Annotated in this window: 86 protein-coding genes, 2 tRNA genes, 1 other RNA gene, 4 pseudogenes and 1 other annotated feature (1 of these 94 only partly in view); of the genes and pseudogenes, 47 read left to right on the top strand and 46 right to left on the bottom strand. The window is 54.2% G+C overall.

The genetic code is table 11. From position 1 onward, the window contains the following. Window positions 1-288: 288 nt before the first annotated feature. From PYW49_RS04910 to PYW49_RS04900, 3 genes and pseudogenes are all read right to left on the bottom strand, one after another. Window positions 289-468, bottom strand: a pseudogene (locus PYW49_RS04910) (IS110 family transposase); the annotation flags it as partial. Window positions 469-1,198: 730 nt separating this feature from the next. After that, on the bottom strand, window positions 1,199-5,011 hold the full coding sequence (locus PYW49_RS04905; RefSeq protein ID WP_320385829.1) for an nSTAND3 domain-containing NTPase: 3,813 nt from the start codon (window positions 5,009-5,011) through the stop codon (window positions 1,199-1,201). Window positions 5,012-5,412: 401 nt separating this feature from the next. After that, entirely contained in the window at window positions 5,413-5,640 is a 228-nt protein-coding gene (locus tag PYW49_RS04900; RefSeq protein ID WP_320385828.1) for a type 2 periplasmic-binding domain-containing protein, read from the bottom strand. A 212-nt stretch (window positions 5,641-5,852) separates the two neighbouring features. On the opposite strand from PYW49_RS04900, the gene PYW49_RS04895 reads away from it, so the two are divergent. Beyond that, entirely contained in the window at window positions 5,853-6,146 is a 294-nt protein-coding gene (locus PYW49_RS04895; RefSeq protein ID WP_320385827.1) for a hypothetical protein, read from the top strand. Window positions 6,147-6,310: 164 nt separating this feature from the next. On the opposite strand, the pseudogene PYW49_RS04890 reads toward PYW49_RS04895, so the two are convergent. Beyond that, window positions 6,311-7,087, bottom strand: a pseudogene (locus PYW49_RS04890) (TraI domain-containing protein). A gap of 365 nt (window positions 7,088-7,452) precedes the next feature. Here PYW49_RS04890 and PYW49_RS04885 point away from each other — a divergent pair. Continuing rightward, window positions 7,453-8,565, top strand: coding sequence for a toll/interleukin-1 receptor domain-containing protein (locus PYW49_RS04885; RefSeq protein WP_320385826.1), 1,113 nt, complete (start codon window positions 7,453-7,455; stop codon window positions 8,563-8,565). Window positions 8,566-8,624: 59 nt separating this feature from the next. Here PYW49_RS04885 and PYW49_RS04880 read toward each other — a convergent pair whose 3' ends face one another. The 5 genes and pseudogenes from PYW49_RS04880 to pth all read right to left on the bottom strand — a co-directional run bounded on the left by PYW49_RS04880 (window position 8,625) and on the right by pth (window position 13,307). Then, complete coding sequence (locus tag PYW49_RS04880) at window positions 8,625-8,951, bottom strand: hypothetical protein (RefSeq protein ID WP_320385825.1); 327 nt, start codon at window positions 8,949-8,951, stop codon at window positions 8,625-8,627. A 103-nt stretch (window positions 8,952-9,054) separates the two neighbouring features. Then, a pseudogene (locus PYW49_RS04875) lies at window positions 9,055-9,573 on the bottom strand (conjugative transfer ATPase); the annotation flags it as partial. A gap of 520 nt (window positions 9,574-10,093) precedes the next feature. Further along, window positions 10,094-11,287: a tyrosine-type recombinase/integrase gene (locus tag PYW49_RS04870; protein ID WP_320385824.1), complete on the bottom strand. Its 1,194-nt coding sequence runs from the start codon at window positions 11,285-11,287 to the stop codon at window positions 10,094-10,096. A 214-nt stretch (window positions 11,288-11,501) separates the two neighbouring features. Further along, entirely contained in the window at window positions 11,502-12,596 is a 1,095-nt protein-coding gene (ychF, locus tag PYW49_RS04865) for a redox-regulated ATPase YchF (RefSeq protein WP_010432886.1), read from the bottom strand. 126 nt (window positions 12,597-12,722) lie between these two features. Continuing rightward, a complete protein-coding gene (gene pth, locus PYW49_RS04860; RefSeq protein WP_320385823.1) occupies window positions 12,723-13,307 on the bottom strand; it encodes an aminoacyl-tRNA hydrolase in 585 nt (194 codons plus the stop codon). A gap of 274 nt (window positions 13,308-13,581) precedes the next feature. On the opposite strand from pth, the gene ychH reads away from it, so the two are divergent. Both ychH and PYW49_RS04850 read left to right on the top strand, forming a co-directional pair. Beyond that, complete coding sequence (ychH, locus tag PYW49_RS04855) at window positions 13,582-13,857, top strand: stress-induced protein YchH (RefSeq protein ID WP_024907062.1); 276 nt, start codon at window positions 13,582-13,584, stop codon at window positions 13,855-13,857. Between the two features lie 120 nt (window positions 13,858-13,977). Further along, on the top strand, window positions 13,978-15,036 hold the full coding sequence (locus PYW49_RS04850) for a MerR family transcriptional regulator (RefSeq protein ID WP_320385822.1): 1,059 nt from the start codon (window positions 13,978-13,980) through the stop codon (window positions 15,034-15,036). On the opposite strand, the gene dauA is transcribed toward PYW49_RS04850, so the two are convergent. The 4 genes from dauA to lolB form a co-directional block, all read right to left on the bottom strand. Then, window positions 15,022-16,701, bottom strand: a complete 1,680-nt coding sequence (dauA, locus tag PYW49_RS04845; protein ID WP_320385821.1) for a C4-dicarboxylic acid transporter DauA — start codon at window positions 16,699-16,701, stop codon at window positions 15,022-15,024. The two genes, PYW49_RS04850 and dauA, sit on opposite strands and share 15 nt — an antisense overlap. A 124-nt stretch (window positions 16,702-16,825) precedes the next feature. After that, window positions 16,826-17,773: a ribose-phosphate diphosphokinase gene (gene prs / locus PYW49_RS04840; protein WP_003856663.1), complete on the bottom strand. Its 948-nt coding sequence runs from the start codon at window positions 17,771-17,773 to the stop codon at window positions 16,826-16,828. A gap of 125 nt (window positions 17,774-17,898) precedes the next feature. Next, window positions 17,899-18,768, bottom strand: a complete 870-nt coding sequence (gene ispE, locus PYW49_RS04835) for a 4-(cytidine 5'-diphospho)-2-C-methyl-D-erythritol kinase (protein ID WP_134350587.1) — start codon at window positions 18,766-18,768, stop codon at window positions 17,899-17,901. Then, window positions 18,765-19,376, bottom strand: coding sequence for a lipoprotein insertase outer membrane protein LolB (gene lolB, locus PYW49_RS04830; RefSeq protein WP_264437751.1), 612 nt, complete (start codon window positions 19,374-19,376; stop codon window positions 18,765-18,767). Before lolB ends, ispE begins: the two co-directional genes overlap by 4 nt. Before the next feature lie 201 nt (window positions 19,377-19,577). Here lolB and hemA point away from each other — a divergent pair, with 201 nt between their 5' ends. The 6 genes and pseudogenes from hemA to kdsA all read left to right on the top strand — a co-directional run bounded on the left by hemA (window position 19,578) and on the right by kdsA (window position 24,622). Beyond that, window positions 19,578-20,834 (top strand): glutamyl-tRNA reductase, encoded by a 1,257-nt coding sequence (hemA, locus tag PYW49_RS04825; RefSeq protein ID WP_023335999.1) that lies wholly within the window; start codon window positions 19,578-19,580, stop codon window positions 20,832-20,834. A gap of 41 nt (window positions 20,835-20,875) precedes the next feature. Further along, on the top strand, window positions 20,876-21,958 hold the full coding sequence (prfA, locus tag PYW49_RS04820; protein WP_021240360.1) for a peptide chain release factor 1: 1,083 nt from the start codon (window positions 20,876-20,878) through the stop codon (window positions 21,956-21,958). Further along, window positions 21,958-22,788: a peptide chain release factor N(5)-glutamine methyltransferase gene (gene prmC, locus PYW49_RS04815; protein WP_320385820.1), complete on the top strand. Its 831-nt coding sequence runs from the start codon at window positions 21,958-21,960 to the stop codon at window positions 22,786-22,788. The genes prfA and prmC overlap by 1 nt, the downstream gene beginning before the upstream one ends. Further along, window positions 22,788-22,880, top strand: a pseudogene (locus tag PYW49_RS04810) (siroheme synthase); the annotation flags it as partial. The gene prmC and the pseudogene PYW49_RS04810, both read left to right, overlap by 1 nt. A 41-nt stretch (window positions 22,881-22,921) precedes the next feature. Next, window positions 22,922-23,731, top strand: a complete 810-nt coding sequence (gene sirB1 / locus PYW49_RS04805) for an invasion regulator SirB1 (RefSeq protein WP_047348217.1) — start codon at window positions 22,922-22,924, stop codon at window positions 23,729-23,731. A 36-nt stretch (window positions 23,732-23,767) separates the two neighbouring features. Next, window positions 23,768-24,622, top strand: coding sequence for a 3-deoxy-8-phosphooctulonate synthase (kdsA, locus tag PYW49_RS04800; protein ID WP_134350583.1), 855 nt, complete (start codon window positions 23,768-23,770; stop codon window positions 24,620-24,622). Window positions 24,623-24,728: 106 nt separating this feature from the next. Here the strand turns inward: kdsA and chaA are convergent, their stop codons facing one another. Beyond that, window positions 24,729-25,829, bottom strand: a complete 1,101-nt coding sequence (chaA, locus tag PYW49_RS04795; protein WP_134350582.1) for a sodium-potassium/proton antiporter ChaA — start codon at window positions 25,827-25,829, stop codon at window positions 24,729-24,731. 270 nt (window positions 25,830-26,099) lie between these two features. On the opposite strand from chaA, the gene chaB reads away from it, so the two are divergent. Next, on the top strand, window positions 26,100-26,330 hold the full coding sequence (chaB, locus tag PYW49_RS04790) for a putative cation transport regulator ChaB (protein WP_008499518.1): 231 nt from the start codon (window positions 26,100-26,102) through the stop codon (window positions 26,328-26,330). A gap of 177 nt (window positions 26,331-26,507) precedes the next feature. Next, window positions 26,508-27,203: a gamma-glutamylcyclotransferase gene (locus tag PYW49_RS04785; RefSeq protein ID WP_023344362.1), complete on the top strand. Its 696-nt coding sequence runs from the start codon at window positions 26,508-26,510 to the stop codon at window positions 27,201-27,203. Between the two features lie 30 nt (window positions 27,204-27,233). Here the strand turns inward: PYW49_RS04785 and PYW49_RS04780 are convergent, their stop codons facing one another. The 3 genes from PYW49_RS04780 to PYW49_RS04770 all read right to left on the bottom strand — a co-directional run bounded on the left by PYW49_RS04780 (window position 27,234) and on the right by PYW49_RS04770 (window position 29,929). Next, window positions 27,234-27,473 (bottom strand): DUF1883 domain-containing protein, encoded by a 240-nt coding sequence (locus PYW49_RS04780; protein ID WP_010432930.1) that lies wholly within the window; start codon window positions 27,471-27,473, stop codon window positions 27,234-27,236. A 211-nt stretch (window positions 27,474-27,684) separates the two neighbouring features. Continuing rightward, on the bottom strand, window positions 27,685-29,469 hold the full coding sequence (locus tag PYW49_RS04775; protein WP_320385819.1) for a methyl-accepting chemotaxis protein: 1,785 nt from the start codon (window positions 29,467-29,469) through the stop codon (window positions 27,685-27,687). Between the two features lie 106 nt (window positions 29,470-29,575). Continuing rightward, window positions 29,576-29,929: a DsrE/DsrF/TusD sulfur relay family protein gene (locus PYW49_RS04770; protein WP_320385818.1), complete on the bottom strand. Its 354-nt coding sequence runs from the start codon at window positions 29,927-29,929 to the stop codon at window positions 29,576-29,578. Window positions 29,930-30,001: 72 nt separating this feature from the next. On the opposite strand from PYW49_RS04770, the gene nasR reads away from it, so the two are divergent. From nasR to PYW49_RS04735, 7 genes are all read left to right on the top strand, one after another. Further along, a complete protein-coding gene (gene nasR, locus PYW49_RS04765) occupies window positions 30,002-31,186 on the top strand; it encodes a nitrate regulatory protein NasR (protein ID WP_320385817.1) in 1,185 nt (394 codons plus the stop codon). Between the two features lie 228 nt (window positions 31,187-31,414). Then, a complete protein-coding gene (locus PYW49_RS04760; RefSeq protein WP_320385816.1) occupies window positions 31,415-32,662 on the top strand; it encodes a CmpA/NrtA family ABC transporter substrate-binding protein in 1,248 nt (415 codons plus the stop codon). Between the two features lie 2 nt (window positions 32,663-32,664). Beyond that, window positions 32,665-33,543: a nitrate ABC transporter permease gene (gene ntrB, locus PYW49_RS04755; protein WP_320385815.1), complete on the top strand. Its 879-nt coding sequence runs from the start codon at window positions 32,665-32,667 to the stop codon at window positions 33,541-33,543. A 9-nt stretch (window positions 33,544-33,552) separates the two neighbouring features. Next, window positions 33,553-34,341, top strand: a complete 789-nt coding sequence (locus tag PYW49_RS04750) for an ABC transporter ATP-binding protein (protein WP_047348225.1) — start codon at window positions 33,553-33,555, stop codon at window positions 34,339-34,341. 10 nt (window positions 34,342-34,351) lie between these two features. Then, a complete protein-coding gene (gene nirB / locus PYW49_RS04745; RefSeq protein WP_320385814.1) occupies window positions 34,352-38,341 on the top strand; it encodes a nitrite reductase large subunit NirB in 3,990 nt (1,329 codons plus the stop codon). Continuing rightward, window positions 38,338-40,836, top strand: coding sequence for a nitrate reductase (locus PYW49_RS04740; protein ID WP_320385813.1), 2,499 nt, complete (start codon window positions 38,338-38,340; stop codon window positions 40,834-40,836). Before nirB ends, PYW49_RS04740 begins: the two co-directional genes overlap by 4 nt. 75 nt (window positions 40,837-40,911) lie before the next feature. Next, window positions 40,912-42,318 carry a YchO/YchP family invasin gene (locus PYW49_RS04735; RefSeq protein WP_320385812.1) on the top strand — a complete coding sequence of 469 codons (1,407 nt, stop codon included), beginning with the start codon at window positions 40,912-40,914 and terminating at the stop codon, window positions 42,316-42,318. A gap of 3 nt (window positions 42,319-42,321) precedes the next feature. Here the strand turns inward: PYW49_RS04735 and narL are convergent, their stop codons facing one another. After that, window positions 42,322-42,972, bottom strand: coding sequence for a two-component system response regulator NarL (gene narL / locus PYW49_RS04730; protein WP_008499531.1), 651 nt, complete (start codon window positions 42,970-42,972; stop codon window positions 42,322-42,324). Then, window positions 42,965-44,761, bottom strand: a complete 1,797-nt coding sequence (narX, locus tag PYW49_RS04725; protein ID WP_320385811.1) for a nitrate/nitrite two-component system sensor histidine kinase NarX — start codon at window positions 44,759-44,761, stop codon at window positions 42,965-42,967. The genes narL and narX overlap by 8 nt, the downstream gene beginning before the upstream one ends. Before the next feature lie 309 nt (window positions 44,762-45,070). Here narX and PYW49_RS04720 point away from each other — a divergent pair, with 309 nt between their 5' ends. From PYW49_RS04720 to narI, 5 genes are all read left to right on the top strand, one after another. After that, window positions 45,071-46,468: a NarK family nitrate/nitrite MFS transporter gene (locus PYW49_RS04720; protein ID WP_134350572.1), complete on the top strand. Its 1,398-nt coding sequence runs from the start codon at window positions 45,071-45,073 to the stop codon at window positions 46,466-46,468. Between the two features lie 379 nt (window positions 46,469-46,847). Then, window positions 46,848-50,591, top strand: coding sequence for a nitrate reductase subunit alpha (locus PYW49_RS04715; RefSeq protein ID WP_134350571.1), 3,744 nt, complete (start codon window positions 46,848-46,850; stop codon window positions 50,589-50,591). Continuing rightward, a complete protein-coding gene (gene narH, locus PYW49_RS04710) occupies window positions 50,588-52,123 on the top strand; it encodes a nitrate reductase subunit beta (RefSeq protein WP_320385810.1) in 1,536 nt (511 codons plus the stop codon). The genes PYW49_RS04715 and narH overlap by 4 nt, the downstream gene beginning before the upstream one ends. Further along, entirely contained in the window at window positions 52,120-52,830 is a 711-nt protein-coding gene (gene narJ, locus PYW49_RS04705) for a nitrate reductase molybdenum cofactor assembly chaperone (RefSeq protein ID WP_320385809.1), read from the top strand. The genes narH and narJ overlap by 4 nt, the downstream gene beginning before the upstream one ends. Continuing rightward, window positions 52,830-53,507, top strand: a complete 678-nt coding sequence (gene narI / locus PYW49_RS04700) for a respiratory nitrate reductase subunit gamma (RefSeq protein WP_134350568.1) — start codon at window positions 52,830-52,832, stop codon at window positions 53,505-53,507. Before narJ ends, narI begins: the two co-directional genes overlap by 1 nt. Here the strand turns inward: narI and PYW49_RS04695 are convergent. Next, a complete protein-coding gene (locus tag PYW49_RS04695; RefSeq protein WP_320385846.1) occupies window positions 53,504-54,400 on the bottom strand; it encodes a DMT family transporter in 897 nt (298 codons plus the stop codon). The genes narI and PYW49_RS04695 overlap by 4 nt on opposite strands. A gap of 107 nt (window positions 54,401-54,507) precedes the next feature. On the opposite strand from PYW49_RS04695, the gene PYW49_RS04690 reads away from it, so the two are divergent. After that, window positions 54,508-54,951 carry an Lrp/AsnC family transcriptional regulator gene (locus PYW49_RS04690; protein ID WP_029740417.1) on the top strand — a complete coding sequence of 148 codons (444 nt, stop codon included), beginning with the start codon at window positions 54,508-54,510 and terminating at the stop codon, window positions 54,949-54,951. Between the two features lie 84 nt (window positions 54,952-55,035). Here PYW49_RS04690 and PYW49_RS04685 read toward each other — a convergent pair. The 5 genes from PYW49_RS04685 to PYW49_RS04665 all read right to left on the bottom strand — a co-directional run bounded on the left by PYW49_RS04685 (window position 55,036) and on the right by PYW49_RS04665 (window position 56,923). Next, window positions 55,036-55,166: non-coding RNA, RtT sRNA (locus tag PYW49_RS04685), on the bottom strand. A 45-nt stretch (window positions 55,167-55,211) separates the two neighbouring features. Then, window positions 55,212-55,296 (bottom strand) — tRNA-Tyr (locus PYW49_RS04680). A 35-nt stretch (window positions 55,297-55,331) separates the two neighbouring features. Continuing rightward, a tRNA-Tyr gene (locus tag PYW49_RS04675) sits at window positions 55,332-55,416 on the bottom strand. A gap of 158 nt (window positions 55,417-55,574) precedes the next feature. Further along, on the bottom strand, window positions 55,575-56,417 hold the full coding sequence (gene purU, locus PYW49_RS04670) for a formyltetrahydrofolate deformylase (protein ID WP_023335983.1): 843 nt from the start codon (window positions 56,415-56,417) through the stop codon (window positions 55,575-55,577). A gap of 47 nt (window positions 56,418-56,464) precedes the next feature. After that, window positions 56,465-56,923, bottom strand: a complete 459-nt coding sequence (locus tag PYW49_RS04665) for a YchJ family protein (protein ID WP_134350567.1) — start codon at window positions 56,921-56,923, stop codon at window positions 56,465-56,467. Window positions 56,924-57,038: 115 nt separating this feature from the next. Here PYW49_RS04665 and rssA point away from each other — a divergent pair, with 115 nt between their 5' ends. The 3 genes from rssA (at window position 57,039) to galU (ending at window position 60,155) form a co-directional block, all read left to right on the top strand. Next, complete coding sequence (gene rssA / locus PYW49_RS04660; RefSeq protein ID WP_134350566.1) at window positions 57,039-57,941, top strand: patatin-like phospholipase RssA; 903 nt, start codon at window positions 57,039-57,041, stop codon at window positions 57,939-57,941. Between the two features lie 91 nt (window positions 57,942-58,032). Continuing rightward, window positions 58,033-59,046 carry a two-component system response regulator RssB gene (gene rssB / locus PYW49_RS04655; RefSeq protein WP_134350565.1) on the top strand — a complete coding sequence of 338 codons (1,014 nt, stop codon included), beginning with the start codon at window positions 58,033-58,035 and terminating at the stop codon, window positions 59,044-59,046. 200 nt (window positions 59,047-59,246) lie between these two features. Then, window positions 59,247-60,155 (top strand): UTP--glucose-1-phosphate uridylyltransferase GalU, encoded by a 909-nt coding sequence (gene galU / locus PYW49_RS04650; RefSeq protein WP_134350564.1) that lies wholly within the window; start codon window positions 59,247-59,249, stop codon window positions 60,153-60,155. A gap of 200 nt (window positions 60,156-60,355) precedes the next feature. On the opposite strand, the gene hns is transcribed toward galU, so the two are convergent. Next, complete coding sequence (gene hns / locus PYW49_RS04645; protein ID WP_008502781.1) at window positions 60,356-60,769, bottom strand: histone-like nucleoid-structuring protein H-NS; 414 nt, start codon at window positions 60,767-60,769, stop codon at window positions 60,356-60,358. 550 nt (window positions 60,770-61,319) lie between these two features. Between hns and tdk the strand changes: the two genes are divergently transcribed. Then, window positions 61,320-61,934: a thymidine kinase gene (gene tdk, locus PYW49_RS04640; RefSeq protein ID WP_134350563.1), complete on the top strand. Its 615-nt coding sequence runs from the start codon at window positions 61,320-61,322 to the stop codon at window positions 61,932-61,934. Between the two features lie 77 nt (window positions 61,935-62,011). Here tdk and adhE read toward each other — a convergent pair whose 3' ends face one another. Continuing rightward, window positions 62,012-64,690 (bottom strand): bifunctional acetaldehyde-CoA/alcohol dehydrogenase, encoded by a 2,679-nt coding sequence (adhE, locus tag PYW49_RS04635; protein ID WP_134350562.1) that lies wholly within the window; start codon window positions 64,688-64,690, stop codon window positions 62,012-62,014. 478 nt (window positions 64,691-65,168) lie between these two features. Between adhE and PYW49_RS04630 the strand changes: the two genes are divergently transcribed. From PYW49_RS04630 to PYW49_RS04600, 7 genes are all read left to right on the top strand, one after another. Next, a complete protein-coding gene (locus PYW49_RS04630; RefSeq protein WP_023312098.1) occupies window positions 65,169-65,816 on the top strand; it encodes a YchE family NAAT transporter in 648 nt (215 codons plus the stop codon). Window positions 65,817-66,588: 772 nt separating this feature from the next. Further along, on the top strand, window positions 66,589-68,220 hold the full coding sequence (gene oppA / locus PYW49_RS04625; RefSeq protein ID WP_134350561.1) for an oligopeptide ABC transporter substrate-binding protein OppA: 1,632 nt from the start codon (window positions 66,589-66,591) through the stop codon (window positions 68,218-68,220). Window positions 68,221-68,304: 84 nt separating this feature from the next. Further along, a complete protein-coding gene (gene oppB / locus PYW49_RS04620) occupies window positions 68,305-69,225 on the top strand; it encodes an oligopeptide ABC transporter permease OppB (RefSeq protein ID WP_134350560.1) in 921 nt (306 codons plus the stop codon). 14 nt (window positions 69,226-69,239) lie between these two features. Continuing rightward, window positions 69,240-70,148 carry an oligopeptide ABC transporter permease OppC gene (gene oppC / locus PYW49_RS04615; RefSeq protein ID WP_047348245.1) on the top strand — a complete coding sequence of 303 codons (909 nt, stop codon included), beginning with the start codon at window positions 69,240-69,242 and terminating at the stop codon, window positions 70,146-70,148. Window positions 70,149-70,159: 11 nt separating this feature from the next. Continuing rightward, entirely contained in the window at window positions 70,160-71,173 is a 1,014-nt protein-coding gene (gene oppD / locus PYW49_RS04610; RefSeq protein WP_134350559.1) for an ABC transporter ATP-binding protein, read from the top strand. Then, entirely contained in the window at window positions 71,170-72,174 is a 1,005-nt protein-coding gene (gene oppF / locus PYW49_RS04605) for a murein tripeptide/oligopeptide ABC transporter ATP-binding protein OppF (RefSeq protein WP_114977023.1), read from the top strand. The genes oppD and oppF overlap by 4 nt, the downstream gene beginning before the upstream one ends. Window positions 72,175-72,188: 14 nt before the next feature. Further along, on the top strand, window positions 72,189-73,058 hold the full coding sequence (locus PYW49_RS04600; RefSeq protein ID WP_320385808.1) for an ion transporter: 870 nt from the start codon (window positions 72,189-72,191) through the stop codon (window positions 73,056-73,058). A gap of 31 nt (window positions 73,059-73,089) precedes the next feature. Here the strand turns inward: PYW49_RS04600 and PYW49_RS04595 are convergent, their stop codons facing one another. Together PYW49_RS04595 and cls are read right to left on the bottom strand one after the other, a co-directional pair. Beyond that, window positions 73,090-73,419: an HI1450 family dsDNA-mimic protein gene (locus tag PYW49_RS04595; RefSeq protein WP_006810881.1), complete on the bottom strand. Its 330-nt coding sequence runs from the start codon at window positions 73,417-73,419 to the stop codon at window positions 73,090-73,092. Between the two features lie 33 nt (window positions 73,420-73,452). Then, window positions 73,453-74,913, bottom strand: coding sequence for a cardiolipin synthase (cls, locus tag PYW49_RS04590; RefSeq protein ID WP_134350557.1), 1,461 nt, complete (start codon window positions 74,911-74,913; stop codon window positions 73,453-73,455). Between the two features lie 144 nt (window positions 74,914-75,057). On the opposite strand from cls, the gene PYW49_RS04585 reads away from it, so the two are divergent. From PYW49_RS04585 to PYW49_RS04575, 3 genes are all read left to right on the top strand, one after another. Further along, window positions 75,058-75,231: a YciY family protein gene (locus PYW49_RS04585; RefSeq protein WP_021240326.1), complete on the top strand. Its 174-nt coding sequence runs from the start codon at window positions 75,058-75,060 to the stop codon at window positions 75,229-75,231. A gap of 108 nt (window positions 75,232-75,339) precedes the next feature. Continuing rightward, entirely contained in the window at window positions 75,340-75,975 is a 636-nt protein-coding gene (leuE, locus tag PYW49_RS04580; RefSeq protein ID WP_320385807.1) for a leucine efflux protein LeuE, read from the top strand. A gap of 94 nt (window positions 75,976-76,069) precedes the next feature. Then, entirely contained in the window at window positions 76,070-77,023 is a 954-nt protein-coding gene (locus tag PYW49_RS04575; protein ID WP_320385806.1) for a bifunctional helix-turn-helix transcriptional regulator/GNAT family N-acetyltransferase, read from the top strand. Window positions 77,024-77,064: 41 nt separating this feature from the next. On the opposite strand, the gene PYW49_RS04570 is transcribed toward PYW49_RS04575, so the two are convergent. Then, window positions 77,065-77,361 (bottom strand): YciI family protein, encoded by a 297-nt coding sequence (locus tag PYW49_RS04570; RefSeq protein ID WP_047348250.1) that lies wholly within the window; start codon window positions 77,359-77,361, stop codon window positions 77,065-77,067. A 220-nt stretch (window positions 77,362-77,581) separates the two neighbouring features. Here PYW49_RS04570 and tonB point away from each other — a divergent pair, with 220 nt between their 5' ends. Next, entirely contained in the window at window positions 77,582-78,304 is a 723-nt protein-coding gene (gene tonB, locus PYW49_RS04565; RefSeq protein ID WP_320385845.1) for a TonB system transport protein TonB, read from the top strand. Between the two features lie 37 nt (window positions 78,305-78,341). Here the strand turns inward: tonB and yciA are convergent, their stop codons facing one another. From yciA to PYW49_RS04545, 4 genes are all read right to left on the bottom strand, one after another. Next, window positions 78,342-78,737 carry an acyl-CoA thioester hydrolase YciA gene (gene yciA / locus PYW49_RS04560; protein ID WP_008502796.1) on the bottom strand — a complete coding sequence of 132 codons (396 nt, stop codon included), beginning with the start codon at window positions 78,735-78,737 and terminating at the stop codon, window positions 78,342-78,344. Window positions 78,738-78,841: 104 nt separating this feature from the next. Then, complete coding sequence (locus tag PYW49_RS04555) at window positions 78,842-79,381, bottom strand: septation protein A (RefSeq protein ID WP_320385805.1); 540 nt, start codon at window positions 79,379-79,381, stop codon at window positions 78,842-78,844. 55 nt (window positions 79,382-79,436) lie between these two features. Beyond that, on the bottom strand, window positions 79,437-80,180 hold the full coding sequence (locus PYW49_RS04550) for a YciC family protein (protein ID WP_033145752.1): 744 nt from the start codon (window positions 80,178-80,180) through the stop codon (window positions 79,437-79,439). Between the two features lie 25 nt (window positions 80,181-80,205). Further along, on the bottom strand, window positions 80,206-80,610 hold the full coding sequence (locus tag PYW49_RS04545) for a YkgJ family cysteine cluster protein (protein WP_320385804.1): 405 nt from the start codon (window positions 80,608-80,610) through the stop codon (window positions 80,206-80,208). 282 nt (window positions 80,611-80,892) lie between these two features. Between PYW49_RS04545 and ompW the strand changes: the two genes are divergently transcribed. Continuing rightward, window positions 80,893-81,525 (top strand): outer membrane protein OmpW, encoded by a 633-nt coding sequence (gene ompW / locus PYW49_RS04540; RefSeq protein WP_134350553.1) that lies wholly within the window; start codon window positions 80,893-80,895, stop codon window positions 81,523-81,525. Window positions 81,526-81,568: 43 nt separating this feature from the next. Here ompW and yedF read toward each other — a convergent pair whose 3' ends face one another. Both yedF and yedE read right to left on the bottom strand, forming a co-directional pair. Beyond that, window positions 81,569-81,802 (bottom strand): sulfurtransferase-like selenium metabolism protein YedF, encoded by a 234-nt coding sequence (gene yedF, locus PYW49_RS04535; protein WP_069598428.1) that lies wholly within the window; start codon window positions 81,800-81,802, stop codon window positions 81,569-81,571. After that, on the bottom strand, window positions 81,799-83,010 hold the full coding sequence (gene yedE, locus PYW49_RS04530; RefSeq protein WP_134350552.1) for a selenium metabolism membrane protein YedE/FdhT: 1,212 nt from the start codon (window positions 83,008-83,010) through the stop codon (window positions 81,799-81,801). The genes yedF and yedE overlap by 4 nt, the downstream gene beginning before the upstream one ends. A gap of 249 nt (window positions 83,011-83,259) precedes the next feature. Between yedE and PYW49_RS04525 the strand changes: the two genes are divergently transcribed. Then, on the top strand, window positions 83,260-83,676 hold the full coding sequence (locus tag PYW49_RS04525) for a hypothetical protein (RefSeq protein WP_134350551.1): 417 nt from the start codon (window positions 83,260-83,262) through the stop codon (window positions 83,674-83,676). 47 nt (window positions 83,677-83,723) lie between these two features. Here PYW49_RS04525 and PYW49_RS04520 read toward each other — a convergent pair whose 3' ends face one another. From PYW49_RS04520 to trpL, 7 genes are all read right to left on the bottom strand, one after another. Further along, window positions 83,724-84,599, bottom strand: a complete 876-nt coding sequence (locus PYW49_RS04520; RefSeq protein ID WP_320385803.1) for a GNAT family protein — start codon at window positions 84,597-84,599, stop codon at window positions 83,724-83,726. A gap of 218 nt (window positions 84,600-84,817) precedes the next feature. Beyond that, the gene (gene trpA / locus PYW49_RS04515) at window positions 84,818-85,627 is read right to left on the bottom strand and encodes a tryptophan synthase subunit alpha (RefSeq protein ID WP_048990761.1); all 810 of its coding nucleotides are present in this window, start codon (window positions 85,625-85,627) and stop codon (window positions 84,818-84,820) included. Further along, on the bottom strand, window positions 85,627-86,820 hold the full coding sequence (trpB, locus tag PYW49_RS04510) for a tryptophan synthase subunit beta (RefSeq protein ID WP_134350548.1): 1,194 nt from the start codon (window positions 86,818-86,820) through the stop codon (window positions 85,627-85,629). The genes trpA and trpB overlap by 1 nt, the downstream gene beginning before the upstream one ends. A 10-nt stretch (window positions 86,821-86,830) precedes the next feature. Then, entirely contained in the window at window positions 86,831-88,189 is a 1,359-nt protein-coding gene (gene trpCF, locus PYW49_RS04505; RefSeq protein WP_320385802.1) for a bifunctional indole-3-glycerol-phosphate synthase TrpC/phosphoribosylanthranilate isomerase TrpF, read from the bottom strand. Window positions 88,190-88,192: 3 nt separating this feature from the next. Further along, entirely contained in the window at window positions 88,193-89,788 is a 1,596-nt protein-coding gene (trpD, locus tag PYW49_RS04500; RefSeq protein WP_134350546.1) for a bifunctional anthranilate synthase glutamate amidotransferase component TrpG/anthranilate phosphoribosyltransferase TrpD, read from the bottom strand. Further along, window positions 89,788-91,350, bottom strand: coding sequence for an anthranilate synthase component 1 (locus PYW49_RS04495; RefSeq protein ID WP_320385801.1), 1,563 nt, complete (start codon window positions 91,348-91,350; stop codon window positions 89,788-89,790). The genes trpD and PYW49_RS04495 overlap by 1 nt, the downstream gene beginning before the upstream one ends. A gap of 23 nt (window positions 91,351-91,373) precedes the next feature. Next, window positions 91,374-91,468: a sequence feature (Trp leader region), on the bottom strand. Next, window positions 91,445-91,489: a trp operon leader peptide gene (gene trpL, locus PYW49_RS23365; protein ID WP_106993556.1), complete on the bottom strand. Its 45-nt coding sequence runs from the start codon at window positions 91,487-91,489 to the stop codon at window positions 91,445-91,447. It overlaps the preceding feature by 24 nt. 127 nt (window positions 91,490-91,616) lie before the next feature. Here trpL and rnm point away from each other — a divergent pair, with 127 nt between their 5' ends. The 3 genes from rnm (at window position 91,617) to rluB (ending at window position 94,099) form a co-directional block, all read left to right on the top strand. Further along, a complete protein-coding gene (rnm, locus tag PYW49_RS04490) occupies window positions 91,617-92,510 on the top strand; it encodes an RNase RNM (protein WP_320385800.1) in 894 nt (297 codons plus the stop codon). Next, the gene (locus PYW49_RS04485) at window positions 92,507-93,127 is read left to right on the top strand and encodes an L-threonylcarbamoyladenylate synthase (protein WP_003856793.1); all 621 of its coding nucleotides are present in this window, start codon (window positions 92,507-92,509) and stop codon (window positions 93,125-93,127) included. Before rnm ends, PYW49_RS04485 begins: the two co-directional genes overlap by 4 nt. 96 nt (window positions 93,128-93,223) lie before the next feature. Further along, the gene (gene rluB, locus PYW49_RS04480; RefSeq protein ID WP_008502809.1) at window positions 93,224-94,099 is read left to right on the top strand and encodes a 23S rRNA pseudouridine(2605) synthase RluB; all 876 of its coding nucleotides are present in this window, start codon (window positions 93,224-93,226) and stop codon (window positions 94,097-94,099) included. Window positions 94,100-94,134: 35 nt separating this feature from the next. On the opposite strand, the gene cobO is transcribed toward rluB, so the two are convergent. Next, on the bottom strand, window positions 94,135-94,725 hold the full coding sequence (gene cobO, locus PYW49_RS04475; protein WP_134350543.1) for a cob(I)yrinic acid a,c-diamide adenosyltransferase: 591 nt from the start codon (window positions 94,723-94,725) through the stop codon (window positions 94,135-94,137). Beyond that, entirely contained in the window at window positions 94,722-95,483 is a 762-nt protein-coding gene (locus tag PYW49_RS04470; protein WP_320385799.1) for a YciK family oxidoreductase, read from the bottom strand. The genes cobO and PYW49_RS04470 overlap by 4 nt, the downstream gene beginning before the upstream one ends. A gap of 251 nt (window positions 95,484-95,734) precedes the next feature. Between PYW49_RS04470 and sohB the strand changes: the two genes are divergently transcribed. Then, a complete protein-coding gene (sohB, locus tag PYW49_RS04465; protein WP_320385798.1) occupies window positions 95,735-96,781 on the top strand; it encodes a protease SohB in 1,047 nt (348 codons plus the stop codon). 34 nt (window positions 96,782-96,815) lie between these two features. Here the strand turns inward: sohB and PYW49_RS04460 are convergent, their stop codons facing one another. Next, a complete protein-coding gene (locus tag PYW49_RS04460; protein ID WP_023312072.1) occupies window positions 96,816-97,067 on the bottom strand; it encodes a YciN family protein in 252 nt (83 codons plus the stop codon). 399 nt (window positions 97,068-97,466) lie between these two features. Between PYW49_RS04460 and topA the strand changes: the two genes are divergently transcribed. Next, a protein-coding gene (topA, locus tag PYW49_RS04455) for a type I DNA topoisomerase (protein ID WP_134350540.1) crosses the window boundary here: on the top strand, window positions 97,467-99,341 show its 5' portion. The gene runs 723 nt beyond the window's last position; 1,875 of the gene's 2,598 nt are visible here — the first part of the coding sequence; it begins with the start codon at window positions 97,467-97,469; its stop codon lies beyond the right edge, outside the window.

The following is a 99,341-nucleotide window of genomic DNA, read 5'->3' as shown; positions in this document are numbered from 1 at the left end:
AAACTCTTCGGGATAACGTTTACCGCTCATGGGCACCTCTCTTTAAGTCATCTTAAATGACTCCGAGGTGTCTGTTAAACCCGTGGCGATTCAAATCGCAGAGTTGAAGCCAGAGAAAGCAACGAAGAAGGAGATGGCTGTAAGCCAGTTCGTCGAGTCGAAGCCGAGTAGAAAGCGTAATTCCCGGCGATTAACAAGGCGCGAACAGGCACGTCCGAAGCGTAAACGTCGGGGTTGAACTGACGTGATGGCGGTCTTATGGCTGCCATTAGCTCATTGATTACCGGGGATAGCGATCCTGCCTTTGACCTTCTGGTTCAACTCATTGAGCCAGGTATCAAGCGCTTCCGGGGTATGTTTAATCACATGGGATGTGCGCTCACCGTTTTTAAACTGAACGCAGACATCGTGCTTTCTATCCGCCCAGTCCAGACCAACATGAGCAGCAAACTGATCTATAGCAGTCATCACCAACTCCTTTTAACCGGGGATTGGTATGCATTCCATGCTCTTCGAAAGAAATATAGCCAGCAGTGTATCTGCATGCCCTGAGTATTCGTTAGTGAACGTGGAGCACTTACTGGCTCGAAAGCAAAGCGGTAATCATCAAATCACATGATTCTGGCACAATATTTGTAACCAGTAAGCGCATACCCTGAATCACTAAAAAGTGTAACCCTCAGGGTTCGAATGACTATATCTGGCACACAGCGGCCCGTTTTAACCTCTGGGTTTGAGGGGGTATTTTTTTAAGAGCCTGTTCGATTTTCTCTACGTCCTGTTCCAATATGGCTTTCTCATCGGGTGTGAGCGGGACTTCCTCAAGGTGACGTCTGACAGAGGCTTCGCTTTCCAGTACCAGTCCGCTCGCACTCTGTGTGAGTAGATTAAAATCGCAATAGATGCAGGCCATCCGGTGCTGACAGCTGCTCCAGAAGGGATTCGTGCAGTACGAGTCGCCAAAATCATAATACGTCGCGGGGCCGTTTAGGCTGGTGGCTTCGGGATCGTGATCAATCAGCACGCTTATCATGTTAGCGCCCCTGTCTGCTTGACGAATGAGGCGGCCAGCAATGCATGGTGGACTGAGGCGTTGAATGGCTGTCACTTGTTTGAGCATCCCCTCAAGTACGATAGGTTTCAGCAGAACGGATTCGAAGAATAATGCCGTATCGAGTACTACGGCATTAGATGGCTGCTAGTACAGCCAGTCATTCAAATCAGGAAGAGGGAAAGGAGATTCAACGCGTTTATATTCAAACAAGTTGCTTCTTGCCTCATTCCAAACCCGAATGATTTCCTCCGATGCATGCACCTTCCTTAATATGTCCATAATGTGATCATAGGTGTTATGGTGTACCGGAGGCGATTTGACCATTTTGTCATTAATGGTTGTAATGAATATAGACAACATATTTTCACTCAGAATAAATTCATTATCCTTTTTATCAATTAATTCATTCTTCAGGAATTGTTGGGGGTAGATATAGTAAAACGTGTCAGGGGATTGTTTTAAAAATAAATTAATAAAATGTTTTGGAATGAACTTTTCTATTTCATTAGTATTGAAATAATTAAAAACACGATTGGCAAATTTAGCGAACTGTGGTAGCCAATTATTACGGGCGATATCTTCATTAACTCGATTGAACAAAGCTTCCCACGCGAGGGGCATATATTCTGGGTTGGAGTCAACATAAAAATAAAACAGATAGTCGAAAATTTTCTGTAATCGCCTCTCATCTGCTGCGTTGATAATCGCGCATAGCAGTTTCTCTTTATCCTTAAAGAATGTCACAACATAATCAAAAGCCATAGGCGAAATAGGACTCAACTCATCCATGATAAGCATATTTATCAACGCGTTCTGGAGCGATGGATTAATATGATAAATGCTGGATGGTGTAGAGTTAGTTGCGATCAATGCAATGGCTTCAAATAATTCAGGGTCAAGAGTTTTCATTGATTCGATTGAAAGCGCGCCATCTTCATATCCGGGCAAAATGATTTCTATAAGCTCACGGGGGATGTGTGACATTATAAGAACGCACGCAAGTATCCATCGATGATCCGGGCTTGCTTTAATTATCACTGCACTTACTGCTGCTCGTTCAGAAGTAGTCAATTGTGACCAGGCGTAAACAAGATCTTGCATAACTCTCATTCTGTCGCTAGTGCTACGCAGTGTTAAAAGGCGCTCAATCAAAGAAAGCCTTTGTGATTGCAGCGATTCTGGTATTTCAATATCCAGAAGAACGTTTGTTGCATTTAAAGCATAGCTATCCCGGTAAATCGTCTGTATTTCAAGGAATGTAATCCAGCTTGTCAGAACGTCCATCATTTCAAAAGGTGTGATTTCTTTTTGAGCTTCTTCAACAACATGAGCGAGACGTGAAAAATTCAAATGCACGGTTGCAGCAAGCGAGGAGAGTGCGATAGGTAATAATCGGGAAAAGACCTGCCATGGGGGAGTAGCTCCTGTAGCATGCTCCCGTTCAAATATCACCAGTATTTGCATGATGGAATTTGCCAGAACCGGTTGAGATACAATCCTCTCAAGTGCATTCAGAACGTAATGTTGCCTCTCTTCGGAGTAGAGATGCCATCCTTTCATAGCCGACTGAAAAACAGATTCTGCAATAGCCGGGTGTGTTTCGTTGAATATTCGCTCAAGAATTTCAATATCATTTTCCTGGTTAACTCGCATCCATAGTTTTGCCGCCAGTGCCCTTATAAACATCTCATTTATACTCAATAATTTGGACATGAGTATATGATCGAGTCTATCCCTCGACGTCTCAAGATGATGAACAATGTCATAAGCGTCTTTGGACGTTAGGATGACATCCAAACCTGATGCTATTTCACTCAGAAGAGCTTCAACGTGTTGCTTATCATATTCATGTACCCATCTCGTACTAATAATACGTTCACTGCTCATCGGGTACCACGGCTCTCCATTCTCCCACTGAAGAACCGTATGGTTGTTGTTATTAACTTTGTGAGTCCACGATGGCAACTGAGCCTGTATATCAGGACTTAAAGTCGGAGTTTGCTGAGTCAGAAAATCAAAGCAGATATCGCGTACGGAAGGATAGCTTGAATCCAGCCCATCGATTGCCAGTTGAATGATTGCATCTTTATTGGAAGCTGTGTTTGTTTGTTCATATATCCAGAAAAGGTTACTAGCGCTTGCTCTGGCGGTTGATGGCGAAAGGCAGAAAATACCTTTACGTAACGACCGTTCAAAATCTTTAAATTCACGTCTGCCGGTTTCCCCAAAGAGTGATTCAGCGGCAGACCGATAAAATGGATGTGTAAAATTCGTCCTTTCCGAGTCATCTATTTGAAGTATGTGTCTTTTCTCCAGGCGATCAAGATTATCACTATCACTTGAGGCTAACTCAGGTTCGGGATTGTAATCTGGAAAGGGAAGGACTTGATCTTTTTTGCGACTCCCTAACGAATATCCTAATGAATTACCAGATAGTCCGTAGGACCCTTCACTCTCATCATTTAAAACCCAAGCTAACTCACGATCGCTGATGCTTTCTAAATGGCTTGTAGATACCGCTAGGCCAAGTAAAAGACGTTTATACCCTTCAGCCACCAGCCCCTTAGCAAGATCACTGGATTCTTTTCGTGCAAACCGAATAATTTTTTCAGGTGAGGCGAGCGTTTCAAGCCTAGAGTATGTCATCGCAAGATAACTCAGGCATCCGGGTTCAATATTAAGGCGGCCTTGGCTGATGTATCCGGCTATTGTCTGATAAACTTCGGGAGGGACGCGGCTTTTAAACTGTGCCCAACATTTGAGTAAAAAGGAATTAGGTGTATGACTCAAATCATTCCAGTGATGTCCTGCAAGGAGCAGGTCTGAAAGGTCATTTACTCCATTGAATTCATACAGACGGTCCTGCCCCTGCGCGATAATCACTTTTCTGCCCGCGCGGGCACTGTCGATGACTCGCCTGAGCAACATCCATTTTTCATGCGGTTTGTTAGTAGCATGCGCACCACCCAGTGGATCATCGATCAAGACAAGTCGATGGCTGCTCACAGGGTCCAGTAAAAAACGCTCAGCCGCATCTGAATCATGTGTGCGTAAAACTCGATATCCTTGTTTTTGGTAAGCAGCAGCAGCCCATCTTGCCACACTGCTTTTACCCACCCGTGGTTTGCCTGAAAGCAGGAGAACATGTTGATTTTGAAGTAAGTCGAGAAAGTTATGCTCATCCCCTCGTAAGGCATATTCTTTGGGCCTGACGGACTCAACGGGGTTCTCCTGCAGCTTGGCAACAAATTCCGGCATGATGTCTTCTTGAGACGCCCGCCCTACCTTAATTACGGAGCGGAGGCCATTGATCTGCACATCAAATAAATCATCTGGAACCAAAAAATCCTTTCGCAGGATCAGCCTGCAAGCTTCAATCAGATCTGCATTAGTGATGTCATCAATGATAATGAGCCGTTTAAATGCCGCGACAAGCGATTTTTTATCAATACCCGTTATGTAGTCAGTGAGATATTTTTTTCGGCCAGATTCAAGTTTAGGCCCTTTCAACGTTCCAGCATGACCCTTTATTGCATCAATCAGCAATTCGGCATCCTTAAGCGTGAAATAAACGGTGCTATGTTCTTCGCCACGCCAGTGTCCTCTCGGTATAAACTTCTGCAGAGAATCATTCGCGCGCCCCGACATGACCATTACGGCAAAACGATGGGGATCGTTAACCAGGCGCTCCAGGAAAAATTGGGTGGACTTGTAGGCCGGGAAATGGCTGAGGCATTCTGCCAAAAGGGGGAGACCGAAATGCTCTTCTGAACCTTTTACCTGAATTTCGTAAACAATTCGCGTGCCGTCGATGTCAGCGGAAATTTCCGCATCTTCAGCTCCTTTGCCTTCAACTATGAGACTTGCCTGCCCAGATTGATAAAAGTCCAGACCAAGCTTTATACAAACCAAGTCCTGGAAATCGTATTTCGCCGGCCCTACGGTAGCAATAGACATTATTAAATCCCGTTAAAAAATGAACATTCCTGAATTGAACCGTCATGTTTGTCACATATTCAATTTGTTCTCAGACAAACAGATTTTTCAAGATCACTAGCGATGAATTATACCTGAGTTTTTTACCAGTTTTCATTGATGCGTTGATAATAAAAAATAGCTGGCTTGGGTGGGAGGGGAGTACTGAGGTCAAAGCCTAACAGGAACAGGAACCACAATGCGTGGCTGGATTTCTACCAGACGGGCATTCGACGGAGGGATCTTTGTAAAAATCTGCAGTATTTTGGGCACATCACCTTTCAACATCAAGATGTATCTGGATTTGACTGGTTCAGTGGATAACGATCATACCTTTGGCGGCCTGTTTCTTTATTGGTCGGAGAATTTGTGGTCATCATCAATCAGCGAAGCTGTGCCAGATTCAGCTGGGAAAGCTGCCACTCTTTGAAGCTATCCAGCGCGAAGTGACGGTGCTGATGGCGTGGAAATACCAGGTAATGGCCGATATAGTGAATCTCCTGGGTGGTCTCAATCAGCGGACAGACTAAGCGCCCGCTGGCAAGCTCACGTTCTGCTAATAATTTGGGTTCCAGCCCCCCCAGACCATCAACGGTAGCAGTAATGGCCATATAACTGCGGTCAAAGCGCAAACCATAATGGCATGGAGGCGATGAGAACCTTACCGCTACCTATAGCCATTCTGCGCGCTGCCTGGTTCTTTGAGAACTTCGCATGGGATTAGGCTGCCAGTAAAGGTGAGGTTAACGGTTATCTGCAGCCAGCGGATCACCCAATCCCCATGATTGCCCTAAAAGATATAGGCCAAGCTGCGGCAATTCTCATGACTCAGAACTGGGATGGTTTACGCATTGTGGAGTTAGAAGCCAAACAACGCTACTGCCAGACTGAGATCACCGCCGCACTGGCGGATGCCTTTGGCCATGATGTGAAAACGAACTATGTTCCTAGTGATGAATGGGAATCGCTTTTCAAATCACAGGGCGGGCAGAATCCGCTGCCGCGCATCCAGATGATCGACGGCTCAATGAAGAGTGGATCGACTTCGAGGGCGAACCGAATGAACAGTGGAAAGCACCAACATCCCTTAATGTGGCGATCCGCGACTTGGTTGTAAGTCGTGGTTACAAATAAGCAGGAGTAATCACTCGCTCGCAGACGGCTTCAAGCTTGCTATTGGTCATCCATTTTCGGGATTAAAGCAGGCATCTGCGGGCACTCCGTGATTTACCCCCCTTACCGGCAACCTCACAAATCCTTCGATTCCCCGGCAAGCCCGACTTAGCTAACCGCGAGAGAACTGGTATCGATCGTTAACGTCCCTGTGAAAGGATCTGGACGCTCGGATGCCTCCCAGATCAATGTCGGAGAGAGTTTCAACAGGGTGAAGCTGTGTGACCAGCCGGATGCACTGCTGATGGTGGCTTTCCAGATTGCCTTGCCATCCTGGGTTGGCTGCAGTACGCCATGCTCCTGTAGCACGTTGAAAACAGACGTGTTATTGGATGGAATACCTTCGATCCCCTGTGCTAGCAGATGGACACGTAGTTTGTTAGAGACGGTCTTGCTGACCAGCCAAAGTGTTTCCTCGGTCAGCCAACCATCCGAAGCCTAGGGCTGGTTGATTTTCAGTTCCTCCTTGAGCAGTTAACGCAGCCCGTCGAGTAGCTTGCACTGTAGAGCCTGTTTGGGGACCTTCAGGATGACGCGGTTGGGATTTCCGCCCAGTTCCTGAGCCACTGAAGCGCGATCGGCTTGGATGACGAGTTCGCCCAGCATGCCGGCGTGTTCGTATTGGCCGGCGGGCACATACAACAGCGAAGTACAGAGGACAGGGTAGCTGCTGAGCCAGTCGAGGATGTGGCCATCGAGTATTTGCCGGTAGATCAAGCCAGCGGCGGCTCCGTGCAGGCGGTATTCACGGTCATCCCGGTAGCGAAAGCGGTAGGGTTGTTTCAGCGGCCCATGCCAGGGGTGCCAGGGGTTCGATGAGCCGGGTTTTGCCCAGGTTTTGCATCGGGTGTCGGGCGTCAGTGACGGCCAGTATCTCTGTGGCATGTGCGGGCGAAGACAACAACGCAATGAGAAAGCTAGCTGCAATCGTATGCTGCCAGAGGGGAGAGGTGAGAGCAGGAGACAGCATATCGGAGCACCACGAAATTGATCATGGCGGTAGTCCACTCCAATCTACGTCAGGAAACGACAAACAATTGGGAAGCGGTGAGTTCCGGTTTTAGGGAGGTATAACCAAGAAAGGTATCAAATTGAGTTCTCCAAAACGAAATGACTTACCTCTAGGATAAGGAGTTAACCAACAAAAAATTTCTTCCGCTCATAGCTCGCAAATACGCACCTGTAGGCGATACTGCGATGAGGTGTTTTTTGGTCTCTGTCTGTCTCTGGATTTTATAAAGGTGATTGATATGAAAAAAGTTCTGACTGTTGGGCTGCGTTATGGTGGAGAGGCCATTGATGGGGTGGAGTTTGAGAACCTTGGTTTGTGTCAGGCCTCGGCTGATGCAGTGCGCTCTGCATTTCCTCTCTATGAATACGATGTGATTTTGATTAACCCGGCTAGTTTTTCACATTTCTTATTTGGTACTGAAACGGATGTTTCGGGTTCACCTCATGAGTTGCATGATTTGAAGTCTAAAGATAACAAATACGATATTGATTTAGCATTTGATCTCATAGATCGTCAGAATGAGCTGATGGCTGCTGTTCGTAAAAATGCCACTATTGTGTGGTGCTTGTCGGAACCAAAGCGGATGAATTTCTTCGGCTATAGGGAAACCCACATGGGTTATGTTTCCCCTGAAGTTAAACGCATCGTCAAACGTGGCGATCTGCTGGTCAAGAAGGGACGGCATGTGGAGAGAGTCGATCTGGACAGCCCTTTCGCCAGATACTTTGAGTCCTTATCTTCTACTGGCTGGAGCTTGTGCCTGTCGGATCTCGATCTCGAAGGATTCACATCTATCGCCGAGACTCCTGAGGGGTACAGTCTCGGAGGTCGGGTTGATGTTGGTAATCTCACTGGCTGGATTGTCACGCCACCCTCATCGCAGCATGCTGCCGATCAGCTTATTCTTGATGCTCTGAATATTGAAAAGGAGGATCTCCGTCAAGAGAAATATCACGGGATCTTCCTCAGCCACACTGGTGCGGACAAGCCTTTCGTACGGCGATTGCGCGATGCTTTGCGTGAGCATGGTGTACCGCGAGTATGGGTAGATGAGGCTGAAATTGAGATAGGTGATTCGTTGATAGCCAAAATTGAAGAAGGCATGCGTGAAACACGCTATATCGGTGTAGTGCTGTCATCCAAATCGATTAATGCGCCATGGGTGAAGAAGGAATTGGATATTGCCATCAATCGTGAAATATCGGGAGGGGAGGTTGTAGTTTTGCCGCTGCTGTACGAGCGCTGCAAGCTTCCGACTTTCTTGGAAGGTAAGTTGTACGCCGACTTCACCAGTGCCGAGCAGTATGAGGATGCCGTCGCAAAGCTACTGCGCAGACTGCGCATACGTTAGGGTGATCAACCAGATACCGGAAACGGTCTCCCGTATACCGGTGTCTAGTAGTGATTTTGCTATTTCTTTTTGCGTGAGTCGGAAAAGGTTGAGCTACTGAAACTTCCGCCAATATGTTCAATTAAAGTCTGTAATAAGTGGCCGTGATAGTACGCATAGGCATAACCGTTTTTCACATCTTTCATGTTGAAGATTAAAATTTTATTGTCGTCAGCAATTCTAGGGATGAATAAACCAAGCTCTTTCCAGTCCCTGGCAGTGTGCCGAAACCCCTCGGAGTGCTGTTCCCAAGTGTTAATACGCCCTTTAGGTTCATCTTGCTCAATCAATTCTTTAAATTTATTGAGTAAGCCTTGTGAGTTGTTGGTCCCAAAACGGATCGTCATTTATCCCTCTCCAGAGTTTTGAAGTCTGGTTATTATGTCAGATGGGGCGGGGTGGTGTTTTTTAAACGTCAGAAATCAATGACCTATGGGCAGGCTCCAGGTCTCAATTTCGTTCGTGGTTAGACGGCAAAGGCGTGATACCACGCGCATGGTCAATCGTTTCGGCCACTTTGAGTGCGGCATCCAACTCGCCAATGCCGAACTGCTGCATCAGTTGGTAGCGTTCGGCTTTTTCCTCAGGCTCGGTCTGCGCCAGAGCGAGATCGAGGCTGGGCGGCACGGCACGGAAGAGCACTTCCAGGTTCTTGGAGAGGATGACGCCTTCGGTGAACTTGCCAGACTCTTTGCGTGCGGACAGCATCAGCGCCTTCTACGCGGGTGTCAGCTCCCTGAACTTTGCGATTTTTTCCAACTCGTCGGGTGGCATCGATAGACAAATCCACCATTCGATCATGTTGAGCATGGGTTCTGCGGCCTTCGGCAGGTCGTCGATGTTTTGTGTCGCGAGCCAAAACCACGCACCCAACTTGCGCCACATTTTCGTGACCTTCACGACGTAGGGCGAGAGCAAGGGTTTTTTGGTGATGATATGGCCTTCGTTCGTCACGTTGAGGATGGGGCGGCCAGAGACTGTTCTTTGCAAATAGAGTGAGACCTATAATAGAAAGATATAATTTCGTTTTCTGGGAATGGATTGGATTCGTTAATCATAAACTCTTCTTTGTGTAGGAATCCGGCTGTACAATGCATTAATCTTTTGTATGGTACACATTTTATAGCCATAATAATGTTCTGAATTATAGGTAAATGTGACCTACCCCCCAGTATTAGATACATACCTCAGTTCGCAATATCTTGCTGTTGATCATGACTTCTTTGGCTAAGATGAGGCAGTGTAGCTATTTCCGCTCTTGGCACTAAGCAGATGTTCGTTTAGCTTGTATACTGTGCACAGAAAGTTTTGGGAAGGGCATGAAGTGAGAAGGGGGCCTGCATGGCTGGTAAAAATCAAGCCACGCTCGATAAACAAAAATTCCGAAAGCTATAAATATTTGGTATTCACCGCTTACATAAAATGTAGGTTTAAATTTAAATAAATAATATCTATATTTATCAATAATAAAATACCAATGCATCATTGTTTACGAAACATCAACACTGTTATCTTTACTGCCTACCCATCCATCAAGTTTATCTGCCCATTCCTGCATCATCGCTTTCCGCTCATCAATGTAAGTGGCATGGTTGTACGTGCGGCGAACATTGTTGGTATCAGCGTGCGCGAGCTGAGCTTCAATAGCATCAGGTCGATAGCCCATCTCGTTTAAACGGGTACTTCCTGTAGTTCTGGTTGCATGTGGGCTATAAGTACCGCTCCAGCCGAGGCTTTTAAGTAGTTGACGCAGAGAGTGTGATGTCATTGGACCTAGCGGATTATCCCTCCCCGGAAAAAGGTGCTGCCTATGCCCGGTTAAACCATGTAGTGTTCTGAGCATTTTGACGGCTTGAAAGGGTAGGGGAATAACGTGTTCTCTTCGGGCTTTCATTCGCGCTGACGGAATGGTCCACAGGGCGTTATCAAGATCGAATTCTGTCCATTCTGCTTCGGTGGTTTCTGCAGGTTGCGCCAATGTCCACCACATCAGCCACATGCAATAGTTAACCTGGTACGAGCCACGACTATTGTCAAAACAGCTTAATAACTTCCCGATTTGCTGAGGATTCAGTGCCTGTTTGTGCTGTGTCTTATTAGCCGGAAGGGCCTTGCGCACAGGCCATACCGGATCGCTATCTGCTCTAAGCGTCGCGACTGCCAACTCGAAAATTGATGAAACGGTGCGACGGGCTTCTGCGGCAACTGTCGGTGCTCCTCGTTTGGCCGTTTCCTGAAGAATTTTAAGGATATGGTGTGGGGTGATCTCTCTGACTGGGAGCTTACCTATTGCGGGAAAAACAACACGTTCAAGCATATCCAGTCGGCGTGCTTTGGTAATTTCGGCCCAGTCTTTCATCTGCAACCACTCTTTGGCAATCAGCTCAAAGGTGTTAGATACGTCATTGACCTTGCGGATCTTATCTAATTGACGAGCCTGTGTCGGGCTAACTCCATCTGCGACTTGCTTACGCGCTTGCTCGCATTTCTCGCGAGCTTCGGCAAGTTTGACCATCGGATACTCACCCAGCGCAAACATGCTGGATTTACCGTTGAGTTTAAACCGATAGCGCCATGCCTTTTTGCCATTGGGTTTCACTTCCAGGTAGAGACCGTTGAAGTCATTGAGACGATAGAGTTTTTCTTTCGGCTTGGCTGTGCGGCATTGCGTATCAGTGAGCAAAGTGGGCCCTTGTCTATTTCTTATATCGTTATTGTACTCACCTATAATGATAATGGAAACGAATTGTACTCATCTATGTACTCATTTTAGACTGCGCTTTCATGAGTTCACATGAGACAAAATGGAATAAAAAATCCACGCAATTGCGTGGATTTTAAAGGTTTTTATGGTCTGCGTGAGATGTTCTGACACCTCATGAGACAAAAAATTTTATTTAGACGTTAAACAGGAAGTTCATTACGTCGCCATCTTTAACGATATAATCTTTCCCTTCCGCACGCATCTTGCCTGCTTCTTTCGCGCCTTGCTCACCCTTGTAGGTGATGAAGTCTTCAAACGCGATGGTCTGCGCACGAATAAAGCCTTTCTCGAAGTCGGTGTGGATTTTACCAGCCGCCTGAGGTGCAGTTGCGCCTACAGGGATGGTCCACGCACGCACTTCTTTCACGCCAGCGGTGAAGTAGGTCTGCAGGTTCAGCAGCTCATAGCCTGCGCGGATCACGCGGTTCAGGCCCGGCTCTTCCAGACCCAGCTCGGCCATGAACTCTTCACGGTCGGCATCGTCCAGCTCGGCGATATCAGATTCAACGGCAGCGCACACGGCAACAACCACAGAACCTTCAGCCGCTGCGATTTCACGCACTTTGTCGAGGTACGGGTTGTTCTCGAAACCGTCTTCATTGACGTTGGCGATGTACATGGTTGGCTTCAGGGTCAGGAAGCTCAGGTATTTGATTGCCGCTTTGTCTTCTTCAGTCAGGTTTTTCAGCGCGCGCAGCATGCCCGCGTTTTCCAGCTGTGGCAGACATTTTTCCAGCGCAGCCAGTTCCGCTTTCGCGTCTTTGTCGCCGCCTTTGGCTTTCTTCTGCACGCGGTGAATAGCGCGTTCGCAGGTGTCAAGGTCAGAGAGCGCCAGCTCGGTGTTGATGACGTCGATGTCGTCGGCCGGATCCACTTTGTTGTTTACGTGGATGATGTTGTCGTTCTCGAAGCAGCGCACAACGTGACCGATCGCTTCGGTTTCACGAATGTTGGTCAGGAACTGGTTGCCCAGACCTTCACCTTTCGATGCGCCTTTTACCAGGCCCGCGATGTCCACGAACTCCATGGTGGTTGGCAGAATACGCTGCGGCTTCACGATTTCCGCGAGCTGGTCCAGACGCGGGTCAGGCATTGGAACAACGCCGGTATTAGGTTCGATGGTACAGAACGGGAAGTTCGCCGCTTCGATACCCGCTTTGGTAAGCGCGTTAAACAGGGTGGATTTGCCCACGTTTGGCAGACCGACGATACCGCATTTGAATCCCATTTCTAAATCACCTTAATATCTTGATAATCAATCCGTTAACGATAACCGACTGATGAAAAGTAAATAACTACGCCTATTATACACGTAACCCGCATGACGCGCGGTAAAAAAGCCGTATCGGGTGGATTATTGCGCTTTGAAATCGTGCAAGCGGTTTGTCGCCTTGGTTAACCCATCTTTCAGCCAGATTTCGGTGCAGCGCGCCGCTTCGTCTACCGCCTCGTCAATCAGTTTCTGCTCAGAAACCGGGGGTTTACCCAGAACAAAACCGACAACTTTGTTTTTATCGCCCGGATGGCCGATTCCTACGCGCAAACGGTGAAAATTCGGGTTATTGCCCAGCTTGCTGATGATGTCTTTAAGACCGTTGTGGCCGCCGTGCCCGCCGCCCAGTTTGAATTTTGCCACGCCAGGCGGGAGATCCAGCTCATCGTGGGCCACCAGAATTTCATCCGGATTAATGCGATAAAACGTCGCCATCGCCGCCACCGCTTTACCGCTCAGGTTCATAAACGTGGTGGGCACCAGTAAGCGAACATCCGCGCCTGCAAGGTTGATACGTGAGGTATACCCGAAGAATTTAGGTTCTTCACGCAGAGGAGCACGTAACCGCTCGGCCAGCAGATCGACGTACCATGCCCCGGCGTTGTGGCGGGTGGCCGCATACTCTGCGCCAGGGTTGGCGAGGCCGACAATCAGTTTAATCGTCACGATTTAATTCCTAATGGGTTCCAGATCTGGCGCGTAGTTTACTGTCTGGCGCGCCGCTTGACAAAATTCTGCGATCTTCGCAGTGAAATACGAATAATTTCTTATTTGAACAATTAGAATTTCAAGCTGTTCAAAGTCTTATTTGTAAACTTTTGTTTGGGAGTTATCTGTAATTGTGATCATTCACGCAACTCATAAAAGGGGCGTTGTCTATACTTTACACACAAGGATTAGGGGCTTTTCCCCTGACAACCCAAAGTTCCGGAGGTGACACATGAAACGCAAAAACGCTTCGTTACTCGGTAACGTGCTCATGGGGTTAGGGCTGTTCGTGATGGTAGCCGGCGTGGGTTATTCAATTTTAAACCAGTTGCCGCAGCTTGATCTCCCGCAATACTTCGCACATGGCGCGATATTAAGCATCTTCATTGGGGCGGTGCTGTGGCTCGCCGGGGCGCGCGTCAGCGGCCATGAGGAAGTGTGTGACAAATACTGGTGGGTGCGCCACTACGATAAACGTTGTCGTCGCGACCAGCATAAGCACAGCTAGTGCTGCGATATCGAACACCGAAACGGCTCCCGAGGGAGTCGTTTTTTTTTGCATCAAGGGTTGACCCTCACGTAACGTAAGGCTCCAGAGTGACGGCACTGGCAAAGAAAAGGAGCAGTTATGTTGATTCAGGTGGGTGAGCTGGCAAAACGGGCCGGGATCACCGTGCGAACATTGCATCACTATGAGCAAACAGGGTTGTTGCTGCCTTCTGCCAGAAGCGCGGCAGGTTACCGGCTTTACAACCTGGCGGATGTTCAGCGTCTGCACATGATCCAGGCGCTGGCAAAAGCGGGGCTGGAACTTGCTGAAATCAGGGATTTTCTGGAGCAGGAGTCGCTGCCGTTAACGGAACTCCTCGATGCGCAAATCAGCCTGCTGGATAAACAGCTGCGCAGCATAAACACGCTGCGCGACCGGCTGATGGACTTACGCACCGGGCTTGCCGCCGATGAGACTCCCGATCTGGAATCCTGGCTACAGACTCTGGAGTTGATGAATATGTACGATCGCTGGTTTAGCAAAGAAGAGTTACAGCAGCTGCCGTTTGCGGTGCAGAAGGATGCGCTGGCGGCTATCTGGTCAGGTCTGGTTGTGGAGGCCAGCAAGCTGCTGGAACAACACATACCCGTGACGGACGCCCGGGCGATGGACCTGGCAACGCGCTGGATGGAACGCCTGGAGCAGGACACGGCGGGTAAGCCGGAGTTTCTCACCCGGCTGAACGAAATGCACAGCGTTGAGCCACAGATGCAGGTACAGACCGGCATCACGCCGGAGATGACCGATTACATTACGCGGGCGTTTGCTGAATCGAAGCTTATTATCTGGGAGAAATATCTCTCTGCCGAAGAGATGGCTTTTACCCGGAAACACTACTTTGACCGCATGATGGAGTGGCCGCCGCTGGTGGCAAAAGTGCACCAGGCGCAGCGGGAACATCTCGACCCCGCCTCTGAAGAGGCGCAAGAGCTTGCCGAAAACTGGCTGGCGTTGTTCCAGTCGTACGCGGGTACGAACCCGGAGACCCAGCAAAAGTTTCGCGTGGCCATGCAGCAGGAGCCTCATCTGATGAAGGGAACATGGATGACGCCTGCCGTGCTTGGGTGGCTCCAGCAGGCTATCGGAGTGATGATGCAGAGACGTTTCTCTGCATCAGGTGGCTCACAGGTCCGCTAACGCGGCATCCCGGTTAGGGTAGAAGGAGAGTCGGCCAGGGATGGGCTGCACGCCTGCGCGCGCCATGGTGCGCAGGGGCTGGAACTCCAGGTTACTCACCCGCAGCTCGCAGCCTTCCGGCAGACGTTTCACGAAGCGCTGGAAGGCATCCAGCCCGCCGGCGTCCAGCACCGGTACGGCATCCCATTTCAGTACCACAATCCGTTTGCCCGCGATGCGGGACTCCAGATCGCTGAACAGGCCTTCCGCCGCGGCGAAGAACAGCGGGCCAATTACGCGCAGCACCAGCACGTCGTCAGGCACCTCCACGTTAACAGGGGAGAGGCGCGTCATCTGCGCAATGCGTCGCATAAACAGCAGGGAAGCCAGCACGATCCCGACGCTGATGGCGATGACCATATCGAACAGCACGGTCAGCGACATACAGATCGGCATCACGATGATGTCGTCTTTCGGGGCGCGGCGCAGCAAGCTCACTACCTTATGCGCCTCGCTCATGTTCCAGGCCACCATCAGCAGCAGGGCGGCCATGGCGGAGAGCGGCAACCAGGAGAGCAGCGGAGCGAGGATCAGCAGGGCGAGGATCACCAGCACGGAGTGGATAACCGCAGAAACCGGTGAGGTTGCCCCGGCGCGCACGTTCGCTGCAGAACGGGCGATAGCCGCCGTTGCCGTAATACCGCCAAAGAACGGTGCGATGAGGTTACCTAAGCCCTGGCCGACCAGCTCGCCGTTGGCTTTATGTTTGGTGCCGGTCATGCCGTCAAGCACCACGGCGCAGAGCAGGGATTCAATCGCCCCCAACATTGCCATAGAGAACGCGGCAGGAAGCAGAGCGCGCAGGGAGTCCCAGCTTAGGGTAAAGCTGGAGCCGGGCATGTCCCACGGCAGCACCAGCTGCGGTAACAGTTGCGGAATGCCGCTGCCCTGTGAACCGTCCGCCAGAACATAGTGGAACTGCGAGCCGATAGTCGCGACATGACCACCAAACATATTCACGATAGCCATCACCGCGCAGCCCAGCAGTAGCGCGGGAAGATGGCCCGGTAGACGAATGCCCAGACGAGGCCAGACGATCAGCGTACCCAGCGTCACAATTCCGATGGCGGCGTCGCCCAGGTTTGCAGTCGGCAACGCCATAAACAGCGCGCCCACTTTTTGCAGATAGTGTTCAGGGACGTGAGCCATTTGCAGGCCGAGGAAATCCTTGATTTGCATCGTCCCGATGGTGATACCGATCCCGGAGGTGAACCCCAGCGTGACGGAAAGGGGTATGTACTCGATCAGGCGGCCAAAACGGGCCAGGCCAAACAAAATTAAAAAGACCCCGGACATCAGGGTGGCGACCAGCAGGCCCGCCAGCCCAAACTGTTGCGAAACGGGGTAGAGGATCACCACAAAAGCGGCGGTCGGGCCGGAGACGCTAAAGCGTGAACCGCCGGTCAGGGCGATGACTATCCCGGCGACAGCCGAGGTGTACAGACCGTACTGCGGCGCAACGCCGCTGCCAATCGCCAGCGCCATTGCCAGCGGGATGGCGATAATGCCGACGGTGATCCCGGCAATCAGGTCACGTACAAAGCGTGATGAGGTGTATTTCTCTTTCCAGCAGGCGTCGATGAGGGCGCGAAAGGGCAGAACATGTGAGGAGGTTACGTTTTTCACAATTATCTATCATCCGTATGCGCATCATCTGTCATATCAATGGCAGGTGAAGGAGGCATTAATCATACAAATAAAACCCAGAGACAAAAAAACCCGCCGCAGCGGGTTTTTTGGCCGTATTCGATTAGTGTTCGAACATTGCAGAGATGGATTCTTCGTTGCTGATACGACGAATCGCTTCGGCCAGCATCCCGGACAGAGTCAGAGTACGAACGTTTGGCAGTGCCTTGATCTCGTCGCTCAGTGGGATGGTATCGCACACCACAACTTCGTCAATAACGGAGTTGCGCAGGTTGTTTACCGCATTGCCGGAGAAGATCGGGTGGGTCGCGTAAGCGAACACGCGCTTGGCACCACGCTCTTTCAGCGCTTCAGCGGCTTTACACAGCGTACCACCGGTATCGATCATGTCGTCAACCAGCACGCAGTCACGGCCAGCAACGTCACCGATGATGTGCATCACCTGAGAAACGTTAGCGCGCGGACGACGTTTGTCGATGATCGCCATGTCGGTATCGTTCAGCAGCTTAGCAATAGCACGAGCACGTACCACGCCACCGATGTCCGGAGAAACCACGATTGGGTTGTCCAGGTTCAGCTGCAGCATGTCTTCCAGCAGGATTGGGCTGCCGAATACGTTATCAACCGGAACGTCGAAGAAGCCCTGGATCTGCTCTGCATGCAGGTCAACGGTCAGAACGCGGTCAACGCCGACGCTGGACAGGAAGTCAGCGACAACTTTAGCGGTGATTGGCACACGCGCGGAACGAACGCGACGGTCCTGACGGGCATAGCCGAAGTAAGGAATAACAGCAGTGATACGGCCTGCTGAAGCACGACGCAGGGCGTCGACCATAACAACCAGTTCCATCAGGTTGTCGTTTGTTGGAGCACAGGTGGACTGGATGATGAAAATATCACCACCGCGTACATTTTCGTTGATTTGTACGCTGACTTCGCCGTCGCTAAAGCGACCTACGGCGGCGTCGCCGAGGGAAGTGTACAGGCGGTTGGCAATACGTTGTGCTAGTTCCGGGGTGGCGTTACCAGCAAAAAGCTTCATATCAGGCACGAGAAGAACCTCAGGCATGCGTCCAGTGGTGGATAGCGTTCGCCGCAAACTGTGCGGGCCAGGCAAATGCTATCCAGGCGGTGTATTAAAGAGCGCGATGCAACGTCTGGAACAGGGTGACGTTGTCACCGAAACTCAGTCTGCGCCAGAATGGCGTGCTGCAGGGGGGAGGTGTTCATCCCACGCGCTACAAAACCATGCAGCCAAACCGGCGCTTGCTCAAGCACCTGACGAGCGGCGGATTCGGTGTCAAATTCAGCAAAGACACAGGCCCCTGTACCAGTCAGGCGCGACGGCGCGTATTCTAACAGCCAGGAAAGCACCGCATCAACCTCGCGAAAACGTTTTCTTGCGATATCCTCGCAATCGTTGCTGAATTCACAATTTAATAACGTTTCTATTGACCGAACCGGGGTATTTCTTTTGAGGTCTGGATCTTTAAAGATGACCGGGGTCGGAATGCTCACGCCAGGGTGGGCCACCAGATACCATTTTTCCGGTGGTTCAACCGGGGAGAGGATCTCACCCACGCCCTCGGCAAAGGCCGCATGACCGCGAACAAATACCGGGACATCCGCGCCCAGCGTCAAGCCTAAGGCTGCCAGCTCGTCCTGCGACAGCCCGCAACCCCAGAGGTGGTTCAGGGCAACCAGAACCGTGGCGGCGTTAGATGAGCCACCGCCCAGCCCACCGCCCATCGGCAGACGTTTCTCAATGCGGATGTCCGCACCGCTTCCTGCCGGCAATCGTCCGGCGTCGGCCGCGGCTTTCATCAGCAGACGCGCAGCGCGCACGATCAGGTTGTCTTCATGCGCTACGCCTTCGACCGGCGTCAGGAGGCAAATCTGCCCATCCTGGCGCAGTTCGATGGAGATCGTGTCGCCATAGTCAATAAACTGAAATAGCGTCTGAAGGGTGTGGTACCCGTCAGCACGCTGGCCAGTAATATATAAAAACAGGTTCAGTTTTGCCGGAGAGGGCCAGTGGGTCATCATTTAACGATCCAGTTGTCCATTTTCAGCTTGATGCGTTGGCTGCCCTGGGTCAGTTCCATATTTGATGGCAGCGACGGTTTACTCTTACTGTCATAGTCGTTGTACACCACTTTCCAGGTTTTGCCGTTCTGGGTGTAGCTCATCTGGCTCAAACGGTATTGCTCGTCAAGCGTGTAGTCAGTTGCTTCACCCGGCAGGCCAAGGATCCACTGGCGCAGGCTGTTGAGCGGGATAGGCATCCCGGTCAGCTTGCCAATCATCTCTTCGGCGTCGGTTGCGGTGTAGTGCTGGCCTTTGTTATCGGTGATCTGCGCTTCGCCCGGTTTCGCGATAAGCTCCAGTTCGGTGCTGCCCAGTGGGTTCAGCAGCAGCAGGCGATAGTTGTCCTGGCCCGTCTGCTGCCAAAAGAAGCGCGCATAAACCTTTTGTTCGTCAGAGAGATAGGCGAAGGCACCGCGGGTCTGGTACTGGCTCAAATTACGGACGTCCTGCTGGTGCTGACGCCACTGCGGTGAATCAGGGCTTTTGCCCGGGCCTTTTGGTTGGGTGACGGTACATGCGGTCAGAACCAGTGCCGCCAGCGGCAGCAGGCGAATCAGTCGGGTCATAATGAGGACAAATCCTTGAGATACGTTGCAGTTATAACTGTTAATGCTAGCGTCGAAGGGGGCTACCGTCTACGTTCAAATTATCTCAAAGCGTGGCGTAAGCTATTACTCCGAAAGGGGGCAGTCCCTTTTATTGATCTCGCGCATCCTGTATGATGCGTTCTGCTAACCTTATTAACGCTGGTACTACTCCCGCTCAACATGACCCTATTAGCACTCGGCATCAACCACAAAACGGCTCCGGTTTCGCTGCGAGAACGCGTTACGTTTTCGCCGGATACGCTTGACCTGGCGCTGGACAGCCTGCTTGCACAGCCGATGGTGCAGGGTGGCGTGGTGCTCTCGACGTGCAACCGTACCGAGCTGTATTTAAGCGTGGAAGAGCAGGATAACCTGCATGAAGCGCTGATCCGCTGGTTATGCGACTACCACAATCTCAATGAAGACGAGCTGCGCAACAGCCTGTACTGGCATCAGGACAACGATGCCGTCAGCCATCTGATGCGCGTCGCCAGCGGGCTGGATTCGCTGGTACTGGGCGAGCCACAAATTCTGGGTCAGGTGAAAAAAGCGTTTGCGGATTCGCAAAAAGGGCACCTGAAGGCCAGCGAGCTGGAGCGCATGTTCCAGAAGTCTTTCTCCGTGGCGAAGCGTGTGCGAACCGAAACCGACATTGGTGCCAGTGCGGTTTCTGTTGCTTTCGCGGCCTGCACCCTTGCACGCCAAATCTTTGAATCCCTCTCAACCGTCACCGTGATGCTGGTGGGTGCGGGCGAAACCATCGAACTTGTGGCGCGCCATCTGCGCGAGCATAAAGTGAAAAAGATGATTATCGCTAACCGCACCCGCGAACGCGCGCAGGTGCTGGCGGATGAAGTGGGTGCAGAGGTGGTTGCCCTGAGCGACATCGATGAACGTCTGAAAGAGGCGGACATTATTATTAGCTCGACCGCCAGCCCGCTGCCGATCATCGGTAAAGGGATGGTGGAGCGCGCGCTGAAGTCCCGCCGTAATCAGCCGATGCTGCTGGTGGATATCGCCGTTCCGCGCGATGTGGAGCCAGAAGTAGGCAAGCTGCCTAACGCCTACCTTTACAGCGTGGATGACCTGCAAAGCATCATTTCGCACAACCTCGCTCAGCGTAAAGCGGCGGCGGTTCAGGCGGAAACTATTGTCGAGCAGGAAACCAGTGAGTTTATGGCCTGGCTGCGCGCGCAAAGCGTCAGCGAGACCATCCGCGAGTACCGCGGACAGGCGGAGCAGGTGCGTGATGACCTGACTGCCAAAGCGTTAGCGGCCCTTGAACAGGGTGGCGACGCAAATGCGATTATGCAGGATCTGGCGTGGAAACTGACCAACCGACTGATCCATGCACCAACCAAATCTCTTCAGCAGGCTGCCCGTGACGGGGATGATGAACGCCTGACTATTCTGCGCAACAGCCTCGGGCTGGAATAGCGCCCTATACCCATTTTCTAAGACAAGGTGCACTTACGCCTATGAAGCCTTCTATCGTCGCTAAACTGGAAGCTCTGCACGAGCGCCATGAAGAAGTACAGGCGCTGCTCGGGGATGCCGGGACCATTGCGGACCAGGAACGTTTTCGCGCACTCTCACGTGAATACGCGCAGTTAAGTGATGTTTCTAAATGCTTTACCGACTGGCGACAGGTTCAGGAAGATATCGAAACCGCGCAGATGATGCTCGACGATCCTGAAATGCGCGAGATGGCGCAGGAAGAGTTACAGGATGCGAAAGCGCGTTCTGAAGAGATGGAGCAGCAGCTTCAGGTACTTCTGCTGCCGAAAGATCCGGACGATGAGCGTAACGCGTTTGTGGAAGTCCGCGCCGGTACCGGCGGTGACGAAGCGGCCCTGTTTGCCGGGGATCTGTTCCGCATGTACAGCCGCTACGCCGAATCGCGTCGCTGGCGCGTGGAGATCATGAGCGCCAACGAAGGCGAACATGGCGGCTACAAAGAGGTTATCGCTAAGATCAGCGGCGACGGTGTGTACGGTCGCCTTAAGTTTGAATCCGGCGGCCATCGCGTGCAGCGCGTGCCGGCCACCGAATCTCAGGGACGCATTCATACGTCAGCCTGTACGGTGGCGGTGATGCCGGAGCTGCCGGAAGCGGAACTGCCGGACATCAACCCGGCGGACCTGCGTATTGATACTTTCCGCTCCTCTGGCGCGGGTGGTCAGCACGTTAACACCACCGACTCCGCCATCCGTATTACCCACCTGCCAACCGGCATCGTCGTCGAATGTCAGGACGAGCGTTCGCAGCACAAAAACAAAGCCAAAGCGCTTTCCGTGCTGGGTGCACGTATTCATGCGGCAGAAATGGCGAAACGCCAGCAGGCGGAAGCATCTACGCGTCGTAACCTGCTGGGGAGCGGCGATCGCAGCGACCGTAACCGCACCTACAACTTCCCGCAGGGCCGCGTGACCGACCACCGCATCAACCTGACGCTGTATCGTCTGGACGAGGTGATGGAAGGGAAGCTGGATATGCTGATTGAGCCTATCGTGCAGGAATACCAGGCCGACCAGCTGGCGGCACTGTCCGAGCAGGAATAATGGATTTCCAGCGCTGGTTACGCCAGGCCACCGATGAGCTTTCAGAAAGTGAAAGCCCTAAGCGCGACGCCGAAATTTTGCTGGAGCACGTGACGGGCAAAGCCCGCACGTATCTGCTGGCCTTCGGCGAAACCGAACTGACCGCTGAGCAGGAAGTGCAACTCGCAGCGCTGCTCGCCCGCCGTAAAACCGGTGAGCCGGTGGCGCATCTGGTCGGCGAGCGCGAGTTCTGGTCGTTACCCTTGTTCGTCTCTGCAGCGACGCTGATCCCGCGTCCCGACACCGAGTGTCTGGTTGAGCAGGCGCTGGCGCGTTTACCAGCGGTGGCCTCCAGCATTCTCGATCTCGGGACGGGAACAGGTGCTATCGCGCTGGCGCTCGCCACCGAGCGGCCCGACTGCGCGGTGACGGCGGTGGATGTGATGCCCGATGCGGTGGCGCTGGCGCAGCGTAACGTGGAACGTCTCGGGCTCAGCAACGTGACGGTGCTGCAAAGCAGCTGGTTTGCCGCGCTGGAGAATCGTTCATTTGCGATGATTGTCAGCAATCCTCCTTACATCGACGAACACGACCCGCACCTTGCGCAGGGTGATGTTCGCTTCGAACCGCTCACGGCGCTCGTGGCCGCCAACGCGGGATTAGCCGATCTTGATCACATTGTGACAACGTCACGGGAACATTTACTTTCCGGCGGCTGGCTGCTCGTGGAGCATGGCTGGACGCAAGGAGAAGCCGTGCGGGCACTGTTTACGCAAGCAGGTTATGCCGCTGTCGAAACCTGCCGCGACTACGGCGGCAACGAACGCCTGACGCTGGGGCAGTGGTCTTGAGATCCGGATATCTGCCATTTACTGATAAAGGCGTAGGGCTGACTGAAACGCAGTTTGGCGTTATCATCTACATCGTTTTGAGTTTTATCGCGCCTGAGCGTCATTGTACGCTCAGGCGTTACTGGGGTAAGTCATGAGGTCCTTAGCCGATTTCGAATTTAATAAAGTGCCGCTTTGCGATGGCATGATCCTGATTTCGGAGATGATCCGCGACGATTTTACGTCGCAGTATGTCTACGATGAGCTGGAAAGCCTGGTTAGCCTGGCGCGCGAAGAGATCAATCAGGCGCGTCCACAGGACTGGCAGCTGGAGAAGCTGCTTGAGCTTTTCTACGGCGAATGGGGTTTCTGCGACACGCGTGGCGTGTACCGCCTGTCTGACGCATTATGGCTGGACCAGGTCTTAAAAAATCGTCAGGGTAGCGCGGTTGCGCTGGGCTCTATTTTGCTGTGGGTCGCGCACCGTCTGGATATTCCACTGGTGCCGGTCATTTTCCCGACGCAGATGATCCTGCGTGCAGAGTGGCTGGACGGTGAGATGTGGCTCATTAATCCGTTTAACGGCGACACGCTGGATGAGCATACGCTGGATGTCTGGTTGAAAGGCAATATCAGCCCGGTGGCCGAGCTCTTTAATGAAGATCTCGACGAAGCCGACAACGCAGAAGTCATCCGCAAGCTGCTGGATACGCTGAAATCCGCCCTGATGGAAGAGCGTCAGATGGAGCTGGCCCTGCGCGCCAGCGAAGTGCTGCTGCAGTTTAATCCGGAAGATCCGTACGAAATTCGCGACCGTGGGCTGATTTATGCCCAGCTTGACTGCGAGCACGTGGCGCTGAACGACCTGAACTATTTCGTCGAGCAGTGTCCGGAAGATCCGATCAGCGAAATGATCCGCGCGCAGATCAACGCGATCTCGCACAAACAAATTACACTGCATTAATCTTAATTCCGATTCACACCTGAATAAGGCGATCCTATGAAACAAAAAGTGGTTAGCATTGGTGATATCAAGGTAGCAAACGACCTGCCGTTCGTGCTGTTTGGCGGTATGAACGTGCTGGAATCCCGCGATCTCGCCATGCGTATCTGCGAACACTACGTGACCGTGACCCAGAAGCTGGGCATTCCGTACGTGTTTAAAGCCTCTTTTGACAAAGCCAACCGCTCCTCCATTCACTCTTACCGTGGCCCGGGCCTGGAAGAGGGGATGAAAATCTTCCAGGAGCTGAAACAGACGTTTGGCGTGAAAGTGATCACCGACGTGCATGAAGCCTCTCAGGCGCAGCCTGTGGCTGACGTGGTTGACGTGATTCAGCTCCCGGCGTTCCTGGCTCGCCAGACTGACCTGGTTGAAGCGATGGCGAAAACGGGCGCGGTGATCAACGTGAAAAAACCGCAGTTCGTGAGCCCAGGCCAGATGGGTAACATCGTCGATAAATTTATCGAAGGCGGCAACGACAAAATTATTCTGTGCGACCGTGGTGCTAACTTCGGTTACGACAACCTGGTTGTGGATATGCTCGGCTTCAGCGTGATGAAGAACGTCTCTAACCAGTCTCCGGTTATTTTCGACGTGACCCACGCGTTGCAGTGCCGTGACCCGTTCGGCGCTGCGTCTGGCGGCCGTCGTGCACAGGTGACTGAACTGGCGCGCGCCGGTATGGCGACCGGCCTGGCGGGCCTGTTCATTGAAGCGCACCCGGATCCGGACAACGCGAAATGCGACGGTCCATCCGCGCTGCCGCTGGACAAGCTGGAGCCGTTCCTGAAACAGATCAAAGCGATTGACGATCTGGTGAAGAACTTTGACGAGCTGGATACCAGCAAATAATAAAAAACCCGCTTCGGCGGGTTTTTTATTTGCCCGGCGGCGCTACGCTTGCGCGGGCCTACGGGTTTTGTAGGCCGGGTAAGCGCAGCGCCACCCGGCAAAAAGGCTACGCAAATATCGTCATCAGATACGCAATAAACAAGGCCATATGCGCCGCGCCGTTCAGCACGTTGGTGCGTCCCGTGGAAAACGAAATCTGGCACAGCAGCAATGATGCCACCATCACGATCATTTCCGGCGCGCCCAGCGCAAACTGCAGTTCGTTGCCCGTCATAAAGGCAATCAGCGTCACCACCGGTACGGTGAGTGAAATCGTCGCCAGTACAGAGCCGAAAAACAGGTTCATTGCACGCTGCACCTGATTGTTCAACACCGCTTTCAGCGCGCCGAGCCCTTCAGGCGAGAGAATCAGCAGCGCTACCAGGAAGCCGGTAAACGCCACAGGCGCGTTCAGCTCGGTTAACAGTGTCTCCAGCGGGTTAGCGTTCATCTTGGTGACGGCAATCACCGCAATCAGATGCACGATCAGCCAAACCGTATGCCACGTGCTGCTGTGGGCCGACGGCTTACCGTGGTGCGGGTCATCGTCGTCGCCATCGTCTTCATGCTCATACACAAACAGGCTCTGGTGCGTTTTAGTCTGTATCAACAGGAACACGCCGTACATGGCGGCGGAAATCAGTGCGACCAGCAGCGCCTGCCCGGTGGAGAAGTTCGCACCCGGCAGGGCCATCGGGAAGACCAGCACGATAATCGCCAGCGGGAAGAGCGCAATCAGATACTGTTTAATGCCAAACAGGTTCATATACTGGGTCGCGAATTTGCGTCCGCCCAGTAACAAAGAGAAGCCCACCAGGCCGCCCGTAACAATCATAATGATCGAGTAGAGCGTGTCGCGCATCAGCGTCGGCGCGGCATCACCGGTCGCCATAAGCGCGGAAATCAGGCTGACTTCGAGAATAACAACGGAAAGGCTGAGAATTAACGATCCGTACGGCTCGCCCAGACGGTGGGCTAACACGTCCGCATGGCGAACGACGCTAAATGCGCTGGTTAAAATGCCGACCAGAGCCAGAATATTGATACCAACCACCACTGGCAGTGACTGACTGCTTCCCCAGAAGAGCAGCACAGCCAGTGCCAGAACCGGGAAAATGAGTGACGACTCCTTGTGGCGGGTCTTTACCGCCTCGTGTGTTGCTGTCATGTGCTTCTCCATCAATGCAGGTGCTTGTAATTATAGATAGATTTTAGAGGTCGTTAAACTAACAGATCTCTGTTAAATACCCTTTATATTTTACTTAATTTTACCCTTTGTCATCATTTCTCTGTTTGAGGCTTATAATGAGATATTTTCATTTAATATATCTTAAATAACAGTAAATTATAATTCATATACATTCATAAATTAATGCCGGGTGGCACCCTGACGTATCGTCGTCCACACTTATCTCTTTAACCAAAAGAGAGGTTAGTGATGCCCTATAAAACGAAACGCGAATTACCTGATAACGTACAAAACGTGCTGCCCGCTCACGCGCAGGATATCTACAAAGAGGCGTTTAACAGCGCCTGGGATCAGTACAAAGATAAGGACGATCGCCGGGATGATGCCAGCCGTGAAGAGACGGCGCACAAAGTCGCCTGGGCCGCAGTAAAACATGAATATGAGAAAGGGGACGATGATAAATGGCATAAAAAGAAATAGCCGTGAAATTATTCGCTGCCTTCATTTTGACTTTTCAGGCGGTTGAACTTTCGTTGTATTGCAACTGGTCCGCTAATTGCTTATCGTTATTTAACTGCTGGCAAAATGACCAGCACATAATGCCGGGAAGGCGAATTACAGATGTCGCAAGGAAGCACGCAGTGGCGGAGGTGGAAAGTGTTAACGCGTGATTTCTTAATGAAGGCAGATTGTAAGACGGCATTTGGTGCTATTGAGGAATCGCTTCTCTGGTCGGCTGAACAACGTGCGGCGTCACTCGCTGCCACGCTTGCCTGCCGCCCGGATGACGGCCCGGTATGGATTTTTGGCTACGGTTCACTGATGTGGAACCCGGCTCTGGAATTTGTTGAATCAGCAACGGGAACGCTGCCTGGCTGGCATCGGGCATTTTGCCTGCGCCTGACGGCCGGGCGCGGCAGCGCGTGCCAGCCGGGACGGATGCTTGCACTGAAAGAGGGCGGACGCACCACGGGCGTGGCGTATCGCCTCCCGGACGCCACGCTGGAAGAGGAGCTCACGCTGCTTTGGAAGCGTGAAATGATCACCGGCTGCTATATGCCGAGCTGGTGCAAGCTGGAACTGGACGACGGCCGCACCGTCAATGCGCTGGTCTTTATTATGGACCCGCGCCATCCGCTGTATGAAGCGGACACCCGCACGCAGGTGATTGCCCCGTTAATTGCCGCCGCCAGCGGGCCGCTCGGCACCAACGCGCAGTATCTCTTCTCCCTCGATCAGGAGCTGACCCGCCTCGGCATGAAGGACGATTGTCTGAATGAGCTGGTGGTGAAAGTGAAGGCGCTGCTGGAAGGGAACCCGCTCAACGGTACGCTGCGACCGGGTTTTGCCTGATAATACGCCCGGCGAGCCGGGCGTTTGACTTTATGCTGCCACGTAGCTGACTGAATGCTCCAGCGACTGACTGTGGCTGTCAATCAGCACATCCCACGTGCCGGTATACGGCACGGTAAGCCAGGCTTTATCGTCCTGTACGGTCAGAATATCCGCCTGGGACTGTTTTTGTGCTTTCGAACTCATCAGATGAATACGACAGCGCTCTGAGCAACGCACCACTACCGTATCCCCGCCAAACAGTTTCAAACTTGTTTTTACCAGTGCCATTTTTTACCCCGTAGTCTTAAACAACGCTCTCCCTGCTGCCATATCCGAGCGTGATGTTGTTCACAATTCACTCATGGCATAACACCAAAGGGGGAGGGATGGGATGCTGATTTTGATCAAAAAATGGCATAACGATTAAACAAAAATGACAAAATTCCTCAAAATTTCCGCTGGCGCGCGTTTTCCCCGCTAAACGCGCGCCGGTAGAACATTAAATGCGGAAATGGCCGGCGGTTTCAGCAAGGTCGCCCGCCTGGCTCTGCAGGGCACCCGCGGCGGCGGCGGATTCCACCACCAGCTCGGCGTTCTGCTGCACCATGCGGTCGAGATGGGTCACCGCGTGGTTGATCTCGTGAATGCCTTTCATCTGCTCGCTGGTGGCGATGGAGATTTCGCGCATGATGCCGGAGACGCTGCCGATGCTGGAGCGGATCTCATCCATGCTTTCCCCTGCCAGATGCACGTAGCGGGAGCCGGTTGCCACGCTGTCGGTGGTGGAATCAATCAGCGATTTGATCTCTTTCGCCGCCTGGGCGCTACGGCTCGCCAGGTTACGCACTTCGCCTGCCACCACGGCAAACCCGCGACCCTGCTCACCGGCACGAGCCGCTTCTACTGAGGCGTTCAGCGCCAGAATGTTGGTCTGGAAAGCAATACCGTCAATCACGCTGGTGATATCGCCAATTTTTGCCGATGCGACTTCAATGGACTGCATGGTGCTGATCGCCTGCGATACCACCTCGCCACCGCGTGCAGCGGCCGCGGAGGCCTTGCTCGCCTGGTCGTTCGCTTCGGCTGCCGATTCATTCGACTGCGTCACGGAGGCGGTGATCTGCTCCACGGCGCTTGCCGTTTCGCGCAGGCTGGACGCCGCCTGCTCGGTACGCCCTGAGAGATCCTGGTTACCTGCGGCAATCTCCTGCGCGGCATTTTTCACCGATTCACTGGCATCGCGAAGCTGTACCATCACCACCGAGAGTTTATCGCTGAAGGCGTTAAAGGCCTGAGCAATCTGCGCGACTTCGTCCTCGCCGTTGTCCGGCAGACGCTGTGACAGATCGTTGGTCCCGTTGGCAATGTTGTGCATCGCGTCGCGAATATCAGACAGACGCTTTAGCAGGCGGGCAATCAGGAAATGGACGATGGCCGCGCTCAGCAGCGCCAGGATCACCAACGAAATCCCCGACGCTTTAAGCAGGGAACGCATACCGGAGGAGGCGTCACCGCTGTCGAGGGCGACGACCAGCAGCCAGTTCGTGCCCGGCACGGCTGTCGCCACGAAGGTTTTCTCTACGTCGTTAAGCGTTCCGTCAACCGGATTACCGCTTTTCAGCGCAGCAAAATCGATACCTTTGATGGTTTCAGCAAACGGTTTAAGCGTCAGGGCCGGATCGTTAGCCGCAATAACGCTGCCATCGCTGTTCAGAAGCAACCCGCTGCTGGCCGGGGTGGGATGGATCCCGCGCACGTTTGCCACCACGCTGTCCATGGCCACATCGCCCGCCACAACCCCTTTCAGGGTGCCATTTTCCTTCACCGGCACGGCGAAGGTCACCACCAGCTTACCGGTTCCGGCGTCAACGTAGGGCGCAGTGACAACCGGGCCGTCCGTGCTGACCACCTGCTGATACCACGGGCGAATGGTCGGGTCATAATCCGCCGGGACACCCGCAGGTTCAGAGAATTTCGCCGTTTTGCTGGCGTAGCCAACATAGACATTGGTGAATCCACCCGCCTGCGCAAGCTGTTTAAACACCGGAACCGGATCGTCACTCAGCGCAACGGTCTGCGCGGAGGCGATGACCGTCATCTTGCTTTTTACCCAGTCGGCAATCGCCATATTATGGCTGGCGCTGGTGCTGGTCAGGATATCGCGCTGGGACTGCTGGTTATCCTGGCGTGTGACCTGGAAGTTGATAACGGTATTCAGGAGAAGGGCGACGACCAGACAGCCTGCCGTCGCGACGATGATGCGTGCACGAATGGATCTGAACATAAGTGAAATACCTGCTGTGTTGTTTCCATGCCTATCGGCAACCCTGCAGGTAAACTTGATGCTGAAACCGCGTCCATAAGAAAATAATATTTTTACGGGTTTATTATTAAAAAGTTAATACTTTATCGGCGGACAGCGTCCACTCGGCCAGCTCAACCAGCGTACCAATTTCTACACCCTCAATCAGCGGCAGACCAGTAATGCCGCGTCCGTCGGTGCAGGTCTTGCACAGCTTCACCGGCACGTTTTGCGCGGTCAGGATCTCCAGCATCTGCTGAATGTTATAGCCCTCTGCGGGTTTCTGCCCCTTCAGCCCGGCGGTGACCGCGTCCGACATTAAAAAGAGGCGTAACGTCAGGTCGCTCTCTTTTTCACGCAGCGCAATGGCCAGGCGCAGGCTGTTAAAAAGGGATTCGCTACCGTAGGCCGCACCGCTGGCGACGATCACAATCTTTTGCATGTTGACTCCGGTTTTTATAAAGGCACGAATATTGCTTAACTATCCCGAGTTTCGCTGTTCTGGAGAGTAAGCATGACATTAATGGCTGGCATTTCGCCAGGTGCTGCCGAATGGCTCCAGCGCGCAAAGATGATGCGTAGGGAGCAGCTCAGCAAGCTGGCACAGCTGGGCGTGCTTGTGCATGGCATTAGTCAGCTGGTGCACATGTTACAGTGCGAGCGCGGGGCGTCCAACGTCTGGCTCTGCTCACAGGGTAAGCTTTACGCCCCGGAATGCAAAGCCAGCCGGGCGCTGGTGGATGAAAACCTCGCTGCACTTTACGGCATTCTTGAAGCACAGTCTCCGATCCCGGGAAGTACCGTTTGTGAACGCATCGGCGGGGCGTTGCTAAGCCTGGAAATGCTCCCCGCGCTGCGTGATGGTGTCATTCAGCAAACGGTAACCGCACCGCAGGCGATGGAGCACTACTCCCGCATGCTTCGTCATCTGCTCAGTATCGTGCCGCAGCTCAATGACAGCATTGACGATCCGCAAATCGCCGGGCGTTTTGTCGCTCTTTATAGCCTGATGCAGGGCAAAGAGCTGGCGGGACAGGAGCGGGCGCTGGGGGCAATTGGCTTCACGCAGGGCTTTTTCGATGATGTGACCCGCCAGAGGCTGGTTGACCGCATCGACGGCCAGCAGGCCTGCTTTGAGATCTTTCTCTCGCACAGCTCCGCTGACGCTCAGACCGCCTTTTCCCTGAACTGCCAGCCCGACCGTGAAACGGAGCAGCTGCGACGCGTGGCCTGTACCCGCCAGCCTGCCGCAGACGATGGCCATACTGCGCTGAGCTGGTTTGCCCTGCAAACCGCGCGCCTTGAACATCTGCGCGCGCTGGAGGAGACGATCATTGCCGATCTGATAGTCGAGGTGGACGATCGCATATACCGTGACGACGAGTACGCGCCTCCCGCCGATGAGCATGACGAGCCGCCTGTTCGCTACCCGGAAAAACCGTTGCTCACCCTGGTGCGCCAGCAGGCGCGCGAGATAGAGCAGCTCTCGCGCCAGCTCGCGTCGCTGCGCGATACGCTTGAAGAGCGCAAAACCATTGATAAAGCGAAAAGCGTGCTGATGACCCACCAGAATATGAGTGAGGAGCAGGCCTGGACGGCACTGCGCAAAATGGCGATGGACAAGAACCAGAGAATGGTAGATATCGCCCGCGCGCTGCTCATGGTAAAGAATCTTTGGCAGGTAACCCCAAAGGAGTAGTTGCACAATCAGCGGGCATGTTGTGCCTGATTGAGGTGCGTGAAGGCGAAAGCATTGTCGTTAGCACCGCGAAAACAGCGTGTTAAAACCTGGCATTCGCTTTGCATTATCTGATTAACCATTTTTGACGGTGCGCCAACGGCGGTGCATTAGTCTTCGGGATAAAGGCGTCCAGCGGTGCTTCGGCACTGTCGGGCGCTTTTTTTTGTCTTTTTTTCAGGAGTGGTCATGGCGGATTTGTCGAGACGACGGTTTTTGCAGGCCAGCATGCTGGCGAGTGGCGCAATGCTGTTACCGGGTGTCATGCAGGCCGCATGGGCGGCAGGCTCGGATAAGCCGGAGCAGGAAACGGTGCGCATCGGGTTTATCCCGCTAACCGACTGCGCGCCCGTGGTTATCGCGGCGCTGAAAGGGTTTGATAAAAAATACGGCATCACCATCGTGCCCACTAAAGAGGCGAGCTGGGCGGCGGTGCGCGATAAGCTGGTGGCGGGCGAGCTGGATGCCGCACACATTCTCTACGGTCTGCTGTACGGGCTGGAGCTGGGTATCGCCGGTAAGCCGCAGCAGATGGCGAACCTGATGACCCTTAACCAGAACGGCCAGGCGATTACCCTCTCAGGTGACCTGGCGGAGAAGGGCGTTCGCGACCTCGATGGGCTGAAAAAGCTGATTGGGCAGCAGGTGCCCGGCACGTACACCTTCGCGCACACCTTCCCGACGGGCACACACGCCATGTGGCTTTACTACTGGCTGGCCAGCGCGGGTATTAACCCGTTCGACGATGTTCGCACCGTGGTGGTACCGCCGCCGCAGATGGTGATGAACATGCGCATTGGCAACATGGTCGGCTTTTGCGTCGGCGAGCCGTGGAACGCGCGTGCCATCAACGACCGCATCGGTTTTACCGCCGCAACGTCGCAATCCATCTGGGCCGATCATCCGGAAAAAATCCTCGGTACGCGTCGCGAGTGGGTAGAGAAAAACCCTCACACCGCACGGGCGCTGGTCAGCGCGGTGCTGGAGGCGGCGCGCTGGATTGATGCTTCCCCGAAAAACAAACGCGAGACCGCGCTGATCCTCTCCCGCCGCGCGTGGCTGAATACCAAAGAGCAGTACCTCACCGGGCGGATGCTGGGCGAGTACGACAACGGTCTGGGCACGCGCTGGCAGGACGCCCACCCGATCCGCTTCTTTAACGAAGGGGCGGTCAGCTATCCGTATCTTTCCGATGGCATGTGGTTCTTAACCCAGTTCCGCCGCTGGGGCTTGCTTAAATCAGCGCCGGACTACGCGGGCATTGCACAGCGCATTAACCAGACGGCGGTCTGGCAGGATGCCGCCACGGCGGTGGGGGGCATTACCGCACCGGCGTCACCGCTGCGCAGCAGCACATTGATGGACGGCACCGTCTGGAACGGTACCGACCCGGAAGGATATGCCAACCGTTTCGCCATTCATCGTAAAGGGGCCTGATTATGCAGCATCTGCAAAAGACGAAATCACACGAGACGCCGGAGAGTGGGGAGGTGATTATTCTGCCTCCGGTGCAGATTCGCCGCCGTACGCCGACGTTCGCGCGCCGGATTAACGGGAGCCTTCAGCGCATCATTCCGGCGTTTCTGGGGCTGGGGCTGCTGGTCGTGCTCTGGCAGCTGGCTGCGATCAACAGCAAAGGATTCCCGACGCCGCTCAGCACCCTGGATTCGGCATTAACGTTGTTTGCCGATCCGTTTTACCGTGACGGACCCAACGACATGGGGATCGGCTGGAACGTGCTCGCCTCACTGCAGCGCGTGGCGGTGGGTTTTGGTCTGGCCGCACTCGCCGGGATCTCGCTCGGCTTCCTGATTGGTCGCTTCACCTTTTTCTCGCGCATGTTCAGCCCGCTCATCGCGCTGTTGCGTCCGGTCAGCCCGCTGGCCTGGCTGCCTATCGGCCTTCTGCTGTTCCAGAAAGCGGAACCGGCCTCCAGCTGGACCATTTTTATCTGCTCAATCTGGCCGATGGTGATCAACACCGCCGAAGGGGTACGCCGCATTCCGCAGGACTACCTTAACGTCGCGCGCGTGCTGCAGCTCTCTGAGTGGACCATCATGCGCCGCATTCTCTTTCCGGCCGTGCTGCCGGCGGTGCTGACCGGGGTGCGTCTGTCCATCGGCATTGCCTGGCTGGTGATTGTCGCCGCCGAGATGCTGACCGGAGGTTTAGGGATTGGCTTCTGGATCTGGAATGAGTGGAACAACCTCAACGTCGAAAACATTCTCATCGCCATCGTCATCATTGGCGTGGTCGGGTTACTGCTGGAGCAGGGGCTGATGCTGATCGCCCGCCGCTTTAGCTGGCAGGAAAAATAAGGAGCGAAGATGAAACCAATAATTCAGGTCCAGGCCGTGAGCCAGCGTTTTTCCACCGCCAGCGGTGAGTTTCTGGCGCTGCAGAACGTCTCTTTTGATATTCACGAAGGCGAAACCGTGAGCCTGATTGGCCACTCCGGCTGCGGCAAATCGACGCTGCTGAACCTTATCGCCGGCATTACTCTGCCGACGGAAGGCGGGCTGATTTGCGACAACCGGGAAATTGCCGGGCCAGGGCCGGAGCGTGCCGTGGTCTTTCAGAATCATTCGCTGCTGCCGTGGCTCACCTGCTTCGACAACGTTGCTCTGGCGGTGAATCACGTGTTTCGTCACACCATGAGCAAGGCGGAGCGCCGGGAGTGGATTGAACACAATCTCGATCGCGTGCAGATGGGGCACGCCATGCATAAGCGCCCGGGAGAGATCTCCGGCGGCATGAAACAGCGCGTCGGGATTGCCCGCGCGCTGGCGATGAAGCCGAAAGTGCTGCTGATGGATGAGCCGTTCGGCGCGCTGGATGCGCTGACGCGCGCCCATCTGCAGGACTCGGTGATGCAGATCCAGCAGGCGCTCAACACCACCATTGTGCTTATCACCCACGACGTGGACGAGGCGGTACTGCTCTCCGATCGCGTGCTGATGATGACCAACGGCCCGGCGGCGACCGTTGGGGAGATCCTGAACGTTGACCTGCCGCGCCCGCGTAACCGGGTGCAGCTGGCGGACGACAGCCGCTATCACCATCTGCGCCAGCAGATCCTGCATTTCCTCTATGAAAAACAGCCCAAAGCGGCGTAACGGGGCAGCCATGACGCGACTGATCGTTATCGGCAATGGGATGGCAGCAGCGCGGCTGATTGCTTCGCTGACGGAGCGTGCTCCCGGTCGCTTCGCGATTACCGTGCTGGGCGATGAGCCTGAACACGCGTACAACCGCATCCTGCTCTCTCCGGTGCTGGGCGGGGAAAAACAGGCAGAGCAGATCCGCCTGCAGGATGACGCCTGGTATGAGGCCCGGGGGATGACCGTGCAAAGGGGGGAAAAGGTGCTCGCGGTAGATGTGGCGAAGCGGCTGGTCCGTACAGCACAAACCACGCTGGCTTGGGATGAGCTGGTGTTTGCCACCGGTTCAACGCCCTTTGTGCCCCCCATCCCCGGAGGCGACGCATCTCATGTGTTTACCTTCCGACGGCTGGCGGATATCGATGCGATTCAGACTATCCCGGGCCCGGCGGTGGTGCTGGGCGGCGGCGTGCTCGGCGTTGAGGCTGCGGCGGCGCTCGCAAACCGTTGTGACAATGTCACGCTGGTACATCGCGGGGCGTGGCTGATGGAACAACAGCTGGATCGGAAGGCTGGCCTCCTGCTCGAGGAGGCGCTGACGGAGCGCGGAGTACGCTGCGCGCTGTCGTCCGGGATTGCGTCCATCGCAGCGGACTCGGTGACGTTATCTGACGGTAAGCGGGTTAGCGCCACCCGGGTGGTGCTGACGACAGGGGTACAGCCCAACATCTCACTGGCAAAAGCCAGCGGCATCCACTGCGCCCGCGGCATTGTCGTTAACCCGCAGATGCAGACCTCCGCTGCGAACGTCAGCGCCATTGGCGAATGCTGCGAGATCGATGGCCAGACCTTTGGCCTGGTCGCCCCCTGTCTGGCGCAGGCGGATATCCTCGCCGCCCGGCTGGCCGGTGAAGCCGTAGCGTCTTTTGCCCCAACGGACAGCGGGATGCGGCTCAAGGTGACGGGAATCGAACTGTTCACCGCCGGTCGCGCCACGGAACAGCCGGACGACGTGGTCTGGAGCGCATGGGATCCGCTGACGCGCCACTACCGACGCTTATTGATTCATCGCGGGGCGCTGGCTGGCGTGCTGCTGATGGGCGACTGCCGGAGCGCGGCGACATTTACCGATTTACTGGCAACGGCTGCGCCCGCCCACGCGGACTGGCTGTTCGATCGCTTCACTACGCAACCGCAGGTTGCAGGACAGAACGCTATGACAAAACCTACTTTGGTGGTGGTTGGACACGGTATGGTCGGCCATCATTTTCTCGAAGATTGCGTTAGCCGCAATTTGCATCAGCAGTATCAGATTGTTGTCTTTGGTGAGGAGCGCTATGCCGCTTATGACCGCGTGCATCTGTCGGAATATTTTGGCGGCCGCAGCGCGGAGTCGCTCTCGCTGGTGGAAGGGGATTTCTTTGCTGACAACGGCATTGAGCTGCGCCTGTCGCAGCAGATCGTCGTTATCGATCGCGATGCACGCGTGGTGCGCACCGCCAGCGGACATGAAACCCACTGGGACAAACTGGTGCTGGCGACCGGCTCATACCCGTTTGTGCCGCCCGTACCGGGCAACGATTTACCGGGCTGCTTTGTCTACCGCACCCTTGACGATCTGGACGCGATTGCGGCCCATGCGGCAGGCTCCCGCCGCGGCGTGGTGATTGGCGGTGGGTTGCTCGGGCTGGAAGCGGCCAACGCCCTGAAACAGCTGGGCCTGGAAACCCACGTGGTGGAGTTTGCTCCCAATCTGATGGCGGTCCAGCTCGACGGCGACGGCGCGGCGATGCTGCGCAAGAAAATCGAGGCGCTGGGGGTCGGCGTGCACACCAGTAAAGCGACGACGGAGATCGCCATCGCGGACGGCGGGCTGGTGCTGCGCTTCGCCGACGGCGAACAGCTGGAAACGGACATGGTGGTCTTTTCTGCGGGTATTCGTCCCCAGGACGCGCTGGCGCGCAGCAGCGGGCTGGCTATCGGCGAGCGCGGCGGGGTCTGCATTGACGACGGCTGTCGTACCTCCGATCCGGACGTGCTTGCCATAGGCGAATGCGCGCTGTGGGAGGGGAAAATCTTCGGACTGGTCGCGCCCGGCTATCAGATGGCGCGGGTGGCCGCCGCCGCGCTGGCGGGTGAGGATAAAACCTTCACTGGTGCGGATATGAGCACCAAACTCAAGCTGCTGGGCGTGGACGTGGCCTCGTTCGGTGACGCTCACGGGCGCACGCCGGGCGCGCTGAGCTACCAGTGGACGCACGGCCCGCAGCAAATCTACAAGAAAATGGTGGTGAGCCACGACGGAAAAACGCTGTTGGGCGGCGTGCTGGTGGGCGATGCCAGCGAATACGCCACGCTGGTGCAGATGATGCTCAACGGGATTGCCCTGCCAAAAGAGCCGGAGACGCTGATTTTACCCGCATCGTCAGGCAGCGCGCCAAAAGCGCTCGGCGTGGCGGCGCTGCCGGAAAGCGCGCAAATCTGCTCTTGCCATAACGTCAGCAAAGGCGATATCTGCCAGGCGGTGAGCGCCGGCGCGACCGACATCGGCGCCATCAAGCAGTGCACCAAAGCGGCAACCGGCTGCGGCGGGTGTAGCGCGCTGGTGAAGCAGGTGATGGAGTTCCAGCTTGCCGAGCAGGGCGTGGAGGTGAAAAAGGATATCTGTGAACACTTCCCGTACTCGCGTCAGGAGATTTACCACCTGGTGCGCGTTAACCATATTCGCACTTTCGAACAGCTGATTAGCCGCTACGGGCAGGGGCACGGATGTGAGATCTGCAAGCCGCTGGTGGGGTCGGTGCTGGCCTCGTGCTGGAATGAATACCTGCTGAAACCGTCACACCTGCCGCTGCAGGACACCAACGACCGCTATTTTGCCAACATCCAGAAGGACGGCACTTACTCCATCGTGCCGCGGATGCCGGCGGGGGAAGTGACGGCAGACGGGCTGATTGCTATCGGCCAGATTGCGAAACGCTACAGCCTTTACAGCAAAATCACCGGCGGCCAGCGTATCGACCTCTTCGGTGCCACCCTTGAGCAGCTGCCGGAGATCTGGCAGGCGCTGGTGGAGGCCGGGTTTGAAACCGGGCATGCTTACGGGAAATCCCTGCGCACGGTGAAATCCTGCGTCGGGTCGACGTGGTGTCGCTACGGCGTGCAGGACTCCACCGGCCTCGCGGTCAGGCTGGAGCACCGCTACAAGGGCCTGCGTGCGCCGCACAAAATCAAAATGGCCGTCTCAGGCTGTACCCGCGAATGCGCCGAGGCGCAGAGTAAAGACGTCGGGGTCATCGCCACGGACAAAGGCTGGAACCTCTATCTGTGCGGCAACGGCGGCATGAAGCCGCGCCATGCGGATCTCTTCGCCAGCGATCTCGATGATGAAACGCTGATCCGCACCGTTGACCGTTTCCTGATGTTTTACATCCGCACGGCGGATCGCCTGCAGCGCACCAGCACCTGGATGGATAACCTGGAAGGAGGTCTCGACTATCTGCGGGAGGTGATCCTCAACGACAGCCTGGGCATCGCCCATGAGCTGGAGCAGGAGATGGCTCGGGTGGTGGAAACCTACCAGTGCGAATGGCAGACCACGCTTAACGATCCGAACCGTCTGGCGCTATTCCGCACTGCCGTGAATGACGCCGCAGCGGATCACAATAAGCGCTGGCAGGAAATGTGCGGCATCGACGACATCCCCGAGCAGGCGGGCATTGGCGCGCGGCTTGGGCGTAAGCCGATTGCGCTGTTCCGCTTTGGTGAGTTCGTTTACGCCCTCGACGATCGGGAGCCCGGCAGCAGCGCGAACGTGCTTTCCCGCGGCATTCTTGGCGATGCGGCGGGGGAGCCGGTGGTGATCTCCCCGCTCTATAAACAGCGCATTCGCCTGCGCGACGGCTGTCAGGCGGATAACGGCGAACCTGCGGTGCGCGCCTGGCCGGTAAAAATTGAAGACGGCAAAGTGTGGGTCGGAAACGACGCCCTGGTGATGCGTGCGGAGGCCTCATGACGGAAACCCGGACAACGTGCCCCTACTGCGGGGTCGGCTGCGGCGTGGTCGCCCGCGTGGAAGGTGAAATGGTTAGCGTTCGGGGGGATGAAACCCACCCGGCGAATGCTGGACGACTGTGCGTGAAAGGGGCTGCCCTGGGGGAAACGACGGGCCTGCAGGGGCGATTGCTGCACCCCGTTGTTGACGGTGTTGAGGTGGGCTGGGCGCAGGCGCTGGGGACGGCAGGTGAACGGTTGCGGGACATCATCGACGCTTATGGGCCGCAGGCGGTGGCGTTTTACGCGTCCGGGCAATTGCTGACCGAGGACTACTACGCCGCCAATAAGCTGATGAAAGGGTTTATCGGCGCGGCGAACATTGATACCAACTCCCGGCTTTGCATGTCGTCGGCGGTCGTCGGCTATAAACGCGCCTTCGGTGAAGACGTCGTGCCGTGCAGCTACGAGGATGTAGAAAACAGCGATCTGGTGGTGCTGGTTGGCTCAAATGCGGCCTGGACGCATCCGGTGCTGTATCAGCGGCTGGTGCAGGCAAAGCACAACAATCCGGAGATGAAAGTGGTGGTCATCGACCCGCGCAGAACCGCCACCTGCTATATTGCCGACCTGCATCTGGCGCTTGCGCCGGGGAGCGATGCCGGATTATTTGTCGGCCTGCTGAACCTGATTCAGGGAACGGATGAGTGGCCCGTTGAGCGCGTGGCGGCATTTTGCGGTCTTTTGCCGCAGGATATTGGCACCTTTTACGACTGGTTTATGACGGCACCCCGGGCCATCACGCTCTACACCATGGGGATCAACCAGTCCTCCAGCGGCAGCGACAAATGCAGCGCCATCATTAACGTTCACCTTGCCAGCGGCAAATTTAACCGTCCGGGCTGCGGCCCGTTTTCGCTGACCGGACAGCCTAACGCGATGGGCGGAAGGGAAGTGGGCGGGCTGGCAAATCAGCTGGCGGCGCACATGAACTTTGAGCCGGACGATCTTTCGCGGGTGGCACGTTTCTGGGGAACGGAACGGCTTGCGCAAACCCCGGGGCTGATGGCGGTGGAGCTGTTTGACGCCATCGCCCGCGGCGAGGTGAAGGCGGTGTGGATCATGGGCACCAACCCTGCCGTCTCGCTGCCGGACAGTCACGCGGTGTGTCAGGCGCTGGCAGGCTGCCCGCTGGTGATTGTCTCTGAGGTGATGAACGACACCGACACCGGCCGGTTTGCCCATATTCGCTTCCCGGCGCTGGGCTGGGGGGAGAAGGACGGCACGGTCACTAACTCGGAACGGCGCATTTCGCGCCAGCGCGCGTTTCTGCCAGCGCCGGGAGAAGCGAAGCCGGACTGGTGGATCGTCGCGCAGGTGGCAAAGCAGCTGGGCTACAGCGACGCGTTTGCCTGGCAACATCCGCACGAGATTTTTTGCGAGCATGCAGCGCTGACGGCCTTTGAAAATGACGGCGCGCGGGCGCTAAACCTTCATGACCTGGCTGCGCTGACCCGTGAGGAGTGGCAGCAGCTTGAGCCTTATCAGTGGCCGACGGGGGATTTTCCGTGCCGAAATATCGTCATCGTTAACCCTCTGTCGCACGGTGCGACGGTCAGCGCATTATACCCGCTGATTCTCAACACCGGGCGCATTCGCGATCAGTGGCACACCATGACCCGAACGGGATACGTGGCCAGACTGATGCAGCATATCGCCGAGCCGTTTGTTGAGGTTTGCCCCGCAGACGCTGTTCGGTTTTCCCTGTGCGACGACCAGCTGGCGCGCATCAGCTCGCCGCGCGGCGTCATGGTGGCAAGAGTGCGCGTCAGCGACGGACAGCGTGAAGGAGAGGTTTTTGCCCCGATGCACTGGAACGCCGAGTTTGCCCGCCAGGGAAAGGTGAATGCGCTCGTGGAAGGGCGCTGCGATCCGGTGTCGGGCCAGCCGGAGAGTAAACAAACCGCCGTCAGAATCATGCCCTGGCAGCCCGCCTGGCAGGGAGAGCTCTATGCCCGCGAAGGGCTGGTAATGCCCGCTTCGGTTTACTGGTGGCGTAAAGCGTCACACCTGACGGTGGCGGGCGATAAACCGCTGCTGTCGTGGATTATGGATTACGCCAGCGGCCGGGGCTGGCAGCTGCAGGTTGCTCAAACCGATAAACGTAGCAGCGTGCTGGCCTGGCATGAAGGCCAGCTGATGCTGGGTTTCTGGGAGGGCACCGCGTTACCGGCGCTGGCGCATACGGTGATAGAAGCAGCTTTTCAATCGCCGCCCTCAACGCCTGCTGCGCGCCATGCGCTGCTGAACGGGCAGGGCACCGACAAGGCGGCGGATCCGGGACGCATTGTCTGTAGCTGTTTCAGCGTCGGGGAAAACGCGATACGGGAAGCGATTGCCGGAGGGTGTGATTCCGTCTCCAAGCTGGGCGCGCAGTTACGCTGCGGAACCAACTGCGGTTCGTGCGTGCCGGAGCTCAAAACAATGTTTCAGGAAATTCCGGAAAATTCCCCGTAAAGCTGCAAATACGGAGAAATCGCGTTAAGGTACTTGGTGTTCTTACGTAAGCACCGGGTATTTCTTACGACATTGATGACTGTTTCCCCTCCTTTCCGAACGCTGGTTTTACTCTCCCTTCTTACGGCCGGAGCCGTTCACGGTGCGCCGAATTCCTTTATGCATCAGGCACAGAACCCTTTCGATAATGATGGGGATAGTTTGCCCGATCTCGGCATGGCGGCGCCAGCGGACGAGGGGGAAAAGCATCTGGCCGAAATGGCTAAAGCATTTGGTGAAGCCAGCATGACCGATAACGGCCTCACCACCGGCGAGCAGGCGCGACAGTTCGCGTTTGGTCAGGTGCGCGACGCGGTGAGCGGCGAAGTGAACCAGCAGATTGAGTCCTGGCTTTCGCCCTGGGGGAACGCCAGCGTGAATTTACTGGTGGATAACGACGGCAAATTTAACGGCAGCAGCGGGAGCTGGTTTATCCCCTGGAATGATACTAACCGCTATCTGAGCTGGAGCCAGCTTGGCCTGACGCAGCAGACGGATGGCCTGGTCAGTAATGCCGGAGTTGGACAGCGCTGGGTCGCCGGGAAATGGCTGCTGGGCTACAACACCTTTTACGATAACCTGCTGGACGAAAACCTGCAGCGTGCCGGGCTGGGGGCGGAAGTGTGGGGGGAAAATCTGCGCCTGTCAGCGAACTATTATCAGCCCTTTGCCGGATGGCGCGAGCGCTCCGACGTTCAGGAGCAGCGCATGGCGCGCGGATACGACGTGACGGCCAACGCCTGGCTGCCGTGGTTCCATCATCTGAATACCAGCGTGAGCTTCGAGCAATACTTTGGCGAAAACGTCGACCTGTTCAACAGTGGAACCGGCTATCGCAATCCTGTGGCAGTGAATCTGGGGCTTAATTATACCCCCGTTCCGCTGGTCACGCTGACCGCCGCGCATAAGCAGGGCGAGAGTGGGGAGAGCCAGGATAACCTCGGGCTGAAGCTCAACTACCGCTTTGGCGTTCCGCTGGCCAAACAGCTTTCGGCCAGTGAAGTCGCCGCCACGCGTTCCCTACGCGGAAGTCGCTATGACTCGCCGGAGCGCAATAGCCTGCCGGTGATGGAGTTCCGTCAGCGGAAAACGCTGTCCGTCTGGCTGGCCACGCCGCCGTGGGATCTGAAAGGGGGCGAGACCGTGATCCTGAAGCTGCAGGTTCGCAGCACGCATGGCATCCGCCAGATCCACTGGCAGGGCGATACTCAGGCGTTGAGTCTGACATCGCCGGCTAAAAGCAACAACAGCGACGGCTGGAGCGTGATTATGCCTGCCTGGGATGGGAGTGAAGCGGCGACTAACCGCTGGCACCTGTCGGCAGTGGTGGAAGATGAAAAAGGCCAGCGCGTCTCGTCCAATGAGATCGTGCTGACCGTGGTGCAGCCGCTGGTCGCGTTGCCTGACAACGACCCGCGCTGGAAGCTGCTGCCGGAGGAGTGATCCTTAGAAAATGCGTTCCTGATGCACCCACACGGCAGCCTCAACGCGGGATTTTAACTTCATTTTCTTCAGCATATGTTTCACGTGCACTTTGACCGTGCTTTCGGTGATATCCAGGCGGCGGGCGATCATTTTGTTCGGCAGCCCCTGGGCAATGAGTTTGAGAATATCGCGCTCGCGCGGCGTTAGCTGGCTGACGTCACGGTCGGAGGTGGCGCGGTTTGCCCGCAGGCTGGCGGCCAGGACCGGCGTTAAGGCCTCGCTGAGCACCATCTCGCCCGCCGCAGCCTGCTGCAGCGCCTTAAGCAGATCTTCCGGCTCCATATCCTTCAGCAGATACCCATCCGCCCCGCGCTTCAGCGCCGTGACCACATCCTCTTCATGGTTCGACACGCTAAAGACGACGATGCGTCCGGAAAGCGATTTTTCCCGCAGCTTGTCGAGAGTTTCCAGGCCGTTCATGCCCGGCATATTCAGATCGAGCAGGATCAGATCGGGATCGAGGGATTCGGCAAGCTCAATGCCCTGTTCGCCGTTGCTGGCTTCGCCAACCACGGTGATATCGGGTGCCATGCTGACCAGCTGTTTCACGCCAGTACGCAGCATCGGATGGTCGTCGATCAACAGGATGGATGCCGGTTCCTGATTAGTCATGGGTTTCTCCTTGAGCAGTTGTGAGCGGTTTTTCGGGAATAAAGGTGACGACAACTTCCGTGCCACCCGTCTCTCTCCGGCGAACCTGGCAATCACCGCGCAGGCTTTGGGCGCGGTCTCGCATAATAATTAAACCGTAGTGGTTCGTTCGTTCGGCATTTTCCGGCACGCCGCGGCCGTTGTCGTGAACCGTCAGCTTCACCTGATTGTTGTGCTGGCTGACGGTGACCGTTACCGCCGTTGCGCCGGCATGCTTGAGCACGTTGCTCAGCGCTTCACGGGCGATCTGCAGTAAATGGATGGCCTGATGGGAGGGGACAAACCGCGGCGGCAGCTGGTAGTCCAGCTTCACCGGGAACCCCAGCCGGGCGCTAAATTCGTGGCAGCTGGACTCCAGCGCCGGACGCAGGCCCGGCTCGGTCAGCTGCAAACGGAAGGTGGTCAGTAGCTCGCGAAGCTGTATCCAGGAGGTATTCAGCTCGTTGCGGATCTGGCTGAGCAGCTGCTTGTTGCTCTCCGGCATCTCCGCATCCTGCATCTGCAGGCAGCTCACCTGCATTTTCATACAGGAGAGCGACTGGGCGATAGAATCGTGAAGCTCGCGGGCGATGGTCGCGCGCTCTTCCATCACGATCAGCTGCTGCTGCTTTTCCTGATGCCTGTCGAGCGCCAGCGTGGCCGTTAGCTGTTCGACAAGCGTATCAACCAGCTGCTGCTGGTCGTGACTCAGGTGACGCCCGGCCGGGAGGGTTGCAAGCAGAATACCGTACTGGGTGTGGCTGTCCGTCAGCCGCCACTTCAGGGTGGTGCCGCTGGAGGTGAGCGGCGGCAGGCCGCGAGGGCAAAGATGGCAGCCTTTGTCATCGCAGGACATATCGGACTGACAGGTAAATTCCTGATGGTTATCTTCATCTTCCACATCGTAGACCCGCAGTTCAAGGTCATGAAGCAGGGTCAGATTTTGCAGGCCGTTCAGCACCGGCGAGAGGCGTTCGCATAGCGGCACCTGCATGTGCAGCCGACGGTTGGCCTGCCACAGGAAGGAGAGGATTTCGTTTTTCTGCTCAAGCCCCGCCGTTTTTTCCTGAACGCGCTGTTCCAGCACCGCGTAGCTCTCGGAGAGTTCAGCCGACATGGTATTGAGTGCCTGGCCGAGCATCGCCATCTCGTTGCGCCCGCTGATGTGCGTGCGCTGGGTAAAATCGCGCGCGGTGACCGCGCGGGCCATCGCCAGCAGCTGTTTCCAGGGATTCAGGAGCCGCGCGCGGAGCCAGACGATGGTGAAGATCAGCAGCAACCCCATAAACAGCGCCATGGCGCGGTGCACCATCACCACCCGGTCGATGCGTAATTCGGTGGTTTGGTCGAAAGCGGAGACCAGCGCATCAATGCGTGAGACGAACCCCGCAACGTCCTGGGCAACAGCCTCTGCACTGCGCGCCTGTTTCAGGCCTGGCTGCAGCTGGGTGTGCCAGTTCCCCTGAAGGGCTTTAAGCTGGGATTGTTGACCGGCGCGAATGGCGGCATTTTCCAGCTCGGGGCTGAACGCCGTGCGCTCCATTTCATCGATCAGGGGCCTGTCATCCTGCGTCAGGGGCACCGACGCCAGTAGGCGATAACTCTGCATGCGTAGCGAGCCTGCCTCATTAATAGCATGCGCATTACCCTGTACTCCCTGTACCAGCCAGCCGGAAATCGCCATGCCCGCCACGCCGATGGCGGTGGACAGCAAAACAATCAGGGCGACCTGATTCACGAGCGTCAGCGGTGATAAACATCTTTTTAACATAGAGTTGGCGTGCTCCTGACGTGGCCTGCTTGCAGGAATGGCGCTATTCTGGTGCATACCCTGGAGTATACCCATACCAATAAAGGATTACCCCTAAATTGCCAACGGAGTAGGGGGAAGGTGGTGGGGGTAGCAATGAACCGTCAGTACCGTGAAAAACCACGTCTTTTTTACCGAATTAGCCTACTCATTAAGGATAACACCTTTTTTTGCGCCGCAAATCCTCCCACTTTTCCTTTGATTTATATCAACTTACCGCCGCCCTAAAACCCTAATGTTTGCAGCATCATTCGAGAATCAGAGGTGTCTATGAGTCACTCATCCGCTCCCGAAAGGGAAAATGGTGCCGTTATTACAGACTGGCGTCCAGAGGATCCGGCGTTCTGGCAACAGCGCGGCCATCGTGTAGCAAGCCGGAATCTGTGGATTTCCGTGCCATGTTTGTTATTAGCGTTTTGCGTATGGATGTTGTTTAGTGCGGTGGCGGTCAACCTGCCAAAAGTTGGGTTTACGTTTACGACCGATCAGCTGTTTATGCTGACCGCGCTGCCGTCGCTGTCAGGCGCGCTGCTGCGTGTACCCTACGCGTTTATGGTGCCGGTCTTTGGCGGTCGTCGCTGGACGGCGTTCAGTACGGGCATCATGATCGTCCCTTGCGTGTGGCTCGGCTTCGCGGTGCAGGATACCTCCACGCCGTTCAGCGTGTTCGTGATTATCTCCCTGCTGTGCGGCTTTGCGGGCGCGAACTTCGCCTCCAGCATGGCGAACATCAGCTTCTTCTTCCCGAAAGCGAAGCAGGGCGGTGCGCTGGGCATTAACGGCGGTCTGGGGAATATGGGCGTCAGCGTGATGCAGCTGATTGCTCCGCTGGCGATCTCGGTCTCCATTTTTGCGGCCTTTGGCGGCGGTGGCGTTGAGCAGGCGGATGGCTCTTCCCTGTACCTGCAAAATGCAGCCTGGATTTGGGTACCGTTCCTGGTGGTCTTTACCCTCGCAGCCTGGTTCTTTATGAATGACCTGTCCGCGTCGAAGGCGTCGCTGAGCGAACAGCTGCCGGTGTTGAAGCGTGGTCACCTGTGGGTGATGGCGCTGCTGTATCTGGCAACCTTCGGTTCGTTCATCGGTTTCTCTGCGGGCTTCGCGATGCTGTCGAAAACCCAGTTCCCGGAAATTCAGATCCTGCACTTTGCCTTCTTCGGACCGTTTATTGGTGCGCTGGCGCGTTCGCTGGGCGGCATGGTGTCTGACCGCCTGGGCGGTACCCGCGTGACCCTGGTTAACTTCGTCATGATGGCGGTCTTCTGTGCGCTGCTGTTCCTCACGCTGCCCGTCGACGGACAGGGCGGTAACTTCATCGCCTTCTTCGGCGTGTTTATGGTGCTGTTCCTGACGGCCGGGCTGGGGAGTGCCTCTACCTTCCAGATGATCTCCGTTATTTTCCGTAAGCTGACCATGGACCGCGTAAAAGCGCAGGGTGGAAGCGAAGAGCAGGCGATGCGCGAAGCGGCGACGGATACGGCTGCGGCACTGGGTTTTATCTCTGCCATCGGCGCGATTGGCGGCTTCTTTATCCCGAAAGCGTTCGGTATCTCTCTGGACCTGACCGGCTCTCCGGCGGGTGCAATGAAAGTCTTCCTCGTCTTCTATATCGCCTGCGTCGCGATCACGTGGCTGGTATATGGCCGTAATACCAAGAAAAATAAGTAAGTGTGATTATCCGTTTACGCGGCCTTCGGGCCGCGTTTTTTTGGGCTGGAAATAGTTACAACATACTGATGGGTTAGCAGCAAAAGCCCGCAGGTAACATTGTGATCGCCATCGCTTTGCAGGGCGCTCTACCCCTTAATACCTGAGATGTTAAATTTCACCCTGCCTTTTGTACGATAAAATAAAAATAACGATATATTTCATGTTGATACGCAATTGATAAAGATACCGCTTTGGTGGTATTTGGTATAACCCCTCGCCAGAAAGTCCCTCGTCGTCTTGATCGTTATCAATTCTCCCCCTCTTTCAGGGCGTTACCTTCGCTGCAAATCAGCAATGTCGATTTAGAGAGCCACAGGCTCCACACAGGAGATACCCGATGAGCAAATTTTTGGACCGGTTTCGCTACTTCAAACAGAAGGGTGAAACGTTTGCCGATGGGCACGGCCAGGTTCTGGATACCAACCGGGACTGGGAAGACGGTTACCGCCAGCGCTGGCAGCATGACAAAGTCGTCCGTTCAACCCACGGCGTGAACTGCACTGGCTCATGTAGCTGGAAGATATTCGTTAAAAACGGTCTGGTGACCTGGGAAATGCAGCAGACCGACTATCCGCGCACCCGCCCTGATATGCCAAACCACGAACCGCGTGGCTGCCCGCGTGGCGCCAGCTACTCCTGGTATCTCTACAGCGCTAACCGTCTCAAATACCCTCTGATGCGCAAGCGCCTGATGAAAATGTGGCGTGAAGCGAAGGTGCAGCACAGCGATCCGGTTGATGCCTGGGCGTCTATTATCGAAGACGCGGACAAAGCGAAAAGCTTTAAGCAGGCCCGCGGCCGCGGTGGTTTTGTACGTTCTTCCTGGAAAGAGGTGAACGAGCTGATTGCCGCTTCCAACGTCTACACCGTCAAAACCTATGGTCCGGACCGCGTGGCGGGCTTCTCGCCCATCCCGGCGATGTCGATGGTCTCTTACGCCTCCGGCGCACGCTACCTGTCGCTTATCGGCGGTACCTGTCTGAGCTTCTACGACTGGTACTGCGACCTGCCGCCTGCGTCTCCGCAGACCTGGGGCGAGCAGACCGACGTGCCGGAATCCGCTGACTGGTACAACTCCAGCTACATTATCGCCTGGGGCTCTAACGTGCCTCAGACCCGTACGCCGGACGCGCACTTCTTTACCGAAGTGCGTTACAAAGGCACCAAAACCGTGGCGGTAACCCCGGACTACGCGGAAATCGCCAAGCTGTGCGATCTGTGGCTGGCACCGAAACAGGGTACCGATGCCGCGATGGCGATGGCGATGGGCCACGTCATGCTGCGTGAGTTCCACCTTGATAAGCCAAGCCAGTACTTCACCGACTACGTCCGCCGCTACACCGACATGCCGATGCTGGTCATGCTGGAAGAGCGTGAGGGTTACTATGCTGCTGGCCGCACGCTGCGCGCTGCCGATCTGGTGGACGCCCTGGGGCAGGAAAATAATCCTGAGTGGAAAACCGTCGCGTATAACAGCAACGGCGAGCTGGTGGCGCCAAACGGCTCTATTGGCTTCCGCTGGGGCGAGAAGGGCAAGTGGAACCTTGAGCAACGCAATGGCACAACCGGTGAAGAGACTGAACTGCGCCTGAGCATGCTGGGTAGCCAGGACGAGATCGCCGAGGTTGGCTTCCCGTATTTTGGCGGTGAAGGTTCCGAGCACTTCAACAAGGTCGAGCTGCAGAACATCCTGATGCATAAGCTGCCGGTAAAACGCCTGCAGCTGGCCGACGGGTCTACCGTGCTGGTCACTACCGTTTATGACCTGACCATGGCGAACTATGGTCTGGAACGCGGTCTGGGCGATGAAAACTGCGCAACCAGCTATGACGACGTGAAGGCCTATACCCCGGCATGGGCGGAACAGATCACCGGCGTTCCTCGCGGGCATATTACCCGTATCGCACGTGAATTCGCTGAAAACGCCGACAAGACCCACGGCCGTTCGATGATTATCGTCGGTGCGGGTCTGAACCACTGGTATCACCTCGACATGAACTACCGTGGCCTGATCAACATGCTGATCTTCTGCGGCTGCGTCGGTCAGAGTGGCGGCGGCTGGGCGCACTACGTGGGCCAGGAAAAACTGCGTCCGCAGACCGGCTGGCAGCCGCTGGCGTTTGCCCTCGACTGGCAGCGTCCGGCACGCCACATGAACAGCACCTCTTATTTCTATAACCACTCCAGCCAGTGGCGCTATGAAACGGTCACCGCGCAGGAACTGCTGTCGCCGATGGCGGATAAATCCCGCTACAGCGGCCACCTGATTGACTTCAACGTGCGCGCAGAGCGCATGGGCTGGCTGCCGTCTGCGCCTCAGCTGGGTACTAACCCGCTGCGCATCGCGGAAGAGGCGAAGAAGGCGGGCATGTCCCCGGTGGATTACACCGTTAAATCCCTCAAGGACGGCTCAATCCGTTTCGCGGCAGAACAGCCGGAAAACGGTAAAAACCATCCGCGTAACCTGTTCATCTGGCGCTCCAACCTGCTGGGCTCGTCCGGTAAAGGCCACGAGTACATGCTGAAATACCTGCTCGGTACCGAAAACGGTATCCAGGGTAAAGATCTCGGCAAGCAGGGCGGCGTGAAGCCGGAAGAGGTGGAGTGGAAAGACAACGGTCTCGACGGCAAGCTGGATCTGGTAGTGACGCTCGACTTCCGTCTGTCCAGCACCTGCCTGTACTCCGACATTGTGTTGCCAACCGCGACCTGGTACGAAAAAGACGACATGAATACTTCGGATATGCATCCGTTTATTCATCCACTTTCTGCGGCCGTTGATCCGGCGTGGGAATCGAAAAGCGACTGGGATATCTACAAGGACATCGCGAAGAAATTCTCTGAAGTCTGCGTGGGGCACCTCGGCAAAGAGACCGACGTGGTGACGCTGCCTATCCAGCACGACTCCGCCGCCGAACTGGCGCAGCCGCTGGACGTGAAGGACTGGAAAAAAGGCGAATGCGACCTGATCCCGGGCGTGACCGCACCGCACATTATTCCGGTTGAACGTGATTACCCGGCAACGTACGAGCGCTTTACCTCTATCGGCCCATTGATGGAGAAAATCGGTAACGGCGGGAAAGGGATTGCCTGGAACACCCAGAGCGAAATGGATCTGCTGCGCAAGCTCAACTACACCAAAGCGGACGGCCCGGCGAAAGGCCAGCCAATGCTGAACACGGCGATTGATGCGGCAGAGATGATCCTGACCCTGGCACCGGAAACCAACGGCCACGTTGCGGTGAAAGCCTGGGCGGCGCTGAGCGAGTTCACCGGTCGCGACCATACGCACCTGGCGACGAATAAAGAGGAAGAGAAAATCCGCTTCCGCGATATTCAGGCGCAGCCGCGCAAGATTATCTCCAGCCCGACCTGGTCTGGCCTTGAAGATGAACATGTGTCTTACAACGCCGGCTACACCAACGTTCACGAGCTGATCCCATGGCGTACCCTGTCCGGCCGTCAGTCGCTGTATCAGGATCACCAGTGGATGCGCGACTTCGGTGAAAGCCTGCTGGTTTACCGTCCGCCAATCGACACCCGCTCCGTGAAAGCCGTGATGGGTGCGAAATCGAACGGTAACCCTGAGAAGGCGCTGAACTTCCTGACGCCGCACCAGAAGTGGGGTATCCACTCCACCTACAGCGACAACCTGCTGATGCTGACCCTGTCGCGCGGCGGTCCGATTGTCTGGATGAGCGAGGCGGACGCCAAAGATCTGGGTATTGAAGATAACGACTGGATTGAAGTGTTCAACAGCAACGGTGCCCTGACGGCGCGTGCGGTGGTGAGCCAGCGCGTACCGGCCGGTATGACCATGATGTACCACGCGCAGGAACGTATCGTTAACCTGCCGGGTTCAGAAATCACCGAGCAGCGCGGCGGGATCCACAACTCCGTGACCCGTATTACGCCGAAGCCGACCCATATGATCGGCGGCTATGCGCAGCTGGCCTACGGCTTTAACTACTACGGCACCGTAGGATCGAACCGCGATGAGTTCGTGGTGGTACGTAAGATGAAGAATATTAACTGGTTAGACGGCGAAGGTAATGACCAGGTACAGGAGAGCGTAAAATGAAAATTCGTTCACAAGTCGGCATGGTGCTGAATCTGGATAAATGCATCGGCTGTCATACCTGCTCGGTCACCTGTAAAAACGTCTGGACCAGCCGTGAAGGTATGGAATACGCCTGGTTCAACAACGTGGAAAGTAAGCCGGGCACCGGCTTCCCGACCGACTGGGAAAACCAGGAGAAGTGGAAGGGCGGCTGGATCCGTAAAATCAACGGCAAGCTGCAGCCGCGCATGGGTAACCGTGCGATGCTGCTCGGTAAAATTTTCGCTAACCCGCATCTGCCGGGTATCGACGATTACTACGAGCCGTTTGACTACGACTACCAGAACCTGCACAACGCGCCGGAAAGCAAACACCAGCCGATCGCCCGTCCTCGCTCGCTGATCACCGGGAAGCGCATGGACAAGATCGCCAGCGGTCCAAACTGGGAAGAGATTCTGGGCGGCGAGTTCGAAAAACGCGCCAAAGACCAGAACTTCGAGAACATGCAGAAGGCGATGTACGGCCAGTTCGAAAACACCTTCATGATGTATCTGCCGCGCCTGTGCGAGCACTGCCTCAACCCGGCGTGCGTGGCGACCTGCCCGAGCGGCGCCATCTACAAGCGTGAAGAAGACGGTATCGTCCTGATCGACCAGGACAAGTGCCGCGGCTGGCGTATGTGCATCACCGGTTGCCCGTACAAAAAAATCTACTTCAACTGGAAGAGCGGCAAGTCTGAGAAGTGCATCTTCTGCTACCCGCGTATTGAAGCCGGTATGCCGACCGTCTGCTCCGAGAGCTGCGTAGGCCGCATCCGCTACCTCGGCGTGCTGCTGTATGACGCGGACGCGATTGAAAATGCCGCGAGCACCGAGCACGAGAAAGATCTGTATCAGCGTCAGCTGGACGTGTTCCTCGATCCGAACGATCCGAAAGTGATTGAGCAGGCGCTGAAGGACGGCATTCCGCAGAGCGTGATCGACGCCGCGCAGCAGTCTCCGGTGTACAAAATGGCGATGGACTGGAAGCTGGCCCTGCCGCTGCATCCGGAATACCGCACGCTGCCGATGGTCTGGTACGTGCCGCCTCTGTCGCCGATTCAGTCAGCCGCGGATGCGGGCGAGCTGGGCAGCAACGGCATTCTGCCGGACGTGGAAAGCCTGCGTATCCCGGTTCAGTACCTGGCGAACCTGCTGACCGCAGGCGATACCCAGCCGGTACTGCTGGCGCTGAAACGTATGCTGGCGATGCGCCACTTCAAACGTGCCGAAACCGTGGACGGCGTGACCGATACCCGCGCGCTGGAAGAGGTTGGTCTGACCGAAGCGCAGGCGCAGGAGATGTACCGCTACCTGGCGATTGCCAACTACGAAGACCGTTTCGTGGTGCCGAGCAGCCACCGTGAGCTGGCCCGCGAAGCGTTCCCGGAGAAAAATGGCTGTGGCTTTACCTTTGGCGACGGCTGCCACGGGTCAGACAGTAAATTCAACCTGTTCAACAGCCGCCGCATCGACGCCATGGATGTGACCAGTAAAACGGAGCCGCACTCATGATTGAACTCGTCATTGTTTCGCGTCTGCTCGAGTACCCGGATGCTGCGCTTGCGCAGCATCAGCAGGAACTCTTTGATGCACTCGCGTCATCTGAAAACCTGGATAAAGAGGATGCCCAGCGGCTTGGCGTTTTCCTCCGCGACCTGTTAGCGCGCGACCTTCTCGATGCACAGGCAGACTACAGCCAGCTGTTTGACCGCGGTCGTGCAACCTCGTTGCTACTGTTTGAACACGTTCACGGTGAGTCCCGCGACCGCGGTCAGGCGATGGTTGACCTGATGGCGCAGTACGAGCAGCACGGTCTGCAGCTCGACAGCCGCGAGCTGCCGGACCACCTGCCGCTCTATCTGGAATATCTGGCGCAGCTGCCGAAAGAGGAGGCGCTGGGTGGTTTGCAGGACATCGCGCCGATCCTTGCGCTGCTCGGCGCGCGGCTTCAGCAGCGCGAGAGCCGCTACGCGGTGCTGTTCGATCTGCTGGTGAAGCTGGCCAACGCATCTGTAGACAGTGAAAAAGTGGCGGAGAAAATCGCCGATGAAGCCCGCGACGATACCCCGCAAGCGTTGGATGCCGTCTGGGAAGAAGAACAGGTGAAATTCTTTGCTGACCAGAACTGCGGCGAGTCTGAAATCTCTGCTCACCAGCGTCGTTTTGCTGGAGCGGTTGCCCCGCAATATTTGAATATCTCTAACGGAGGACAGCAATAATGCACTTCCTGAATATGTTCTTCTTTGACATCTACCCGTATATCGCGGGCACCGTGTTCCTGGTGGGAAGCTGGCTGCGTTATGACTACGGCCAGTATACCTGGCGCGCTGCCTCCAGCCAGATGCTGGATCGTAAAGGGATGCATGTGGGCTCTAACCTGTTCCACATCGGTATTCTGGGGATTTTTGCCGGTCACTTCCTCGGGATGCTGACGCCGCACTGGATGTACGAAGCGTGGCTGCCGATTGAGGTGAAGCAGAAGATGGCGATGATCGCCGGCGGTGCCTGCGGCGTGATGACTCTGGTTGGTGGCCTGCTGCTGCTTAAGCGTCGTCTATTCAGCCCGCGTGTGCGTGCAACCACGACCGGGGCGGATATCCTGATCCTCTCTCTGCTGATGGTGCAGTGCGCGTTGGGTCTGCTGACCATTCCGTTTTCTGCGCAGCATATGGACGGCAGCGAAATGATGAAGCTGGTCGGCTGGGCGCAGTCCGTTGTCACCTTCCACGGTGGAGCGTCTGCGCACCTGGACGGCGTGGCGTTTATCTTCCGCGTCCATCTGGTGCTGGGTATGACGCTGTTTGTGCTGTTCCCGTTCTCTCGTCTGGTGCATATCTGGAGCGCGCCGGTGGAGTACCTGACGCGCAAATACCAGATTGTACGCGCCCGTCGCTAATTTGCCGTTTTGATACCAACCCCGCACTCGCGGGGTTTTTTATCGCCCCAGCCCAGGTTATTGCCAGCCGCAGCAAACAATATCAGTGCGCCGCCCGCCAGCTGCGTCAGGTTCAGCGAGTGTCCGAATACCAGATTATCGACAATAATCGCTACCACCGGATAGATAAACGACAGCGAGCCGGTAATGGGCGTAGGCAGCTTCTGAATCGCGCTATAGAGCAGCTGGTACATGATGCCGGTATGGACGATGCCCAGCGTCAGCAGGATCGGCCAGGGGAAATCAGCGGAAAATGACGGCATGCGGGCAAACGGCAGAAGCATCACTACGCCGGTCAGTACCTGAATAAAGGCAATATGCTGCGGCGCTATGGACCTGAGTTTGCGGGCAATAATGGCCGTGACCGCGTAGAAGAACGCCGCGGCCATCGCCAGGCCGATTCCGGCAAGCCATTCGCTGCCATGCGCACCGGTCAGCTCGCTGGAGAGCAATATCACCACGCCGCCGAAGGCGAGGAACAGCCAGCCCCATTTCACCAGGCTGACGCGTTCGCCTAAAAACATCCCCATCAAGACCAGCATAAACGGCTGGGTGTTATAGACCACGGTAGAAAGACCAATAGAGATCCGTTCATAGGCGGCGAAGAGCAGCAGCCAGTTCACCACGAGCGCCACGCCGCCGAGAATAGCCAACAGCAGTGTGGTGCGGGTGAGGGGACTAAAAGGCTTTTGACTGACCCGGATAAAAATAAAAAGCGCCATAGCCCCGATAAGGCAGCGCCAGAACACCACTTCCGTCACAGGCAGACCGGAAAGTAATACAAATGCGCCGATAGAGCCGGAAATTAACATCGCCAGGCTCATCTGCCAGACGCCTTTATGGAAATCACGCATCATCCACCTCCTGATTAATGACGCTATTGTCGAAAATTGCTGACGGGTTTTACAGGGGTGATATAAGGTTGAATACGTTAATGGCTTTTTAAAATTAGGTGAAAACGATGGAATACCTTCTCGATGATATCGACCGACAAATTCTAGCCTGTCTGGTCGAGGATGCGCGCATGTCCCTGAAGGTGCTCAGCGGGCGTATCGGTCTGACGTCACCCAGCACGGCAGAGCGCCTGAAACGGCTGGAAGAGCGTGGCGTGATTCAGGGGTATGGCGCACGGGTGAATCTGGCGGCGCTAGGGTATACGCTGCAGGCGCTGGTGCGCGTGCGGCCTTTGCCTGGGTTGTTGCATAAGGTGGATAAGTACATTCAGGCGATGCCGGAGTGTATTGAGAGCGACAAAGTGACCGGTGAAGACTGTTTTGTTATTCGGCTGGTGGTGCGGTCAATCGAGCAACTGGATGTGTTGCTGGACGGGCTAGCAGAACATGCCCAGTGCAATACGTCGATTGTGAAAAGCTCGCCGGTGAAGCGACGCTTGCCGCCGATGTAGCTGTCTGTTGCCGGGTGGCGGCTGCGCCTTACCCGGCCTACGAAGGTGGACTCGGTTCGATTTTGTTATGATTTTTGGAAGTGATGGTGGTGGGGGAAGGATGACTCGGCGCGTTGCGCCTCGCCCTTCGGGTCGTTGCCTGCGGCAACGCTTTCTCGCTACGCTCGAATCGAACCTTAGTCGAAGCTTCTCATCCTTCCCCGTTACGGAAATGCATGATGCCCGGTGCGAACAGAAAGTTTAGAGTCATTTAAAAGTGATGGTGGTGGGGGAAGGATTCGAACCTTCGAAGTCGATGACGGCAGATTTACAGTCTGCTCCCTTTGGCCGCTCGGGAACCCCACCAGGGGTAATTCAAATTTTGAGGTGATGCTGAGAGATGGTGGTGGGGGAAGGATTCGAACCTTCGAAGTCGATGACGGCAGATTTACAGTCTGCTCCCTTTGGCCGCTCGGGAACCCCACCACGGGGTAATGCTTTTTTACTGGCCTGCTTCCTGCTGGAAGCGGGGCGCATCATATCAAATGAGACGCCCCTGTAAAGCATTCCTTTAGGGAAATGAAGCTGTTTGCCTGCTTTTTATCCGTAAAGGCGCAAAGCTAATCAATTCATTTTCCGAAAGATTAAAGAATGATGGTTCTGTTGCCGTATACGAAGACCCGCTGCGCCAGCACCTGATACAGCGCACGACTCAGCACATTCTTCTCAACGTCACGCCCCGCGCGCATCATATCTTCGGCAGTGTAGGTGTGATCTACATGAATCACGTCCTGCATAATGATTGGACCTTCGTCCAGGTTGTCATTCACGTAGTGCGCGGTCGCACCGATGATCTTCACACCGCGCTCGTACGCCTGATGGTATGGGCGCGCGCCAATAAAGGCCGGCAGGAACGAGTGGTGAATGTTGATGATCTTGTTCGGGAAGCGCGCTACGAAGGATGGCGTCAGCACGCGCATATATTTCGCCAGAACAACGTAGTCCGGATTATGCGCTTCAATGGCCTGCGCCATCAGATCGTCGTGTTCTTCACGGGTATGGCCTTCGTGGCTGACAAGCTCGAACGGAATATCAAAACGTTCGACCAGCGTGCGCAGCGTCTCGTGGTTGCCGATAACGGCAGCAATTTCGACGTCCAGACCGCCATAGTTGGCTTTCATCAGCAGGTCGCCAAGACAGTGTGCTTCCTTGGTCACCAGAATCACGACGCGGCGTCGGCCTGCGGGGGTCAGCTCGCGCACGGAACCTTCCGGCAGCGCGCTGTCCAGATCGGCAAGCAGGGTGGTGTCGTTGAAAATACCTTCCAGTTCGGTACGCATGAAGAAGCGACCGGTACGGTGGTCAACGAACTCGTTGTTCTGCACGATATTCAGTTCATGTTTGTAACAAATGTTGGTAATTCGTGCGATCAGTCCTTTTTGATCGGGACAGATGGTGCGCAGAACTTTACGTTGTAATGATTGCATCGCCGGGAAATCCTGTTTGTATTTGCGAAGTCTGGGTTGTCAGGCAGCTACTGCCCGCAACACTTTTTAAATTTTTTACCTGAACCACATGGGCAGGGATCGTTACGACCAAACTGCGGGCGCGTTCCGTCAATATAATACCATTGCCCGCTTTCCTTTAAGAACCGGGAACGTTCGATAATGGCACCGGGCTTATTATTCTCGGTAAAGCGGGCTACAAAACTGACATAACCTTCATCAATATGATTGCCTGCTGAGGATTCATAGACGGTAAGGCCGAGCCATTGCGTGTTCGCGAACCCGGCTTCGATGTCCTGTCTGAATTCGGCTGCGTGGCAGGACGGGTGCCAGGTTTTGATCAGATAGTCTGCGTCTTTGATCACAAAAGCAGTGTACCGTGAACGCATGAGGTGTGACGGGTCTGGCGCAACCTGATCGCCAGAAAGATATCGCTGGCAACATAGGCTATACTCCAGAGCGCTACCACAAGGGCAGAGTTGAGACACGATTCTCTTCCTGGAACAAAAAAATAAGGGCGTAAAACGCTTCGGGTAGCACTATGTTAACTGAGCTGTTGCATTGACGCTATGTCAGGAATCCAGGGGACGTAAAACAGGGCTAATGAGAAAGGTTAAAATTGGACTGGCGCTGGGCTCAGGTGCAGCCCGGGGATGGTCACACATCGGCGTGATTAATGCTTTAAATCAGATGGGCGTTGACGTCGATATTGTTGCAGGGTGCTCAATAGGATCGCTTGTCGGCTCCGCTTATGCGTGCGGGAAGCTGCCGGAACTCGAGACCTGGGTGCGCTCCTTCAGTTACTGGGACGTGCTGCGTCTGATGGACCTCTCATGGCAGCGCGGTGGGCTGTTGCGCGGCGAGCGCGTCTTTAATCAGTTTCGCCAGGTTATGCCTCTTGAAGACTTCACTGATTGTCACATGCCTTTTGGCGCCGTTGCGACGAATCTCAGCACGGGTCGCGAACTTTGGCTCACCGAAGGGGATATCCATCTTGCTGTGCGTGCCTCCTGCAGTATGCCGGGGTTAATGGCGCCTGTCCCGCATAACGGTTACTGGCTTGTCGATGGTGGCGTCGTTAACCCGGTTCCCATCTCGCTGACGCGTGCAATGGGGGCAGACATCGTCATTGCCGTGGACCTGCAGCATGACGCTCATCTGATGCAACAGGACCTCATGCCGGTCAATCTCCAGAGCGAAGATGCAGAAGGCGAGAAACTGGCCTGGCATGCTCGCCTGCGCGGAAGAATCGGGCGTATGGCCGCGCGACGCTCGGTTGCTGCGCCCACGGCGATAGAAATCATGACCACGTCAATCCAGGTGCTTGAGAATCGCCTTAAGCGCAATCGTATGGCCGGCGATCCGCCAGATATTCTTCTTCAACCTTACTGTCCGCAAATCTCTACCCTTGATTTCCATCGTGCTGAGGCCGCCATCGCAGCGGGCTCGTTAGCCGTCGAAAAGAAAATGGACGAATTGCTACCTTTTGTGCGAACAGCACGTTAAGCACCTTTTTTTGACTACTTCAGCAAAATCTGACAGGCGATAGTGCCGATCGCATGCCACTATTTAGTAACTGTCAGCCAGGGGAGGAACCATGACGCAGCCATTGGCCGGAAAACACATTTTGATTGTTGAAGACGAGCCCGTTTTCCGATCGCTACTGGATTCGTGGTTATCCTCACTGGGGGCAATCACTTCACTGGCTGAAGATGGCATCGACGCGCTGGAAAAAATGATCAGCATTACGCCCGATTTGATGATTTGCGACATTGCGATGCCGCGTATGAATGGACTGAAGCTGGTTGAACATCTGCGTAATGAAGGCAACCAGACGCCGATTCTGGTGATATCTGCCACAGAGAATATGGCTGATATCGCCAAAGCGTTGCGCCTTGGGGTGCAGGATATACTGCTTAAACCGGTCAAGGATCTGAACCGGTTACGGGAAACGGTGTTAGCGTGCCTTTATCCAAATATGTTTAATTCACGGGTAGAGGAAGAAGAGCGCCTTTTCCAGGACTGGGATGCCCTGGTCAGCGATCCGCCTGCCGCGGCGAAACTTTTGCAAGAGCTCCAGCCGCCCGTTCAGCAAACCATTTCACATTGCAGAATAAATTATCGTCAGCTGGTGTCCGCAGACCAGCCTGGACTGGTGCTGGATATTGCACCGCTGTCTGATTCCGATCTTGCGTTTTATTCTCTTGATGTCACCCGCGCGGGGGATAATGGTGTCTTAGCGGCGTTACTCCTTCGTGCGCTATTTAATGGTTTACTGCAGGAACAGTTATCACATCAGGGGCAACGGTTGCCGGAGTTAGGCAGTTTGCTCAAACAGGTAAACCAGCTTTTTCGTCAGGCAAATTTACCGGGACAGTTTCCGCTGCTGGTCGGTTATTACCACAGCGGTTTAAAGAATCTTATCCTCGTTTCTGCCGGCCTCAACGCTTCACTGAATACCGGTGAACATCATATTGAGGTGAGTAACGGTGTGCCGCTTGGGACATTGGGAACGGCGTATCTTAATCAAATTAGCCATCGCTGTTCTTCCTGGCAGTGCCAAATTTGGGGTGCCGGGGGACGACTACGCTTAATGTTGTCCACGGAATAAGCAAATGGATCGTAATTTTAAGATTGCTTTACCTGTGTTTTACGGGGAGTGCTACTATCGCTGCCCAGATTCATGCGTATTTATCCTAATTGATCGGCAACGCGTTCTTTTCAGACCCGGACTGTGGGGCGAGGCTGATATACTTAACGCGTTATTTATTGCATAAAAGTTCAAAACTTGAACAGCTCAGGAGAATTTGAATGGCTGCCCTAAATTCGAAAGTCAGAAAGGCCGTCATCCCGGTAGCGGGATTGGGGACCAGGATGTTACCAGCAACTAAGGCGATTCCTAAAGAAATGCTGCCTCTGGTTGATAAGCCATTAATCCAGTATGTCGTTAATGAATGTATCGCAGCCGGCATCACGGAAATTGTGCTGGTTACACATTCATCAAAAAACTCTATCGAAAACCATTTCGATACTAGCTTTGAACTTGAAGCCATGCTGGAAAAACGTGTTAAGCGTCAGCTGTTAGAAGAAGTTCAGTCTATTTGCCCTCCGCACGTCACCATTATGCAGGTTCGTCAGGGGCTGGCTAAAGGTCTGGGCCACGCTGTGCTATGTGCACATCCTGTTGTGGGTGATGAGCCTGTAGCGGTAATTCTGCCAGACGTTATTCTGGACGAATATGAATCCGATCTTTCTCAGGATAATCTGGCTGAGATGATCAAACGTTTTGACGATACAGGTAGTAGCCAGATCATGGTTGAGCCTGTTGACGACGTAACGGCTTACGGTGTGGTTGACTGCAAAGGTGTTAACCTTGAACCGGGTGAAAGTGTGCCAATGATTGGCGTGGTAGAGAAGCCTAAAGCCGACGTAGCGCCTTCGAACCTGGCCGTTGTAGGTCGCTATGTACTGAGTGCTGAAATCTGGCCTCTGCTGGCGAAAACGCCTCCAGGAGCAGGTGATGAGATCCAGCTGACTGATGCCATTGATATGCTGATCGAGAAAGAGACCGTTGAGGCTTACCATATGAAGGGTAAGAGCCATGACTGCGGTAATAAGCTCGGTTATATGCAGGCATTTGTTGAATATGGCATTCGCCACAACACCCTTGGTGAAGAATTTAAAGCCTGGCTCAAAGAGAACGTAGGTATTAAGAAATAAGCCAGCATTGCTAATGTCTGAAACCGGTGAGGCGCTGCCCACCGGTTTTTTTATGCCCATAACACTCCGAAGCCCGCCTGAAAGTAAGCGCCCTGAAATAGCCGAATAACGTTTTATGACAGAGTGTAAGGGGATGTTTGCGATAAATTTTGGTTAAAAAAAATCCCGCATAATGCGGGATTTTTCTGAATGCGGCTTGATTAATCCTTGATCAGGAAGTCATCCAGCTGTTTACCTTGCTCATCCATGGCTTTCTTGATAACAGCAGGAGTACGACCCTGGCCAGTCCAGGTTTTAGTTTCGCCGTTCTCGTCAACGTAGCTATATTTAGCAGGACGGGCAGCGCGCTTAGCTTTAGTACCGGTTTTAGCTGCAGCCATGCTGTTCAGCAATTCATTTGGATCGATACCATCAGCAATCAGCATTTCACGATATTGCTGCAGTTTACGCGTACGCTCTTCGATTTCAGCAGCAGCAGCGCTTTCTTCTTCGCGACGTTCATTAACTACAACTTCTAATTTTTCCAGCATTTCTTCAAGCGTTTCGAGGGTGCATTCTCTTGCCTGCGCACGAAGAGTACGGATGTTGTTCAGAATTTTAAGTGCTTCGCTCATTGTAGTAATCTCAAACTTATAATGGGGGGGTGGTTTGTTGACCTAATAATAGAGCCATAAATTCAGTTGTGCAATAGCCAGGAATGTAAGGAATTCAAAAAATACTAAATAATGCCGCTATTATTAATTACGCTAACTTAAATTTCATCACCCGACAGTCTCGCTTGTTATCACGTAAACCTGCCTAACCCGGCCGATTGCATCTTTTTTTTGTGACATTTACCGCAGGAATTATAGTTGCGGTGGAGAAATATCAGCCTTTTGTATTAGTTCCCACCAGTGATGTTAAGACTGAAATAGTTAATAAATAGTGAATTTTAATGAACGGTGATTCCACTATAAAAAGAAGTGTTATGTTTGGCTGAACTTATAACATATTGGCCTGGCTGAATGCGTTTACTTCATGTTTTAACGGATTATTTTCGAAAACAGAAGACCCGGATCTCCGCTGCGAACCGTGTCGTCTGTGCGCTGCATCGCTGATGACCAGACAAAATATGGTACAATCAATCATTGGGAATATTACACATTGATTAGGGTTTTACGGCCAATGGCACAACTTTATTTCTACTATTCGGCAATGAATGCAGGTAAATCCACCGCGTTGCTGCAGTCCTCGTACAATTACCAGGAACGAGGGATGCGTTCCGTTGTTTATACGGCTGAGATAGACGATCGCTTCGGTGCAGGGAAGGTGAGTTCCAGAATAGGTCTCTCGTCGCCGGCCAGACTGTTTAACCCGAAAACTGACCTGTTTGAGGACATTCGTACAGCGCATGCTGCGCAGCCCATTCACTGTGTTCTGGTAGATGAGAGCCAATTTCTCACGCGTGAACAGGTTCATGCGCTTTCAGAAGTGGTCGATGAACTCGATATTCCCGTTCTTTGTTACGGGCTGCGTACGGATTTTCGCGGTGAACTCTTTGCCGGGAGCCAGTATTTGCTCGCCTGGTCGGATAAACTTGTTGAACTGAAAACAATCTGTTTTTGCGGCCGTAAAGCCAGTATGGTGCTTCGTCTCGACCAGGCCGGGAAACCTTATGCAGATGGTGAGCAGGTGGTTATAGGTGGTAATGAACGCTATGTTTCGGTCTGCCGTAAGCATTATAAAGAAGCGCTGTCTGTAGGCTCGCTGACAGCGATTCAGCACGACAACAGAAAGTAACGTCAGCTTTATTATTCAGATTATTCAGACATAAAAAAACCCGCCATACAGGCGGGTTTTTATCATCAGGCTGTCAGTTAAGCGCTTTTCTTCGCTTTCTTGTCAGCTTTAATAACAGGAGCTTCTGTTTTCACAGCGGCAACGTCGCTTTCTTTGAACTCACGACCGTAGAAGGTATCCAGCAGAATCTGTTTCAGCTCAGAGATCAGTGGGTAGCGCGGGTTAGCACCAGTACACTGGTCATCGAATGCATCTTCAGACAGCTTGTCTACGTGAGCAAGGAAGTCAGCTTCCTGAACGCCTGCTTCGCGGATAGATTTAGGAATACCCAGTTCAGCTTTGATGCTGTCCAGCCATGCCAGCAGTTTCTCAATCTTCGCAGCAGTACGGTCGCCCGGTGCGCTCAGACCCAAGTGGTCTGCAATTTCAGCGTAACGACGACGAGCCTGAGGACGGTCGTACTGGCTGAATGCAGTCTGCTTGGTTGGGTTATCGTTAGCGTTATAACGGATAACGTTGCTGATCAACAGGGCGTTCGCCAGACCGTGAGGAATGTGGAACTGAGAACCCAGTTTGTGTGCCATAGAGTGGCAAACACCCAGGAAGGCGTTGGCAAACGCGATACCGGCGATGGTTGCTGCACTGTGAACACGCTCACGCGCTACCGGGTTTTTAGAACCTTCGTTGTAAGACGCTGGCAGGTTTTCTTTCAGCAGTTTCAGCGCCTGCAGTGCCTGGCCATCAGAGAACTCAGAAGCCAGTACAGAAACATAAGCTTCCAGGGCGTGAGTTACTGCATCAAGACCACCGAATGCACACAGTGATTTCGGCATATCCATAACCAGGTTGGCATCAACGATAGCCATGTCTGGAGTCAGCGCGTAGTCAGCCAGTGGGTATTTCTGACCTGTTGCGTCATCAGTTACAACCGCAAACGGTGTAACTTCTGAACCGGTACCGGAAGTGGTCGTTACTGCGATCATCTTCGCTTTCACGCCCATTTTCGGGAACTTATAGATACGTTTACGGATATCCATAAAGCGCAGCGCCAGTTCTTCGAAGTGGGTTTCCGGATGCTCGTACATAACCCACATGATTTTCGCGGCGTCCATTGGGGAACCACCACCCAGTGCGATAATCACATCAGGTTTGAAGGAGTTAGCCAGCTCAGCACCTTTGCGAACAACGCTAAGGGTAGGGTCAGCTTCAACTTCAAAGAACACTTCAGTTTCAACGCCAGACGCTTTCAGCACAGAGGTGATCTGGTCAGCGTAGCCGTTGTTGAACAGGAAACGGTCAGTCACGATGAGCGCACGTTTGTGGCCATCAGTAATCACTTCATCCAGCGCGATTGGCAGAGAGCCACGGCGGAAGTAGATAGATTTCGGAAGTTTGTGCCACAACATGTTTTCAGCTCGCTTAGCAACGGTTTTCTTGTTGATCAGGTGTTTTGGACCAACGTTTTCAGAGATGGAGTTACCACCCCAGGAACCACAACCCAGAGTCAGGGAAGGTGCGAGTTTGAAGTTGTAAAGGTCACCGATACCACCCTGAGAAGCCGGGGTGTTAATCAGGATACGCGCAGTTTTCATCATCTGGCCGAAGTGAGCGACGCGTTCTGGCTGGTTATCCTGGTCGGTGTACAGGCAAGACGTGTGACCGATACCACCCATGGCAACCAGTTTCTCGGCTTTCTCTACCGCGTCTTCGAAATCTTTCGCACGGTACATTGCCAGCGTAGGAGACAGTTTTTCGTGTGCAAACGGCTCGCTTTCGTCGACAACTTTCACTTCACCGATCAGGATTTTGGTTGTTGCCGGAACGGTAAAGCCTGCGAGTTCAGCGATTTTGTATGCTGGCTGACCTACGATAGCGGCGTTAAGCGCGCCATTTTTCAGGATGATGTCCTGAACCGCTTTCAGCTCTTTGCCCTGCAGCATGTAGCCGCCGTGGCTGGCGAAACGTTCACGAACGGCGTCGTACACGGAGTCTACGACAACAACAGACTGTTCGGATGCACAGATAACGCCGTTATCGAAGGTTTTAGACATCAGCACGGAAGCAACAGCGCGTTTGATGTCAGCGGTTTCGTCGATAACAACAGGGGTGTTACCTGCACCCACACCGATGGCCGGTTTACCGGAGCTGTATGCTGCTTTAACCATGCCAGGACCACCCGTCGCCAGGATCAGGTTAATGTCCGGGTGATGCATCAGCGCGTTGGACAGCTCAACAGAAGGTTGGTCAATCCAGCCAATCAGATCTTTAGGTGCGCCAGCAGCGATAGCGGCCTGCAGGACGATATCCGCAGCCTTGTTGGTTGCGTCTTTCGCACGTGGGTGTGGAGAGAAGATGATAGCGTTACGGGTCTTCAGGCTAATCAGCGATTTGAAGATGGCAGTAGAGGTTGGGTTAGTTGTCGGAACAATACCGCAGATGATGCCGATAGGTTCAGCGATAGTGATAGTACCGAAGGTGTCGTCTTCAGACAGCACGCCACAGGTTTTCTCATCTTTATAGGCGTTGTAGATATACTCTGAAGCAAAGTGGTTTTTGATCACTTTATCTTCAACGATACCCATGCCGGATTCGGCAACGGCCATTTTAGCGAGAGGGATTCGAGCATCTGCAGCAGCCAGTGCGGCCGCGCGGAAGATTTTATCAACCTGTTCTTGGGTGAAATTGGCATATTCACGCTGGGCTTTTTTAACGCGCTCGACGAGGGCGTTCAGTTCAGCGATATTAGTAACAGCCATAATGCTCTCCTGATAATGTTTAAACTCTTTTAGTAAACCAGCGCTCGATACGTCACACAGTATAGACAGAGCCGATACGACTTGCGTAACATAAAGTAAAACAAAGGGTTACTTTCTGCTCCAGCACACTAATTTACTAAAAGAGCCTTACCTTAGCATCATCCATTTTTGTCAGGTGATCTCCCTGGGGGCGTAACCAAGATTACTCACTTCTGAGTACGGAAATTATGATCTGCGTCAATTTTACCCCAAGCTGATACCTTTCAGCAGGGTTATTTCTTTGAGATTTTTCCAGTGTTAAATAATTACGTAAGTATTGGAAGCGGCGCTATCATTGATTATACATATGTTTAACATCCTGAAATGATAACGTTTTGGCACAGATTTCAAGTGAAGTATGCTAATAAAAAGGGTATCTTCAGCGCGATTTCTCATGACAAATTATCAATCCCGGGCATATGTATAAGCGGAGCAAAACGTGATCCAAACGCTCTTTGATTTTCCAACGTATTTTAAGTTTTTTATTGGTTTGTTTGCCCTGGTCAACCCGGTGGGGATCATACCTGTCTTCATTAGTATGACGAGTTACCAGACGGCGGCGGCCAGGAACAAGACCAACCTCACCGCTAACCTCTCAGTAGCTATCATATTATTGACCTCCCTTTTTTTGGGTGATGCCATTCTTCAGCTCTTCGGGATTTCGATCGATTCTTTCCGCATCGCGGGTGGGATCCTGGTGGTGACTATCGCTATGTCCATGATCAGCGGGAAGCTGGGCGAGGATAAACAGAACAAACAGGAGAAGTCAGAAACCGCCATCCGGGAAAGCATCGGCGTGGTGCCACTGGCATTACCGCTCATGGCCGGTCCTGGCGCCATCAGCTCAACCATTGTCTGGGGCACGCGTTACCATAGCCTGATGCATCTGATTGGCTTTTCAGTCGCTATTGCCCTTTTTGCGCTGTGTTGCTGGGGGGTATTCCGCATGGCACCCTGGCTGGTGCGCTTGCTGGGGCAGACGGGCATTAACGTCATCACGCGTATCATGGGCCTGTTGTTGATGGCGTTAGGGATAGAATTCATTGTCACGGGGATTAAAAGCATTTTCCCTGGCTTGTTACACTAATATTTCATATGAAAGAACGGAGCTACGGCTCCGTTTTTTTTATGTAATTATCAGCAAATCATATAACTAAAGTTGAAATGCTCACATATCATAATAAATTCTACTAATAATCTTCATCTCTTGTATTTCAACAAGTTATTAATCCCGCCTCAGTCTGCCTGCGCAGAAAAGCTTCGATCGCTCTGTTATTTTACTCACATGATACTCTGGGGCTTGCTGAGAGATAACCGAAATGATATTAGTAATTTCAACATTCCCTTAGAGGAATGTGCTAAATAATAACCAGTTGTTAAATTTTTGTACAAAGTTGCTCAGTGATAGCGCAGCGACGCGCGCATAGAGAAGATTCTCTCTATCAAGTTGAATGTCATGTCTTTTTTATGGTGTTCAATGTCTGGCAGGGCTGCCCCCAACAATACGGTGCTCACCGTAAAAGAGAATTGCTTAACAAATTTGCAAAATGTATTGGCGCGCGTTTACGCCATTTGATACTTTCCGGCCTAATATTTTGCAGCGTAAAACAATTAGATGAGAATTATTTTCATATAGTTCTCTTCTCAGATATCCAGCACGGATCTCAAACAGGGGAGGTCTGTGACGAATCGACGCAAGACGGCCATACGAGCGGTCAGTAATAAAAAAAGTCGGTGATAGCAAGCAGTAAAAGAAGAACCTGACAGCAGCAAAAAAAACTCCTGCGCTGTACAGGCCCCAACAGGGGATTACACAGCTGGCGAAGGCCAGTAATTATAATGAGTGGAGTACCAACACAATGTCCATCATCACAAAAAAAAATCTGGTAGCGGCGGGGATTTTAACTGCGCTAATCGCGGGCAACGCTGCAATGGCTGCGGACGTTCCTGCAGGTGTTCAACTGGCTGAGAAGCAGACGCTGGTTCGTAATAACGGTGCGGAAGTTCAGTCTCTGGATCCGCACAAAATTGAAGGTGTTCCTGAGTCTAACGTTAACCGCGACCTGTTCGAAGGCTTGTTGGTCACTGACGTAGACGGCCACCCGGCACCGGGTGTGGCTGAGAAATGGGAAAATAAAGATTTTAAAGTCTGGACCTTCCATCTGCGTAAAGATGCAAAATGGTCCGACGGCACTCCGGTCACCGCCGAAGATTTCGTATATAGCTGGCAGCGCCTGGCGAACCCAAATACCGCCTCTCCGTATGCGAGCTACCTGCAATATGGCCACATCGCCAACATTGATGACATCATCGCGGGCAAAAAACCCATTACCGACCTGGGCGTAAAAGCGATCGATGCCAATACTTTTGAAGTGACGTTGAGCGAACCTGTTCCGTACTTCTATAAGCTGCTGGTTCACCCGTCCGTTTCTCCTGTTCCAAAATCCGCTGTGGAAAAATTTGGTGAGAAATGGACTCAGCCTGCCAATATCGTGACCAACGGCGCCTATAAGCTGAAAGATTGGGTAGTCAACGAACGTATGGTTCTTGATCGTAACCCGCAGTATTGGGACAACGCGAAAACCGTTATTGATCAGGTGACCTACCTGCCAATCTCTTCCGAAGTGACTGATGTTAACCGCTACCGCAGCGGTGAAATCGACATGACGTATAACAACATGCCGATTGAACTGTTCCAGAAACTGAAAAAAGAGATCCCTAAAGAAGTTCACGTCGATCCGTACCTGTGCACCTACTACTACGAAATCAACAACCAGAAAGCACCGTTCACCGACGTACGCGTCCGTACTGCGCTGAAGCTGGCACTGGATCGCGATATCATCGTGAACAAAGTGAAAAACCAGGGCGATCTGCCGGCATACAGCTATACCCCTCCATACACCGATGGCGCGAAACTGACTGCGCCAGAGTGGTTCAAAGAAACGCAGGAACAGCGTAACGCGGAAGCGAAGAAACTGCTGGCCGAAGCGGGCTACACCGCTGACAAGCCGCTGACCTTCAGCCTGCTGTACAACACCTCTGACCTGCACAAAAAATTGGCTATCGCCGTCGCCTCGATCTGGAAAAAGAACCTGGGCGCAAACGTGAAGCTGGAAAACCAGGAGTGGAAGACCTTCCTCGACAGCCGCCATCAGGGCACCTTTGATGTGGCGCGTGCTGGCTGGTGTGCGGACTATAACGAACCGACCTCCTTCCTGAACACCATGCTGAGCGACAGCTCAAACAACACCGCGCACTATAAGAGCCCGGCGTTTGACAAGCTGATTGGCGATACTCTGAAAACCACTGACGAAGCACAGCGTACTGAACTGTACTCTAAAGCTGAGCAGCAGCTGGATAAAGATTCCGCGATCGTTCCGGTTTACTACTACGTTAACGCCCGTCTGGTGAAACCGTGGGTAGGTGGGTATACCGGTAAAGACCCGATGGATAATATCTACGTTAAAAACTTGTATATTATCAAGCATTAATGGCAATGAGTGGGGCGGGTTTGCTCGCCCCACGGTGTCTAACCAACGTCACATTATATAGGCACACGCCAGAAGGTACGGGCAATGTTTAAATTTATCCTACGTCGCTGTCTTGAAGCGATTCCAACGCTTTTTATTCTAATTACGATTTCATTCTTCATGATGCGTCTTGCACCGGGAAGTCCATTTACCGGTGAGCGTACGCTGCCGCCAGAAGTCATGGCGAATATCGAAGCGAAATACCACTTAAACGATCCTATCTCCACCCAGTATTTCAATTATCTGAAGCAGCTGGCCCACGGTGATTTTGGACCGTCATTTAAATATAAAGACTATTCCGTTAACGACCTGGTCGCCTCCAGCTTCCCGGTTTCGGCTAAGCTGGGTGCTGCGGCATTCATTCTGGCCGTCGTTTTCGGGGTCACCGCAGGCGTTATTGCCGCGCTTAGACAAAATACCAAATGGGATTATGCCGTAATGGGGGTGGCGATGACCGGGGTAGTCATACCCAGCTTCGTTGTCGCGCCATTACTGGTAATGATATTTGCCATCACGCTGAAGTGGTTGCCTGGCGGCGGCTGGAACGGTGGGGCATTAAAGTTCATGATTTTGCCGATGGTGGCATTATCTTTGGCGTACATCGCCAGTATCGCGCGTATCACCCGTGGTTCAATGATCGAGGTGCTTCACTCGAACTTCATTCGTACCGCGCGCGCAAAAGGGCTACCGATGCGCCGGATTATTTTACGCCACGCGCTCAAACCGGCGTTGTTGCCCGTACTCTCCTATATGGGACCGGCATTCGTCGGGATCATCACCGGCTCAATGGTCATCGAAACGATCTACGGCCTGCCAGGCATTGGTCAGCTGTTCGTTAACGGTGCGCTCAACCGTGACTATTCACTGGTACTGAGCCTGACTATTCTCGTCGGGGCGCTGACCATTCTCTTTAACGCTATCGTCGATGTGCTGTATGCCGTCATCGATCCGAAAATCCGTTACTAACACTGGAGCACGCCATGATGTTGAGTAAGAAAAACAGCGAGGCGCTGGAAAACTTCAGTGAAAAACTGGAAGTAGAAGGTCGTAGCCTCTGGCAGGACGCGCGCCGTCGTTTTATGCACAACCGTGCAGCGGTTGCCAGTCTGGTTGTTCTGGTAATTATCGCGCTGTTTGTGACCCTGGCGCCGATGCTGTCGCAATTTACCTATTTCGACACCGACTGGGGCATGATGTCCAGCGCGCCTGATATGGAATCCGGCCACTATTTTGGCACGGACTCCTCCGGACGCGATCTGCTGGTGCGTGTCGCTATCGGTGGTCGTATCTCGCTGATGGTCGGTATCGCTGCCGCGCTGGTGGCGGTGATTCTGGGCACGCTTTACGGCTCACTTTCCGGCTATCTTGGCGGCAAAGTTGACTCGGTGATGATGCGTCTGCTGGAAATCCTGAACTCCTTCCCGTTCATGTTCTTCGTCATCCTGCTGGTGACCTTCTTCGGCCAGAATATCCTGCTGATCTTCGTGGCCATCGGGATGGTATCCTGGCTGGATATGGCACGTATTGTTCGCGGCCAGACGCTGAGCCTCAAACGTAAAGAGTTCATCGAAGCCGCGCAGGTGGGGGGCGTCTCTACCGGAAATATCGTGGTTCGCCATATCGTTCCTAACGTACTTGGCGTGGTTGTGGTGTACGCCTCACTGCTGGTGCCAAGCATGATTCTGTTTGAATCCTTCCTGAGCTTCCTTGGGTTGGGTACGCAAGAGCCACTGAGCAGCTGGGGCGCGCTCCTGAGCGATGGTGCAAACTCAATGGAAGTATCACCCTGGCTGCTGCTTTACCCGGCGGGTTTCCTGGTCGTCACCCTGTTTTGTTTTAACTTTATCGGCGATGGCCTGCGTGATGCCCTCGACCCGAAAGACCGTTAAGGAGCGCCGTCATGACAATTATTGAAACGGCCACTGCGCCACAGGCGCAACAGCAGAACAATCTTCTGCTGGATGTGAAAGATCTCCGTGTGACCTTTAAAACGCCGGACGGGGATGTCACCGCGGTCAACGATCTCAACTTCAACCTGCGTGCGGGCGAAACGCTGGGGATCGTCGGTGAATCCGGCTCGGGCAAATCCCAGACCGCCTTTGCGTTGATGGGGCTGCTGGCATCGAACGGTGTGATTGGCGGTTCCGCAAAATTCAACGGCCGTGAAATTCTCAACCTGCCGGAGCACGCGCTGAACAAGCTGCGCGCCGAACAGATCTCGATGATTTTCCAGGATCCGATGACCTCGCTGAACCCGTATATGCGCGTTGGCGAACAGCTGATGGAAGTGCTGATGCTGCACAAAGGCCTGGGCAAAGCTGAAGCCTTTGAAGAGTCCGTTAAAATGCTGGATGCGGTGAAAATGCCGGAAGCGCGTAAGCGTATGCGCATGTTCCCGCACGAGTTCTCTGGCGGTATGCGTCAGCGTGTGATGATTGCGATGGCGCTGCTGTGCCGGCCAAAACTGCTGATTGCCGATGAACCTACCACCGCGCTGGACGTCACCGTTCAGGCACAAATCATGACCCTGCTGAACGAGCTGAAGCGTGAGTTCAACACGGCGATTATCATGATCACCCACGACCTGGGCGTGGTTGCGGGCATCTGTGACAAAGTGCTGGTGATGTATGCCGGTCGAACCATGGAATACGGCAAAGCGCGCGATGTGTTCTATCAGCCCGCGCATCCGTACTCGATTGGCCTGCTGAATGCGGTCCCGCGTCTCGATGCGGAAGGGGAAGCGCTGCTCACTATTCCGGGCAACCCGCCAAACCTGCTGCGTCTGCCAAAAGGCTGTCCATTCCAGCCGCGCTGTCCGCACGCGATGGAAATCTGCAACAGCGCGCCGCCGCTGGAAGAGTTTGCACCAGGCCGTCTGCGCGCCTGCTTTAAGCCGCAGGAGGAGCTGGTATGAACGCATTAGATGAAAAACGTAACGTGCTGCTCGAAATCGCAGACCTTAAAGTGCATTTCGATATCAAAGACGGCAAACAGTGGTTCTGGCAGCCGCCGAAGACCCTGAAAGCGGTGGATGGCGTCACGCTGCGTCTGTACGAAGGGGAAACCCTGGGCGTGGTGGGCGAATCCGGCTGCGGTAAATCGACCTTCGCGCGAGCAATTATCGGTCTGGTAAAAGCCACCGGCGGCAAGGTGGCCTGGCTGGGTAAAGATCTGCTGGGCATGAAACCCGACGAGTGGCGCGACGTGCGCAGCGATATCCAGATGATATTCCAGGATCCGCTGGCGTCATTAAACCCGCGTATGACTATCGGTGAGATTATTGCCGAGCCGCTGCGTACCTATCATCCGAAGATGGCGCGTCAGGAAGTACGCGATCGTGTTAAGGCGATGATGATGAAAGTGGGGCTCTTGCCTAACCTCATCAACCGCTATCCGCACGAATTTTCCGGTGGCCAGTGCCAGCGTATTGGTATTGCACGTGCGCTGATCCTCGAGCCGAAGCTCATCATCTGTGATGAGCCAGTTTCCGCGCTGGACGTTTCTATTCAGGCGCAGGTGGTGAACCTGCTGCAGAAATTACAGCGTGAGATGGGACTGTCGCTGATCTTTATTGCGCATGACCTGGCCGTGGTGAAACACATCTCTGACCGCGTGCTGGTGATGTATCTGGGTCATGCCGTGGAGCTGGGCACCTACGATGAGGTGTACCATAACCCGCTGCACCCCTACACCAAAGCGCTAATGTCCGCGGTACCGATCCCCGATCCCGATCTGGAAAAGAATAAAACGATTCAGCTTCTGGAAGGGGAATTGCCCTCACCGATTAATCCGCCGTCGGGCTGCGTCTTCCGCACGCGCTGCCCAATGGCCGGGCCGGAGTGTGCGAAAACGCGACCGGTTCTGGAAGGCAGTTTCCGACATGCGGTTTCCTGCCTGAAAGTAGACCCGTTATAATCGTAAGGGCTGACATGATGTCAGCCCTTATTTTTTGCGAGGTTACTGTGTCGCGTTTATTCACGTCAGCCCGTCAGCGGCTTTATCATTTATTATTCGATCCTGAAACGGTATCCGGGCGACGCTTCGAAGGTCTCTGTGGTTTATTTGCGCTCCTCAGCGTGCTTGTCATCTTTATTGAATCGGGTGCCGGGACGCAATACCACCTGACGTTTGACGAATGGCATATCTTTGTCTGGCTTGAACTGGTGATAACCCTGGTCTTTACCGCTGAATATGTCCTCAGAGTGATTACCTGGCCTAATCCGGCCCGATATGTTTTCAGCTTTTGGGGGGTTATCGATTTAGCTACCATCCTGCCGCTCTATGTGATGTGGCTGTGGCCGGAAATCAGCCTGAGCTATGTCTTTGCCTGGCGCGCGATGCGCGTTATTCGGGTATTGCGTATTCTGAAATTACTGCGTTTTATGCCGTCATTGCGCATATTCTGGAGTGCGATCGTTAGCGCGCGACATCAGCTTATTCTGTTCTATTCATTTATTGCCATCGTCATGATTGTTTTCGGCGCGTTGATGTATTTGATAGAAGGGCCGAAATATGGCTTTACGACGCTCAATGCGTCGGTGTACTGGGCGATTGTGACCGTCACGACCGTGGGTTACGGAGATATCACACCCCATACGCCACTGGGCCGCATTGTGGCGTCCGTGCTAATTTTGATTGGATATTCGGTGATTGCTATCCCGACGGGACTCATTACTACACACATGAGCAACGCATTTCAGAGCCGCAAGCAGCAGCGTAAATGCCCGAGCTGCCATCAGGGTGAACATGAACACAGCGCGCGGTTTTGTAACCGCTGCGGAAGTGAATTGCCGGAGTAAATAAAAAAGGCTGCAATCGCAGCCTTTTTTATTATTCGCGCCAGAGTATATGGCACAGCTTGTGGTCTTTCTCGCGACACAACAGGACGCGGGCGAAGATGTCGTTAATTTCGCCGCCATCTTCATCGGCCAGCCCAATCACCACTTCGGCAAAGAAGTCAGGATTAAGGTCAAAATCCACGTGTTCAGCCCAGTCTTCTGAAGGGTCGAACAGTTCAGCACCGCCGCGCTCTTCGAATTGCAAATTAAAGAGGATCACGTCTGCGGGATCGAGATTATCAACCGCCAGTTCGAGAAAAATGTCATAGGCCTGCTCGAGCGTTTCGTCTTCGGTCAGGCGATTGTTCAGATCCATTTCCATGATGACTACCTGTTTAACATCGTTGGGCACGTTTTACAGCAACGGACTAAAGAAGTAAAACAGTCGTTCGGTAATTCTCTGCCACAGCGGACGTTTTACCCACAGCCGGGCATCCAGCAGCCGAGAGCGCGAGATATAATCATCCTGCACCGCCGCCAGATCGCCGCCAAAGCCGGCATCATCAATCACCAGCGTGATTTCAAAGTTTAGCCACAGGCTACGCATATCCAGGTTGACCGTCCCCACAAGACTCAGTTCACCGTCGACGAGAACGCTCTTGGTGTGGAGCAAGCCGCCTTCAAACTGGTAAATTTTCACCCCGGCGGCCAACAGTTCGCTAAAGAATGCGCGGCTGGCCCAGCCCACCAGAAGGGAGTCATTTTTGCGTGGTAAAATGATGCTCACATCGACGCCACGCTGCGCGGCGGTACAGATCGCGTGCAGAAGGTCATCGCTGGGGACAAAGTAGGGCGTCGTCATGATCAGATATTCACGCGCCGAGTACGTTGCCGTCAGCAGCGCCTGATGGATCAAATCCTCCGGGAAGCCCGGCCCCGAGGCAATGGTATGAATGGTATGACCGCTGGCCTCTTCAAACGGCATAATATTGCCGTCCGGTGGCGGCGGCAGGATACGCTTGCCGGTCTCTATCTCCCAGTCGCAGGAGTAGACGATCCCCATCGAGGTGGCAATCGGCCCCTCCATGCGCGCCATCAAATCAATCCACTGGCCAACCCCCGAGTCCTGTTTGAAGAAGCGCGGGTCAACCATATTCATGCTGCCGGTGTAGGCAATATAGTTATCGATCATGATCATCTTACGATGCTGACGGAGATCCATCCGACGCAGAAATACACGCAGGAGATTTACCTTCAGCGCCTCAACCACTTCGATACCGGCATTGCGCATCATGCCCGCCCAGGGGCTACGGAAAAATGCCACGCTGCCCGCGGAGTCAAGCAGCAGGCGGCAATGAATGCCGCGCCGCGCGGCTGCCATCAGCGATTCAGCAACCTGGTCGGCCATCCCGCCGGGTTGCCAGATGTAGAAGACCATCTCGATATTATGGCGGGCCAGCTGGATATCGCGGATTAACGCCTGCATGACGTCGTCGGATGAGGTCAGCAGCTGGAGTTGATTGCCTTTAACGCCGCCAATTCCCTGACGGCGCTCGCACAGCTTAAACAGTGAGGAGGCGACGCTGCTGTTCTCCTCGGCAAAGATATGTTTGCAGGCTTTAAGGTCATGGAGCCACTTTGCGGTCGAGGGCCACATGGCGCGGGCCCGCTCGGCACGGCGTTTACCCAGATGAAGTTCACCGAAGGAGAGATAGGCAATAATTCCTACCAGCGGCAGGATGTAGATTATCAGAAGCCAGGCCATGGCAGAGGGTACGGCTCTGCGCTTCATCAGGATGCGTAATGTCACACCCGCGATTAACAGCCAGTATCCCAAAATGACCAGCCAACTCACCACGGTGTAGAAGGTTGTCATAGGTAAAAAAATCCTTTTGAAAGCGTATTGTTAAGAGTGTACGCATCAGGATTCATCTGGCAAATAAAAACGCCAGGTAAAAGCGCTGGTTTGCAGCCGGGTTGGGTTTATAATGGCGGCTCTGTTAGAGAAAGAGTTGTAGACATGAAGCGCAGTAGAACAGAAGTAGGGCGCTGGCGCATGTTGCGACAGGTGAGTCGTCGCAAGGCTCGTTGGCTGGAAGCACAATCCCGCCGCAATATGCGTATTCACGCCATCAGAAAATGTGGAATGACCAGACATCGTAACGCGTTGCTGTTCGCAGTCCAGGATATCTGAGAACCATGAGGGCACCGTAATGGTGCCCACTGTTTTTATAGCGTCTGATTTTTAGGAATAGCGTATTTGCAGCGATATTCCTGTTGTGTTTAGCAAAAGGAGGGAGAAGTGTTTGCGGAGTTTGGTGTACTGAATTTCTGGACGTACGTTGTCGGCGCATTTTTTATCGTGCTGGTGCCAGGGCCAAATACCCTGTTTGTGTTGAAAACCGGGATCGGTCACGGTGTTAAAAAAGGCTATCTCGCCGCGACAGGGGTATTTATCGGCGATGCGGTACTGATGTTTCTGGCCTGGGCAGGCGTTGCTGCATTAATCCAGACCACCCCGGTGCTGTTTAATATCGTGCGCTATCTCGGGGCCTTCTATCTGCTGTGGCTGGGCGGTAAAATGCTCTGGTCGGTAATCACCCGGCAGAATCATGCTCACGAGAGTGGAACCGAGCCTGCCAGCACGATCATGAAACGCTCGCTGGTGTTAAGCCTGACGAATCCAAAAGCGATTCTGTTCTACGTATCTTTCTTTGTTCAGTTCATTGACGTGAATGCTGAGAACACAGGCACCTCTTTCCTGATCCTCGCCACCACGCTTGAACTGATAAGCTTTATGTACATGAGTTTCCTGATCTTCTCTGGCGCGTTTGTGACGCGTTATCTGAAAACTAAAAAGAAACTGGCAAAGCTGGGAAACGGGCTGATAGGGTTACTGTTTGTCGGGTTTGCGGCGAGGTTGGCGTCGCTACACTGATTGAATGAAAGGCTCCTGCGGGAGCCTTTTTAATTCTGTTTGACAGCCTTTTACTATTTGGTTGTATAGTACAACTAAATAGTGAGGGCATAATATGCACAGCGAAGCTCCCGTAGTCAGCGTTATCCGTAGTTCCTCGCGTCTGATGGTGCGAGAGTTAGGTTTTATGGCTTCCACTCTGGCCTCAACCCCTTACTCTCCCTCGGCCGTGCACACCCTTGTCGAAATAGCATTGCGCAAGGAAATGACGGCGGGTCAACTGGTGAAGCTGCTGGGGCTGGAAAAATCCAGCGTCAGCAGGATGCTGGCTCGCCTGATTGCCGCGGGTGAACTTGAAGAGGTGGTGTCCACTGACGATGCCAGAACAAAATGTCTCAGGTTGACTGCGAAAGGCCATGAGACAGTCCAAAAAATTAATACCTACAGCAACGAGCGAGTTGTCTCAGCGATAAAGCTCCTGAAACCCGCTCAGCAGCAGACCATCTCTCAGGGATTATCCCTTTACGCCAACGCGCTACTGGCGTGTCGTGAGACGACTGTCGATACCCGCCCCGACGAGCTTAAGATTGTTCAGGGCTATCTACCTGGCATGATTGGCCGCATTGCAGAAATGCACGGGTGCTATTACGCACGCGAGCATAATTTTGGTCGCTTCTTTGAGGCCAAAGTGGCCTCAGGTTTGGCTGAGTTCAGTGGCAGGCTGGACAAGCCATGTAACCAGATCTGGCTGGCGGTGATGAACGACAGGATCGTGGGGTCGGTGGCAATCGATGGAGAGGACTTAGAACAGGGCGAAGCCCACCTGCGCTGGTTTATTATCGACGACGGCTGTCGGGGTCATGGCGCTGGAAAAAAATTACTCGCCGAAGCCATGCTGTTTTGCGACAGCACCGGGTTTTCAGCCGTGCATCTCTGGACATTTAACAAGCTGACCACCGCCCGGCGGCTGTACGAATCGTTTGGTTTTACGCTGGTTAAAGAGTGGGAAGGTGACCAGTGGGGAAGCCTCATGACGGAGCAGCAGTTTACCCGGCGCAGAGGCGCGTAACCGCCACCATAAAAAAGGCTCCTTTCGGAGCCACTTGGGTATCAGAACACTTTCTTATACGGTCGAACCGTGACTTTCGCATACACGCCCGCAGCAACGTACGGGTCAGCGTCAGCCCAGGCCTGAGCGGCTTCCTGGGATTCAAACTCGGCAATGACCGTGGAGCCCGAAAAACCGGCGGCACCCGGGTCATTGCTGTCTACTGCAGGCATTGGGCCAGCGGTCAGTAACCGACCTTCATCCTGGAGCAACTGTAAACGCGCGAGGTGAGCAGGGCGTACAGACTGGCGTTTTGCGAGTGAATCAGCAACATCTTCAGAGTAAATCACGTAAAACACGGCGAAGCTCCTTAACCGGTAAAAGTGTCAGTTACGTTATGTGAAAGGGCAAACGACTGCAATGTAAAATAAAAACAATGTTAATGCCCTGATCTGAATGCGCCTTTTTTAGCCTCTCATGCGCTAAAGTTGCGCCAGAGCAAAGTGTCTTATTGAATATGATTGCTATTTGCATTTAAAATCAGTGTTCGATTTTTTAACGTTGATGAATATGACTTCGATGACCCTTGATTTACCTCGCCGCTTTCCCTGGCCGACGCTGCTTTCTGTCGTGATTCACGGTGCCGTTGTGGCGGGTTTGCTGTACACCTCGGTTCATCAGGTTATTGAAATGCCCGCGCCCGCGCAGCCGATTTCGGTGACGATGGTATCGCCAGCGGATCTCGAACCGCCGCAGGTTGCACCGCCACCGCCACAACCCGTTGCTGAACCGGAGCCAGAACCCGAGCCCGTTCCGGAGCCTCCGAAGGAAGCCCCGGTGGTTATCCATAAACCTGAACCGAAGCCAAAACCGAAGCCGAAGCCAAAGCCGGTGAAAAAGGTCGAGGAGCGTCCTAAACGCGAAGAACGTCCGGTTGAACCGCGCGCGACCCAGCCGGTTGAAAATGCAGCGCCTTCACGTCCGGTGATGAACAATACGGCAACGGCCGCGAAGCCGACGGTAACCGCGCCAGCGGGTCCGCGTGCCGTGAGCCGCAACCAGCCACAGTATCCGCCTCGCGCTCAGGCCTTACGTATTGAAGGCCGCGTGCGGGTGAAATTTGACGTCACGGCGGATGGTCGCGTTGATAACGTGGAAATCTTGTCTGCTCAACCGTCTAATATGTTCGAGCGAGAAGTGAAATCGGCGATGCGCAGATGGCGTTATGAGCCGGGCAAGCCAGGGAATGGGTTGATAGTGAACATTGTTTTCCGCCTGAACGGCGGGGCGCAGATGGAATGAAAAAAGCCTCCTTAGGGAGGCTTTTTTTGCCTGTCTGTCAGGCCTGTGGAAGTTGACGAGGTTTACCCTCGCTGTCTACTGCGACATAAATAAACAGCGCTTCTGTAGCTTTATAGCGTTGTCCAATCGGCTCAGAAGAGACTTTCTTCACCCATACTTCAATGTTGATTGAAATAGAGGTATTGCCGCGTTTGACGCAGCGCGCGTAACAGCAAACCACATCACCCACCGCAACCGGGCGCAGGAAGGTCATGCCGTCCACTCTCACTGTCACCACACGCCCGTGGGCGATCTCTTTTGCCAGAATTGCGCCGCCCATATCCATCTGCGACATCAGCCAGCCGCCAAAAATATCGCCATTGGCATTGGTGTCAGCGGGCATTGCCAGTGTGCGTAAAACCAGTTCGCCCTGAGGGGCGTTAGTTGTTGTCATTGTTTTAACTCATAACGGAAGACTTCAGGCGGGATGCTACTATGATTTCGGGGCGGAGAGAATAGACCAGAACGCCTGTTGTTAACGTCCTGGTCAGTCATTAATCAGTGCTTGTCGTCCTGCGGCATGTGGCGATAGATGTATACGCCGCTTAACAGCGTGAAGATAAGCGTCAGCGCGGTCAGGCCGAAGACCTTGAAGTTGACCCAGATATCCTGCGGCAGCCAGAAGGCGATATAGATATTAGCGAGACCGCAAAGAATAAAGAAGACTGCCCAGGCGGTATTCAGACGCGACCAGACCATCTGCGGCAGCGTAAGTTCTTTACCTAGCATGCTCTGGATAAGGGGCTTTTTCATGAACCATTGACTGAACAATAACGCTGCTGCAAACAACGCATATATAACAGTGACCTTCCACTTAATAAATTCAACATTATGAAAGGCAATGGTCAATCCACCGAACACAGCCACTAAAACGAACGTGATAAGCGCCATTTTTTCGACTTTGCGATAGCGAATCCAGCTATAGATCAGTACAACGGCAGTCACGACGATTAACGCTTTTGTTGCAGCAAAAATGTCGTACAACTTATAGACAGCGAAAAAGACCGCGAGCGGTAAAAAATCAAGAAACTGCTTCATTCTGTGATTCCATCTTCTGAGCGGGGCGGGAGACAGCGATGTTCCCGCCTCAGGGTTACTGACGAATTAACATATACAGGCGGAACAGGTAGACCAGCAGTACCGCTGAAATCAGATTGCTCAGCGTATTCGCGACCACTGCGCCAACGTTTGGCGTCAATACCGCAAAATTCGGTGCAAACAGTAGCAGGAGTGTTTTGGCAAGCAGCCAGCCGATCACGGCGGGAGCCACCAGACGCATATTAGCCCATGCCAGTCTGATGCTGCTGCGCATCGCGGTAAAAATACCCATTTTGTCCTGCACAACCATGACAGGGGCAAATGAGAGCACGATAGCCAGTAACACACCCGGCACCACAACCAGCATAATCCCCATCTGAACCAGCAGGGTGGTTAAAAAGATCAGGATAAACAGCTTAGGTAAGACCGGCGCGCTGGCACCAATCGCCCGTAAGGCGCTGACCCGGTGACCCGCCGAAACCAGCTGAATCATCAGCAAAACGCCGCCCGCCAGAACCGCATTACCGATAAGGCCTGAGAACGTGGATGCGGCAGAGGCCCGCAGCAGAATTTGCTGCTGCTCAGGCGTCATGTTTTGCACCAGCTCAAACAGCCCCACGCTTCCCGCAAGATGGTCCCCCTGGCTCAGGCTGGCAATCTGTTCTTCACTCGGTGAGAAGGCATGGCCCAGCACCACCGTGATAAAGGCGCAAAGCAACGCGATCAGTAAAAAGGTTATGAACTGATTGCGGAAAAAGTTTCCCGTGTCACGGTAGACAGACTTCGCCGTGATAGACATGCACTCTCCTTGAGTATTGCAGGTGTTAATTAGCCGGCAATTGTACACCGGATGCGCCTGCTGTGGCAGCATCAAGGCTTGTATGGAAAAGCATATCTTTGTAAAGCGGCGGTAATCCAACGCGCGCCCGGGCGCGATTACAGGATTCATTGACCTGCCCATCTTCTCCCGACATGGCAAATTCCCGGCACGGGCTGGGACGATCCTCATAGATAGAACACCGGGTAGAGACCCCGGGCTCACCCTGTAGCGCCGCACAGCGGACCTGTTTTTGGTTCGTGCCGCTCATGCAGCGCAGAAAAGGTGTTAACGGCTCGGTGAGATGAACCGGAACGGTACCGCCGCCATCGCTGGCTTCGGCCCAGTAGAAAGAGACTCGAAAATACGCACAACAGGCTCCGCACGTCATGCACGGGTTAATATCACTCATGGCACACCTGCAAAAGAAGAACGCATCAAATCAACTTGTGAGAGCGCTAAATTATCCAGCCGCCAGAGGAAGAGCAAGAGGGGGAAAAGAGAAAATTTTGTAACTGCGAAATGCCAAAAATTGACATGGAAACAACTTATTGCTTTTCAAAGTGCCACAAAAAATTAACCCAGATCAATGAATGTTAAGTTACTGGTTTTAATGTGATCTGTGGCAGATCACTTATTACCCTTTTGTGAGTATATTCTCACCCGCGATTAAAACCACAACGATGGAGCGGATATGAAAAAATTAGCGGTGGCAGCCCTTGTATTAAGCAGTCTCTCTGGCGGCGCGTATGCGCATGAAGCAGGCGAATTCTTTATTCGTGCCGGTTCGGCGACGGTTCGCCCAACTGAAGGATCTGATAACGTGCTGGGAATGGGCGGTTTTAACGTCAGTAATAACACCCAGTTAGGTTTAACGTTCACCTATATGGCGACGGATAACGTTGGTGTTGAGCTTCTGGCTGCAACACCGTTCCGTCATCGCGTCGGTTTAGGACCAACCGGTGATATCGCCACGGTACATCATCTGCCGCCAACGCTGATGGCGCAGTGGTACTTTGGTGATTCAAGCAGCAAGGTGCGTCCTTATATTGGCGCGGGTGTGAACTACACCACCTTCTTTGATGAGAAATTTAACGATACCGGTAAAGAAGCTGGTCTGACTGACCTCAGCCTGAAAGACTCGTGGGGGATGGCAGGGCAGGTAGGTCTGGATTATCTGATAAACCGCGACTGGTTAATCAACGCCTCCGTCTGGTATATGGATATTGATACCGATGTACGCTTCAAAGCGGGCGGTCAGCAGCAAAGCATCAGCACTCGCCTCGATCCGTGGGTATTTATGTTCTCTGCGGGTTATCGTTTCTAATTCTTGCTGTTCAATGCGCCCCGTGCGGGGCGCATATCATTTACTACTTCTGAATCAAATAGCGAATGGTCGGACCATCCTGCTGGATGTCCAGTACGGTGTAACCGTGGTTTTTCGCATCCAGCGGAATATTATTAATGGACTGCGGACAGTCGCTCACCACTTCCAGAATTTCACCTTTTTTAAGCTGCGGTAGCGCTTCAAGCGTAGCGACAGCCGGATAAGGGCAGGGTTCACCGACCATATCCAGACGGTAATTGGGCACGATCTCTTTCATGCTGCATTCTCCTGCGTTTCTGTTTTAACACTCGCCCGGCGGAAGAAACGTTTCTCCTGTGCGACAACCAGTAAAAAAGCGACCAGCAGCAAGCCATAGGTAACCAGCAGGCCGCCGAGAGGACCGAAGGTGCTCAGCAGGTTGACCTTATCCCAGTTCGTCGCAAGCGCCGGGGACAAATCGTCCCAGAAGTACGCCAGGATGGTCGAGCCAATAACATTCCCCAGGCCCACCCACCAGTAGTGCACCTGGCCTTCAACGGCACGGTACATCCAGCCGGTTTCACACCCGCCGGCCAGCACAATCCCGAAGCCAAACAGCAGACCGCCAATTACCGCGTTAGGACCGGCCCACATGATTTTCGGTTCGACGCCTAACTGAACATAGCTGAAGATACCGATGGCGCTGACCGCCATCCCGGCGATAATCGCCTTCGCCATCATCGTCCGGCCGGTGATCCACATATCGCGAAACGCTGAGGTGAAGCAGATCTGCGCGCGTTCAATGAGCAGGCCAAACCCCACACCGAACAGCATCGCCAGGCCGAGTTTGGGCTGGTTCAGGGCCGTACATAGCGCCCATGCCACCATAGCGAAAAAGACCACCATACCGAGGCGGAAACGGCGTCGCGCCTGTGAGGGCTTTTGCGTTAGCGGCGACGCTGCGCTCACTTTGACCATTTTGACGGGAATACGAAACAGCGGCAGAAGGGTAAATTTTGCGCCAAAGTAAGAGCCGATGGCCGTGGCGACAGCAAAGAACCAGGCATGCAGCGAAAACTGAGGGATCCCGGTAAAGAAGGCGGCAAGGTTACACCCCATCGCCAGGCGCGCGCCGAATCCGGCAATGATGCCGCCGACAATCGCCTGCAAAATGCGTATTCGACTTTTGGGCAGCCGGAGCTTAACGTTATTTGCCCACAACGCGGCAGCAAAGCAGCCGCCGAACATACCGATGATCATCATCCCGTCGATGCGTGTGAGCGGCGTGCCGTCCAGATGAATGAGTTTAAAGTAGCCCCACTCTTCGGTATGCACGCCAGCGAGTTGCAGCAATTGACCACCCCAGCGGGTGAACTCGCCGGTGACCGCCCAGAAGGTGCCGGTAATGCCGAAGTAGTAGGTAGAGAGAATGCCTGCCGCGATAACGGCCGGGACAGGGGACCAGAACTTAACCAGGTAAGTCTGTTTGAAGTATTGCCATGACATGAATAAGCCTCTGAACTCAGAAGGAATATGTGGAATTAACGGACTGGAATATATAACTTTTTTCGTTACCCTAAAACCTCTCTGATGTCTTTCTCTAAAATACCTCCCTTTTTAATGACTTTTATCACTAAACCGGACGCCTTTTTCATCCACGCCTGGCTTCAGGAGGCGACAGCACAGGCGTTGAATAAATATTTAAATGGTTAATGTTATGTTAAAGCATGCTTGAACTCGATGCAGGCGTTTTCAATGGCGAAAACTGATTCTATAACCACTGATGAATTCATGGTCATTCATCAGAAGTTGTACCGGATTTCAAAGACGTGGGGTGATTTATGGTTAACATTATTTTTTTTACGCGCTGAAAGTTGCCGGGTTGTAAGCATAAAATACAGTGATATCAAAGATGATTTGTTGCATCTCGCGGCAACACCAAAATTTGAGTCGCGGACAGTGAGACTGTGCAAGATACTGCGGCAATTATTTAATAAAAGAAAGCTAGCAAACCCCCTGGATATCTATGTTTTTCAGAGTAAATCAAATCGCGTAAAAGGAGTTGCAAAGCCAGTAACAACGGTGGCGATGAATATAGCCCTTAAAGAGGCCGCCAGAGAAATTGCAAACAAAAATGTCACCATGAAAAGTGCTCAGCAGATAATGGACTAAGGAATTTGCAAAGATCCAGGTGGCCGTACGCACGGCATAAAGTACAATTAAAATACACATCTCAAAGGAATGATGTTACACCACTGTTTTTTATACTCCATTCCGGTGAAGTATTTTCCCAATGAGAATATCATTTGTTTTTCATTTCGCTCACACAGTTCTCGGGCGCGATTATAATTTTCCCAAAGCAAGATACTCCCCGCACCAATGTCATTATATAGGGGGTCATATCCACCATTGATGTCATCGAAATAGATCCATTCGGGGCATTCAGTTTTGAATATTAAATCAATTGCTATGATTTTCTTATTGAATGCGAGCGCGGAGCCAAAAACCATATGCCTCAGACTTTCAATAGCATCCAGCAGGTTATCTCTTGGATAGGGCGATACCTTGCCGCGCCAGCGAGCATTAAATAAGCTTATGTAACTGTCGCAAATCTCCTCGACAGAAAGATTATTCACATCCAGTATCTCCCCGCCAAGCTTGAGGAAACGATTTCTTTCGCCATTTCTTTTCTTAACCGTTTTTGTAGAAAATACAGGTTTCATATGACATATCTCATCATTCAGTATTTTACTGCTGAACGAGTTGATGAACGCGTGTTTCTGTAATGGCGAAAGTTTTTTAGTCCTGACTGGAAGGAAAGATTTTGAATGAGGGGCGCTGGGTAATATTATATCCTCAAAAACAAACGGGTGTGGTTTTGAATAGAGATTCAGAGATCCACTGATGGAGTAAGTTGATGAAACAATCACGCCATCTTTTTTTCTACAGAAAAAACGAATGTCTTTTTTTCGTTTATTTGCCAGATAAGTTAGCACATCCGGGTGTGTACATACGCTTCCGCCATAAACGGAATAAGCCTGGCGGTAAATACTCAGGTCACACTCTTCCCATCCACAAATGAAACTTCTCAACATAGCGTTCAAATATTTTTGCAATAATAAATATACGCATACTTTATACATTCCTTACAGTATGTAAATCGACAAAGAGATATTGTTGACTACTTGTTTAGTGAAGGGTGGGGCCAAGTATAAGTGTGCTATTTATTGCAATTGATATTAATGCTGAAAATGAAGAGAGAGTGTAATAAAAGAAGAGGACCGCCTGGCTGAAAAGCCAGACGGTCAAAGGATTAGGCTTTACGCGTCGCTGCTTTCATTGCAGTCACGAATGCTTTTAACTCAGCCAGCATCTGCTCTGGCTTATCTACGTTCTTTTCAATGATTTTGACGATAGCAGAGCCGGAGATTGCCCCTGCCGCTTTCGCCTCAATCGCTGCGGTGACCTGATCCGGGGATGAAATCCCGAACCCCTGCAGCGGAGGCGCGGCATGGTACTCGGCCAGCTTCTCCACCAGATGATGCAGCGGCAGTGCGGCTTTATTCTCGGCACCGGTCACGCCTGCGCGGGAGAGCAGGTAGGTATACCCGCGTCCGTAAGAGGCAATCTGGCGCAGCAGTTCGTCATCAGCGTTCGGTGGGCAGATGAAAATCGGGGCGACGTTATGGCGCATTGCCGCCTGACGGAATGGCGCAGACTCCTCAACCGGCACGTCTGCCACCAGAACGGAGTCGACGCCGACGCGAGCGCACTCGGCGTAAAACTCATCGATACCGCGGTTGAACACCAGGTTGGCGTACATCAGCAGGCCAATCGGAATGGTCGGGTGCTTCTGGCGAATCGCCGCCAGCATCTCGAAGCACTGGGTTGGCGTCACGCCGGAGGCAAATGCGCGCAGCGTCGCGTTCTGGATGGTCGGGCCATCCGCCAGCGGGTCAGAGAATGGAATACCCAGCTCCAGCGCGTCGGCACCGGCTTCAATCAGGGTGTCGATAATCTTCAGCGACTGTTCAGGGCCCGGATCGCCCAGGGTGACGAAGGGAACGAACGCGCCTTCCTGGCGGGATTTAAGCTCTGCAAATACGTTATCGTAGCGTTCCATCAGATTTCCCCTCGTGCTTTCAGAATATCGTGAACGGTGAAGATATCTTTGTCACCGCGACCGGAAAGGTTCACCACCAGCAGCTGTTCTTTTTCCGGGTTTTCTTTAATCATTTTCAGCGCGTGCGCCAGCGCGTGCGAAGACTCCAGTGCCGGAATGATCCCTTCGCTGCGGCACAGCGTTTTAAACGCTTCCAGGGCTTCGTCATCGGTAATGGAAACGTACTCCGCGCGACCGGTACTGTTCAGATACGCGTGCTGTGGCCCGACGGACGGGAAATCGAGACCAGCAGAGATAGAGTAAGACTCTTCAATCTGGCCTTCATCGGTTTGCATCATCGGGGATTTCATTCCGAAGTAGATCCCCACGCGGCCATGCTTCAGCGGCGCGCCGTGCTCACCCGATTCAATGCCGTGACCGGCAGGCTCGACGCCAATCAGACCGACGCTGGTGTCGTCGATAAAGTCTGCGAACATGCCGATGGCATTAGAGCCGCCGCCAACGCAGGCGATAACGGCATCCGGCAGGCGACCCTCTTTTTCGAGGATCTGCGCTTTGGTCTCTTCACCGATCATGCGCTGGAACTCGCGCACGATAGTTGGGAATGGATGCGGACCCGCTGCGGTACCCAGCATATAGTGCGCAGTTTCGTAACTGCCAGACCAGTCGCGCAGTGCTTCGTTACAGGCATCCTTCAGCGTGGCGGAGCCGCTGTGCACCGGGATCACTTCTGCGCCCATCAGACGCATACGGAACACGTTCGGAGACTGACGCTCAACGTCTTTCGCCCCCATATAGATGCGACACTTCAGGCCGAGCAGGGCGCTGGCGAGCGCAGAGGCGACACCGTGCTGGCCTGCGCCGGTTTCGGCGATGATTTCGGTTTTGCCCATACGCTTCGCGAGCAGCGCCTGGCCCAGCACCTGGTTGGTTTTATGCGCGCCGCCGTGCAGCAGGTCTTCACGCTTCAGATAAAGCGTGGTTTTCGTGCCTTCCGTCAGGTTACGGCATTTGGTCAGCGCAGTCGGACGGCCCGCGTAATTTTTCAGCAGGTCGGTAAATTCAGCCTGAAACGCCGGATCTTTCTGCGCGCTGACAAAGGCTTCTTCCAGCTGGCGCAGCGCGGGCATCAGGATTTGCGGGACGTACATCCCACCAAACTCACCAAAATACGGGTTAAGTAATGTTGTCATCTTCTCTTCCTTAATATGCACGCAGAGTTTTAAACACTGAGGCCAGTTTGCTGGCATCTTTTATTCCGGGTTGGGACTCTACGCCTGAATTGAAATCGAGGCCTGCGCAGCCGGTTTTGGCGGCTTCTACGCAGTTATCCGGGCTTAATCCGCCCGCCAGCAGGACGTTATCCAGCTTTTCGCCGTTCAGCAGTGACCAGTCAAAACGCTGGCCGGTGCCGCCCTGGCCGTTATCGAGGACGTATTTATCGACATGGCCCAGGTTGCGCGCGGGCAAGGTCTCGCCGACGCTTTGCGCTTTCCAGATCTGTACCTGAGGCGCCAGCGAGGCGCGCAGGGTATCGATATAGCTCTGGTCTTCATCACCGTGGAGCTGCACCGCACTCAGGGATAATGCCTCGGCTTTTGCCACCACATCTGCGATATCCGCATTGCGGAACACGCCCACGTAGCTGAGGGGAGCTGCGGCTATCACCTTACGTGCCTGCTCTTCGCTCACTGCACGAGGTGAGGTATCCACGAAAATCAGTCCGCCGTAAATGGCACCCGCTTCATACGCTGCCTGGGCATCCTGTTCGCGGGTTAAGCCGCAGACTTTGTTTTCACCCAGCAGCACGCGACGTACTGCCGCATTGAGATCGTCATGCTCCATCATGGCGGAACCAATCAGGAAACCGTTGGCGAAGTGGCTAAGCTCGCGCACCTGGGCGTAGCTGTTTATCCCGGATTCGCTGATAACGGTTATGCCCGAGCCCAGACGCGGCGCCAGCTGGCGCGTGCGGTTGAGGTCTATCGACAGATCGCGCAAATCGCGGTTGTTGATCCCGACCACTTTGGCGCCGAGCGCGATGGCGCGCTCCAGCTCCTCTTCGTTGCTTACTTCGGTCAGCACGCCCATATTCAGGCTGTGCGCGACGGCTGCGAGCTGGCGATACTGTTCGTCATCAAGTACCGAGAGCATCAGCAGGCAGGCGTCAGCCTGGTAGAAACGCGCCAGCCAGATCTGATACGGGTCAATAATAAAGTCTTTGCACAGGATCGGCTGCGTCGCGATACCGCTGACGATAGGCAGAAAATCGAAGCTGCCCTGGAAATATTTCTCATCCGTCAGCACCGAGATGGCTGACGCATGATGCTTATAAATGCCGGCAATACGCGCCGGGTCGAAATCGTCACGAATAACGCCTTTAGACGGGGACGCCTTTTTGCACTCAAGAATAAACGCGGTGCGCGCGCCCTGCAGGGCGTCATAGAAACGACGGCTGCTCGGGACGACTTCGTTCTGGAAACTGGCAAGCGGCTGCTGTTGCTTGCGGGCTTCCACCCAGATGGCCTTATCGGCAACGATTTTCGCTAAAACGGTCTGCATTCTTTACCCTCTTGCCGCAAGTGCGGTAACGCGATCGTAAGCTGCACCGGAGCGCAGTACATCCAGAACTTTTTGAACGTTGGCCTTCAGGTCTTCCTCACCGTGCAAACGCATCAGCATGGCTACGTTGGCAGCAACGGCGGCCTCATGGGCGACCTCTCCCTTACCTTGTAATAAGCGCGTCAGAATGTCACGGTTTTCTTCCGGCGTACCGCCTGCCAGCGCTTCCTGGTGATATGGCGCAAGGCCGAAGTCGGCAGCGTCCAGCTGATAGCTCTGGATTTCACCGTCGCGCAGTTCGGCCACCAGCGTCGGGGCATGCAGAGACACTTCATCCATTCCGCCACTGTGCACCACGGCAGCACGCTGATAACCCAGGACGCGCAGTGTCTCAGCAATCGGCAGGACCAGCTCCGGGCTATAGACACCGATCAGCGCCAGCGGCGGATGGGCCGGATTAATCAGCGGACCCAGGACGTTAAACAGCGTGCGGGTTTTAAGCTGCTGACGAACCGGCATCGCGTGGCGGAAACCGGTGTGATACTTCGGCGCAAACAGGAAGCAGACGCCCAGGTCATCCAGCGCTTCTCGGGAACGTTCGGCGTTCATATCGAGGTTAATACCGAATGCAGCGAGCAAATCAGACGAACCTGACCGGCTGGAAACGCTACGGTTACCGTGCTTCGCGACTTTCAAACCACACGCTGCCGCCACGAAGGCGCTGGCGGTGGAGATATTGATACTGTTACTGCCGTCACCCCCGGTGCCGACAATATCCGCGAACTGATAGTCCGGGCGCGGGAACGGCGCGGCATTTTCCAGCAGGGCCGTGGCGGCACCGGCGATCTCCTGTGGGCTTTCGCCGCGCACTTTCATGCTCACCAGAGCGGCCGCCAGCTGTTCAGGCTTCAGCTCACCGCGAACCACGGCGGAGAAAAGCTGGTGGCTCTCCTGCTGGCTCAGGGTCTGTGCCTGGTACAGTTTTTCCAGAATCGGTTGCAGGGTATTGGTTTGTTCCAGCTTCTGTAACGCCCAGTCCAGGGTCTGTTCCAGCAGGCGAGCGCCGTGTGAGGTCAGGATCGATTCCGGGTGGAACTGCATGCCACAGACGCGGTCTGCATCGTGACGCACCGCCATCACCATCCCTTCATACGAGGCGTTAATGGTCAGCCCGGCTGGAATGTTGCTCCCGACCAGCGAGTGGTAGCGGGCAACCGGGAGCGGATTCGGCAGCCCGGCAAACATTGCCTGACCGTCATGTTCGATGCTGGACGCTTTACCGTGCAGGATCTCACCCGCCTGGCCGACGTACCCGCCGTAGGCTTCAACAATGGCCTGATGGCCCAGGCAGATGCCGATAATCGGCAGCTTGCCGCGCATACGGGTCAGCAGTTCCGGCATACAGCCCGCTTCGCTCGGTGCGCCAGGCCCCGGGGAAAGCATCAGCACCGGATTTTGCATGGTTGCCAGACGGTCAATCAGAGTCTGTGCAGGTACATGGTTGCGATAGATAACGACGTTATGACCATTCGCACGCAGCTGATCTGCCAGGTTATAGGTAAAGGAGTCGATATTATCGAGCAGCAGAATGTCAGCCATCAGAAAATCTCCTGTGCATGGTGTGCGGTAGCAATGGCGCGAAGGACCGCTCGGGCTTTACTGCGCGTTTCGTCAGCTTCAGACTGCGGAACAGAATCAAGAACAATCCCGGCACCCGCCTGTACGGTAGCAATACCGTCTTCGACATAGGCGGAGCGGATCACGATGCAGGTATCGAGGTCACCGTGGGCCGTGAAGTAGCCCACCGCGCCGCCGTAGCTGCCGCGACGACGTCCTTCGGCTGCGGCAATCAGCTGCATGGCGCGCACTTTCGGCGCACCGCTCAGGGTGCCCATGTTCATGCAGGCGCGATAGGCGTGCAGTACATCGAGATCGTGGCGGAGCTCACCGACCACGCGGGAGACCAGGTGCATGACGAAGGAGTAACGGTCAACTTTGGTCAGGTCCGCCACGTAGCGGCTGCCTGGGGTGCAAATGCGGGCCAGATCGTTACGCGCCAGGTCTACCAGCATCAGGTGCTCGGAGAGCTCTTTGTGGTCGGTGCGCATTTCCAGTTCAATGCGGCTGTCGAGATCGCGATCCAGTGAGCCATCAGCACGACGTCCGCGTGGACGGGTTCCGGCAATCGGGTAGATCTCAATCTGGCGGCTGGTAGCGTCATATTTCAGCGAGCTTTCCGGCGACGCGCCAAACAGGGTGAATTCGTTGTCCTGCATAAAGAACATGTACGGGCTTGGGTTGCTCTTTTTCAGCACTTCGTAGGCTGCCAGCGGAGACGGGCAGGGCAAAGAGAAGCGACGGGAAGGGACAACCTGGAAAATTTCCCCGGCGCGAATGGCTTTTTGCATCTGGCGAACGACGGCGCCGTACTGATCGTCGGTCTGGTTAACATCGCAGGTCATTTTCTCCACGCGCTGCACCGGAAGCGCAGGCGGCGCTTCGGTCATTTGCTGTTGCAGCTGCGCGATACGGTGTTCAAGGCGATGTTTTTCAGATACAGACGGCGTGAACAGGCTTGCCTGGATGCGGGTATATTTTTTCTGATGGTCAATCACCAACAAGGTTTCAGCCAGATAGAAACAGTAATCCGGGCAGCGGTTACCTTGGTCCGTTTCCGGTAAATCTTCGAAACCGGCGACCAGGTCATAAGCAAACAGCCCGCCAAAGAACATCGCTTCGCGTTCCTCTGCTGGCACGGAGACCAGATTTTGCAGCAGGCGGAAAGCATCGAAAACAGACAGTGAGCAGAGGCGCGCGTCTTCGTCCAGCAGCTGGCTAACCGGCGGGAAGCGCAGAATGCGCATCTCCGGATGACGCTCGTTTTCAATGCCTGCAGGCAGGGCGGCATCCAGCAGCGGCAGCAGCGATGCGCCATTGTCTGACAGCGCCTTAATCGTGACGGTGTCACCTAAAGCGGTAATGCGCAACGCGCTGTCGACCAGCAGCAGGCTCTTGAGATCGTCCTTGCTGTCGATATCCGCAGATTCAAGCAGTAAGGTCGCCGGACGGGCTCCGCACACCTGATGAAACAGCGCGGTGGGGTTGTGGCGATAGGCCGCCTCGCAGGTCAGCAATTCAAGGTGTGGTTTGGCTGTTTGCATTATGTTGTTCTCATTTTTTGTTCAAAAAAAAGCCCGCTTGGTAGCGGGCTGGGTATCTGTTTGCATTTCGCAGACGTGTGACACTGCCCGAAGATCAGGAAGTACGCCACCAACCGTGCAGAGTGAAATGTGCTGTCATTTTCAGATACCTTTCTCGTGTGAACTTTCGTACTAGTTAACTAGTTCGATGGCGTATTGTCAACCCTTGATTTCAGAATTTCAACGTAAGTCGGTATCATAGTGGTTTCGGATGTCTCCAACCTGTTATGGGAAGTGCTTTGAGCGATACCACCTACGCCATTATTTATGATTTACACAGCCATACTCAGGCCTCTGACGGCCTGCTGACACCCGAAGCTCTGGTCCATCGCGCCGTTGAAATGCGCGTCGGTACGCTGGCGATAACCGATCACGATACGACAGATGCCATTCCGGCGGCGCGCGCCGAAATTGCCCGCAGCGGGCTGACGCTGAATCTGATACCCGGCGTCGAGATATCAACCCTCTGGGAAAACCACGAAATTCATATTGTTGGCCTGAATATCGATATAGAACATCCGGCACTTCGTGCCTTTTTGCAAGAACAAAAAACGCGCCGCAATCAGCGCGCCGAGATGATCGGTGAGCGTCTGGAAAAGGCGCATATTCCGGGCGCGCTGGAAGGTGCGCAAAAGCTGGCGAACGGCGGGGCTGTTACTCGCGGTCATTTCGCCCGTTTTCTGGTTGAAGCGGGTAAAGCAACGACCATGGCGGACGTCTTTAAAAAGTATCTGGCACGGGGGAAAACCGGATACGTTCCGCCACAGTGGTGTACAATAAAACAAGCTATTGATGTCATTCATCATTCTGGCGGTAAGGCCGTGCTGGCCCATCCGGGACGGTATAATCTTTCTGCTAAATGGCTGAAAAGACTGTTGGCACACTTTGCCGAATGTGGCGGTGAGGCGATGGAAGTCGCCCAGTGTCAGCAGGCGCCCAATGAGCGCGCACAGCTCGCGACCTATGCCCGCCAGTTTGGCCTGCTTGGGTCACAAGGGTCTGATTTCCATCAGCCCTGCGCCTGGATTGAACTGGGGCGCAAGCTCTGGCTGCCCGCTGGCGTCGAGCCGGTCTGGCAGCTCTGGGAACAGCCGCAGCAAATTGAAGAGAGGGAAGTATGAGTCAGTTTTTCTATATCCATCCGGATAACCCGCAGCCACGTCTGATTAACCAGGCCGTGGAGATCGTCCGCAAAGGCGGTGTGATTGTCTACCCGACCGATTCAGGCTACGCGCTGGGCTGCAAAATTGAAGATAAAGGCGCGATGGAACGCATTTGCCGTATTCGCCAGTTGCCGGACGGCCATAACTTTACCCTGATGTGTCGCGATCTCTCAGAGCTGTCGACCTACGCTTATGTCGATAACGTGGCGTTTCGCCTGATTAAAAACAACACGCCGGGTAATTACACCTTCATCCTGAAAGGGACAAAGGAAGTGCCGCGCCGTCTGTTGCAGGAAAAACGTAAAACCATCGGCATGCGCGTGCCGTCGAACCCGATTGCTCAGGCGCTGCTGGAAACCCTCGGCGAACCGATGCTCTCTACCTCGTTGATGCTGCCGGGAAGTGAGTTTACCGAGTCCGATCCGGAAGAGATCAAAGATCGTCTGGAGAAGGTGGTAGAGCTGATTATTCACGGCGGCTATCTCGGCCAGCAGCCGACCACCGTCGTCGACTTAACCGAAGACGCCCCGGAAGTGATTCGTGAAGGCGTGGGCGATGTAAAGCCTTTCTTGTAAAGGTATAAGCAGATATACTACGCGGCCATCAAAGCAGGGCCCGACCCTGTTTTGACCTGATTCGACGCCTGTGAAGGCGACACCTGAGGAAGCTCAATGAGCGAGAAGTTACAGAAAGTGCTGGCGCGCGCCGGCCACGGTTCACGCCGTGAAATCGAAGCCATTATTGAAGCGGGCCGCGTGAGTGTGGACGGTAAAATCGCCACGCTGGGTGACCGCGTTGAAATCGTACCGGGGCTGAAGATCCGCATCGACGGTCATCTTATCTCCGTGAAAGAATCCGCTGAGCAGATCTGCCGCGTGCTGGCTTACTACAAGCCGGAAGGTGAGCTGTGCACCCGCAACGACCCGGAAGGTCGTCCGACGGTGTTTGACCGTCTGCCTAAACTGCGTGGCGCTCGCTGGATTGCCGTAGGTCGTCTGGACGTGAACACCTGCGGTCTGCTGCTGTTTACCACCGATGGTGAACTGGCAAACCGTCTGATGCACCCAAGCCGTGAAGTGGAACGCGAATACGCCGTGCGTGTATTTGGCCAGGTTGATGAGAATAAACTGCGCGATCTGTCGCGCGGCGTTCAGCTGGAAGACGGTCCTGCGGCGTTCAAAACCATCAAATTTACCGGTGGGGAAGGTATTAACCAGTGGTACAACGTGACGTTGACCGAAGGCCGTAACCGCGAGGTGCGTCGTCTTTGGGAAGCAGTTGGCGTCCAGGTTAGCCGTCTGATCCGCGTACGCTACGGCGACATTCTGCTGCCAAAAGGTTTGCCGCGTGGTGGCTATACCGAACTGGATCTGACGCAAACCAACTATCTGCGCGAGCTGGTTGGCCTGACGCCAGAAACCACCTCTAAAGTGGCTGTGGAGAAAGATCGTCGTCGAATGAAGGCGAATCAGATCCGTCGCGCGGTGAAGCGTCACAGCCAGGTGAGCAGCAACCGCCGCTCCGGCAGCCGTAATAACAACGGTTAAAAACAGAAGCCCGGTCTTATTGACCGGGCTTTTTTTTAGTAATCAATCCCGATTTGCGCTTTGATACCCGCATCAAAGGCATGTTTAACCGGACGCAGCTCGCTAACGGTATCTGCCAGCGCCAGAATATCTCGATGACACCCGCGTCCTGTGACGATAACCGTCTGGTGTGCAGGGCGGCTCTGCAGGGCAGTCAGCACGGCTTCCAGCGGTAGATAGTCGTAGGCGACCATATACGTGAGCTCATCCAGCAGAACCATATTAAGAGAGGGATCGGCCAGCATTCTTTTGGCGTGCTCCCAGACGGCGAGACAGGCTGCGGTATCGGTTTCCCGGTTCTGCGTATTCCACGTAAATCCAGTTGCCATCACCTGAAACTCAACGCCGTGAGGCTCAAGTAAATTTCGCTCGCCGTTGGGCCATTCGCCTTTGATAAACTGGATAACGCCGACTTTCTGCCCATGCCCGACCGCGCGTGTGGCGGTACCAAACGCGGCGGTGGTTTTCCCTTTGCCGTTGCCGGTAAACACGATGACGATCCCACGCTCGTCCTGCGCTGCCGCGACGCGTGCATCGACCTGTTCTTTCAGACGCTGCTGGCGCTGCTGATGACGTTCTTCACTCATTGCGAAATTCCTGGTTTACGGCCCGGCTGGGCGTCAAAGGTCATCCCGGTTTTGCGGCGGCTGTCATCGCCCATCAGCCAGAGATAGAGCGGCATAATGTCTGCCGGGGTTTTGAGTTTCTGCGGATCTTCGCTCGGGAACGCGCTGGCGCGCATTTTGGTGCGCGTACCGCCTGGGTTAATGCAGTTCACGCGAAGATGGCGGCTCTGATACTCCTCCGCCAGCACCTGCATCATGCCTTCGGTCGCGAATTTTGATACGGCATAAGCTCCCCAGTTTGCGCGTCCTTCACGGCCGACGCTGGAGGAGGTAAAGACCAGGGACCCTGACTCGGAATTAAGTAATAAAGGAAGCAATGCCTGTGTGAGGAAAAACGTGCCGTTGACGTTGACCTGCATCACCTGCTGCCAGAGTTCAGGGTCCTGTTCATCCATCGGGCGCACCTCTCCAAGCAAACCAGCGTTATGCAGCACGCCGTCGAGCCGTGGATAATGGGCGCTGATGCGCCGGGCTAATTCCTGGCACTCCGCGGGCGTGCAGGTAAGTAAATCGAGCGTATACCACGGGGCCGGCGTGCCGCAGGCGGCTTCAATCTCCTGAGCGACGTTTTTCAGTTTTTCTTCGTTGCGTCCCATCAGAATAACGTTCGCGCCGTACTCGGCGTATGTCAGGGCTGCCTCGCGGCCAATCCCATCGCTGGCACCGGTGACAAGAATGATCCGGTTTTGCAGCAGATTTTTTTGCGGTTGATAATGCACGGTGACTCCTCAGACGCCCGGTAACGCAGTGACGCCTTCATGATGACTTTTCGGCTTTATGCCCGAATTAGCATGAGAATTCAATCAGTCTACAGGACGCATTACTGTAAAATTAACAATTTGCAAATATTTAAACTACACAACGGGGATTCCTGAAGGCGGCTCGCAGAGGTAATGTCACGAGCAAGACGCATGGACAGGGCTGTTGTACACTGCCGTGAAAGATTCGTGGTTAAATCAAGGTGGAACGCGTGGAATTACTTTCTCAATATGGGTTGTTTTTGGCCAAAATCGCGACGGTGGTGATTGCCATTGCGGTGATTGCCGTTCTGATTGTCAACCTGACGCAGCGCAAGCGTCAGCGTGGGGAGTTACGCATTACCCGCCTGAGCGAGCAGTATAAAGAGATGCAGGAAGAGATGTCTCTGGCGCTGCTTGATAGTCATCAACACAAACTGTGGCTGAAAGCGCAGAAGAAAAAGTATAAACAGGAAGCCAAAGCGGCAAAGGCAAAAGCGAAGCTCAATGCCCCACAGGATAAGGTGACGCCACGCGTCTATGTGCTCGATTTTAAAGGCAGTATGGATGCGCATGAAGTGTCCTCTCTGCGGGAAGAGGTCACCGCCGTTCTGTCCGTGGCGACACCGCAGGATCAGGTTGTCGTGCGTCTTGAAAGCCCCGGCGGTGTGGTTCATGGCTATGGGCTGGCCGCCTCACAGTTGCAGCGCCTGCGTGAAAAACAGATCCCGTTGACCGTTGCCGTGGATAAAGTGGCGGCGAGCGGGGGCTATATGATGGCCTGCGTGGCGGACAAAATTGTTGCCGCGCCGTTCTCTATTATTGGCTCAATCGGCGTGGTCGCACAAATACCGAATTTTAACCGCTTCCTGAAAAATAAAGAGATTGATATCGAACTTCACACGGCGGGTCAGTACAAACGCACCCTGACGCTGCTGGGGGAAAATACGGAAGAAGGGCGTCAAAAATTCCGTGAAGACCTCAACGAAACGCATCACCTCTTTAAAGACTTTGTGCACCGGATGCGCCCGACGCTCGATATCGAACAGGTCGCGACAGGTGAGCACTGGTATGGGGTTCAGGCTCAGGAAAAAGGGCTGGTGGATGAAGTCGGGACCAGCGACGACCTGCTGCTCAACCTGATGGAAGGTCGGGAGCTGGTTGGTGTACGCTTTACCCAGCGTAAGCGACTGCTTGACCGCTTTACCAACAGTGCGGCAGAGAGTGCGGACCGCCTGCTGCTCCGCTGGCTACAACGCGGACAAAAACCGCTGCTGTAAACAAAAACGCGAGGCATTTGCCTCGCGTTTTACATTAATCGACCAAGTGATATTTCTCTGAAAGCGTATGTGCCAGGTATTTAAACATGTTAAACACGGCGGTGCTTTTCGGGGTTGGTAACCCCTGCTCGTCAAGGAAGTATTCGCCGCTGAAAATCAGCACGCCATTACGCTGCTCTACGCCGGTGGCTTCAATGCCCGCCAGTGTATCTTCATGGTCACGGATAAGCTTGTTTGCTTCAATAAGCAGAGAGGCTCGGTCAATAGGTTGGGTCGTATTCTGCATAATCCACTCCTTAAACAGTGACAATAGTCTACGCCGAGGGCGCTTTGGGGGCAAATTTTCCCTGTAATGTGAGGGGTTAAGGTAACGGGGCCTGGCTGGCAGGTTTTGCTTTTGCATGCTAATAAAGTTGCGTAACGAATTTTATCAGGTAGAGTGTGCGCTTTCGTCATTCTGGCAACAGAATTGCTTGACATTCGACCTGGAATTCGTCACGAATTACACGAGATGTGAGAAAAATACCCGAAAACTCAATCACCTGGGCGTTTTTTGTTTGACGCTCAGTAAGACAAAGGGGTTGATATCTCCTGACGCAGTCGCAATATCATTGGCTCGTCGTCAGAGGAAGGGAAATCAACGTGCGGCGTATTCCTGGAAGAATTAAATTAGGTAAAGGTGAATATGGGTAAAGCTCTCGTCATCGTTGAGTCCCCGGCAAAAGCCAAAACGATCAATAAGTATCTGGGTAATGACTACGTGGTTAAGTCCAGCGTCGGTCATATCCGCGATTTGCCGACCAGTGGCTCAGCCAGCAAAAAGAGCGCAGACTCTACCTCCACCAAAGGGGCTAAAAAGCCTAAAAAGGATGAACGTAGCGCGCTTGTCAACCGCATGGGTGTTAACCCATGGCATAACTGGGATGCACAATATGAAGTGCTGCCCGGGAAAGAAAAAGTCGTTAACGAGCTGAAGCAGCTTGCTGAAAAAGCAGACCACATCTATCTCGCAACCGACCTTGACCGCGAAGGGGAAGCCATTGCGTGGCACCTGCGGGAAGTGATCGGTGGTGATGACAAACGCTACAGCCGTGTAGTGTTTAACGAAATTACGAAGAATGCGATTCGTCAGGCTTTTGAGAAGCCGGGCGAGCTGAATATCGACCGTGTAAACGCACAGCAGGCGCGTCGCTTTATGGACCGCGTTGTGGGCTATATGGTCTCTCCACTGTTGTGGAAGAAGATTGCCCGTGGGCTGTCCGCAGGCCGTGTGCAATCCGTCGCTGTGCGTCTCGTCGTTGAGCGTGAACGCGAAATTAAAGCCTTCGTGCCGGAAGAGTTCTGGGAAGTCGACGCCAACGTGACCACGCCGGGCGGTGACGCTCTGCCGCTGCAGGTAAGTCACCAGAACGACAAGCCTTTCCGTCCAGAAAACCGCGACCAGACTATGGCCGCCGTAGCATTGCTTGAAAAAGCACGCTACCAGGTTCTGGAACGAGAAGACAAACCGACCAGCAGTAAGCCTGGTGCGCCGTTTATTACCTCTACGCTGCAACAGGCTGCAAGCACGCGTCTGGGCTATGGCGTGAAGAAAACTATGATGATGGCCCAGCGCTTGTATGAAGCGGGTTACATCACCTATATGCGTACTGACTCAACTAACCTGAGCCAGGACGCGGTCAACATGGTGCGTGGCTATATTGGTGACAATTTCGGTAAGAAATACCTGCCGGAAAATGCCAACCAGTTCGCCAGCAAAGAGAATTCTCAGGAAGCGCACGAAGCGATTCGTCCTTCTGATGTCTCTGTGTTAGCCGAATCGCTGAAAGATATGGAAGCCGACGCCCAGAAGCTGTATCAGCTGATCTGGCGCCAGTTCGTAGCGTGTCAGATGACGCCAGCGCAGTACGACTCCACCACGCTGACCGTTGGTGCGGGCGATTTCCGTCTCAAGGCGCGCGGTCGTATCCTGCGTTTCGACGGCTGGACGAAAGTCATGCCTGCGCTGCGTAAAGGCGATGAAGACAGAACGCTGCCTGCGGTAAACAAAGGTGACGAGTTGTCGCTTGTCGATCTGGTTCCGGCGCAGCACTTCACCAAGCCGCCAGCACGTTTCAGTGAAGCCTCACTGGTTAAAGAGCTGGAAAAACGCGGTATCGGTCGTCCGTCTACCTACGCGTCCATCATCTCGACAATTCAGGACCGTGGCTACGTACGCGTTGAAAACCGCCGTTTCTATGCGGAAAAAATGGGTGAGATCGTCACCGACCGTCTGGAAGCGAACTTCCGCGAGTTGATGAACTACGATTTCACCGCGCAAATGGAAGACAGCCTCGACCAGGTTGCCAGCCATCAGGCGGAATGGAAAAAAGTACTCGATAGCTTCTTTAGCGACTTTACCGACCAGCTTGAAAAAGCGGAGAAAGATCCTGAAGAGGGCGGCATGCTGCCTAACCAGATGGTACTGACCAGCATCGATTGCCCAACCTGTGGCCGCAAGATGGGGATCCGTACTGCCACGACGGGCGTTTTCCTCGGTTGCTCCGGCTACGCGCTGTCG

The sequence above is a fragment of the Enterobacter chinensis genome (assembly GCF_034008295.1).
Lineage (GTDB): Bacteria > Pseudomonadota > Gammaproteobacteria > Enterobacterales > Enterobacteriaceae > Enterobacter > Enterobacter chinensis.
The sequence above is the reverse complement of the archived record's forward strand: the minus strand, read 5'-3'. Positions and strand labels throughout refer to the sequence as shown.

Bases quoted from the DNA above. Each gene is read 5' to 3' on its own strand.
- tdk (WP_134350563.1), top strand. From the start codon at position 61,320: ATGGCACAACTTTATTTCTACTATTCGGCAATGAATGCAGGTAAATCC.
- prfA (WP_021240360.1), top strand. From the start codon at position 20,876: ATGAAGCCTTCTATCGTCGCTAAACTGGAAGCTCTGCACGAGCGCCAT.
- sirB1 (WP_047348217.1), top strand. From the start codon at position 22,922: ATGAGGTCCTTAGCCGATTTCGAATTTAATAAAGTGCCGCTTTGCGAT.
- PYW49_RS04600 (WP_320385808.1), top strand. From the start codon at position 72,189: ATGATGTCAGCCCTTATTTTTTGCGAGGTTACTGTGTCGCGTTTATTC.
- ispE (WP_134350587.1), bottom strand. From the start codon at position 18,768: ATGATGACCCACTGGCCCTCTCCGGCAAAACTGAACCTGTTTTTATAT.
- trpD (WP_134350546.1), bottom strand. From the start codon at position 89,788: ATGGCTGACATTCTGCTGCTCGATAATATCGACTCCTTTACCTATAAC.
- yedF (WP_069598428.1), bottom strand. From the start codon at position 81,802: ATGAAAGAGATCGTGCCCAATTACCGTCTGGATATGGTCGGTGAACCC.
- PYW49_RS04545 (WP_320385804.1), bottom strand. From the start codon at position 80,610: ATGAGTGATATTAACCCGTGCATGACGTGCGGAGCCTGTTGTGCGTAT.
- purU (WP_023335983.1), bottom strand. From the start codon at position 56,417: ATGCAATCATTACAACGTAAAGTTCTGCGCACCATCTGTCCCGATCAA.
- ychH (WP_024907062.1), top strand. From the start codon at position 13,582: ATGAAACGCAAAAACGCTTCGTTACTCGGTAACGTGCTCATGGGGTTA.
- tonB (WP_320385845.1), top strand. From the start codon at position 77,582: ATGACCCTTGATTTACCTCGCCGCTTTCCCTGGCCGACGCTGCTTTCT.
- trpA (WP_048990761.1), bottom strand. From the start codon at position 85,627: ATGGAACGCTACGATAACGTATTTGCAGAGCTTAAATCCCGCCAGGAA.
- PYW49_RS04495 (WP_320385801.1), bottom strand. From the start codon at position 91,350: ATGCAAACAGCCAAACCACACCTTGAATTGCTGACCTGCGAGGCGGCC.
- PYW49_RS04715 (WP_134350571.1), top strand. From the start codon at position 46,848: ATGAGCAAATTTTTGGACCGGTTTCGCTACTTCAAACAGAAGGGTGAA.
- oppA (WP_134350561.1), top strand. From the start codon at position 66,589: ATGTCCATCATCACAAAAAAAAATCTGGTAGCGGCGGGGATTTTAACT.
- chaB (WP_008499518.1), top strand. From the start codon at position 26,100: ATGCCCTATAAAACGAAACGCGAATTACCTGATAACGTACAAAACGTG.
- PYW49_RS04575 (WP_320385806.1), top strand. From the start codon at position 76,070: ATGCACAGCGAAGCTCCCGTAGTCAGCGTTATCCGTAGTTCCTCGCGT.
- chaA (WP_134350582.1), bottom strand. From the start codon at position 25,829: ATGACAGCAACACACGAGGCGGTAAAGACCCGCCACAAGGAGTCGTCA.
- oppB (WP_134350560.1), top strand. From the start codon at position 68,305: ATGTTTAAATTTATCCTACGTCGCTGTCTTGAAGCGATTCCAACGCTT.
- PYW49_RS04905 (WP_320385829.1), bottom strand. From the start codon at position 5,011: ATGTCTATTGCTACCGTAGGGCCGGCGAAATACGATTTCCAGGACTTG.
- ompW (WP_134350553.1), top strand. From the start codon at position 80,893: ATGAAAAAATTAGCGGTGGCAGCCCTTGTATTAAGCAGTCTCTCTGGC.
- PYW49_RS04740 (WP_320385813.1), top strand. From the start codon at position 38,338: ATGACGGAAACCCGGACAACGTGCCCCTACTGCGGGGTCGGCTGCGGC.
- PYW49_RS04520 (WP_320385803.1), bottom strand. From the start codon at position 84,599: ATGTTGAGAAGTTTCATTTGTGGATGGGAAGAGTGTGACCTGAGTATT.
- yciA (WP_008502796.1), bottom strand. From the start codon at position 78,737: ATGACAACAACTAACGCCCCTCAGGGCGAACTGGTTTTACGCACACTG.
- adhE (WP_134350562.1), bottom strand. From the start codon at position 64,690: ATGGCTGTTACTAATATCGCTGAACTGAACGCCCTCGTCGAGCGCGTT.
- PYW49_RS04460 (WP_023312072.1), bottom strand. From the start codon at position 97,067: ATGCAGAATACGACCCAACCTATTGACCGAGCCTCTCTGCTTATTGAA.
- narI (WP_134350568.1), top strand. From the start codon at position 52,830: ATGCACTTCCTGAATATGTTCTTCTTTGACATCTACCCGTATATCGCG.
- prmC (WP_320385820.1), top strand. From the start codon at position 21,958: ATGGATTTCCAGCGCTGGTTACGCCAGGCCACCGATGAGCTTTCAGAA.
- PYW49_RS04550 (WP_033145752.1), bottom strand. From the start codon at position 80,180: ATGTCTATCACGGCGAAGTCTGTCTACCGTGACACGGGAAACTTTTTC.
- narH (WP_320385810.1), top strand. From the start codon at position 50,588: ATGAAAATTCGTTCACAAGTCGGCATGGTGCTGAATCTGGATAAATGC.
- PYW49_RS04485 (WP_003856793.1), top strand. From the start codon at position 92,507: ATGAGTCAGTTTTTCTATATCCATCCGGATAACCCGCAGCCACGTCTG.
- PYW49_RS04695 (WP_320385846.1), bottom strand. From the start codon at position 54,400: ATGCGTGATTTCCATAAAGGCGTCTGGCAGATGAGCCTGGCGATGTTA.
- PYW49_RS04555 (WP_320385805.1), bottom strand. From the start codon at position 79,381: ATGAAGCAGTTTCTTGATTTTTTACCGCTCGCGGTCTTTTTCGCTGTC.
- PYW49_RS04775 (WP_320385819.1), bottom strand. From the start codon at position 29,469: ATGTTCAGATCCATTCGTGCACGCATCATCGTCGCGACGGCAGGCTGT.
- oppF (WP_114977023.1), top strand. From the start codon at position 71,170: ATGAACGCATTAGATGAAAAACGTAACGTGCTGCTCGAAATCGCAGAC.
- ychF (WP_010432886.1), bottom strand. From the start codon at position 12,596: ATGGGATTCAAATGCGGTATCGTCGGTCTGCCAAACGTGGGCAAATCC.
- PYW49_RS04885 (WP_320385826.1), top strand. From the start codon at position 7,453: ATGAAAAAAGTTCTGACTGTTGGGCTGCGTTATGGTGGAGAGGCCATT.
- PYW49_RS04720 (WP_134350572.1), top strand. From the start codon at position 45,071: ATGAGTCACTCATCCGCTCCCGAAAGGGAAAATGGTGCCGTTATTACA.
- nirB (WP_320385814.1), top strand. From the start codon at position 34,352: ATGACGCGACTGATCGTTATCGGCAATGGGATGGCAGCAGCGCGGCTG.
- trpCF (WP_320385802.1), bottom strand. From the start codon at position 88,189: ATGCAGACCGTTTTAGCGAAAATCGTTGCCGATAAGGCCATCTGGGTG.
- PYW49_RS04735 (WP_320385812.1), top strand. From the start codon at position 40,912: ATGACTGTTTCCCCTCCTTTCCGAACGCTGGTTTTACTCTCCCTTCTT.
- PYW49_RS04750 (WP_047348225.1), top strand. From the start codon at position 33,553: ATGAAACCAATAATTCAGGTCCAGGCCGTGAGCCAGCGTTTTTCCACC.
- yedE (WP_134350552.1), bottom strand. From the start codon at position 83,010: ATGTCATGGCAATACTTCAAACAGACTTACCTGGTTAAGTTCTGGTCC.
- rssA (WP_134350566.1), top strand. From the start codon at position 57,039: ATGAGAAAGGTTAAAATTGGACTGGCGCTGGGCTCAGGTGCAGCCCGG.
- kdsA (WP_134350583.1), top strand. From the start codon at position 23,768: ATGAAACAAAAAGTGGTTAGCATTGGTGATATCAAGGTAGCAAACGAC.
- cobO (WP_134350543.1), bottom strand. From the start codon at position 94,725: ATGAGTGAAGAACGTCATCAGCAGCGCCAGCAGCGTCTGAAAGAACAG.
- PYW49_RS04780 (WP_010432930.1), bottom strand. From the start codon at position 27,473: ATGGCACTGGTAAAAACAAGTTTGAAACTGTTTGGCGGGGATACGGTA.
- narX (WP_320385811.1), bottom strand. From the start codon at position 44,761: ATGTTAAAAAGATGTTTATCACCGCTGACGCTCGTGAATCAGGTCGCC.
- ntrB (WP_320385815.1), top strand. From the start codon at position 32,665: ATGCAGCATCTGCAAAAGACGAAATCACACGAGACGCCGGAGAGTGGG.
- oppC (WP_047348245.1), top strand. From the start codon at position 69,240: ATGATGTTGAGTAAGAAAAACAGCGAGGCGCTGGAAAACTTCAGTGAA.
- rssB (WP_134350565.1), top strand. From the start codon at position 58,033: ATGACGCAGCCATTGGCCGGAAAACACATTTTGATTGTTGAAGACGAG.
- PYW49_RS04525 (WP_134350551.1), top strand. From the start codon at position 83,260: ATGGCGAAAACTGATTCTATAACCACTGATGAATTCATGGTCATTCAT.
- PYW49_RS04595 (WP_006810881.1), bottom strand. From the start codon at position 73,419: ATGGAAATGGATCTGAACAATCGCCTGACCGAAGACGAAACGCTCGAG.
- nasR (WP_320385817.1), top strand. From the start codon at position 30,002: ATGACATTAATGGCTGGCATTTCGCCAGGTGCTGCCGAATGGCTCCAG.
- hemA (WP_023335999.1), top strand. From the start codon at position 19,578: ATGACCCTATTAGCACTCGGCATCAACCACAAAACGGCTCCGGTTTCG.
- PYW49_RS04900 (WP_320385828.1), bottom strand. From the start codon at position 5,640: ATGGCCATTACTGCTACCGTTGATGGTCTGGGGGGGCTGGAACCCAAA.
- rnm (WP_320385800.1), top strand. From the start codon at position 91,617: ATGGGAAGTGCTTTGAGCGATACCACCTACGCCATTATTTATGATTTA.
- PYW49_RS04850 (WP_320385822.1), top strand. From the start codon at position 13,978: ATGTTGATTCAGGTGGGTGAGCTGGCAAAACGGGCCGGGATCACCGTG.
- narJ (WP_320385809.1), top strand. From the start codon at position 52,120: ATGATTGAACTCGTCATTGTTTCGCGTCTGCTCGAGTACCCGGATGCT.
- PYW49_RS04880 (WP_320385825.1), bottom strand. From the start codon at position 8,951: ATGACGATCCGTTTTGGGACCAACAACTCACAAGGCTTACTCAATAAA.
- PYW49_RS04895 (WP_320385827.1), top strand. From the start codon at position 5,853: ATGACTCAGAACTGGGATGGTTTACGCATTGTGGAGTTAGAAGCCAAA.
- hns (WP_008502781.1), bottom strand. From the start codon at position 60,769: ATGAGCGAAGCACTTAAAATTCTGAACAACATCCGTACTCTTCGTGCG.
- PYW49_RS04585 (WP_021240326.1), top strand. From the start codon at position 75,058: ATGAAGCGCAGTAGAACAGAAGTAGGGCGCTGGCGCATGTTGCGACAG.
- oppD (WP_134350559.1), top strand. From the start codon at position 70,160: ATGACAATTATTGAAACGGCCACTGCGCCACAGGCGCAACAGCAGAAC.
- lolB (WP_264437751.1), bottom strand. From the start codon at position 19,376: ATGACCCGACTGATTCGCCTGCTGCCGCTGGCGGCACTGGTTCTGACC.
- PYW49_RS04690 (WP_029740417.1), top strand. From the start codon at position 54,508: ATGGAATACCTTCTCGATGATATCGACCGACAAATTCTAGCCTGTCTG.
- PYW49_RS04770 (WP_320385818.1), bottom strand. From the start codon at position 29,929: ATGCAAAAGATTGTGATCGTCGCCAGCGGTGCGGCCTACGGTAGCGAA.
- trpB (WP_134350548.1), bottom strand. From the start codon at position 86,820: ATGACAACATTACTTAACCCGTATTTTGGTGAGTTTGGTGGGATGTAC.
- rluB (WP_008502809.1), top strand. From the start codon at position 93,224: ATGAGCGAGAAGTTACAGAAAGTGCTGGCGCGCGCCGGCCACGGTTCA.
- cls (WP_134350557.1), bottom strand. From the start codon at position 74,913: ATGACAACCTTCTACACCGTGGTGAGTTGGCTGGTCATTTTGGGATAC.
- galU (WP_134350564.1), top strand. From the start codon at position 59,247: ATGGCTGCCCTAAATTCGAAAGTCAGAAAGGCCGTCATCCCGGTAGCG.
- PYW49_RS04760 (WP_320385816.1), top strand. From the start codon at position 31,415: ATGGCGGATTTGTCGAGACGACGGTTTTTGCAGGCCAGCATGCTGGCG.
- narL (WP_008499531.1), bottom strand. From the start codon at position 42,972: ATGACTAATCAGGAACCGGCATCCATCCTGTTGATCGACGACCATCCG.